Consider the following 110,000-nt stretch of genomic DNA (forward strand, 5'->3'; position numbering starts at 1 on the left):
CCAGGGCCGGCGCCAGCATGGTGACGCTGAACAGGGCAACCAGAATACCCACGATACGGATGATGGAGCGAATATGCATGCTTGTTCCAAAGCTCGAATGTCAATCGGTGATCGGGCGTGGGATCACCCTTCCCTGAGTCCTGTCTTTTACCTGCCGTATCAGGCTGTCGAGCAGCCGAATATCGACCCGCAGCACGCCGCTGACCACAGCACCGTAATCCACCTGCTCCCACTCGGCGCCGCTTTGCGCCAGCAGGTTTTCAAGCTGGGCCATGTCGCTGTAGTCGGCACAGAGTGCCAGCCGCCCCTCTATCACTTTTTCCATGGTGGGCAGCTCGGCCAGGGCACCGCCTACCGAGCTGCCATAGGCCCGTACCAGGCCACCGGTGCCCAGCTTGATGCCGCCGAAATAACGCACCACCACGGCGGTGATCTCGCCAATACCAGAACCCTGTAACTGGGCCAGCATGGGTTTGCCGGCGGTGCCCGAGGGTTCGCCGTCATCGCTGAACCCCAACACCTGAGAGTCGCTTGGCGCACCCGCAATAAACGCCGAGCAATGGTGCCCGGCGCCGGGGTATTCGCTTCGCAGCCGCTCAATAAAGGCCTTGGCCGCCTCCACATTGGGCGTGTGTGCCAGGCAGGCAATAAAGCGACTTTTCTTGATTTCCTGCTCCCACACCACGGAAGCCGCCGGAACAAGATAGGGGGAAGCGGTCATGAGTCGTCCCTGAACGGTACTTGCCGGCGCGGTTCACGCCGGTATCGATACAACAAGGCCGGCCATCATAGCACAGTTGACCCTGGACGATGCCGGGCAAGGATCACTCCCTTCACATTTAAACAGGCGTTTTAAAACACATTGAAAAGTGCCTGTTTACTGTCCATAGTGATTCCATTATGCCCGGTGATATTCGGCGCCGCGTCGGGGAATTCAAGGAGACACTGGTATGATCTACCAAGGCGAAACCCTTTCGGTCACCCTTATGGATAACGGCATCGCCGAGCTGTGCTTTGATGCGCCCGGCAGCGTCAACAAGCTGGACAGCCGCACGCTGTTATCACTGGAAGCCGCCATAACGGCACTGGAGCAGACGGCGGGCCTCAACGGGCTGATGCTCACCAGCGCCAAAGACGCCTTTATCGTGGGCGCCGACATCACCGAGTTTCTCGACAAGTTCGACCTGCCCGACGCCGAGCTGGCTGGCTGGCTGAGCCGTGCCAACACCCTTTTCAGCCGCATCGAGGACTTGCCCTTTCCTACCCTCAGCCTGGTGCGCGGCCATGCCCTTGGGGGGGGCTGTGAGTGCATACTGGCTACCGATTTTCGCCTGGGCGATGCCAGTACCCGCATTGGCCTGCCGGAAACCAGGCTGGGCATCATGCCCGGCTTTGGCGGCACCGTGCGCCTGCCCCGGCTGGTGGGTGCCGACAACGCCATGGAGTGGATCACCACCGGCCAGGAGCACAAGGCCGACGACGGCCTGAAACTGGGGCTGCTGGATGCGGTAGTGAGCACCGACAAATTACGGCACGCAGGCATACAACTGCTGTTGCACGCCGATGAGCACGACTGGCAGGGCCGCCGCCGGCAAAAGGCCGCCCCGCTGACCCTGAATCCGGTAGAGGCCACCATGAGCTTTACCACCGCCAAGGGCATGGTCGCGGCCAAGGCCGGCCCCCACTACCCGGCCCCCATGATGGCGGTAAAGACCATCGAAGCCGCCGCTGGCATGAGCCGGGAAGATGCCCTGAAGGTGGAGCAGGAGAACTTCATCACACTGACCCGCACGCCGGCAGCCCGGGCACTGGTGGGCATTTTCCTCAATGAACAGGTGGTCAAGGGCAAGGCCAAACAGGCCGTCGGCAGCGCCCTGCCGGTCAAGCGGCTGGCGGTGCTGGGCGCCGGCATCATGGGCGGCGGTATCGCCTGCCAGGCGGCGGTCAAGGGCATGGCGGCGGTAATGAAGGACATCAATAACGACGCCCTGGCCCTGGGCATGAAGGAGGCCGGCAAGCGGCTGAACCAGCAGCTGGAGCGGGGCAAAATTGACGGCTCCCGTCTGGCCGAAGTGCTTGCCGGCATTCGCCCCACCTTGAGCTACGATGAGCTGGCCAGCGTCGATCTGGTGGTGGAGGCCGTGGTGGAAAACCCCGCCATCAAGGCGCAAGTGCTGGCCGAGGCGGAACAACAGGTGAACGAAGACACCGTCATTGCCTCCAATACCTCCACCATTCCCATCTCAACCCTGGCAAAAAGCCTGAAACGCCCCGACCGGTTCTGCGGCATGCACTTTTTCAACCCGGTGCACCGCATGCCCTTGGTGGAAGTGATTCGCGGCGAGCACACCAGTGACGACACCCTCAACCGGGTGATGGCCTGCGCTGCTGCCATGGGCAAAACCCCTATCGTGGTCAACGACTGCCCCGGCTTTTTTGTCAACCGGGTGCTGTTCCCCTACTTTTTTGGCTTTAACCAGCTGCTTGCCGATGGTGCCGATGTCAGTAAGGTGGACGGTGTCATGGAACGCCGCTTCGGCTGGCCCATGGGACCGGCCTGGCTGCTGGATGTGGTGGGCATCGACACCGCCCATCATGCCGCCACCGTCATGGCCGACGGCTTTCCCGAACGCATGAGCCAGGGCGGCAACACTGCCATTGATCTGCTGTTTGAGCAGCAACGGCTGGGGCAGAAAAACGGCCACGGCTTTTACACCTGGCAGCCGGACAAAAAAGGCCGACTGCAAAAAACCGTGAATGAAGCCAGCCAGGCCCTGTTGCGAGAATACTACGGCCCGCCCCGTGCCTTTGAAGCCGGTATCATTATCGAACGCATGATGGTGCCCATGATCAACGAGGTGGTACGCTGCCTGGAAGAAGGCATTATCGGCTCTCCCGCCGAGGCAGACATGGCCCTGATCTACGGCCTGGGTTTTCCGCCCTTTCGTGGCGGCGTGTTCCGTTACCTCGACACCATCGGCCTGAACGATTATCTGGCCATGGCGGATCGCCACGCCGGGCTGGGGCCGCTTTACCGGGCCAGCGACCGGCTGCGTCACATGGCGCAACAGGGTGAGACCTTTTACTGAGCGGCAGCAGGAGAGCCAACATGAAAGACGTAGTCATCGTTGATTGCATTCGCACTCCCATGGGCCGCTCCAAGGGCGGCGCCTTTCGTCATGTGCGCGCCGAAGACCTGTCGGCCCACCTGATGCGGGGCCTGCTGGCCCGCAACCCGGCGCTGGCCGCCAGTGACATTGAAGACATCATCTGGGGCTGTGTGCAGCAAACCCTGGAGCAGGGGTTCAATATTGCCCGCAATGCCGCCCTGCTGGCCGGTCTGCCCAACACCCTCAGCGCGGTCACGGTCAACCGCTTGTGCGGCAGCTCGATGCAGGCCCTGCACGATGCCGCCCGTGCCATCATGGTGGGGGACGGTGATATCTTCATGGTGGGCGGGGTGGAGCACATGGGTCATGTGCCCATGGATCACGGCGTGGATTTGCATCCGGGGCTGGCCCTGCACGTGGCCCGGGCCGCGGGCATGATGGGCCTCACCGCCGAAATGCTGGCCCGACAGCACCAGATCGGCCGTGCACAGCAGGATGCCTTTGCCCTGCGCTCTCATCAACGCGCCCATGAGGCCACGGTGCAGGGCCGCTTCAACCGCGAGATCCTGGCTACTCATGGCCACGATGCCGACGGTGCCCCGTTTCGCCTGGAAACCGACGAAGTCATTCGGCCCGACACCAGCCTGAGCTCCCTGTCCGGCCTAAAACCGGTGTTCGACCCGGCCAACGGCACCGTGACCGCCGGCAGTTCCTCGGCGCTGTCCGACGGGGCCGCCGCCATGCTGGTGATGTCCGCCGACCGGGCCGCCGCCCTGGGGCTCAAACCCAGGGCGCGCATTCGCGCCATGGCGGTAGCCGGCTGCGATCCATCCATCATGGGCATGGGCCCGGTGCCAGCGGTGCATAAGGCACTGAGGCGCGCCAATCTGAGCCTGAAAGATATCGAGCTGTTTGAACTGAACGAAGCCTTTGCCGCCCAGTCCCTGGCGGTGCTCAAGGAGCTGCAACTGCTGGAGGGGATGGACGACAGGGTCAACCTCAACGGCGGCGCCATCGCCCTGGGGCACCCACTGGGCTGCTCGGGGGCACGTATCTGTACCACCCTCATCAACTTGATGGAGCGGCAGGACGCCACCCTGGCCGTGGCCACCATGTGCATCGGCATGGGCCAGGGCATCGCCACCGTGTTTGAAAGAATGTGAGGGGGAAAGAGTGAAGGGTTGACCATTTTTTCGGCAGCATTAAGATAGGCGGGTTTTTACGATCTGGTAGACCGATATGACCCTTTCCCTTTCCGATGCCCACCACCAGCTGGATGCCACCGGCCTGCGCTGCCCGGAGCCGGTGATGATGGTGCGTAAACAGGTGCGCACCATGGCCGCCGGCGAGACCCTGCTGATCACCGCCGACGATCCGTCCACCACCCGGGACATTCCCAGTTTCTGCCGCTTTATGGACCACCAGTTGCTGTCCAGCCAGGTGGAGCGACTGCCCTACCAGTTCCTGATCCAGAAAGGTAACTGAACCGCGAGCGGGCGCACGCAGCCCGCTCCGACAAACTGCTATGCTGGGCTCCCCCCCGTTTGCCGGAGCCCCCATGCTGGACGTTATTCATGCCCTTGGCCCCCTGTTCCTGCTGATCCTGGCCGGCGTCGTGCTGCGCCGATTGCGTTTTCCCGACGATCAGTTCTGGCCCGGAGCAGAGCGTTTCATTTATTTTCTGCTGTTTCCGGCCATGCTGATCAGTACCCTGGCCACCGCCGACTTCAGTCAGGTGGCCTTTGGCGGCATGATCGGCCTGCTGGGCACCCTGCTGCTGTTGCTGGCGGCCGTGCTCTGGCTGCAGCGCCATCGGCTGGGCCCGGATCCTGCCTCGTTCAGCTCGGTATTTCAGGGTTCCCTGCGCTTCAACACCTATGTCGGCCTGGCCGGGGCTGCTGCCCTCTACGGCGACGCCGGTATCACCGCCGCCGCCGTGGCCATTGCGGTGATGGTGCCCCTGGTCAATATTCTTTGCGTACTGATGTTCGTGGCCAACGACGGTCAAGGCACACCGAGCCTGTGGCGCGCCCTCAAGGCGCTGATACGAAACCCCCTGTTGCTCGCCTGTGTCGCCGGCATCGCGCTCAACCTCAGCGGCATCGGCCTGCCCGGCTGGAGCCGGGATACCCTGGCCCTGGCCGGCAAGGCGGCGCTGCCACTGGGCTTGATCGCCGTCGGCGTGGCGCTGCAACCCAGGGCACTGCGCGGCACCGGTGCGGCCTTCTGGCAGACCTGTGGCATCAAGTTCGGCCTGCTGCCCTTGTTCGCCCTGCTCAGTGGCGGCGTGCTCGGGCTGGGACAGGTAGAGCTGGGCGTGGTGGTGCTGTTCACCGCCCTGCCCACCGCCACCTCGTCCTACATTCTGGCCCGGCAGATGGGGGGCAATGCCCCGCTGATGGCCGCCATCATTACCGGCCAGACCCTGCTCGCCATGGCCGTGCTGCCGGTATGGATGGCACTGCTGACACTGATGCAATAAAAAATGCCCGCATTTTGCGGGCATTTTTCATCATTATGCAGCGCTCTTCGCTTAACCCATGGGGCTCAGGGTAATTTCCACCCGGCGGTTCTGGGCCCGGCCCTGCTCGGTGGCGTTGCTGGCGATGGGCTGGCTGAAGCCCACACCGCGAATGTTGAAGCGGTTGGCGGCAGCGCCCTGGCTTATCAGGAACTGACCCACGGTAGCGGCACGGCGCTCAGACAGAGTCTGGTTATGGCTGGCGGAGCCGGTGTTGTCGGTGTGGCCCACCACGTTTACCCAGGTCTTGTCATACTCCTTCAGCACCATGGCCACACCGCTCAGGGTGTTGTAGAAGCTGGGAGACAGCTCGGCGCTGTCGACCGCAAAGGTCACGTTGCTGGGCATGTTGAGGATGATCTGGTCGCCATTGCGGCTTACGCTGACGCCGGTGCCCTGCATGCGATCCCGCAGTTTGGCTTCCTGTACGTCCATGTAGTAGCCCACGCCGCCGCCCAAGGCCGCGCCACTGGCGGCACCGATCAAAATGCCTTTTTCACGATCGCTGGAGCTGGCGGACGCGCCGCCGATCACCGCGCCGGCCAGGGCACCAATGCCACTGCCAATGGCGGCCTTGGAGGTCTGACGCTCGCCGGTGTAGGGGTTGGTGGTACAGGCGGACAGAGCCAGTGCCGCCGTCACGGCCAAGCAAATCTTTTTCATTATTAATCCCGTTTAACAAGCACAAGTAACCGACAATATAGCCTTGCCCCCCTCCATAAACCAAGCTCGGATTGAGGCTGATGGTCAACCGCTGACGTGTTCGGGATGACAATGACAGCTAAGCAGGTGATCGTTCACCATGCCGGTGGCCTGCATAAAGGCGTAACAGCTGGTGCTGCCCACAAAGGCAAAGCCCCGCTGCTTGAGCGCCCGGGCCATGGCGTCCGACTCGGGCGTGGTCACCGGTACCGCGCCGGCCTCGCTCCAGCGGTTGATCACCGGCTCCCCACCCACAAAACCCCACAGCCAGCGACTGAAATCGATGCCTTCCTGCTGCATGGCCAGGTAGGCCCGCGCATTGGTGATAATGGACTCGATTTTGCGCCGGTTGCGCACTATGCCGGGGTTTTGCATCAACCGCTCCACCTCCCTCGGCGTAAAGTTCACCAGCCGTTCCGGCTCAAAGCCCGCAAAGGCTTCCCGGTAGGCGGGAATTTTGCACAAAATGGTAAACCAGCTCAGGCCCGCCTGCTGGCCGTCCAGACACAGCTTTTCAAACAGCGCCCGGCCGTCGTACTCGGGCACGCCCCATTCTTGATCGTGATAAGCAAGGTAACGCGGGTCCTGATTGACCCAGGGGCAGCGCAGCACCATGGCAGCTCTCCAATTCAGCCTATATTCACACCGGACCAGCGGGTATACTCGGTAGCCTAGTTTCACTCAGCAAACGCACCTATATCAAGGCGCTATCATCATGCAAAAATTCGATATCACTACCTTTCAGGGTCTGATCCTCACTCTGCAGGATTACTGGGCCCGTCAGGGCTGCACCGTGGTGCAGCCGCTGGACATGGAAGTGGGTGCCGGCACCTCCCACCCCATGACCTGCCTGCGGGCCATCGGCCCCGAGCCGATGGCCGCCGCCTATGTGCAGCCTTCCCGCCGTCCCACCGACGGCCGTTACGGCGAAAACCCCAACCGGCTGCAGCACTACTACCAGTTTCAGGTGATGATCAAGCCGTCGCCCGACAACCTGCAGGAGCTGTATCTGGGCTCACTCGAGGCACTGGGTCTGGATCCTCAGGTACATGATATCCGCTTCGTGGAAGACAACTGGGAAAACCCCACCCTGGGCGCCTGGGGCCTGGGCTGGGAAGTCTGGCTCAACGGCATGGAAGTGACCCAGTTCACCTACTTCCAGCAGGTGGGCGGCCTGGAATGCAAGCCGGTCACCGGCGAGATCACCTATGGCCTGGAGCGTCTGGCCATGTACATTCAGGGCGTGGACTCGGTCTACGATCTGGTGTGGTGCGACGGCCCCCTGGGCAAGACCACCTACGGTGACATCTTTCACCAGAACGAGGTGGAACAGTCCACCTACAACTTCGAGCACGCCGACGTCGACTTCCTGTTTGGCTTTTTCGAGCAGTGCGAAAAGGAATGCCAGCGGCTGCTGGAGTTGGAGCAGCCCCTGCCCCTGCCCGCCTACGAGCGCATTCTCAAGGCCGGCCACGCCTTTAACCTGCTGGATGCCCGCAAGGCCATCTCGGTCACCGAGCGTCAGCGCTACATACTGCGTATTCGCACCCTGACCAAGGCCGTCGCCGAAGCCTACTATGCATCCCGCGAGGCCCTCGGTTTCCCCATGTGCAAAAAAGAAGGATAAGGGCATGGCAGAACAGAATTTCCTGGTAGAGATCGGTACCGAAGAGCTGCCGCCCAAGGCGTTGCGCAGCCTGGGCCAGGCCTTTGCCGACAACCTGCAAAACGAACTGAACGGCGCCGACCTGGCCTTTGCTTCCATCCGCTGGTTCGCCGCCCCGCGCCGCCTGGCGGTGCAGGTAACCGCTCTGGCCGCCGCCCAGCCCGACAAGCAGGTCGAAAAGCGCGGCCCTGCCGTGCAGGCCGCCTTTGATGCCGACGGCAACCCCACCAAGGCCGCCGAGGGCTGGGCCCGGGGCAACGGCATCACGGTTGAACAGGCCGGCCGGCTGAAAACCGACAAGGGCGAATGGCTGGTGCACGTGGCCGACATTCAGGGCAAGCCCGCCGCCGAGCTGCTGCCCGCCATGGTGGAGCAGGCCCTGAGCAAACTGCCGATCCCCAAGGCCATGCGCTGGGGTGACAAGACCACCCAGTTTATTCGTCCGGTGCACACCCTCACCCTGCTGCTGGGCGAACAGCTGCTGCCCGCCACCATTCTGGGCGTGGACTCTGCCCGCACCATTCGCGGCCACCGCTTTATGGGCGAGCAGGCATTCCAGCTGGATCATGCCGACCACTACCTTGAGCAACTGGAAGAGCGCGGCCGCGTGCTGGCCGACTTTGAGCGCCGCAAAGCCATCATTGAAGCCGGCGTGAAAGAAGCCGCCGCCGTGGTGGGTGGCGTGGCCGATCTGGACGACGATCTGCTGGAAGAAGTCACCTCCCTGGTGGAATGGCCGGTGGTGCTGACCGCCTCCTTTGAGGAAGAGTTCCTCAAGGTGCCGGCCGAAGCCCTGGTGTACACCATGAAGGGGGATCAGAAGTACTTCCCGGTGTACGACGCCAGCGGCAAGCTGCTGCCCAAATTTATCTTCGTGACCAACATCGAGTCCAAGGATCCGAGCCAGATCGTACAGGGCAACGAGAAGGTGGTGCGCCCGCGCCTGGCCGACGCCGAGTTCTTCTTCAACACCGACCGCAAGAGCACCCTGGCGTCCCGTCTGGATCTGCTCGACAAGGTACTGTTCCAGCAGCAACTGGGCACGGTGAAGGAAAAGTCCGAGCGCATCAGCGCCCTGTCCAGCTATGTGGCCGCCGCCATCGGGGCCGATCAGGCGCTGGCCGAACGGGCCGGTCTGCTGTCCAAGTGCGACCTGGTCACCAACATGGTGTTTGAATTCACCGACACCCAAGGCGTCATGGGCATGCACTACGCTCGCCACGACGGCGAGCCGGAAGCCGTGGCCCTGGCCCTGAAGGAGCAGTATCAGCCGCGCTTTGCCGGTGACTCACTGCCCGGTCAGGACGTGTCCGCCGCCGTGGCCTTGGCCGACAAGCTGGATACCCTGGTGGGCATCTTCGGCATTGGTCAGGCGCCCAAGGGAGACAAGGATCCCTTCGCCCTGCGCCGGGCCGCCCTGGGTGCCCTGCGTATCATCGTGGAAAAAGGCTACCAGCTCGACCTGCTGATGCTGATCGATCAGGCCCGCGCCCTTTACGGTCACAAGATCTCCAACGAAAGCGTGGCCGACGAGGTGCTGGAATTCATGCTGGGCCGCTTCCGCGCCTGGTATCAGGATGCCGGTTATGGCGTGGACGTGATCCAGGCCGTGCTGGCCCGCCGCCCCACCCGTCCCGCCGATTTCGACGCCCGGGTGAAGGCGGTGAGTGCCTTCCGCGAGCTGGATGCCGCCGCCGCCCTGGCCGCCGCCAACAAGCGGGTAGGCAATATTCTGGCCAAGTTCGAAGGGGATATTCCTGCCGAGGTGAACACCGCTCTGCTGCAGGACGAGGCCGAGCAGGTGCTGGCCGCTCAGGTGGCCGAGCTGGCCGAGCGCCTGGCCCCGCTGTTTGCCGCCGGCGACTACAGCCAGGCCCTGGCCGAGCTGGCCGCCCTGCGTGAAAGCGTGGATGCCTTCTTTGATCAGGTGATGGTGATGGCCGAGGACGAGGCCGTTCGCCTCAACCGTCTGGCCCTGCTCAACCAGCTGCGTAACCTGTTCCTGCGCGTGGCCGATATTTCTCTGCTGCAGTAAGCCGCCGGATTGTTCCGTATCTCAAGGCCCCGCACCTGCGGGGCTTTTTTTGTACTCTTCTGCACCCACTCTTTTTGTTTTCCTGGTCTTACCAATAACGGAGAGATTTGTGTTAATACTTAATGTGACTCAACTCGCACAAGGACGATGCCGATGATCAAGGTCATTATTGAACGCCGGGTGGCGGAAGGGCTGGAAACCGTTTACCAGGACACCATTCGTAACCTGATGCTGCAGATTACGGAGCGCCCCGGGTTTCTCAAGGGGGACGCCTACCGGGACGTACACCATCCCAACCACTTCTACGTGATTTCCAACTGGCAAAGTATCGAAAGCTGGGAGCACTGGCAGCATTCCCCGGAGCGTCAGCGCATGCTCAGTGAGCTGGCGCCGCTGTTGGAGCAGGATGAAAAGTGCACGGTGCTGGCACTGAAGGTCAGCTACGAAGCCAAGCCCTCCAAATTTGCCCGCCCGACCCAAACCTATACCTACTGAGCTCATGCCCTCCCTGTTTCACGTGAAACAGGGAGTTTTCCACGCAGCAAGGCGCTGCCCCGTCCGGTCGACACCACTGGCAATATCGGATACCGTGAAGGTTTCGCAACCGTATCGCAATTGGTAGCTCGCTCATGGAATTTTCAGCGTTTGGACAGAAGTTTACCCGTCACTCCGGCATCACCCAGCTGATGGACGATCTCAACCAGGGCCTCACCGCCCCCAATACCATCATGCTGGGCGGCGGCAACCCGGCCGCCATTCCCGAGGTGATGGCCTACCTGGACAGCCAGGCCCAGGGCCTGCTGAAAACCGGAGCACTGCTGAAAGCCATTGCCAACTACGATGGCCCCCAAGGGAAAGACAGCTTTATTCAGGCGCTGGCCGAGCTGTTGTCCAGCGAGTTGGGCTGGCCGGTAGGCCCCGAAAACATCGCCCTGACCAACGGCAGCCAGACCGCCTTCTTTTACCTGTTCAACCTCCTGGCGGGTGAATTTGCCGATGGCCGCAAAAAGAAAGTGCTGTTTCCGCTGGCGCCGGAGTACATCGGCTACGGTGACAGCGCGCTGGACGAAGATCACTTTGTGGCCTGCAAGCCGGAAATCCGCCGTCTTGAAAACGGCCTGTTCAAATACTACGTGGACTTCGACCGGCTGGACGTGGGCGACGACATTGGCCTTATCTGTGTGTCCCGGCCCACCAACCCCACCGGCAACGTGCTTACCGACGAGGAAATCCGCCACCTGGATCAGATTGCTCAAGACAAGGGCATTCCGCTGCTGATCGACAACGCCTACGGCACGCCCTTTCCCAACATCATTTTCAGTGACGCCACCCCCTTCTGGAACGACAACACCATACTGTGCATGAGCCTGTCGAAACTGGGCCTGCCCGGGGTCCGCTGCGGCATCGTGATCGCTAATCCCACCATAGTGCAGGCCATCACCAACATCAGCGGCATCGTCAACCTGGCCCCCGGCAGCCTGGGGCCGGCCCTGACCCTGCCGATGATTCAGAACCGCGACATCATTCGCCTGAGCAACGACGTCATCAAACCCTTCTACCAGGCCAAGGCACAACAGGCAGTGGCCTGGCTGCAGCAGGCCATTCCCCTGCCCCAGTTCCATATTCACAAGCCGGAAGGCGCGCTGTTTCTGTGGCTGTGGTTTGAAGACTTACCGGTACACTGCCAGGAGCTGTATCAGCGCCTCAAGCAAAAAGGCCTGCTGGTGGTGCCCGGGCATTACTTCTTTCCGGGCATTGAAGACGATAACTGGGCCCACAGCAAGCAGTGCATTCGCCTGAACTATGCCCAGCCGGAAGCGGACGTAAAAGCCGGGATCGACATTCTGGCGAAGGAAGTACTGGCGATTTACGGTGAGTCCTGACCCAAACTCGCTTGCAGAGCAGTGCAAGGTCGAGCATAGCGCCCACCCCACCGACACGCTTCGAGCCCTTCCGTGGGCCGCTCGGCAAATGCCATCCATGGCATTTGATCGGTCGGTGGAGCGGTTCCCTTTGCTCTCCCCTCAAGCACTTGCACTGCCTGCCGGTTTTACAGAAGCGCCGCAACTGCTGGAAAGGAGGTTAAGAGGAACTGCTCCAGCGTACCCTCTGCGCCAGGGATGGCGCAGTGGAGCCCCCATGGATGGGTTTACGGCGTGTCGCTGGAGAAGGCCTCTTAACCGACGGTTCTCGGGACCCACAGTCAACTGAGCCCACAAACAACAACGCCGGCTTTTGCCGGCGTTGTGTTATCGATCTGATAGTTATTCGCTCTTGTGCTCCAGGGTACGGCCCTGTCCGATTTCAATGCGGCGGGGCTTGAGTGCCTCGGGCACTTCCCTGAGCAGGCTGATGCGCAGCAGACCGTGCTCCAGCTTGGCCTCCTTGACCTGCACATGATCCGCCAGCCGGAACTTGAGCTCGAAATCTCCTTCGCTGATGCCCTGATACAAATAACGGCGCTCTTCGCCGGCGTTTTCACGCTTGCCCTTTACCAGCAGGGTATTCTGCTCTACCGACAACGCCAACTCGCTTTCAGTGAAACCGGCCACCGCCACCGTGATCAAGTAACGATCGTCGTCCAGCTTTTCGATATTGTAGGGCGGCTGCTCACCGCCCTTACCGTGCAGCAGGTGTTCCAGATCCCCCACCAGGCGGTCAAAACCAATGGCGGAACGGTACAGGGGGCTCAGATCAAAACGACTCATACTCCTATCCTCCAATCGCAAGCAATAGGTAAATGGTGTTGTGAAAATCGGTCGGCCTGTTATCCGATGCTGATGGTTCTCGGCTTGGCGGCTTCCGGCACTTCCCGTACCAGGTCAATGTGCAGCAGGCCGTTTTCCAGATCGGCACCGGTGACCTTGATATGATCGGCCAGCTGAAAACGACGCTCAAAGCCGCGCTCGGCAATGCCCTGATACAGGTAGTTGCGGCCCTGCTGCTCGGGAGCCTTGTGGCCTTTCACCATCAGGGTGTTTTCATGACTGGTGATCTCCAGCTCGTCCCGGGTGAAACCGGCCACTGCCATGGAAATACGGTACTGATTCTCGCTGAGCAGCTCGATATTGTAGGGAGGGTAGCCGCTGTTGCCGTTGCTGCCGGCGTTTTCCATCAGGGACGCCAGGCGATCAAAACCGATGGCGGAGCGGTACAGGGGCGAGAAATCAAAGCGTGACATACATCTATCCTCCAGTGAGCGATAATGATTTGCCCTCCATACGGACGGGCGGTACGGATCCTCCAATGAGCGATCCGCCTTGTTCATAGCAAGATATAAGGCTGGATTTTCAGGCTTTCAAGCGACCAGCGGATAAATTTTTCCTCATCGCCCCCCTTCGTGGGCGTCGGTCACCGCGCCATGGGATGCCGAGCCCACGGTGCGGGCATACTTGGCCAGCACGCCCCGGCGATAGCGAGGCTCCGGGGGCTGCCAGCGGGCCAGCCGCTCGGCGATGACGCTGTCGGTCAGCTCCAGCTCCAGCCGGTTGTGCTCGGCATCAATGGTGATCCTGTCGCCGTCCTGCACTATGGCCAGGGGCCCGCCCTGGCGGGCCTCCGGCGTGATATGTCCGACCACAAAGCCGTGACTGCCACCGGAAAAACGGCCATCGGTGATCAACGCCACGCCCTTGCCCAGACCGCGGCCCATAATGGCCGAGGTGGGACTCAGCATTTCCCGCATGCCAGGACCGCCCTTGGGGCCTTCGTAGCGGATCACCACCACATCGCCCTTTTGCACGGTGCCGTCGAGAATACGCGCCAGGGTCTCCTCTTCCGAGTCAAACACCCGCGCCGGCCCGGTAAAGCTTAAGCCCTCCTTGCCGGTGATCTTGGCCACGGCGCCCCCGGGAGCCAGGTTGCCGTAGAGAATGCGCAGGTGGCTGTCGGCCTTGATAGGGTTGTCGAGGGGGCGAATGATGGCTTGCCCCGGCGGATAAGGCAGTACCCCGGCCAGGTTCTCGCCAAGAGTGTTACCGGTGACCGTCAGGCAGTCGCCATGCAGCAGGCCGGCATCGAGCAGGGTTTTCATCAGCGGTAAAATGCCGCCAATGGCCACCAGCTCCGCCATCATGTAATGGCCGCTGGGACGCAAGTCCGCCAGCACCGGCACCCGCTTGCCGATACGGGCAAAATCGTCCAGGGTCAGCTCCACCCCCACTGCGTGGGCCATGGCCAGCAGGTGCAACACCGCATTGGTGGAGCCGCCCAGGGCGATCACCAGGGTAATGGCGTTTTCAAAGGCGGGCCGGGTCATGATGTCGGACGGACGAATATTGTGTTTCAGCAGTTGCAGCACCGCCTCACCGGCACGCCGGCAGTCCTCCAGCTTGATCTGTGAGGTGGCATTTTGGGCCGAGCTGCCCGGCAGGCTCATGCCCATGGCCTCGATGGCCGAGGCCATGGTATTGGCGGTATACATGCCGCCGCAGGCGCCCGGTCCGGGAATGGCGGTGTCTTCTATCTGTTTTACTTCAATGGCGGTCATGTTTCCCTTGGCGTGGGCCCCTACCGCTTCAAACACCGATATAATGTCGGTGTGGTTGTCGCCGGGCATGATGGTGCCACCATACACAAACACCGCCGGCCGATTGAGCCGGGCCAGCCCAATCAGACAGCCGGGCATGTTCTTGTCGCAGCCGCCAATGGCCACCAGACCGTCAAAGCCTTCGCAACCGGCCACCGCCTCAATGGAATCGGCAATGATCTCCCGGGACACCAGCGAGTATTTCATGCCCTCGGTACCATTGGCGATGCCATCGGAAATGGTGATGGTGTTGAAGATAATGCTTTTGCCGCCGGCCGCGTCGGCGCCCCGGGCCGCTTCTTCCGCCAGGCCGTTGATGTGCATATTGCAGGGCGTCAGATTACTCCAGGTAGAAGCAATGCCCACCTGAGGCTTGTGAAAGTCGTCATCGGTAAAACCGGTGGCCCGCAGCATGGCTCGGGCCGGCGCTCTGGCATGGCCGTCCACCACCCGGCTGGAATATTTGCGACTGTGGTTGCTCATTCTGCTCCCCTTTATGGATTGCATAAGTCTTATTCCAGTCTAGTCGGCTTCAATTTATTGCGGCGAGGCGCAACCGCGTTGCCAGTTTTCAACCGGCATGAAAAAGGCAGCCCGCAGGCTGCCTTTGATATGGGTGACTGAACCGAAGATCAGATATCCAGGTTGGCCACCTTGAGGGCGTTGGTCTCGATAAAGTCGCGGCGCGGCTCTACGTGATCACCCATCAGGGTGGAGAACAGCTGATCGGCGGCCACCGCATCTTCAATGGTCACCCGCAGCATGCGGCGGGTGCCCGGATCCATGGTGGTTTCCCACAGCTGATCCGGGTTCATCTCGCCCAGCCCTTTGTAGCGCTGCACATAGAGACCGCGCTTGCTCTCGTTCATCAGCCAGTCCAGGGCCTCGGCAAAGCTGTCTACGGCCTTGGTCTTCTCGCCGCGCTTGACGTAACCGCCCTCCTCGATCAGGTTGGCGATGCCCTTGCCCAGATCCACTATGCTGCGGTATTCGCCGGAGGCGAAGAAGTCGTAGCTGATGGGGAATTCCCGCTCCATGCCGTGCTGACGTACCTTGACCCGCGGCAGGTGGCAGTTGCGCTCTTCCGAGAACACCGCATCCAGCAGGTACTGGGTGCCGTTGGTGTTGCTGTCTTCCAGCGATTCATTGATGGCCGCCAGCCAGGCGTTCACCCGGGCTTCATCGGTCAGGGCTTCCAGGCTCAGCTCGGGCTGATATATCAGCTCATTGAGCACCACTTCCGGCGCCCGGCGGGACAGCCGCGCGATCAGCTCCTGCACCTTGCGGTAGTCGTTGACCAGCTTTTCCAGCTGCTCACCGCCGATGGCCGGGGCCGACTCGTTCACATGCAGGGTGGCACCGTCCAGGGCCAGGCTGGTCTGGTACTGCAGCATGGCGGGCTCGTCCTTCAGGTACTGCTCCTGCTTGCCCTTTTTCACCTTGTACAGCGGCGGCTGGGCGATATAGACGTAGCCGCGTTCGATGATCTCCGGCATCTGCCGGTAGAAGAAGGTCAGCAGCAGGGTACGAATGTGGGCACCGTCCACGTCCGCATCGGTCATGATGATGATGTGGTGGTAACGCATTTTGTCAGGGTTGTACTCGTCCCGGCCGATGCCGCAGCCCAGGGCGGTGATCAGGGTCGCCACTTCCTGAGACGACAGCATCTTGTCGAAGCGGGCCTTTTCCACGTTCAGGATTTTACCCTTGAGCGGCAGAATGGCCTGATATTTACGGTTACGCCCCTGCTTGGCGGAGCCACCCGCCGAGTCACCTTCCACGATGTAGAGTTCGGACAGCGCCGGGTCTTTTTCCTGACAGTCGGCCAGTTTGCCGGGCAGGCCGGCCAGATCCAGGGCGCCCTTGCGCCGGGTCATTTCCCGGGCCTTACGCGCCGCTTCCCGCGCCCGGGCCGCGTCGATGATCTTGTTGACCACGATTTTGGCATCGTTGGGGTTTTCCAGCAGGAATTCCTGCAGCCGCTCGGCCATGGTCTGCTCCACCGCGGTTTTCACCTCGGAGGACACCAGCTTGTCCTTGGTCTGGGACGAGAACTTTGGATCCGGCACCTTGACCGAAATCACCGCGGTCAGGCCTTCCCGGGCGTCGTCACCGGAGGCGGAGGTCTTGGCCTTCTTGCTGAACCCTTCCTTGTCCATGTAGCCGTTCAGGGTACGAGTCAGGGCCGCACGGAAACCGGCCAGGTGGGTACCGCCGTCCCGCTGGGGTATGTTGTTGGTGAAACAGAAGATGTTCTCCTGGTAGGAGTCGTTCCACTGCATGGACACCTCCACCGCAATGCCATCTTCCCGCTCGGTGGAAAAATGAAAGGCCTTGGGATGGATGGGGGTCTTGTTGCGGTTCAGGTATTCCACAAAGGCCTGAATGCCGCCTTCATACTGGAAGTGCACTTCCTTGCCGTCGCGCTCATCCAGCAGCTTGATGGACACGCCGGAGTTGAGGAAGGACAGCTCCCGCAGGCGCTTGGCCAGAATGTCGTAGTGGAAGTTGGTGTCGGTAAAGGTTTCATGGCTGGGCCAGAAGCGGATCTGGGTGCCGGAGCGGCTGGTATCGCCCACGGCGGTGAGCGGCGCCTGGGGCTCACCGTGACGGTAGGTCTGCTCGTGCACCTTGCCGCTGCGCCAGATGGTGAGTTGCAGCTTTTCCGACAGGGCGTTGACCACCGACACCCCCACCCCGTGCAGACCGCCGGAGACCTTGTAGGAGTTGTCGTCGAACTTGCCGCCGGCGTGCAGCACGGTCAGGATCACCTCGGCAGCGGAGCGGCCTTCCTCTTCGTGAATGTCCACCGGAATGCCCCGGCCGTCATCGGACACGGACACCGAGCCGTCGGCGTGAATGGTGACCACGATGTCTTTACAGTGGCCGGCCAGGGCCTCGTCGATCGAGTTGTCCACCACCTCAAACACCATGTGGTGCAGGCCTGTGCCATCATCCGTGTCGCCGATATACATGCCCGGACGCTTGCGGACCGCATCCAGACCTTTCAATACCTTGATACTCGAAGAGTCGTAAGTGTGTTCACTCATTGGCTTGCTTGCACTCCTGGGTTTCGGTGATTTCACCCTGTTTCACGTGAAACAGCTTACTGTCATCCCGTGTGATCATGTCACCGAGCTGGTTAATGTCGATGGCGGAGATAAACACCTGGGCCTGCAGCTCTTTCAGCCGCCCGGCCAGTAATCCCCGCTTGTGTTGGTCCAGCTCGGACGCAAAGTCGTCGATCAAAAAAATACAGTCCTGACCGGACTGCTGCTTTAAATACAGCCCCTGGGCCAGTCGCATGGCGCACACCAGCAACTTGAGCTGGCCCCGCGACAGCAAATCCTGCACCGGCATGCCCCGGGCCTTTATTCTTATCTCGGCCTTGTGTGGCCCGGCCTGGGTATAACCCAGACCGGCGTCCCGCTCAACGCCCTGCTCCAGTACCGTGGCCAGGCCGGTCTGCCGGTCCCAGCCGCGAAAAAAGTCAAAGCCGAATTCAAACTCCGGCAAAAAGTCGGCGGCAATGGCGGCGATCACCGGCGCAATGGCATCGGCATACTCCTGCCGGTAGGCACTCAGCGCCTCGCCCGCCGTCACCAGTTGTGGATCCCAGTAGCCCAGCTCCCGGTAAGGACGCTGTTGCCGCAGCAGGGCGTTGCGCTGCTTGAGCAGACGCCGGTAACGCCCCCAGGCGGCAAAAAAATCCGGGCTGGAATAAAACAGTCCCCAGTCCAGATAGGCCCGCCTGAGCTTGGGTCCGCCGGTCAGCAGATTATACCCTTCCGGATGGATCAACTGAATGGGCAGAATATGGGCCAGATCCGCCAGCCGTTCCGCCGCCCGGCCCGCCACCTTCAGCCGAGTGTCACCCCCCCGGGTTTTGGACAGCCCCACCGGCAGGCCTTCCTCGCCGTCACGCTGCACCCGGGCAAACAGGGTAAAGGCCTGCTCGCCCTGCTGGATCACCCGGCCGGTAAGATGGGTACGAAAGGAGCGGCCAACGCCGAGATAGTGAATGGCTTCCAGAATGCTGGTCTTGCCGCTGCCGTTGGGCCCGACCAGCACATTGATGCCCGAGGCCGGCACCAGCCGGCCATGGCGAATATTGCGGAAATCCTTGAGCTGAAGGTTGAGCAGGGCCATGTTACAGCCGCATGGGCATCACCACGTAGAGGGCATCGCCGTTGTCCTGGGCCTCGATCAGGCCACTGCTGCTGGCATCCTTCAGGCTGATCTTCACCTGCTCCGACTTGAGGGTACCGAGCACGTCGAGCACATAGGAGACGTTAAAGCCAATCTCCAGGTCGCTGCCCTCGTAGTGCACATCCAGCACCTCTTCCGCTTCTTCCTGCTCCGGGTTGTTGGCGGTGATCTTCAGGGTCTGATCCTGCAGGTTGAGGCGCACGCCGCGAAACTTCTCGTTGGACAGAATGGCCGCCCGCGTAAAGGCCTGCTTCAGCCCTTCCCGATCGCAAATCAGGGTCTTGTCGCTCTCCCGGGGCAGCACCCGGCGGTAGTCCGGGAAACGGCCGTCCACCAGCTTGGAGGTAAAGATAAACCCTTGAGTCACGGCGCGCAGGTTGTTCTTGCCCACCTGCAGACGCACGTCCTGATCCTCGTGCTCCAGCAGCTTGGCCAGCTCCAGCACCCCCTTGCGCGGCACAATCACCTGCTGGGCCGGCAGCGCCTGCTCCAGCTCGCGCTGACAGGTGGCCAGGCGGTGACCGTCGGTGGCCACGGTACGCAGGCTGGAGCCGTCGGTCTCAAACAGCATGCCATTGAGGTAGTAACGCACATCCTGAATGGCCATGGAGAACTGGGTGGCTTCGATCAGCTTCTTCAGTGCCAGCTGATTGATGTCGAACTCCAGCTCCGATGACCATTCCTCGATATTGGGAAAGTCTTCCGCCGGCAGGGTGGACAGGTTAAAGCGGCTGCGACCGGAGCGCAGCAGCAGGCGATCACCTTCCTGGCTGAAGGTCAGTTCGGCACCGTCGGGCAGGCCACGACAGATATCCAGCAACTTGCGCGCCGGCACCGTCGTGCGGCCGGCGGTCACCGCCCCGTCCAGCGGCACCCGGGCCACCATTTCCACCTCGGTATCGGTGCCGGTCATCGACAGGGCATCGTCGCCGACGCTCAGCAGAATATTGTTGAGGATCGGCAGGTTGGGCCGGCCTCCCAGGGCACTGGATACCAGTTGCAGGGGGCGCAACAGGGCTTCGCGGCTGATGGTAAACTGCATGGGGCTCTCCGATCAGGAAGACAGGGTTCGAATCAGGTTGGAATAATCTTCCTTTATATCATGACTCTCTTCCCGCAGCTGGCCAATTTTGCGACAGGCGTGCAGCACCGTGGTGTGATCCCGGCCGCCAAAGGCGTCACCGATTTCCGGCAGGGAATGGTTGGTCAGCTCCTTGGCCAGGGCCATGGCCAGCTGGCGGGGTCGGGCCACGGAGCGGGAGCGGCGCTTGGACAGCAGGTCCGCCACCTTGATCTTGTAGTACTCGGCCACCGTCTTCTGAATGTTGTCGATGGTCACCAGCTTTTCCTGCAACGCCAGCAGATCCCTGAGCGCCTCGCGCACAAAGTCAATATTGATGGAGCGGCCGGTAAAGTTGGCGTTGGCAATCACCCGGTTCAGCGCCCCTTCCAGCTCGCGCACGTTGGAACGCAGCCGCTTGGCAATAAAGAAGGCCACTTCGTCGGGCAGGTGGATCTTGTTTTCGGCGGCCTTGCGCATCAGGATCGCCACTCGGGTTTCCAGCTCGGGGGGCTCGATCGCCACCGTGAGGCCCCAGCCAAAGCGAGACTTGAGCCGGTCCTCCACCCCGTCGATCTCCTTGGGATAACGATCCGAGGTCAGAATGATCTGCTGGTTGCCTTCGAGCAGGGCGTTGAAGGTGTGGAAAAACTCCTCCTGGGAGCGTTCCTTGTTGGCGAAGAACTGAATGTCGTCGATCAGCAGGGCGTCCACGCTGCGGTAGTAGCGCTTGAACTCCTCGATGGCGTTATTTTGCAGCGCCTTGACCATGTCCTGCACAAAGCGCTCGGAATGCATGTAGATCACTCGGGCATCGGCCTTGCGCTCGCGAATGCCGTTGCCCACCGCGTGCAGCAGGTGGGTCTTGCCCAGGCCGGTACCACCGTAAAGAAACAGCGGGTTGTAGGCGCCGCCCGGGTTGTCGGCCACCTGGCGGGCGGCGGCCCGGGCAAGCTGGTTCGACTTACCTTCAACGAAGTTGTCAAAGGTATAGTTGGTGTTCATGTTGCTCTTGTGATTGATCCTGGGCTTGTCGTCCGCCTGCTCGCTCCAGGACGGCACCAGCTGGGGCCGGGCCTGAGGCTTGCTGCTGCCATTGCCCTGACCGGCGCTGCTGGCCATCAGATTGACCTGGGCGCGCTTGTTGCCCACCTCAAACTTGAGCTGGGGGCACTGGTTGCCGCAAAACTCGCCCAGCAGGCCGTTAATGCGGATCAGGTATTTGTCCCGCACCCAGTCGAGCACAAAGCGGTTGGGGGCGAACAGGGTCAGGGTGTCGTCGCCCTGCTCCGCCTGCAGCGGCCGGATCCACATGCTGAATTCCGCGGAAGGCAATTCGTCCTGTAGCCGGGCAAGACACTGCTGCCAAAGCATAGCGCTCATTCGAACTCCTGAAACAAAAGGGATCAATCAAGGGGGGGATCATTCTACTTGCCAGCCCTGAGGATCTCTAGCCGGATCGCGCCGATCCTGAAAAATATGATCCTTGACTTCTGTGAGTAAATCACAACTTGATGCACAGGATCCTCGTTTTTATAAACAAGCTACGCACATTTTGTATACTGGGGGTGGCAACAAGGATCCCTGCCGGTCACGGGATCCTTACTAACAAGGTATTGATAATTATTATCACCTTGTGCCAAGGTATGGATCGCCCCTCCTGCGGGGGTTTCCGATAGTTCCATCATGACGATCAAGGAGTGCACGGTATGAACATTGTTAAGTCCCTGGCTGGCCTGGTGCTGTTGTCTGCGGCCCTGCCCGCCCTGGCCGATGAATGCAACCTGACCATTAATGGCAACGACGCCATGCAGTTTGATCAGCAGGAGCTGAGCGTCCCCGCCAGCTGCAAAGAAGTGACCCTGACCCTGAACCACACCGGTAATCTGGACAAACGCGTCATGGGCCATAACTGGGTACTGAGCGAAACCGCCCACATGCAGCCCATCGCCACTGCCGGCATCAATGCCGGTGCCGACAACGACTATCTCGACACCAGTGACGAACGCATTATCGCTCACACTGACCTGATCGGCGGCGGCGAAAGCAGCACCATCACCTTCAGCACCGAGGGCATGACCGCCGGAGGCGACTACAGCTATTTCTGCTCTTTCCCCGGCCATATTGGCGTGATGAAGGGCAAGTTCGTGATCACCGAGTAAACCTCGCTGCACGACTCGCGTTACCCATGCCGGCGCCACCGCCGGCATTTTTATTTGTTTCGCCCTTTCCCCTGCCAGAGCCAGCGTTCGCTGCCTCATCTCATGCTTTGGGATCATATCCTCATGATCATATGTCATTTGAGCCATAAGGGCTGACTCTGCACACTGACAGCGAATGTTGAAATAGCTGATCATTTTCCAATCGATTCGGCCCTGTTTACAACAGAATCAACTGGATATGCAGTATCCCGTCATGGAGTGATTCTTTATGTTACTGACCAATATACGGCCGCTGGTGTTCTGGCCAACCTTTTTGTTGCTACTCGGTGCCCTGGTTGCCAGCTACCTGGATCTGGAAACCTTTCTCGCCACCACCAAGTCGCTGAACGGTGCCATTCTCGATAACTTTTCCTGGTTGTTCAGCCTGGGCAGCCTCTACCTGCTGGTGCTGGCGGTGGTGGTCTACTGCTCGCCCCTGGGCCGTATTCGCATCGGCGGCGATCGGGCAGAGCCGCTGCTGAGCCGCTGGCGCTGGTTTTCCATTACCCTGTGCACCACCCTGGCGGTGGGCGTGCTGTTCTGGACCACCGCCGAGCCCCTTTATCATCTGTTTGGCCCACCCGAGAGCAGCGGCCTGGCGGCCGGCTCGCCCGAGGCGGCGCGCTTTGCCATGGCCACCATGTTTTTGCACTGGTCCTTTACCCCCTATGCCATTTACACCATTCCTTCCCTGGTGTTTGCCCTGGCCTTTTATAACCAGCGCAAGCGCTTTTCCATCGGCAGTATGCTGGAGCCGGTGCTGGGCCCGGGCCTGACCCGCCGTTTCGGCAGCCTGATCGATGCCATCGCCCTCTACGCCCTGGTGGCCGGCATGGCCTCGTCCCTGGGTACCGGTGCCCTCACCCTGGCCGGCGGCGCCGGCCAATATCTGGGCGGCGACACCAGCCCGCTGCGCCTGGGCGTGATCATTGCACTGATCGTGGCCACCTTTGTGTTCTCCGCCGCCAGCGGCCTGAAGAAAGGCATTGCCCGCATGTCGGCGCTCAACGCCTGGCTGCTGCTGTTCCTCGGGGTGTTTATGGCCTGCCTGGGCCCCAGCGCCTTTATGGTCGCCCTGGGCACCGAGTCCCTGGGCCTGTATCTGGACACCTTCTTCTCCCGCAGCCTGTTTACCGGCGCCGCCGCCAATGATGCCTGGCCCCAGTGGTGGAGCATCTTCTACTGGGCGGTGTGGTTCGCCTGGGCCCCGGTCACCGCATTGTTCCTGGGCAAAATCGCCCGGGGTTACACGGTGCGGGAATTTATTCGCATCAATCTGGTGTATCCGGCGCTGTTCGCCATCGTCTGGATCTGCATCTTCTCCGGCACCGCCCTCTACCTGGATCTGCAGCAGGCCGCCGGTCTTAACGAGGTGCTCAACAGCCAGGGCGTGGAGCATGTGCTGTACCACATTTTTGAGCAACTGCCGGGCAGCCCGCTGATGATAGCGCTGCTGCTGTTTATCGCCTTTGTTTCCTACGTGACCGCCGCCGATTCCAACACCGATGCCATCGGCGGCCTGTGCACACAGGGACTGACCGCCGACAGCGATCTCAACAGCGGCCTGGGCATCAAGGTGCTCTGGGGCACGGTGATCGGCACCGTGTCCTGGGTGATGGTGTCCTTTGTGGGCATCGACGGCATCAAGATGCTGTCCAACCTGGGCGGCTTGCCCGCCATGTTCATCATACTGCTGGCCAGCGGCTCACTCTGGCACTGGCTGTCCAACCCGGCATTGGTGACTGCCGCCGCGCACCCCACCGGCGCCATTCATTCATCCACCATCGAAGGAATTCCGGCAAATGCACATCAGGCATGAATTTCCCTATCGCGTACGCGAAATAGAGCACACCCTGATCCCGTTGAAAGACGGCACCCGACTGGCGGCCCGCATCTGGCTGCCGGAAGACGCGGAGCAAAACCCGGTGCCCGCCATTCTGGAGTACCTGCCCTATCGCAAGCTCGACGGCACCGCGGTGCGCGACGCCCTCACCCACCCCTACCTGGCGGGTCATGGCTATGCCTGCGTGCGGGTGGACATTCGCGGCAACGGCGAGTCCGACGGCCTGATGCTGGATGAATACCTCCAGCAGGAGCAGGACGACGCCCTGGAGGTGATCGACTGGATCAGCCGCCAGCCCTGGTGCAGCGGAAAGCTGGGCATGATGGGCATCTCCTGGGGCGGCTTTAACAGCCTGCAGCTGGCGGCGCGCCGACCCGCGCCGCTGAAGGCTATCATCACCCTCTGCTCCACCGACGACCGCTACGCCGACGACGTGCACTTCAAGGGCGGCAACCTGCTGCTGGAGAACCTGGGCTGGGCCGCCACCATGCTGAGCTTTTCCGCCGCCGTGCCCGACCCCCGGCTGGTGGGGGACGACTGGCTGGACCGCTGGAAATACCGGCTTGAGAACATGCCGCTGCTGGCCCATCCCTGGGTGGAGCACGGCACTCGGGACGGCTACTGGCAACACGGCTCCATTTGCGAGAACTATGCCGACATTGAGGCGGCGGTCTACTGCATCGGCGGCTGGGGGGATGCCTACCGCAATACCCCGGTGCGCATGATGGAACACCTGACCTGCCCGAAAAAGGCGCTGATCGGCCCCTGGATCCACAAGTATCCCCACTTCGCCATTCCCGATCCGGCCATCGGCTTTTTGCAGGAAGCCCTGCGCTGGTGGGATCACTGGCTCAAGGACATCGACACCGGCATCATGGACGAGCCCGAGTGCACCTTCTACCTGCAGGAGCCGCAGCCACCGGTGGCCATGAGCGCCCACCGCGCCGGTGACTGGGTGCAGACCGACGCCTGGCCCGCCCGGGAGGTCAACACCAAAACCTTCAGCCTGGCCGATGGCGGCCTGTGCGAGGGTGAGCACTCGCTGACCGAGGCCGCCTCCATCTGCTCGCCGCTGACCACGGGGGTGCACGGCGGCGAATACTGCGCCATCTGGTTCGGCCCGGATTTTCCCACCGATCAACGCCGGGACGACGCCCAGTCGCTGTGCTTTGACAGCGCCCCCTTGCGCGAGCCCCTGTCGCTGCTGGGCAACCCCAGGGTGCGCCTGACCGGTGCGGTGGATCAGGACTGTGGCCAGGTCACGGTACGCCTGAGCGATGTCGCCCCCGACGGCCGCGCCACCCTGGTCAGCTACGGCACCCTCAACCTGAGCCTGCGCCACGACCGCGCCCAATACACGCCGCCGGTGCCGGGCGAGAACATGGCCTTTGAAGTGGTGCTCGATAACATGGGCTACAAGGTACCCGCCGGCCACCGGCTGCGGGTCGCCATTGCCACCGCGCATTTCCCACTGCTGTGGCCCAGCCGCAAGCTGACCACCCTGACCCTGGCCCCCGGCACCCAGCAGTTGCTGTTGCCGGTGTTTGAGGGCGAGCCCATCGACAACCCGTTCCAGCCGCCCGAGTCGGCACCGCCGGTGAACATGGACTATCTGCGCGAGCCCGCCCCCAAACGCACCATCACCGAAGACGTGGCCAGCGGCGAGGTGTGCCTGCGGGTGGATGACGACATGGGCACCTACCGCTTTCTCGACCACGGCTTCTGGGTGGAGCAAAAGGCCACCGAAGAGTACCGCGCCCGGCCTTACGATCCCGATGCCACCCGGGCCGACATTGAGTGGCTGTACCGGGCCGGCCGGGATGACTGGCAGGTAAGGGTGGAAAGCCGGCTCAGCATGACGGGGGACGAGCACTACTACTATCTGAGTGCCCGCCAGCAGGCCTGGCTCAACGACGAGCCCGTGAACGACAAACACTGGGACTATCGCATTCCGCGCCGGGCCCAGTAGCCATCACCGGCCGACGGGGGTAGAGTAGTGACTGTATTTGACAGCCTTGCCCGCACCGCCATGTCTCAACGGATCTCGCCACTGCCGCCCCTCAACTGCCTGCAGGCCTTTGAGGCGGCGGCCCGCCGCCGCAGCTTTACCCAGGCCGCCGCCGAACTCAATCTGACCCAGAGCGCCATCAGCAGGCAGATCAAACGGCTGGAGGAATGTCTGGGCCGGCCGCTGTTCATGCGCGACGCACTGGGGGTGGCGCTGACCCCGGCGGGCGAGCGTTATTTCGAGCTGGTGCAGGGCCTGCTGCGGGAACTGGCCAGCGGCACCGCCGAGCTCACCCGGCGCCAGGGCAGCCTGCAGCTGACCCTGGCCTCCAGCCCCACCGTGGCCTCCATGTGGCTGACCCGCCGGCTGCCCGAGCTGAAGCGGGCATGCCCGCAGCTGGACATTCGCATTCTCACCGCCGAAGACCCCCGCCGGCTCGATCCCAGCGAGTTCGATCTGGCGCTCTATTACCTGCTGCCCGGAGAGCGGGAACCGGAAGGGGTACGCATTCGACCGGTGTTTGGCCCGGAGCGGGTCGTCGCCCTGTGCAGCGCCGCCTACCTGCAACAACACGGCCCCATTGCCGGGCCAGGACAAATGCTGGCACGGCACACCCTGCTGGAGCTGGAAGATCACTACCACGACTGGCTCACCTGGCGGGACTGGTTTGCCGGCATTGAACAGCCCTGGCACACGCCGGCCCACACCCTCAAGGCCAACAGCTACCTGCTGCTGATGCAGGCGGCCCTGGCCGGCCAGGGTATCATTCTGGGCTGGGAGCGGCTGTTGCAGCCCTACCTGCAGGAAGGCGCCCTGGTGCAGGCCCTGCCCGACAGCATGGCCAGCCGGGGCTATCTGTGCCTGCTCGAGCCCAGCCATCGTCATGTTTCGGTGGCCGCCCGCCAGTTTATGCACTGGTTGCTGCCGGAGTAAGCCCTCACCTTTTCGGCAAGCTCAGCATCTCTGGCCACCGTGGCCGACCGGGCCCTTTTCCGCTCAAAAGCCTGTAAAATGCTGGCCTCATCACCCCGGCTGGTATAAAAAGGCCCCCGTCATTTATGCTGTAGTGATGCCGGGCGCTGTTACTTTCGTCCGGATTCATAATAAGGAGAGTTATCATGTTCGCATCCCTTCGCCGCCTGGGCGCCGCCCTGGCCCTGTCCGCCACCCTTATCGCTCCCGCCATGGCCGCCGATCCGGTCAAGGTGGGCATGTCCGGCCGCTATTTCCCCTTTACCTTCGTCAAGCAGGACGAGCTGCAGGGCTTTGAAGTGGACGTATGGAACGAGATTGGCAAACGCATCGGGCGGGACGTGGAGTTTGTTACCACCAACTTCTCCGGCCTGTTCGGCATGCTTGACACCGGCCGCATCGACACCATTTCCAACCAGATCACCATTACCCCGGAGCGGCTGGAAAAGTACGACTTCGCAGACCCGTACGTGTATGACGGCGCGCAGATCGTGGTGCGGCAGGGCAACGACAGCATTCAGGGTCTGGAGGATCTCAAGGGCAAGAAGGTGGCGGTCAACCTGGGCTCCAACTTCGAACAGCTGATGCGCAAGCACGACACCAACAACGAAATCAATATCATCACCTACGAGACCAACCTGGAGCAGGACGTGGCCCTGGGTCGGATTGATGCCTTTGTGATGGACAGAGTCGGTTCCGCTCAGCTGATCAACGAGGCAGGCCTGCCCCTGCAACTGGCCGGCAAGCCCTTTGAAACCATGGAAAACGCCTTTCCCTTCGTGAAGTCGCCCGAGCAGCAGGCGCTGCTGGCCGAGGTGAACCAGGCGCTGGCCGAGATGCGTGCCGACGGCACCCTCAAGGCCATTTCCGAGAAATGGCTGAACGCCGACATCACCAGTAACTAAGCATGCAGTTCGATCTCGACTACACCCTGGCGCTGTTTCCCATCCTGTTCAGGTATCTGGGCACCACCATGGAAATGGCGCTGCTGGGCTTTGTCTTCGCGCTGATCATCGCCGGCACCCTGGCGGTGATCAGAACCTTTGAGCTGCCGGGGCTGAATGCCCTGGCCCGGCTGTTTATCTCGTTTTTCCGCGGCACGCCCCTGCTGGTGCAGCTGTTTTTGCTGTATTACGGCCTGCCCCAGATTTTTCCGATATTCATTGGCATGAACGCCTTTACCGCCGCGGTGATCGGCCTGACCCTGCACTTCGCCGCCTACATGGCCGAGTCGATCCGCGCCGCCATCATGGGCATTCACAAAAGCCAGATGGAAGCGGCCATGAGCATCGGCATGACCCGGGGCCAGGCGATGAAGCGCATTATCCTGCCCCAGGCGGCGCGCATCGCCACGCCTTCGCTGATGAACTACTTCATCGACATGATCAAGAGCACGTCACTGGCCTTTACCCTGGGGGTGGCCGAGATCATGGCGTCGGCCCAGAAGGAAGCCTCAAGCAGCTTCAAGTTCTTTGAGTCCTTCATCGCCGTGGCGCTGATCTACTGGGCGGTGGTGGTGTTCTTTACCCACCTGCAGGGCCGGCTGGAGCGCCGCCTGAATGCGGCTTACTGACCGAGGCAACATGATCAAGTTACGCAATCTGACCAAGGTCTATCACGGCCAGACGGTACTGAACGACATCAGCCTGGACATCGGCAAGGGCGAAATTGTGGTGATCCTGGGGCCCTCGGGCACCGGCAAATCCACCCTGCTGCGCTGCCTCAACCTGCTGGAAACCCCCGAGGCCGGCAGCCTGGAGATAGACGGCTTTGCCATTGACTTGGCGAAACACAGCGGCAAGCAGGCCATTGAGCTGCGTAAGCGCACTTCCTTCGTGTTCCAGAACTATGCCCTGTTCGCCAACAAGACCGCCCTCGACAACATCGCCGAGGGGCTGATCACCGTATGGAAGAAGCCCAAAACCGAGGCCCGGGCGGAAGCGCGGCGCATTCTGGGTGACATCGGCCTGGCCGACAAGGCCGGCGCCTATCCCTCGTCGCTGTCCGGCGGCCAGCAGCAGCGGGTGGGCATCGGCCGGGCCATGGCCAGCCACGCCAATGTCATGCTGTTTGACGAGCCCACCTCGGCATTGGATCCGGAATGGGTAGACGAAGTGCTGGGGCTGATGAAAAAGCTGGCCCTGGCGCACCAGACCATGGTGGTGGTGACCCACGAAATCGGCTTTGCCCGGGACGTGGCCGACCGGGTGATCTTTATGGATGGCGGCCGCATCGTGGAGCAGGGCCCGCCCAGTGAGCTGCTCACCAACCCGCAGGATCCGCGCACCCGCGCCTTTTTGCGCAAGGTGCTGCCCGCCAGCTGACACGGCAACGGCTGGTGGTTGCCAACGCGGCTGGCGTGAGTATAATGCCAGCCCCGCGATCCTTTCGGATCCGGGATCGATCCGGTCGGCTCTGCATGCAACGCCATCGGCTCGGTATTCATGCCATGTCGATTGACGACACGCACTTAACTGTTTAGAATTCGGCCTCTTTTATGGGTCGTCTCGGTGAGTGCACGGCATTTCGCCATGGCGGTCAAACTGTACAGTTAACTGAAGCGGTAATAACAATGAAACGCACTTTTCAACCTTCAAATCTGAAGCGCAAGCGCAGCCACGGTTTCCGTGCCCGCATGGCCACCAAAAACGGTCGCAAGGTACTGGCTGCCCGCCGCGCCAAAGGTCGTGCCCGTCTGAGCGCCTAATGGCCCGGCATGCCTTTTCACGGGAGTTACGTCTGTTAACTCCCGCTCAATTCAAAAACGTCTTCGACAACCCCGTCAGAGCCGCCTCCCCCCACCTTACCCTGCTGGCCAAACCCAATGGTCTGGAACATCCCCGACTCGGTCTTGCCGTGCCCAAAAAGGCGCTCAAGCGTGCCGTGTGGCGTAACCGGGTAAAGCGGGTAGCACGCGAATCCTTTCGTCTTCGGCAACACAAGCTGCCTTCGGTCGATATCGTGGTGATCGCCAAGAAAGGGATCGGAGACGTGCCCAACGACGAATTGTTCGAGCTGCTGGAAAGGCTATGGCGCACCCTCTCTCGCCGCTGCAAAGACTCGGCATAGGGCTGGTCAGGCTCTATCAGCTGGTTCTCAGTCCCCTGCTCGGCCCCAGGTGCCGCTTTACTCCCACCTGCTCTCAATACGCCATTGAAGCCATTCAGCTCCACGGTTTTGCAAAAGGCGGTTGGTTAACCATCAAACGTCTATTAAAATGCCACCCTTTAGGTCCAAGCGGCCACGATCCGGTCCCGACAAAGCGAAGAAACTGACACTATGGAATCCCAACGCAACATACTTGTTATTGCGCTGCTGCTGGTGAGCTTTCTCATCTGGCAACAGTGGCAGACGGATAAGGCGCCCCAGCCAGAGACGGCGCAGCAAAGCACCCAGACTAGCCCGGGCGATGACAGCTTTATTCCCGAGTCGGACCAGGCCGGCGGTGAAGTACCTGCCGAGGCCCCCGTGGCGGCCAGCCGCCAGCTGGTGACCATTGCCTCCGACACCCTGGAGCTGACCATCGACACCCAGGGTGGCGATATCGTCCGCGCCGCGCTGCTGGAGCATGACGACGAGCTCAACTCCGACGACAAGTTCGTGCTGCTGAGCAATGGCGCCAACTTCGTCAACGTGGCCCAGAGCGGGCTTATCGGTCGTGACGGCCCCGACGGCCAAGCCGATGGCCGCCCGGTCTACCAGACCGAGCAGCGTGAATACCGTCTGGCCGAAGGCCAGGACAGCCTGAGCGTGCCGCTGACCTTCACCAACGCCGAAGGTGTCACTTTCACCAAAACCTTTACTCTGGAGCGCGGCCGCTACGTGGTGGGTGTCAACTACGACATCAACAACCAAAGCGACCAGCCGGTGCAGACCCAGCTCTACGCCCAGCTCAAGCAGAGCGAGACCAAGCCCGGTGACGATGGCGGCAGCATGCTGATGGCCTCCGCCTACCGCGGCCCGGCCTACTCCACCAGCGAGACCCGCTACAGCAAGTACGACTTCAAGGATGTGCGTGAAGCCAACCTCAACCAGACCACCGAAGGCGGCTGGGTCGGCATGCTGCAGCACTACTTTGTGTCCGCCTGGGTGGCCCCGGAAAATGGCGAGAACCAGCTTTACACCCGCTTCCTGAACAACCAGGGCCAGGCCATCATCGGCTTCAAGGCGCCGGTTGCCACGGTCGCGCCGGGCGCCGAGCAGAGCCTGTCTGCCAAGCTGTGGCTGGGTCCCAAGCTGCAGGATGAAATGGCCGTGGTGGCTCCCAACCTGGATCTGACCGTGGACTACGGCTGGCTGTGGTTCATTGCCCAGCCGCTGTTCAAGCTGTTGCAGTTCCTGCAGAGCTTTGCTGTTAACTGGGGTCTGGCCATTATCCTCACCACCTTCGTGGTGCGCGCCATCATGTACCCGCTGACCAAGGCCCAGTACACCTCCATGGCCAAGATGCGCATGCTGCAGCCCAAGCTGGTGGCCCTGCGCGAGCGCTACGGCGACGACCGCCAGAAGATGTCCCAGGGCATGATGGAGCTGTACAAGAAGGAAAAGGTCAACCCGCTCGGCGGCTGTCTGCCCATCCTCATTCAGATGCCCATCTTTATCTCCCTGTACTGGGTGCTGATGGAATCCGTTGAGCTGCGCCACGCCCCCTTCATGCTGTGGATTGACGATCTGTCGGTGCGCGATCCCTACTTCGTGCTGCCCATTCTGATGGGGGCCAGCATGTACGTGATCCAGAAGATGAGCCCGACCACCATCACCGATCCGATGCAGCAGAAGGTGATGCAGTTCATGCCCATCATCTTTACCTTCTTCTTCCTGTGGTTCCCCGCCGGCCTGACCCTGTACTGGCTGGTGAGCAACGTGGTCACCATCTCCCAGCAGTGGTATATCTTCCGCCAGCTGGAGAAGAAGGGCCTGCACAGCAAGGCCACGTCCTGAGGCCACTGGCCTGAGCGGCGTTAACGCAATACACTGGGCGGCCTGAGGGCCGCCTTTTTTATTGAGCGGGCATCACCGCCATACTGAACCGAACAGCGTACATTCCGGAGTAACAGAACCCATGCCCAACGACACCATCGTCGCTCAGGCCACCGCCCCCGGACGCGGCGGCGTCGGCATTATTCGCGTCTCGGGCCCCCAGGCCGAGGCCGTGGCTCAAGCCGTGCTCGGCCGCGTGCCCCAAGTACGTTATGCCGACTACCTGCCGTTCAAAGATGAGCAGGGCACCGTGCTGGACCAGGGCATCGCCCTGCTGTTCAAGGGCCCCCACAGCTTCACCGGCGAAGACGTGCTCGAGCTCCAGGGCCACGGCGGCCCGGTGGTGCTGGACATGCTGGTGCGCCGCATTCTGGCCCTGCCCGGCCTGCGCCCGGCCCGGGCCGGCGAGTTCAGCGAGCGCGCCTTTCTCAACGACAAGCTGGATCTGGCCCAGGCCGAGGCCATTGCCGACTTGATTGAAGCCTCCAGCGAGCAGGCCGCCCGTTCGGCGCTGCAGTCGCTGCAGGGCGAGTTCTCCACCCGGGTACACGGCCTGGTGGAAGCGCTCACTCACCTGCGCATTTACGTGGAAGCGGCCATCGACTTTCCCGACGAGGAAGTGGACTTTCTGTCCGACGGCAAAATTGCCGGCGAGCTCTACGGCATCATGGACCGGCTCACCGAGGTACAGCGGGAAGCCCGCCAGGGCGCCATCATGCGCGAGGGCATGAAGGTGGTGATCGCCGGCCGGCCCAACGCCGGCAAATCCAGCCTGCTTAACGCCCTGGCCGGCAAGGAATCGGCCATCGTCACCGACATCGCCGGCACCACCCGGGACGTGCTGCGGGAATACATTCACCTGGACGGCATGCCCCTGCACATCATCGACACCGCCGGCCTGCGCGAGGCCAGCGACGCGGTGGAACGCATCGGCATCGAGCGGGCCTGGGCCGAAATAGAACAGGCCGACCGCATTCTGTTTATGGTGGACGGCACCACCACCCAGGCGCGGCACCCCAAGGACATCTGGCCCGACTTCGTTGACCGGCTGCCGACCCATATTGGCCTCACCGTGGTGCGCAACAAGGCGGATCTCACTGGCGAGCCGCTCATCGTCAGCAGCGATGGCGAACACCCCGTGTACCCTATCTCCGCCCGCACCGGCGAAGGGGTAGAAGCGCTCAAGGAGCACCTCAAGGCCTGCATGGGCTTTCAGGGCGGCGGCGAAGGCGGCTTCAGCGCCCGCCAGCGCCATCTGGATGCCCTGCACCACGCCGACCAGCACCTGATCATGGCCAGGGAACAACTGGAGGTGTACATGGCCGGCGAGCTGGTGGCGGAGGAGCTGCGCCTGGCCCAGGAGCAGCTCAGCCAGATCACCGGCGAGTTCACCTCCGACGATCTGCTGGGCCGGATTTTCTCGTCGTTCTGCATTGGGAAATAGAACACCCTTGCTGGCACGTTTATGAAGCGCGGGCAGCTTGCCCGCCATTTGTCACAACGCGGCAACCAGGAGGGCGTCACTATCTCCATTAAGGATGAGCTCAACGCAATCGACACTCGGCTGGCAGAACTGGAACGTGAAAAGGCAGCCCTGCTGGCCCAAGCACTGGATTTTAGACTGTTCAATAAGGCCATGGAACGGCCCCGGTTTGTCCCGTCGGAACAGAGATCACCGCTGTAAATCTACCCGCCATAACCCATAATGACAAAATTAACGGCTTTAGCGTGTAATAGTATTTTTACCCGCTATAAAGTGTAAATTTTGATATACCTGCTATAGAGTGTAATGTAACGGTATCAGCTCTTCCAGGTAGCCCAGCCATGAAAATCACTAGTGCCCATCAGCTCAGCGCTTACATGAAAGATGTCAGGCTCACCCAGAAGCTTTCCCAGGGTAAGGTGGCCGGCAAAGTGGGGATCCGGCAGGACACGGTTTCCAACTTTGAACTGCACCCGGATACCACCAAACTGGAGACCTTATTCAAGATCCTGTCGGCATTGGAGCTGGAGCTGACGGTTCAGCCACGAAATACCACTGGCGCAGACGCAGGTAACAATGCATCTGCAGGCTGGAAGGAAGAGTGGTAATGGCAGCGCTGGATGTCTACATGAACGGTTACCGGGTGGGCGTTTTCACCCGAACCGGCTCAGGTGCCCATCACTTCAAATACAACGAGGCCTGGCTACGCTTGCCAGGAAGCCGTCCGATATCACTGTCCATGCCACTGCGTCATCAGACGTATCAAGGGAGTGAAGCATACAACTTCTTTGACAACCTGTTACCTGATACGCCTGACGTCAGGAACCGGATCCTTGCCAGATACCACGCAAACTCAACCCAACCTTTCGATTTGCTGTCCAAGGTCGGGGCCGACACTGTGGGTGCCCTGCAACTGTTGCCCCAAGGCATTCCCCCCGGCGATATTCGAAAAATGGAATACAAGGTGTTGTCCGACAAAGAGCTGGAAAAAGTGCTGACCGGCTATCAGGCGGGTGCTCCTCTGGGGATGATCGAGGAAGCAAAAGACTTTCGGATTTCCATCGCCGGTGCCCAGGAGAAAACGGCACTGCTGCTCCTGGGGGATAAATGGTGCCAGCCCCGTAATGCCACACCAACAACCCATATCATCAAGCTGCCTATCGGCAGGATAGAAAGCCACTCATACGCCATTGACCTGTCCGACAGTGTCGAAAACGAGTATCTCTGTACCTTGCTGGCACGAGAGTTTGGATTGCCGGTGCCCACCTGCTTCATGATGCAGGTGGGCAGCATCAAGGCTCTGGCTGTTGAGCGTTTTGACCGTAAATATGCATCGGATGGCAGCTGGCTTATGCGCTTGCCGCAGGAGGACTTTTGCCAGGTACTGAACGTCCCATCGGCACGGAAGTACGAGACTCATGGTGGACCAGGCATTGCAGAGATCATGTCCTACCTGCTGGGCTCGGCCAATGCCGAGCAAGACCGCTATCGGTTCATGAAAGCACAGGTATTGTTTTGGCTGCTGGCCGCAACAGATGGCCATGCCAAGAACTTTTCCGTGTTCATTGAGTCCGATGGCCGCTTTCGCCTGACCCCTTTCTACGACATTCTTTCCATGTACCCGGTGTTTGGTGGCAGAGGTCTTCATCCACGCGATGCCAAACTGGCCATGGGTCTCAAAGGTACGAAAGGCAGGAAGTACGGCATTGAGCAAATCTTTCCAAGACACTTCTTCCAGACAGCCAAAGCAGTAGGCTTTTCTCAGGAGGCTATGGCGACCATTCTGGCGGAAGTAGCAGGCTCGGTTGATACTGCCATCGACAAGGTCAGCAAGCAGTTGCCAAACGACTTCCCCGTTCACATTCGTGATTCAATACTGGAAGGGGTAAAAGCCAGATCTGCCCGGCTGACGCCCGGCAGAGATTGAACAACCGAGCATACCGGCAGGACTCATCGTTATGAGCAATCAATTCCAAAGGTTATATGTATTTAAGCTTTAAATAACCTTTACTTATACTCCCGAAACCACCATTTCGGGAGTCAAGGACATGATCGCGCGTTTATCCATCAAGACACTGCTTACCGCCTCGTTTGGCGCCATGCTGCTGGCGGTTCTGGCCTTCAGCTTTTATGTCTACCTGTCCATGCAGGGCATACAGCGGCAGATGGAAAGCATAGTAGAACGCAACATCAGCCTGCTGCAGACCATTTCCAACCTGCGTTACAGCACCGTCACCTACCGCCGTTTCGCCCTCGACTACGGCCTCACCACCGACCGGCGCGAGCACGCCGACATCCTGGCCAAGATCAACCACAACGATCAGCAGGTGGAGCGTTACCTGGAGGCCATGCAGCGCCAGGCCGACAGCCCCGAGGTGCGCGCCTTTATCGACGATTTCCGCCGCCGCATCACCGCCTACAAGGGCATGCAGGACGATTACATCGGGCTGATCGACGCGGGCAACATAGACGCGGCCCGGGTCAAGATGCTGACCGACATGCTGGCGCCCTTCGATGCCATCGTCGCCCTGCTCGGCGACACCCAGCGGCTGATCGCCGCCGAGGCGGAGGCCATCAAGGACAGGGAATCGGCGGTGATCGACCACATCAGCGTCATGGTGCTGGTGCTGTGCCTGCTGCTCGCCGCCTTTATGCTGACCATGGGCATCATCATTAACCGCCGGATCCGCCTGCCCCTGGCGCGGCTCAACGCCCAGATGGAAAAGGTGAAGAACGGCCGGCTCGGCGACCGGCTCGATCGCCGTCACTTCTCCCGGGATGAGCTGGGCAAGGCCGCCGGCGACTTTATCGACATGCAGGCCGGCATTCACGATCTGGTGCAGGAAATTTCCACCAGCCTCGACCGCCTGGGCGGCGCCACCGTACAACTGCGCCAGATGTCGGCCGAGTCTTCCGGCGCCCTGGATGACCAGCAGCAGGAAATCGCCCGTATCGCCGACGCCATGCACCAGCTCGAAACCACCTTCCGCGACGTGGCGCTCAATACCCAGAATGCGGCCGGTGCGGCCCGCGAGGCGGCGGATCAAACCGAGCAGAGCAACCGGGTGGTGCTGCAGTCAACCCGCCAGGTGGAAATGGCCGCCCGGGAAATCGGCCAGGCCGGCGCCCTGGCACTGGCGCTGAAGCAGGACAGCGCCCGCATCGGCGTGGTGTCCCGGGTTATCAGCGACATTGCCGAGCAGACCAACCTGCTGGCGCTCAACGCCGCCATCGAGGCGGCCCGCGCCGGGGAGTCGGGCCGGGGCTTTGCGGTGGTGGCGGAGGAAGTGCGTAACCTGGCCCAGCGCACCCAGCAGTCGATCGCGGAGATCAACCAGACCATCAGCAGCCTGCAGCAGCAGGCACAAGCCGTGACCCAGGCCATGGACAACAGTCAGCAGATTATCGAGGGGGGAGTACAGGAAGCCCGCCACGCGGCGGACTCCATTCAGCAGATCAGCGAGGCGGTGGCGCGAATGACGGCGATGAACATGCAGATCGCCACCGCCACCGAGCAGCAGAGTGCGGTTGCGGCGGAGCTCAACGGCAGCCTGGCCGGCATCAACCGCATGTCGGACCAGGTCGCCGGCAGCGCCCGCCATACCTCGTCCGCCTCTCAGGAGCTGGAATCCCTGGCCGGCAACCTGCACCGGCTGGTGCAGAAATTCAGCCTGGCCGGGCACTGAGCAAGCAGGCCGTCGCCGCCAGGGCGACGGCCCCGTGATTACACCAGCTCGGCCAGCATGTCCTGGTGATAGTCCACCAGCGGCTCGGCCTGCTGCACCCGGCGCACATAGTCCGGGTTGGCGATAAAGGGCCGGCCGATGGCGGCCAGATCGAATTTGCCCTGGGCCAGCCCCTCGCCGGCGCGCTCGGGGGTGAGCCCGCCCACGCCGATCAGGGTGCCACTGTAATGGCGGCGCAGATATTCGCTGGCGCGACCGCCGAGAAAGTCGAAGGTCAGGCTGTCGTCAAAAATGCCCAGATGCAGGTAGGCCAGCTCCCGCTCGTTGAGCCGGGCCAGCAGGTAATCGAACACCTCCCGGTCCCGGGCGTCCGCCGCCATGTGGGTATAGGCGCCCGGCGTCAGACGCAGGCCGGTACGCTCGGCGCCCACCCGGGCCACCACCGCATCGACCACCTGCAGCGCGAAGCGGCTCATGTTTTCCGGCGTCCGGCCGTAGTCGTCGTCGCGATGGTTGGTGTCGAAATGCAGGAACTGATCGATGAGGTAACCGTTGGCGCCGTGAATTTCCACCCCGTCAAACCCCGCGGCCATGGCGTTTTCCGCCGCCTGAGCGTAGTCCTCCACCAGCCGGGCAATATCCTCCCGTGCCAGTGCCTTGGGTGTTTCGTAGCTCAGATCGCGCATGCGCGGCACCGTGCCCTCAAAGGCGATGGCGCTGGGTGCCACCGGCTGCTCGCCGGAAAAATGGGAATGGGCCAGGCGGCCCACATGCCACAACTGCAGGAAAATTTTTCCGCCCTCAGCATGGACCGCGTCGGTCACCCTTTTCCAGCCCTCGATCTGCGCCTGGGTGTAGATGCCAGGGGTGTCCGGATAACCCTGGCCATCGGGCCGAATAATGGTGGCCTCGCTGATGATCAGGCCAGCGTCGGCCCGGCGACCGTAGTAATCGGCCATGGCCTGGGTCGGCACCAGGCCGGGGCCGGCCATACAGCGAGTCAGCGGCGCCATGACGATGCGGTTGGCCAGGGTCAGGCTGGCGTTCAGTACACAGGGTTCGAACAAGGATTGATGAGCAGACATAAAGGGCTCCCGTTAATTTGAATGCCTATTCAAGATAGGGGCGCGACCGGCACTTTTCAAGGGTTATTTGAATGCTCATTCAAGTGTGTTTTGGCCGAAACCGCCGGCGGGGTTACACTAGAGAGCCAGCGGGGAGGACAATGATGCGCACAGCCAGTTTCGATCGGGACCACGTTTTACGGTCCGCCATGCAGGCCTTTCGTCACAAGGGGTTTGCCGCCACCACCATGCAGGATCTGGTGGCCGCCACCGGGCTGCACCCGGGCAGTATCTACTGCGCCTTCGGCAACAAGAAGGGGCTGCTGCTGGCAGCGGTGGATCATTATGTGGCCGACCGGCAGCGGGCGCTGGAGGCCTGCTTCGAGGGCGTCTCGCCCTTTACCGGCCTGCAGCGCTACCTGGCGCAGGTGGTGGAAGAAACCCGCCACTGCGACTCCATGGACTGCCTGCTGACCAAGGCCCTGCAGGAGCTGAACGAGCAGGACGCCGACATCGCCCGGCGCCTGGGCGGCCTGCTGGACGATCTGGAGCGGTGGCTGGCCCGGTCTCTGGAACAGGCCCAGCAGGCCGGCGAAGCCCGCACCGACGCCAGCCCGGAGCAGCTGGCCCGGCTGCTGATAGTCGGCATCTACGGCCTGCGTACCTACGCCCACCAGCATCCGGCGCCGGATTGCCTGCAGGAAACCGCCGCCCGGCTGCTGGCGGCGCTGCAGCCAGCGGCCTGAACCAAGGCCGCGCTGGCCCTAGCCGTTATTGGCCGGCCGCGCCCTTCACCCCGGGGCGGCGCCCACAGACCGCCAGCGCCAGCAGAAACTGCAGCATCATCAGCAGCACTATGGTGGGTGCCGGGGCACTGTCGATAAAAAACGACAGGTACACGCCGGCCAGGGAGGCGCACACCGCCGCCAGCACCGCCCACAGCAGCATCAGGCCAAAGCGGCAGGTCAGCAGCAGGGCGGTGGCGCCGGGGGCAATCAGCATGGCGATGGCCAGCAGAATGCCCACCGACTTTAGCGCCGCCACTATGGTCAGGGTCAGCAGGCACAACAGGCCGTAGTGCAGCCAGGTCACTTTCAGCCCCACCGCCCTCGCCTGCACCGGATCGAAGGCATGCAGCAAAAAATCCTTCCATTTGATGATCAGCACCAGCACCGTCAGCAGCGCCACCGCCGCGGTTTCAATAATGTCCCGCTGGCCCACTCCCAGCATGTCGCCAAACAGAATATGATCCAGGTGCACCTCGGTGCTGATGCTGACATAAAGCAGCAGGCCCAGCCCGAACATGCCCGAGAACACGATGCCCATCACGGTATCCTGCTTGATGCGGCTGTTGGCGGCGAGAAAGCCGATGCCGAGGGCACAGATCATGCCGGCGCCAAAGGCTCCCAGCGCCAGCGGCATGCCCGCCATATAGGCCAGCACCACGCCGGGAAACACCCCATGGCTCATGGCGTCGCCCATCAGCGCCCAGCCTTTGAGCACCAGAAAACACGACAGCAAGGCCGTCGGCACCGCGAGCAGGGCCGCAATCAGCAGAGCCTTGGTCATAAAGGCGAACTGCAGGGGCATCAGCAATGCATCCATCATCACTGTGCCCCCCGGGCCTCGGCTGCGCGCCGGCGGGCGGCCAGGTAGCCGTACTTGGGGGCGAATAAAAAGGCCAGCAGAAAGAGCAGGGTCTGCAGCACCACGATCAGGGCACCGGTGGCCCCGTCAAGAAAGTAGCTGGCATAAGCCCCCAGGGCGCTGGTGACGGCCCCCAGACCCACGGCGATCAGCAGCAGCACCGGAAAGCGGTCACTCAGCAAGTAGGCGGTCGCCCCGGGGGTGACCACCATGCAGATCACCAGAAACGCCCCCACCGTCTGCATGGCCGCCACCGTACAGGCCGCCAGCAGGGTAAAGAACAGCAGCCTGAGGCGAACGGGATGGATGCCCACCGAGCGGGCGTGGTGCTCATCGAAAAACACCACCAGCAAATCCTTCCATTTGCACAGCAGCACGGCCAGCGACACCACCCCGATGATCACCAACTGCACCATGTCGGCGGGATCGATGGCCAGAATATTGCCGAGCACTATGGTACGAATATTCACCGCCATGGGCCTGAGCGACATCATGAACAGCCCCAGGGCGAAAAAGCCTGAAAAAATCAGGCCGATGATCACGTCCTCCTTGAGCTGGCTGCGCTGGCGCAGCAGCAGCATGGCGCCGGCAGCCAGCCCGCCCGCCACAAAGGCGCCGAGGGAAAACGGCAGCCCCAGCAGGTAGGCACCGGCCACCCCGGGCACAATGGAATGAGACAGGGCATCGCCGATCAGCGACCAGCCCTTGAGCATCAGGTAGCAGGACAGAAAGGCACACACGCCGCCCACCAGCGCCGACACCCAGATGGCGTTGACCATGTAGCCGTAACCAAAGGGTTCAAGCAGGGCCGCCATCCTCGTCCTCCCTGCGTTTGCTCTGGCTGTCCCGGCTCTGCACCCGCCCCCCCTCGATGATCAACGGCCGCTCGTCATCGCTGATCACGCCAATGGGCAGGGTATGGCCGGTGAGCATGAAATGGCGCAGTACGCCGCCAAAGGCCAGCTCCAGGTTGGCCTGATTGAAGGTGTCTTTGGTGGTGCCGTGGGCCAGTATGGTGCCCTTAATCAGCACGGTGCGATCGCAAAACTCGGGCACCGAGCCCAGGTTGTGGGTGGAGACCAGCATCACCCGGCCCTCGTCGCGCAGCTCCCGCAGCAAGGTAATGATGCGATCCTCGGTGTTTACGTCCACCCCGGTAAAGGGCTCGTCGAGCAGAATGACCTGGCTGTCCTGGGCCAGGGCCCGGGCCAGGAACACCCGCTTTTTCTGGCCGCCGGAGAGCTCGCCAATCTGGCGATGACGCAGCTCACTCATGCCCACCCGCGTCAGCGCCCGGGCCACCGCCTGATGATCCGCGGCTTTCGGCCGGCGCAGCAGGCCCATGTGGCCGTAGCGGCCCATCATCACCACATCCTCCACCCGCACCGGAAAATGCCAGTCCACCTCCTCGGACTGAGGCACATAGGCCACCGCGTTGCCCCGCAGCGCCGCCGCCACCGGCTGGCCCAGCACACGAATATCGCCACTCGCCAGCCGCACAAAGCCCATGATGGCCTTGAACAGGGTCGACTTGCCGGAGCCGTTCACCCCCACCAGGGCGGCAATGGTGCCCAGGGGCAGGTGAAAGCTGGCGTCGCGCAGGGCGGTATGGCCGTTGCGGTAGGTGACGGTGACCTGCTGCACCACCATGCCGGCGCCGTCGGGGGTGGCCGCCAGGGTGTCGATGGTGCTCATTCCAGCCCCTCGGCCAGCCCGTGCGCAATGGTGCTGGAGGTGACCCGCAACAAGTCGAGGTAGCTGGGCACCGGGCCGTTCGGCTCACTCAGGGAGTCGACGTAAAGCACACCGCCATAACGGGCGCCGGTTTCCCGGGCCACCTGGCGGGCGGGTTTGTCGGAAATGGTGCTTTCGCTGAACACCGCCGGAATGCGGTGCTCACGCACGGTATCAATCACCCGGCGCACCTGCTGGGGCGTGCCCTGCTGATCCGCATTGATCGGCCACAGGTACAGCTCCTTCAGGCCGTAGTCCCGGGCCAGGTAGGAAAAAGCCCCTTCGCTGGTCACCAGCCAGCGCCGGTGCGCGGGCAGGCGGGCAAACAGGGCCCGCAAGGGCGCGGTGTCGGCGATGATGCGCGCCTTGTAGGCCTCGGCATTGGCCCGGTAGGTGTCGGCGTTGGCCGAATCGTATTTCACAAAGGCGGCGAGAATGTTGTCGACGTAAATGAGGGCGTTGTCCGGCGACATCCAGGCATGGGGGTTGGGCTTGCCGCGGTAGGGGCCGTCATCAATGCTGATAGGCACTATGCCCTTGCTCACCACCACCTCGGGCACCTGGCCCAGGTTCTGGTAAAAACGCTCGAACCACAGCTCCAGGTTCAGGCCGTTGGACAGGATCAGCTGCGCGCCGTGGGCGCGCAGCAGGTCGCCCGGGGTGGGCTGGTATTCGTGGATCTCGGCACCGGGCTTGGTGATGGACTCCACCACGGCAGCCTCGCCGGCCACGTTTTGCGCCATGTCGGCGATCACGGTAAAGGTGGTCACCGCCCGGAATTTTTCCTGGCCGCTCGCCGGCAGTGCCGTCAGCACCACCAGCAGCGCCAGCCCTCCCAGCCCGGCCCGCAGACACCTGGTGATAAACGCAGTAATGCAATCGGTCATGGCCCCTCCCTTGTTTCTTTATAATGGTGTCTGGGCGGTGTTCCGGCCAGCCTCAGGGAGCCGGCGGTGCCCGGCACATCTCCACAAACCGGCGCAGCAGGGCGGAGTGATACTTGTGCCGGTGCCACACCAGCCTGAGGGTGCGCGGCAGCTCAAGGCCCACATCAATCACCACCAACCGCCCCCGGGCCAGCCGGTCCGCCGCCGCCCGCCGGGAGATCAGCGCCAGCCCCAGCCCCTGCTCCACCGCCTGCATCACCGCTTCCGGCGTATTCAGCTCCAGTATTTTGCCCATGCGGTTGAGGTGCGGCGCCAGCTGGCGGTCGAATTGTTCCCGGCTGCCGGAGCGGGGTTCCCGCAATACCCAGTCGCAGCCGGCCAGGCAGGCGGGCGTCAGCTTCGGCTGCCCCGCCAGTAGATGAGAGGGGGCGGCGACGATCTGCATTTCATCCTGCAGCCAGTCCTGGGTTTCCAGATCGGCGTGGCGGTTTTCCCCCTCGATCAACGCCATGTCCAGCTCAAAGCGGGCCACCATGTCGCACAGGGTCTGGGTATTGGTAATGGTGACGGCAGCCTGCAGCCAGGGCTGGCGGGCCAGCAGCGCCGGCAGCAGGTAATTGCCAATGGTCTGGCTGGCGCCGAGGCGCAGGCTGCCGGTGAGCTCGCCGCCACCTGCAAACTGCCGCTCGATGTCCGCCACCCGGCCGAGCACGTCTTCCGCCAGGGGTTGCAGCCGCCGCCCCTGATCGTTCAGTTGCAGCCGGGGGTGCACCCGGTCGAACAGCGGGCTGCCGAGCCGCCGCTCCAGCTCGCCCAGGGACTGAGACAGGGCCCCCCGGCTCAGACACACCTCGTCCGCCGCCAGCCCCAGGTTGCCGTGGCGGGCAATGCTGGCAAACACCTGCAGTTGTTTCAGGGTGATCATTTAGTTTTTCCAAACAGTGGCTTTAAATCATTTGGATATTATAAACGAAGTGGCTTTTCTATGATGGCAACCGTCACTGAGGAGCGCCGTTATGCTGAATACCACTCGCCATCGTCTTGCCGCCGCCCCCACCCCCATGGCCGGGCTGGCCTTAGGCGTTGCCAGCCTGGGCTGGTGCTGGGAAAACACCGGGCTGTTTGCCGGCCAGACTCAAGATCTGGGGGCCGCCATCGCCGCCGGGCTGCTGCTGATCCTGAGCGCCAAGTTCCTGCTGCATCCGCGTTTGCTGGCGGAAGATCTGGCCCACCCGGTGGTGGGCAGCGTGGTGCCCACCTTTGCCATGGCCACCATGGTGGTGTCGGCCGCGCTGGAAGGGGTTGCACGCGAGGCGCTGTGGCTGCTGGCCATCGGCCTGCACGGGGCGTTTCTGCTGGCGTTTGTTGGCCACCGGCTGAAAGCCTTTCGCCTGCATCACATGGTGCCCAGCTGGTTTGTGCCGCCGGTGGGCATTGTGGTGGCCGCCGTGACCAGCCCGGGCGGTGCCCTTGCGCCGCTGGCACAAGGGCTGATGTGGTTTGGTCTGGGGTGTTACGGCCTGCTGCTGCCGCTGATGTTGTACCGGTTACTTTTCTGCGCCGCCCTGCCGGACGCCGCCAGGCCCACCCTCGCCATTCTGGCGGCGCCCGCCAGCCTGTCTCTGGCCGGTTATCTGACGGTCATCGCTCGGCCGGACCCCTTGCTGGTGGCGGTGCTGCTGGGCATCGCCGTGCTGATGACGGCCCTTGTCTACCTGGCGCTGTTCCGGCTGCTGCGGCTGCCGTTCAGCCCCGGCTTCGCCGCCTTTACCTTTCCACTGGTGATCGGCGCCACCGCCCTATTCAAGGTGGCGGGCCTGGCCGCCGGACTGGGACTGGACGGCTCCCCGCTGGCCCGGCTGGCACAGCTGGAGCTGGTGGTGGCCACCCTGGTGGTGGGCTATGTGGCCCTGCGCTATGCCCTGCACCTCACCGCCCTGGGCCGTCTGCTGGCACCGGCCCGGCAGCCGGCTCAGTAATTGACGTCGGGCACCGGCAGGGTACGGCCCTCGCTGCTGCTCTTTTCCGCCAGCTTGATGATATTGAGCCCGTTGAGCGCGTCCCGAATGGTGACCGGCAGCGGGCCCTCGCCGCGAATGGCCTTGGCGGTGGCTTCATAAAAGTGGCGGTAGCCGCCCACCTCCGACACGATCACCTCCGGCTCGCCGTCGGAATAAAACACCCCGTAATCGCTTTCCGCCTCCTTGGCCAGATAGGGTGAGCCGGGCACGATACCGTCCCGCAGCCGCTCTTCCTGAGGGTCAAAACCCCGCTTGATGTAACACCCCCGCTCTCCCTGCAGCTTGAAACGCAGGGTCGGCCCCGGATGGTAGGAGCTGGAGTGCAGCACCACTTCCTTGTCGGCGTAGTGCAGTTGCACATGGAAGTAATCGGTCACGTCCGAGCCCGGACGCTGGGACAGACAACGGCCGGTCACCGACAGCGGCTTGCCGAACAGCTCCAGGGTCTGATCCACCAGGTGGCCGCCCAGATCGAACCAGGAGCCCGCGCCCACGCCGGGCTGATCTTCCTGGCCCTCGGGGGTAGGCCGAAAACGGTCAAAGTGGGATTCAAAGGCATGTACCGGGCCCACCTTGCCCTCGGCCAGCAGCCGCTTGATGGTGAGAAAGTCGCTGTCCCAGCGGCGGTTATGAAAGGGGATCAGGCACAACCGACCGGCGTCCGCCAGGCGCATCAGCTCGCTGCCCTGGTGCAGCTGGGTCACCGCCGGGTTTTCCATCACCACGTGCAGGCCCAGGCTCAGGGCCTTGCGCCCGAGTTCGTAGTGCACCTCGTTAGGGGCGGTGATCACCACCAGCCGGGCGCCCGACTCCTTCAGCATCTCGTCCACGTCGGTATACACCCGCACCTCGGGCCAGTCCCGCTCCACCCGCTCCGGACGGGAGCTGTGAATGGCCACCAGCTCAAACTCCGGCAGGCTATCGATAAAGGGCAGATGGTAAATACTGGCCGACTGGCCATAGCCGATTACGGCGGTTTTGATCATGGGTAAACCTCATCGAAAACCGGCACGCTGACACGCCCCGGCAGGCTAGCAACACAAATTCAGCCCCACAACAAAGCACAGCCCCGGCCGCTAGGTCAAGGTTCGGTCCGCCCGGACAGCGGCTGCCCGGCCCGGCAACCTCATGCCTGGTGATGCATGGCCGTGGGCCGCACCGGAAGCCACCCGCAACACAACAACTGGTATGACCAGAATAAATCAACATGGCCCGGGTTGCGGCAAGGGTGCCATGCTGAGCGAATAACCAGCGGGCCCTGTTCAGGATCCGCCACAGGGAGGAAGACGGAATGACCAGCCCTCAAGCGGCATTGCGCACCACCCTGGCCGAGGCCTTTCGGGCCTTTATCGAGCCGGAGTACGTGATCAGCGACGCCGAAACCCAGAAACCCTATGAATGCGACGGCCTCTCCATGTATTGCGAGATGCCCATGCTGGTGGTGCTGCCGGGCACGGTGGAAGAGGTGCAGCAAGTGCTGCGGCTGTGTCACCAGCATCGCGTGCCGGTGGTGGCCCGGGGCGCCGGCACCGGCCTGTGCGCCGGCGCCATGCCCAGCAACGACGGCGTGCTGCTGTCGATGGCCCGCTTCAAATACATTCTCGACATAGATCCGCTGACCCGCACCGCCCGGTTGCAGCCCGGGGTGCGCAACCTGGCCATCAGCGAGGCGGCAGCCCCTTACGGCCTCTATTACGGGCCGGATCCGTCCTCCCAGATCGCCTGCACCATAGGCGGCAATGTGGCGGAAAACTCCGGCGGTGTGCACTGCCTCAAATACGGCCTGACGGTGCACAACCTGCAAAAGGTGGAGCTGCTCACGGTGGCAGGGGAGAAACTGGTGTTTGGCAGTGACGGCCTCGACAGCCAGGGGCCGGATCTGCTGGCGCTGCTCACCGGCTCCGAGGGCCTGCTCGGCATCATCACTGAAGTGACGGTGCGGTTGCTGCCGATACCGGAAAAGGCCCAGGTGGTGATGGCAGCCTTTGAACGGGTGCAGCAGGCTGGCGATGCGGTGGGCGCGGTGATCGCCGAGGGCATTATTCCCGCCGGGCTGGAAATGATGGACAGCCACGCCATCGTCGCCGCCGAGGCCTTTGCCCGGGCCGGCTACCCCACCGACGCCAAGGCCCTGCTGCTGTGCGAGCTGGACGGCACCGAAGAGGAAGTGGGCGAATATATCGCCCGGGTTGAGGCCATTTTTCGCGAGCAAGGGGCGACCCATGTTCGCGTGTCCCAGAGCGAGGCAGAGCGGGCGCTGTTGTGGAAGGGGCGCAAGTCGGCCTTTCCCGCCGTGGGGCGGATTTCCCCCGACTACTACTGCATGGACGGCACCATCCCCAGAGGCCAACTGGCCCATGTGCTGACCGAGATGCAGCGCATGTCGGAGCACTACGGCCTGCGGGTGGCCAACGTATTTCATGCCGGCGACGGCAACCTGCACCCGCTGATTTTGTTCGACGCCAACGTGCCCGGCGAGTTTGAAAAAACCGAGGAATTCGGCGGCAAAATCCTGGAGCTGTGCGTGGCCGTGGGCGGCTGTATCACCGGCGAGCACGGCGTCGGCATCGAGAAAATCCGGCAGATGCGGGTGCAGTTCAGTGAACAGGAGCTGATTCAGTTTCACGCCATCAAGGCGGCCTTCGACCCCCTCGGCACCCTGAACCCGGGCAAGGGCATTCCCCTGCTCAAACACTGCCAGGAATACCGCGCCCTCGATCACAAGGAGGCCCGCTGATGACGGATTTGACTTCATCCCTGCTGGAACAAGTGCAACAGGCCCGGGCCGACGGCACGCCGCTGCAAATCATCGGCGGCAACAGCAAGGCCTTTATGGGCAGACCCCCCGCGGGCGAGCCGTTATCGCTTTCCGGCCACAGCGGCATCGTCAGTTACCAGCCGGTGGAGCTGGTGCTGACCGCCCGGGCCGGCACATCCGTGGCCGAGGTGCAGGCCACCCTGGCCGAACGGGGCCAGATGCTGGCCTGCGATCCGCCCTTGTTTGACGGCAGGGCGACCCTGGGCGGCACCCTGGCCTGCCACCTGTCCGGCCCGGGCCGGCCCTGGAGCGGCTCCATCCGGGATCAGTTGCTGGGGCTGCGGCTCATCAACGGCCGGGGCGAACACCTGCGCTTTGGCGGCCAGGTCATGAAGAACGTGGCCGGCTACGACGTGTCCCGGTTGCAGGCGGGCGCCATGGGTACGCTCGGAGTGATCACCGAACTCAGCCTCAAGGTGATGCCGGTGCCGGACTGCACCCTGACCCTGGTGCGCGAACTGGACGCCGCCGCCGCCCTCACCGAAATGAACCGGCTGGCGGGCCAGCCCCGGCCGCTCACCGCCGCCTGCTGGCTGGACAACCGCCTCTATCTGCGGCTGTCCGGCGCCGCCAGCGCGGTGCAGGGCACCACGCACGTGTGGCCGGGCGAGGTGCTGGAAGACGGCGATGCCTTCTGGCGGGATCTGCGCGAGCAGCGACTGGCGTATTTTGACGGTAACGCGCCGCTGTGGCGCTTTTCGGTGAAATCCACCGCCGCCCATGCCCTGCCCGATGCGCCCTGGCTGCTCGACTGGGGCGGCAGCCAGCGCTGGCTGCGGGGCGAATTCGACCAGCCTGAACTGGAAGCCCTTGCCGAAGCCGCCGGCGGTCAGGTGGCCCTGTACCGGGGCGGTGACCGCAACGGCGAGGTGCTGCATACCCTGCCGGCTCCCATGCAGGCCCTGCAGCGCCGGCTCAAGGCGGCGCTGGATCCGGACGGCCTGTTCAACCCGGGCCGCCTCTACGGCTGGTTGTAAAGGACGACATCATGCGTACAGACATTCATGTGAAATACCTGGATCACCCCGACATTGAAGAAGCCGAGTCCATTCTGCGCAGCTGCGTGCACTGCGGTTTCTGCACCGCCACCTGCCCCACCTATCAGCAACTGGGGGACGAACGGGACGGTCCGCGCGGACGCATTTATCTGATCAAGCAGATGCTGGAAAGCGGCGAGATCAGCGACAAATCCCAGACCCACCTGGATCGCTGCCTGACCTGCCGCAGCTGCGAAACCACCTGCCCGTCCGGCGTGCGTTACGGCCGGCTGGCGGACATAGGCCGGGGCATCATGGAGCAGCAGCTGCCGCGCTCACCGGGCCAGCGCCTGCTGCGCTGGCTGCTGCGTAAGGTGCTGCCGTTTCCGGCCCGGCTGCGCCCGCTGCTGGTGCTGGGACGTATCGGCCAGCCCTTGCTGCCAAAGGCGCTGGCCGCCAAGGTGCCCACCGCACAACCGGCCGGTATCCTGCCCGACCGTGATCACCCGCGGGTGATGCTGGCACTGGGCGGCTGCGCCCAGGCGGCGGCCACCCCCAATACCAATGCGGCGGCGGCCCGGGTACTGGACCGGCTTGGCATTCACCTGCGGCAGGCCCCCGAGGCCGGCTGCTGCGGCGCGGTCAGCTATCACCTCTCGGCCCATGAGGAAGGGCTAGATTTCATGCGTCGCAACATCGACGCCTGGTGGCCCGATATTCAGGCCGGCGCCGAGGCTGTGGTGATCAGCGCCTCCGGCTGCGGCGCCATGGTCAAGGAGTACGGCGACCGGCTGGCTCAGGATCCGGCCTACGCCGCCAAGGCGCGCCGGGTCAGTGAATTGGCCCGGGATCTGAGCGAGGTGCTGGGGCAGGAAGATCTCGGCAAACTGCAACTGGCCGATAAAGGCCGCAGAACCGCGGTGCACTGCCCCTGCACCCTGCAACACGCCCTTGGCCTCGGCGGCCAGGTCGAGACCATATTACGCCGGGCGGGGCTGGAGCTGGCCCCGGTGCGGGACGGCCATCTGTGCTGCGGCTCGGCGGGCACCTATTCGGTGTTGCAGCCGGAGCTCAGCCAGCAGTTACTCGGCAACAAGCTGGCGGCCCTGACCGAGGGCAACCCCGAGCAGATCGTCACCGCCAACGTCGGTTGCCAGCTGCACCTGGCCAGCAAATCGACGGTGCCGGTGAAGCACTGGATTGAGCTGCTCGACCCCGGCGCCTGAGCGGAGCCGTCAGAAGTAATGCCTGATCTCCATATAGCGGGCGCGAATATGTTCGATCAGCAGTTTGATTTTGCGGGGCGGCTGGCGGTTGTAGGGGTAAACCGCGTAAATGCCGAGCACCTTGCCCACCCGGTTGGGCAGCAGCTCCACCAGCCGGCCGGCCTGCAGATCCGGATAGACCAGGCAGCGGGGCACATAGGCCAGGCCATGGCCGGCCAGGGCCGCCTTGCGCAGGGCGGCGGCGTTGTCGGTGGAAAAGTTGCCGCTCACCCGCAGCGAATAGGTCTCACCAAAGCGGCTGAACAGCCAGTCCCGGGCGCCGCTTTCCTGATAGCTGTAAATCAGACAGTTATGCTGCAGCAGGTCTTCCGGCACCTGGGGTTTGCCGTGACGGCTGAGGTAGGCGGGGGCGGCACAGATGGTCCAGCGAGAGTCCAGAATATGGCGGGCAATCAGGGTGGAGTCTTCCAGATGACCGGTGCGGATCACCAGGTCATAGCCCTCGCCCACCAGATCCACAAAGCGGTTTTCCAGGGACATGTCGACGCTGATAGCCGGATGCAGTTCACAAAATTGCGCCACCGCCTCCGCCAGCAGCAACTCCCCGGAAATGGTGGGCACCGACATGCGAATGTGCCCCTGCAGGGTATCGCTGTAGCCGGTCACCGCATCAAAGGCCTCCTGGGCCGCCTGCGCCACCGCCTGCGCATGCTCAAACAACACCCGTCCCGCTTCGGTCAGGGTCAGGCGCCGCGTGGTGCGGTGGATCAGGGTGCTGCCCAGCTCGGCTTCCAGCCGGGCAATGCGCTTGCTCACCACCGAATTGGTCAGACCATGGGCGTCGGCGGCCTTGCTGAAGGAGCCCAGCTCAATGACCTGGGCAAACAGAATGAGATCGTCGGTTCTCGGCATCATTTAACCAGTTTTGGAAACAATGGATTTCATTAAGTCTATATATCCACAAAAAACAAGGGATTAAAGTTTACATTCGTTTAACACCCCTGGTGCCATCGTACTCTACATTATTAAGGATACGGGTGGAGAGGCTGCCGCCCAAGACAAGGTGACAAGGATAAACACTCATGATGAATGATACTCTGCTGGCATTGCTGGCCTTTTCGCCCATACTGCTCGCCGCCGTGCTGCTGGTGGGCCTGCAGTGGCCCGCCAAGCGCGCTATGCCGCTGGCCTTTATTCTGACCGTGGTGGTGGCGCTGTGGATCTGGGACATGACCGGCACCCGTGTGCTGGCCTCCACCCTGCAGGGGCTGGTGATTTCCGTCTCGCTGCTGTGGATCATCTTCGGCGCCATTTTGCTGCTCAACACCCTCAAGCACACCGGCGCCATTACCACCATTCGCAACGGCTTTACCGCCATCAGCCCGGATCGGCGCATTCAGGCCATTATCGTGGCCTGGTGCTTTGGCTGCTTTATTGAAGGCGCCTCCGGCTTCGGCACCCCCGCCGCCGTGGCGGCACCCCTGATGGTGGCGCTGGGCTTTCCGGCCCTGGGCGCGGTGCTGATGGGCATGATGATCCAGAGCACCCCGGTGTCCTTCGGCGCCGTGGGCACCCCCATTATTGTGGGCGTGACCACCGGCCTCGACAATGCCGCCATCAACACCACCCTGACCGCCGCCGGCTCCGGCTGGCCGGCTTACCTGCAAACGGTCACCAGCAACGTGGCCATTACCCACGCCATTGTCGGCATTCTGATGCCGCTGTTCATGTGCATGATGCTGACCCGCTTTTTCGGCAAGGAAAAAAGCTGGAAGCGTGGCCTGGAAATTCTGCCCTTTGCCATTTTCGCGGGCCTCGCCTTTACCATTCCCTATGCCCTCACCGGCGTGTTTCTCGGCCCCGAATTTCCGTCCCTGATCGGCGGCCTGGTGGGGCTGGCCGTGGTGGTCACCGCCGCCCGCAAAGGCTTTCTGGTGCCCAAGCACACCTTTGATTTTCCCGATGAGCAGGACTGGCCGGCCGAGTGGCTGGGCTCGCTGGCGATTCACAAGGAAGACCTGACCAAAAAACCCATCAGCCTAGGCCTGGCCTGGTTCCCCTACCTGCTGCTGCCGGTACTGCTGGTGCTGAGCCGTACCAGCGACAGCTTCAAGGGCCTGCTCACCGGCTGGAACATTGCCTTCAACAACCTGCTGGGCGAGGCAGGGATCAGCGCCGGCATTCAGCCCCTGTATCTGCCCGGCGGCATTCTGGTGTTCGTGTCGCTGGTGGCGGTACTGAGCCAGACCCGTTCGCTCAAGGATCTGGGCCCGGCCATTCACGAGTCGAGCAAGACCCTGATCGGCGCCGGTTTTGTGCTGATGTTTACCGTGCCCATGGTGCGGATCTTCATCAACTCCGGCGTCAACGAAGCGGATCTGGCCAGCATGCCGGTCATGGCGGCCCGGGTGGCCGCAGATCAGGTGGGTGACTTTTTCCCGGCCATCAGCGGCGTGATCGGTGCCCTGGGCGCCTTTATTGCCGGCTCCAACACCGTGTCCAACATGATGTTTTCCCAGTTCCAGTTTGAAGTGGCCCAAACCCTGGGCGTGTCCACCGCCATGGTGGTGGCGCTGCAGGCGGTGGGGGCTGCCGCCGGCAACATGATCGCCATTCACAACGTGGTGGCGGCCTCGGCCACCGTCGGCCTGATGGGCCGGGAAGGCACCACGCTGCGCAAGACCGCCCTGCCCACCCTTTACTATCTGGTGGCCATCGGCGTGATTGGCATGATCGCCATCTACGGAATGGGCATCTCGGATCCGCTGTTACAGCTGTCCTGATGCCCTGCCGCCGCCGGTGCCCGCCGGCGGCGTTGTTGTAACCCTGACAGGAATTGCCTATGTCATCCGCTATTCGTCTCTATCCGTCCAGGCCCGACAAGGTCTATGTCTACGCCACCTGCCTGGTGGATTTGTTTTCGCCCCAAAGCGGGCTGGATGCCATTCGTCTGCTGGAGCTGGCCGGGGTCGAGGTGATCTACGTGCCCAAGCAAAGCTGCTGCGGCCAGCCCGCCTATTCCTCCGGTTACGATGACGACGCCCGCACCACGGCACTCAGCCAGATGGCCCTGTTTGCGGAGCCCTGGCCGGTGATCGTGCTGTCCGGCTCCTGCGGCGGCATGATGCACCATCACTATCGCCGGCTGTTCGCCGGCAGCGAGCACGAATCCCGCGTCAATGAATTCTGTGATCGGGTCTTTGAACTCACCGAGTTTCTGGTGCACGTCTGCCGCATTCGGCTGGAAGACAAGGGCCCCAGCACGTCGGTGGTGCTGCACACCTCCTGCGCCGCCCGCCGGGAAATGAAGGTACACGTCACCGCCCGCCAGCTGCTGGGCCAGCTGGACCAGGTGGAGCTGCGCGAGCAGGCCTACGAAAGCGAATGCTGTGGCTTTGGCGGCACCTTTGCGGTGCGCCACCCGGCCATCAGCGAGGCCATGGTGCAGGACAAGACTCAGCACCTGAGCGACACTCGGGCCGAACAGCTGATCAGCGCCGACTGGGGCTGCCTGCTCAATATCAACGGCGCCCTGGAATACCAGGGCCGCACCCTCAAGGGCATGCACCTGGCCAGCTTTCTGCTGAGCCGGCTGGAGGGACGTCATGCATAACCGGCCCCAACACTTTCACGCCCAGGCCGAAGCGGCCCTGGCCGACACCGAGCTGCGCGCCAACTTTCGCGGCGCCATGGACTACCTGCGCGACAAGCGTAAAACCGCCTTTGCCGACGCTGCTGAAGAAAGCGCTATTCGGGACAGGGCCGAAGCCATTCGCCAGCGCTGCCTGAGCAAACTGCCCGAGCTGCTGGAACGGCTGGAAAGCAACTGCATCGCCAACGGCATTCGCGTGCACTGGGCAGAGAACGCCGAGCAGGCCAACGCCATTTTTACCGACATTATTCAGTCCCATGGCGGCACCCTGGCGGTGAAGGGCAAGTCGATGGTGAGCGAGGAAATCGAGCTCAACGACGCCATGGCGAAAGAAGGCATCACCTGCCTGGAAAGCGACATGGGCGAATACATCGTCCAGCTTGGCCGGGAAACACCGTCCCACATCATCATGCCCGCCATTCACAAGAACAAACAGCAGGTGGCCGACCTGTTTGCCGAGCATGTACCCGGCTTTGAACACACCCTGGACGTGGACACCCTGATCCAGACCGGCCGCCGGGTGTTGCGGGAAAAATACCGCACCGCCGATGTGGGCGTGTCCGGGGTCAACTTTGCGGTGGCGGAAACCGGCACCCTCTGCCTGGTGGAAAACGAAGGCAACGGCCGCATGTGCACTACCGTGCCCGAGGTGCATATCGCCATTACCGGCATTGAAAAGGTGGTGGAATATCTGGCCGATGTACCACCACTGTTCAGCGCCCTCACCCGCTCTGCCACCGGACAGCTGATCACCACCTACTTCAACATGATCAGCGGCCCGCGCAAGGACGACGAGCTGGACGGCCCCAAGGAAGTGCACCTGGTGCTGCTCGACAACGGCCGCAGCCAGGCCTATGCCGACGAGGAGCTGCGCAAGACCCTGCAGTGCATTCGCTGCGGTGCCTGCATGAACCACTGCCCGGTCTACACCCGCATCGGCGGTCACGCCTACGGCACCGTCTACCCGGGCCCCATCGGCAAGATCATCTCACCCCATCTGATGGGCCTGGACGCCACGCAGGACTTGCCCACCGCCTCCAGCCTGTGCGGCGCCTGCGGCGAGGTGTGCCCGGTGCGCATTCCCATTCCTGAGCTGCTGCAGCGGCTGCGCCACGAAGCCAAGCAGGATCCGCGCCCCGGTGCACTGCCCCTGCGCGGCCAGAAGGCGGCGGCCAGCAACACCGAGGCCTTTGTCTGGCGCAGCTTTGCCCTGGCCACCCGCCAGCCGGCCCTGTACCGTATGCTGACCTGGTGCGCCACCCGGCTGCGCTGGCTGATGCCGAAAAAACTGGGCCCCTGGACCCGCTGCCGCACCGCACCCAGACCCGCCGCCAAAACTCTGCGTGAACTCATGGCCGAGAGGAAACAATAATGTCGACCGCCCGTACCGCCATTCTTGACCGGCTGCGCCGGGTCAATGCGCTGCCACTGAAAGCGTCGGAGCCGGATTACCCCATCTGGAACGATGCCGATCCCGACGCCATGCTGGCCCGGCTGACCGGCCTGCTGGAACAAAACCATGCCGAGGTACTGCGTCTGCCCCGTACCGCCCTGGTGACCACCCTGCGGGAGCGGCTGGCGCAGGCCGGCATCAAACGGGTGGCCACCGGCACCGGCGGCGAGTTTTTTGACGACATCACCCAGGCTCTGAACGGCACCGCCGAGCGGGTATGCTTTGACCGCCCGCTGGAAGAGTGGAAGGACACGCTGTTCAATGCCATTGATGCGGGCATCACCGGCTGCCACGGCGCCATTGCCGCCAGCGGCAGCCTGGTGCTGTGGCCGGGTCCGGAGGAGCCGCGCACCCTGTCGCTGGTGCCGCCCCATCACATTGCCATTCTGAAGGCGTCCACCCTGCATACCAACCTGCCGGCCATGATGACGGATGAGGGCTGGAGCCAGGGCATGCCCACCAACCTGCTGCTGGTGTCGGGGCCGTCCAAGACCGCCGACATCCAGCAAACCCTGGCCTACGGCGCCCATGGCCCCAGCGCCCTGACGGTGCTGATCCTGGAGGATGCCTGATGGAGGCCCGCTACCAGCGGCTGGCCGACGAGCTGGCCACCTTTCTGCCCAGTGAGCGCATCATCAGCGATCCGTCCCTGTGCCTGGCCTATGGCACCGACGCCAGCTTTTACCGGCTACTGCCCAAACTGGTGCTGCGCCTAGCCAGTAACGACGAAGTGGTGCGCGTACTGGCGGCCTGCCGGCAACACCGACTTCACTGCACCTTTCGCGCCGCCGGCACCAGCCTGTCGGGCCAGGCGGTGTCCGATTCGGTGCTGATCACCCTGACCGATGACTGGCGCGGCCACCGCATCGAGGACGAGGGCGGGCGCATTGCCCTGCAGCCCGGGGTGATCGGCGCCGACGCCAACCGCTACCTGGCGCCCTACGGCCGTAAAATCGGCCCAGATCCGGCCTCCATCAACAGCTGCAAGATCGGCGGCATCGCCGCCAACAATGCCTCCGGCATGTGCTGCGGTACCGCCCAGAACTCCTACCGCACCCTACACGGCCTTAAGCTGATACTGGCCGACGGCACGCAACTGGACACCGTGAATGCCGACAGCCGGGCCCGCTTTGCCGAGCAAAGGCCCGAGCTGCTGGCCGGCCTCAAGCAGCTGAGCGAGGAGGTGAAGGCCAACCCTGAGCTGAGCGAGCGCATTCGCCACAAGTACCGGCTGAAAAACACCACCGGCTACAGCCTGAACGCCCTGGTCGATTTTGACGACCCGTTCGACATGCTGGCCCACCTGATGATTGGCTCCGAAGGCACCCTCGGCTTTATGGCCGAGGTCAGCTACAACACCGTGCCCGATCACCCCTTCAAGGCCTCCTGCCTGCTGGTGTATGCGGACATCGAAACCACCTGCCGGGCGGTGACCGCCCTGGCCGAGACCCAGGTGGCGGCGGTGGAGCTGATGGACGGCCGGGCCCTGGCCTCCATCGCCGACAAGCCGGGCATGCCCGGATTTGTGGCCGAGCTGGATGGGGAAGCCGCCGCCCTGCTGGTGGAGGTGCACGGCGCCAGCGAGGCGGAGCTGCTGGACAAATGCGAGCAGGCCATGGCCGCGGTCACCCCCTTTGCACGCTGCAACGAAGTCGCCTTCACCCAGGACAAGGCCACCTGCGCCACCCTCTGGGGCATGCGCAAGGGCATGTTCCCGGCGGTGGGCGCGGTGCGCGAAACCGGCACCACCGTCATCATCGAGGACGTGGCCTTTCCGGTGGCAGAGCTGGCCCCGGCGGTGCGCAAGCTGACCGCCCTGTTCGAGCGCTTCGGCTACCATGAGGCCATCATTTTCGGCCATGCCCTGGCCGGCAACCTGCACTTTGTGTTTACCCAGGGGTTTGACTCCCAAGAAGAGCTGGATCGCTACGGCGGCTTTATGGACGCCGTGGCCCAGCTGGTGGCGGTGGACTATCAGGGTTCGCTCAAGGCCGAGCACGGCACCGGCCGCAACATGGCCCCCTATGTGGAGCTGGAATGGGGCAAGGACGGCTACGCCCTGATGCAGCGCATCAAGGCGTTATTCGACCCGGAAGGCCTGCTCAATCCCGGCGTTATCCTCAACGACGATCATCAGGCCCACCTGAAAGATCTCAAGCCCCTGCCCGCCGCCGACGCCATTGTCGACAAGTGCATTGAGTGCGGCTTTTGCGAGGCGGTGTGTCCGTCCCGGGATCTGAGCCTGACCCCGCGCCAGCGCATCGTGCTGTTTCGCGAGCTGAGCCGCCGGGCCGCCACCGGCGAGTACACCGACGACACCCTGCAAACCGTGTTCGATAAACAGGGGGTGGACACCTGCGCCGCCACCGGCCTGTGCGCCCAGCGATGCCCGGTGGGCATCAATACCGGCGATCTGGTGCGCCAGTTGCGCACCGCCCGTTACCAGAAATTCGAGCCCATCGCCCGCTGGACCGCGGATCACTTTACCGCCACCACCAAAGCCGTGGCGCTGGGGCTGAACACCGCAAATCTGGGCCGGCGGCTGCTCGGCGAACGCAACCTGAGCAAGCTCAACCGCGAACTGCGCAAAGTCAGCCACAACAAGGTGCCACTGTGGCTGCCGGAAACCCCGGCCGCCAACCCGCACCGGCCCAGGGCCGGCGGCACAGGTCCGGACAAGGTGGTGTATTTTCCGTCCTGCGCCAGCCGCACTCTTGGGGCTTCCCCCGGGGCAAAAGATGGCCGCTCCCTCACCGAGGTGACCCTGGCGGTGCTGGAGAAAGCAGGCTTTGAGGTGATAGTGCCGAAGGATCTGACCAGCCTGTGCTGCGGCATGCCCTATCAGAGCAAGGGCATGATGACCCTGGCCGACAACAAGGCCGCCGAGCTGGAGGCCCGGCTGTGGCAAGCCTCGGAGCAGGGCCGCTGGCCGGTGCTGATGGACACCAGCCCCTGCGCCAAACGCAGCCAGGAAACCGGTCGCCTGCCGCTCAGGGTGTTCGAGCCGGTGCAGTTTGTGCTGGAACAGGCGCTGGACCGGCTGACGCTGACCCCGGTAAAGGAAACCGTGATGCTTCACATCACCTGCAGCAGCCGGCGCATGGGGCTGGCCGACGCCATGCTGACCCTGGCCAACCGCTGCGCCGCCCGGGTGGTAGTGCCGGAGCACATCGAATGCTGCGGCTTTGCCGGCGACAAGGGCTTCACCACCCCCGAGCTCAACGCCTCGGCGCTGAAGCCACTGCGGGCCCAGGTGCCCGCCGATTGCCGCCGGGGCGTGAGCAACAGCCGCACCTGCGAGCTGGGCCTCAGCCATCACAGTGGCATCAACTACGAGTCCATCCTCTACCTGGTGGACGAAGCCAGCCGGTAAACAGGGGGGCTCGCCCCCCTTTTATTTATGCCAGCGTCACATCAGACAGGGGCACACAACAGCAGGCCAGTACCTTGCCGGCCGCCCGCTCCGCTGCCGGCAACGCCGGCGCCTCGGGCTGATGCACCTCGCCGGACAGCAAGGTCAGCTTGCAGCGCCCGCACAGGCCGGCCCGGCAGGAATAAGACAGGGGCAGGCCATGCTGTTCGGCCTGGGTGAGCAGGCTGTGCTGATTGTTGCCGGTAAAGCCCTGCTCACCGATACGTACCTGCAACGTTGCGGTTTCACGTGAAACCTCTGCTTCACGGGGAGCCGCTTCACCGAGATTCGGATACACCGGCGCCGTGGCATATTCCAGCACTTCCACCTGATCCCCTGCACGAATCTCCCCTTCGTTCAGTGCCACCAGGTTCTGGCCAAAATACACCTCGCCGTCTGCGCCCCGGCGGTACCGGGCTAGGGTGGCCAGCGGCTCCTTGTGGGCATGAAACCGCTCCGTGCCCGCCACTATGGTGGTCATGATGCAACGGCTGCAGGGCTTGGCCACCAGGAATTCCACCTCGCCCACACGGATACGACGCCAGCCATCTTCCTCGAATGGCCGCTGGCCGCGTACCACCAGGTTGGGCCGAAACCGGGCCATGTCGAGATCCAGGCCGGCGCGCCGGTTAAGATCTGCCAGCGATGCTTCGGAGATCAGCAACAACGGGTAGCCGTCGGCGAAACTCACGGCCGTGCCCAGTTTGCTGCGATAACGGTTGGACTTGTCCCCGAGCCACAGCAGTTGCACCGGTTCGCTCAGCACTCCACTGAACCAGGCGTCGTAATCCGGGTGAGTACCATAAGCGACAAAGTCATCGTCCCACACGCCGGTGCGCACCGGCTGCCGGGAAAACTGCCGGTGGCGCACCGACAACCGGCGCCCGGCGAACTCCAGCTCCAGGCCGCCGGCCACCGGGGTAACCACCACCCGCTGCAAGCGGGGATGGGTACGGGCGGTGACAAAGCTGCCGTCCGGTTTGGCCAGCATATAGCGGCGATCCCCCGCCAGCCCTTCTCGAGTAACCAGTGCCGACGTCAGGCTCAGACCGGCGGCAGACTTGAGTGGGTAGCCATGAATTCCCGTGATCGACACCATATTGTTTTACCTTTTTTAAAAGATGAAGTTTACAAACCAGGAGCGCGCGGTAAGGTCTGGCTTTAAGCTCTAAACAAAAGCCATAAAGGAAGTACAAATGTCTATTGAACGTCAGCAAACCGGACAGCGCATGAGCCGCATCGTCAAGCACAACGGCACCATCTACCTGTGCGGTCAGGTGTGCCAAGATGCCACTCAGGATATCACCGAACAGACCCGTACCATGCTGGACAAGGTGGACACCCTGTTGCAGGAAGCCGGATCCAGCCGGGAGCATATCCTCTCCGCCACCATCTACCTGAACACCATGGCCGACTTTGCCGCCATGAACGCGGTATGGGACGCCTGGGTGCCCGAGGGCCATGCCCCGGCCCGGGCCTGCGTGGAAGCCGCCATGGCCCGCCCCGAGCTGCTGGTGGAAATCTCGGTGATCGCCGCCGAGGCCTGAACAAGCTCCATCACGCCACGCTTACCACAAGGCCAGCCGATGTTATCAGGCTGGCCTTGTTATTTCTCCTCAGGTGCAGCGTCTCGGCAGCCTGGGCGGACCAAGCGCAAAGCATGCCGCCCTCCTGGTTGATTAATCCTCCATCAATTCCATTTGTCCTGCCGTTTCAAAAGCCTTGCTCAGCGCGCGACGGTCGTCGTGCTCTTCTCCATGGCGGTAATGCCATTTGTCTTTCCAGTGTTTACCAAAGAATTTGTTTTGCAAAAAACCGTCCAGTTTCGGAAAGAACAGGGTGACCTGTCCCACCAAGGGAGTGTCGGCCGAGGATCCGCCCACATACACGCGATAACGGCCGTTGGCCTCGTGCCAGTCGCCATTGGCCCAGTCCGTCAGATCATCGGGATTATCCGGCACAAAATAGGAAAACGGGTGGTTGGAAGCGCCGCCATCAACTTCTACGGTCACCCGCCGGCTCTCGCCCGGTGCCAGTAACACCTTTTCAAATCCCACCAGCCGCTTGGAGGGCTGTTCTGCCTCGCCGGGAAGCTGCAGATACACCTGAGAAGCCTCGGCCCCGGCCCTGTCGCCCACATTGGTGATGGTATAGCTCACTTTCAGCACGGGATGCTGCCGCGCCAGCATCAGCAGGGGGGAGTGAGGCTTGCCCTTGCCCGAGTGGCGCCAGCCCCTGCCGAACCAGTTCTCGGGATTGTATTCCTGCCGAAACGAGGTGCTGACATTCAGATCATCATACTCAAAACGGGTATAGGACAGACCGTATCCAAACGGGAACACCGGTGTGACGCCGTTGGCCTCATACCAGCGATAGCCCATTTGCAGGTTCTCGGTGTAATTGCTGATCAGCTGAGGCTCGGTCAAATCATCCCAGTCATCGACGTCAATACCGGGAAACCCCGGGCCACCGGGCTGACCGGTCTCTTCACGGGTACCCGGATATTGTGCCTCGGTCTCAAACGCCGCTTCACGATCCGTGTTGGGAAAGGTCACCGGCAGCTTGCCCGACGGGTTGATTTTACCGAACAGAATGTCAGCCAGAACAGCGCCGTCTTCCTGACCGGGGAACCAGGCCGCGATCAGCGCGGCAATGTCATTCAGCCAGGGATCCATCAGCACGCCGGCACCGCTGTACAGCACCACGGCGGTCTTGTTGCCGAAACCGGCATCGACCATGGCCTGAACCAGATCATCCTGGAACACACAGTTTTCAGACAATCCGGGCTCGCCGTCGGGACAGTACACGTCCTCGGCATTGGTACAGAATTCCTCGTAACCCTCCTCATCATCAAACAGGCAAATGGCGGGCAAGCGCAGGTGCAGCAAATCCCGAGTCTCGCGGGGGGTTGTCCCTACCAGCAGCAGGACCACATCGGCCTCTGCCGCCGCTGCCAGGGCTGTGCCTATATCGGCACCATTGTGATAGCTCACGGTGGCACCATAACTCTCCAGACCTTCCTGGGGAGACACGGTGAACGAGGGGATCACCGCCGTCAGCTCCCGGGGGTCACCATTACGGGGCGGAATGGTGGCCGAGCCCGCAAACCAGGGATGGCCAATCAGGGCGATATTGAGCGGCTCCGTGGTCAGTGGCAACAAATCCCCCTCGTTCCTGAGCAGGGTAATGCCCGCTTCGGCCAGGGCCCGAGCCTTGCGGGCGTTTTCGGCCCTGTCTATCTCGGGCTCCTCATCTATGTTGATGATGGTCTCAAAGAGGTCGTCAAACTGGCCGAATTCATGCATTTTGCTGTAGCGGGGCCTGAGCACGGCATCGATGTCTGCCTCCGTAATTTCGCCGTTATCAAGGGCTGCCTGAATATTGTCGGCAGAGTAGAACTTGGGCCGAAAGTCCAGCTCCCAACCCACCCCCGCCAGCAGGGCCTCGCTGGTGGCGTGCATGGCGCGCCGATCACTTTCAATCCAGCCCTTGAAGCCCCAGCGCTCACGCAGGGTCTTGACCAGAACGTCTCCGTTGTTGCAGATATGGGCGGTGTCATTCAGGTAAGGAAAGGCACACATGATGGTGGCGGCATTTCCGTCCTTGACTGCCATTTCAAAGGGCAACAGATAGAGCTCGTGCATCGCCCGGCTGGGAATACGTACCCCCGCCGTCCAGCGTTCGCGTTGAAACTCATGCTCGTTGCCGACGAAATGCTTGGGCTGGGCCTGCACCCCCTGAGACTGAATACCACGGACCTGAGCGGCGCCTATCACCCCCGCCAGATAGGGGTCCTCCCCCGCATATTCCTGGGCACGGCCGGCATAGGGCGAGCGGATCAGGTTCAGTGCCGGTCCCAGCAGCACCTGGTGGGCAAAGGAAAAGGTCTCTATGCCCACCACCTCGCCCCAGTCCTCCACCAGTTCAGGATCAAAACTGGCCACGGCCAGGGTCATGGAGGGGCCGCCGGTCATGACCGGCTCGCTGGTGCAGGAGCCACCGCGAACACCGTTACCGCCGTTGATTTCACGAATGGTAGGAATACCCAGACTGGGAATACCGGTAATGCTTCGCCCCACCACCGAGAAGTCACACTCCCGCAGGCTTTTATTGTTCCCACCGAGGTATTGGCCTGTGGGCACGGCCGACGCTTCGGGCAGGTTACCGATCTGCTGGATTTTTTCTTCTAGGCTCATCTGCGACAGAAGGCTGTCAGCAAATTCCTCGTGAGGAGTGGCGGCCGCCAGGCCAAAGGACAGGACCGCGGTCAACAGCACGGGCATACCCGTGCCTGCACGGCCTGTAATATTTGGAATAATCATCGTCATGTCTCCCATATACAGCTTGGGGCATATCTGACGATTCCTTGTCTAAATTGAAGAAGAGGGGCTACTTCGGCAGCGAGTGCAGCGCGATGCACGGAATAAAAAGAGTAATGCCACTGTACCGGGAAAGACCAGGCTGTCCCGATCCCGAAGCAAAACTGGCCAGAGACCTCCCCTGGCCAGCCAGTAAACACAGTAACAAGCATAGTTGCCGAACGTCGTGGTGACTAAAAAACAGCCAGCCTGGTCAAGCAAAAAACTGTCTGCCGGCAATACAAAAAATAAAAGCCCGGTCTGCCGGGCCTTTAGACGTTATTCAGACGGGATTGGCGGTTACACCACGCCCTGCTCGATCATGGCGTCGGCCACCTTGCGGAAACCGGCGATGTTGGCGCCCAGCACCAGGTTGTGGGGCTCGCCGAACTCGGCGGCGGTTTCGCTGGCGCTCAGGAAGATGTTCTTCATGATCACTTTCAGCTTCTCGTCCACTTCCTCAAAGCTCCAGCGCTGCATGCTGGCGTTCTGGGCCATTTCCAGCTGGCTGGTGGCCACACCGCCGGCATTGGCGGCCTTGCCCGGACCGTAGCTGATCTTGGCATCCAGGAACACTTCCACGGCGTCCTGGGTGGAGGGCATGTTGGCGCCTTCGGAAACTCCAATCACGCCATTGGCGATCAGCGCCTTGGCATCGGCTTCGGACAGCTCGTTCTGGGTAGCACAGGGGAAAGCCAGCTGGGCCGGAATACGCCATACCGCGTTGCCATCGGCCGGGTAGTCGGCGGCGGGAATGAACTTGGCTTCCGGGTGGGCGGTCACGTACTCGTCCAGACGGACCTTGCGCACTTCCTTGAGCTCCTTCAGGGTCTCCAGGTTGATGCCGGTTTCGTGGTAAATGGTGCCGCTGGAGTCGGAGCAGGTCACCGGAATGGCGCCCAGCTGGTACAGCTTCTCGATGGTGTAGATGGCCACGTTACCGGCACCGGACACCAGGCAGCGCTTGCCGGCCAGGGTGTCGCCCTTGGCTTCCAGCATGTACTGGGCGAAGTAAACGCAACCGTAACCGGTGGCTTCCTTGCGCACCAGGGAACCGCCCCACAGCAGGCTCTTGCCGGTGAACACGCCGTCGTAGTTGCCGGTCAGGCGCTTGTACTGGCCAAACATGTAGCCGATTTCCCGGGCGCCCACGCCGATGTCGCCGGCGGGCACGTCGGTGGTCGGGCCGATGTGACGGTACAGTTCATTGATGAAGGACTGGCAGAAACGCATGATTTCGCCGTCGGACTTGCCTTTGGGATCGAAGTTGGCGCCACCCTTGCCGCCGCCGATAGGCAGGCCGGTGAGGGCGTTTTTGAAGATCTGCTCAAAGCCCAGGAATTTGATGATGCCGGCGTTCACGCTGGGGTGAAAGCGCAGGCCGCCCTTGTAGGGACCCAGGGCAGAGTTGAACTCGATGCGGTAGCCCTTGTTCACCTGCACATTACCCTGATCGTCCACCCAGGGTACCCGGAACATGATCTGACGCTCGGGCTCGACCATGCGCTCGATGATGGCGTGCTTCTTGTACTTCTCGTTGGTTTCGAGAATGGGCTGCAGGGAGTCGAGCACTTCCTCTACCGCCTGGTAGAACTCTGCTTGTGCCGGGCTGGTCTTCTGCAGTTTGACAATGGTGTCATGAATATACGTCACGATGTCTTCCTTGTTATTGTTTCTAAACCTTTACTGGGGATACATCTTTAAGAGACCCCGCACTATTGAAATATGGCGCCGCTCTCGGGTCAATGACTAATTTTCAAATACATATACTAAAAAGAAGAATATTTATGCTTTCTTAGAACTTCGAGTCCGATCCCGGGCCCCTCTCGACCCCGGCGCAAGCGGTCTATGCTTGATCAGAACACAGCGAGGCAATCGATATGGATGTCAGCGGATCCTGGTCGGCACGGGATGAAGCCCTCGGCCAAAAACTGATCGAACAGGGGCAACTCACCGGCAAGGAGCTGAGCCGGCTGGCGCGCATGCAACGGGGCCAGCAGGAAGCCGTGCCCCTCACCCGTTTGCTGCTCAACCTGGGCATGATGTCGGAACGGGAGCTGGCCCGCACCCTGGCCGAGCAGTACTCCCTGCCACTGACAGAAAATGAGAGTTACCCCCTGGCGCCGCCGCTGGAGCAATCCCTGCCCTACCGCTTTCTCAAGGAACACCGCCTGGTTCCCCTGCATCAGGACCAAACCACCCTGGTGCTGGCCATGGTGGACCCTGGCGACGACTTCGCCCTGCAGGCCATGGCCATGTTGTGCGGCCAGCCGGTGCGGGCCCAGGTGGGGGTCAGCTCGGAAATCGATGCCGCCATCGAGCGGCTCTATGGCGCAGGCCAGAGCAAAATGGGCGATATCTTATCGGCGGTACAGGAAGAGGAGGAAACCGAGGAACGCATCGCCCAGCTCAAGGACATGGCCAGCGAGGCCCCGGTGATCCGGCTGGTCAACCTGCTGATTCAGAAGGCGGTGGAGCTGAGGGCGTCGGACATTCACGTGGAGCCTTTTGAAAACCGGCTCACCATTCGTTACCGCATCGACGGGGTGCTGCAACAGGGCGAGGCGCCGCCGGTGAACATGACCCCTGCCATTATTTCGCGCATCAAGATCCTGGCCCGGCTCAACATTGCCGAACGCCGCCTGCCCCAGGACGGCCGCATTGAGCTGAAGGTGCAGGGCCAGGATCTCGACATTCGTGTCTCCACCGTGCCCACCATGCATGGTGAAAGCCTGGTGATGCGCCTGCTCAACCGGGAAAGCGTGGTGCTCGACTTTGACGCCCTGGGCTTTGCCGGCGATACCAAAGCCAGGCTGCAGCAGGTGCTGGCCATTCCCCACGGTGTGCTGCTGGTGACCGGCCCCACCGGCAGCGGCAAAACCACCACCCTCTATACCGCGCTCAACCGCCTCAATACCACGGAGCGCAAGCTGATCACGGTGGAAGACCCGGTGGAATACCAGATGGAGGGCATCAACCAGATCCACGTTAAGCCCGCCATCGGCCTGACCTTTGCCAGCGCCCTGCGCGCCATCGTGCGCCAGGATCCCGACGTCATCATGGTGGGGGAAATGCGCGATCTGGAAACCGCCCGCATCTGTGTGCAGTCGGCGCTCACCGGCCACCTGGTGCTGTCCACCCTGCATACCAATGACGCCGCCAGCAGCGTGACCCGGCTGCTGGAAATGGGGGTGGAAGACTACCTGCTCACCTCCACCCTCAACGGCGTGGTCGGCCAGCGCCTGATAAGGGTGCTCTGCCCTCACTGCAAGGAAAGTTATGAACCGCTGCCGGAACTGGTACGGGAGCTGAAGCTGGAACCCCTGGTGCCCGGCGAGCCGGTGCGGCTGTACCGCCCCGTGGGCTGCCCCCACTGTGCCCACACCGGCTACCACGGCCGGCTGGCCATTCAGGAGCTGCTGGTGATGAACGACGACATTCGCAGGCTGGTGCTGAGCCACGCCGACGCCGGCCAGATCCAGCGCGCCGCCGTGGCCGCCGGCATGCGCACCATGTATGGCGACGGCCTGCTCAAGGCCCGGCAGGGGATCACCAATGTGGAAGAGGTGATTCGGGTCACCCAGGAGGCCTGAGATGGCGCTGTTTCACTTTCGGGCCGTCAGCCACAGCGGCGAGGAGCAGGAAGGCCGGCTGGAAGGGACCGATCAGCAGGCCATCGTGCTGCAACTGCAGCAGCGGGGGCTTATTCCGCTCAGCGTGGAACCCGCCGGCGAACGCCGTACCGGCTGGCTGAACATGAAACTCCGCCTGGGCCGCCGCGGCACCGGTGAGCGGCAGATCCAGGCCCTCACTCAGGATCTGGCTGCCCTGCTCAAGGCCGGGGTGCCCCTGGAACGGGCCCTGGGCATCATGATCCAGGTGCGCGACCGTGAAGACGACACTCATTTGCTGCACCGCCTGCGCGAGGGCATACAGCGGGGCCAGGCGCTGTCGGCGGTACTGGCAGAGCAGGACGCAGGCTTTTCCGCCTTTTACCTCAACATGATCCGCGCCGCCGAGATCTCGGGCAATCTGGAGCAGGGGCTGACGGATCTGGCGCTGTACCTGGAGCGCAGCCGCCGGCTGCGGGAAAAGGCGCTGTCGGCGCTGATTTATCCGCTGATCCTGCTGCTGGTGTCGGCGGCCTCGCTGCTGATCATTCTCACCTACGTCATTCCCCAGTTTCAGCAGCTATTTGCCGACATGGGCCAGGCCATGCCCCTGCCCACCCGCATCGTGATCGGCGCCGCCGACGTCATTCGGCACGCCGGCCCCTGGCTGCTGCTGGGACTGCTGCTGGTGCTGCTCTATGCCCGTCGCCGGCTGCGAGAACCCGGGGTTCGCCGGGCCTGGCACCGGCTGCTGCTGCGCCTGCCCCTGGCCGGGCCACTGATCCAGCGGCTGGAAGTGGCCCGCTTCAGCCGCAGCCTGGGCACCCTGATGAAAGGCGGTGTGCCCCTGCTGGCCGCCCTCGACATCGCCCGCCAGACCCTGGGCAACCAGCTGCTGATGGAGATCCTGGCCGAAGCCGGCCGCGACCTTAAGGAAGGCAAGCGGCTGGCGGAGCCGCTGCAGGCTTCGGGCCGGTTTCCGCCCCTGGCGATACAGATGATTCGAGTGGGCGAGGAAACCGGCCAGCTGGAAGACATGCTGCTCAAGGTGGCCGACACCTACGACCGGGAAGTGGAAACCGCCATCGGGCGCCTGCTGACCATACTGGAGCCGGTGCTGATCCTGGGCCTGGGGGTGCTGATTGCCGGCATCATCATTTCCATGCTGGTGGCCATTCTCGGCATCAACGAACTGCCCATCTGAGGAGGCAAAAATGCGTCATCCACATCAACCCAAGGGATCCGGTTTTACCCTGCTCGAGCTGCTGGTGGTGCTGGTGATCCTGGGACTGCTGGCCAGCCTGGCCGGTCCCCAGGTGCTGCGCCAGCTGGGCGGCTCCAAGACCAAGACGGCGGCACTGCAGATCAAGGAGCTGGGTACGGCGCTGGATCTGTACCGGCTGGAAGTGGGTCGTCATCCCACTACCGGTGAGGGGCTGGAGGCGCTGATCAGCGCCCCCGCCGGTGCCAGAGGCTGGAACGGCCCCTACCTGAACAAAAAATCGGTGCCGCAGGATCCCTGGGGCTACGACTACCAGTACCGCTCTCCCGGCCAGCATGGTGAGTTCGACCTGTTCAGCCTGGGCGCCGACAACCAAGAAGGAGGTTCGGGTGAAGCCCAGGACGTGGTCAGCTGGGAGTAAAAACACCGGCTTTACTCTGCTGGAACTGCTGGTGGTGCTGACCATCGCCCTGCTGGCCCTGACCGTGGCCCTGCCGCGCTTTGCCGCTCTGCTGCCCGGCGCCGAGCTGAAAAGCTACAGCCGCCAGAGCGCCGCCCTGCTGCGGCTGGCCCGCAGCCAGGCCATTGCCACCGGCGACAGCGTGACCCTGACGCTGAACAGCGGGCAGCGGCAAACCCGGCTGTCCGGGCAGATCCCGGCGCATCCCTGGCCAGCGGGAATAACACTGAGCCTGACCGGCACCGGGCCACAGCCGCCTGCCAGTGCCTCCGCCGAGCTGGTGTTCTACCCCGACGGCGCCAGCAGCGGCGGCACCCTGAAGGTGGCCGGCAAAAACCGACAATATCGTATTCAGATCGACTGGCTCACCGGCCGGGTGTCTTTCGATGATCCCCCGCTCACGCCATAACCAGAAGGGCTTTACCCTGCTGGAAGTGCTGGTGGCCTTTGCGGTGCTCACCGTTGCCCTGGGAGTACTGCTCACGATTTTTTCCCTGGCGATCCGCACCACCCAGACCGCCCTGGACCAGCAAAAGGCGGTGCTGCTGGCGGAGTCGAAACTGGCCGAGCTCGACGCCGCCCTGACCCTGCGTCCCGGGGTGGAGCGGGGGACGTTCGACGACCGCTTTGCATGGGAGACCCGCATTGAGGAGTTCGACAGCCGGCCCCTGCTGGACAACCAGTCCATGTTGCTTCCCTACCGGCTGTCGGTGACGGTGAGCTGGAGCGAGCGCCGTCACTATGAACTCACCACCCTGCGGTTGGTGCGCACGGAGGCCCGATGATGCCAACCGAATTAAATTGCCGTTCAGGTACTGACTGCAGCTCCACGGTCGCCGTTTGCTGTGGTCACTCCCGAGAAGGCGGGAGTCCATGCTGTATGTCCTCGGCGGTAACACGCCTTCGAACACGCACGCGCGGCTTTACCCTGCTGGAGCTGATGGTGGCCCTGAGCCTGCTGACCCTGCTGGCAGGGCTGATGTTCGGCGGCTTTCGCATTGCCAGTCACGCCTGGCAAACCGTGGACGAGCACAACAGCCAGCTGAGTGAAACCGTACAGGCCCAGCGTTTTCTGCGCCGGCTGCTGGCTCGCAGCCAGGCCCGCTCGGTGCCGGAAACCCGGGACGCCTCCCTGCTTTCCTTTCAGGGAGACCAACGCTCGCTGATTTTCCTCTCTACCCTGCCCCAGCGAGACAGCCGCGTCACTCAGCCGGCCTGGTTCTACCTGGCACTGGACGACAGCGTTCCCGAACAACCGATGCTGGTGCTGAAAACTCAAGCCCTGGCCGGCCTAGACGCCCCCACGCCGGAGCAACCGGAGATCACCTTTGACTGGTACCAGCTGGTGGACGACTTTCAGCCCCCAAACGACATAGCGCCCTTGCTGACCCTGCCCGCCGCGGCCTTTCGCCTCGACTACCTGCCTTCGGAAGAAAACGGTCTGCAGCTCGATTGGCAGGCGGACTGGCAACAGCAAGACAGGCTGCCATTACTGGTACGGCTGCAACTGAATGAAGACTGGCCGGCGCTGATCGTGTCTCCCGGGGAACAGGCCAATGTCGTTAAACAAATGCGCTAACCAAAAGGGCATTGCCCTGATCAGCGTGCTGTGGCTGCTGTTGTTGCTGACGGTGCTGGCCTCGGGGCTGTCGGTGAACAGCCGCCACCAGGCCCGGCAGAGCGGCAACATCGCCACCGCCACCCAGCTGCAGCAGGGGGCTGACGCCGGCCTGCACCTGGCGCTGCTGGCCCTGGCCCAACCGCCGGCTCAGCAACCCTGGCTGGCCGACGGCAGCCCCCATGTGGTGCCGTTCGGCGACATGTCGGTGTATGTGGCGCTGTTTAACGAAAGCGGCCGTATCGATCTCAACACCGCCGGCCCCGAACTGCTCGATGGCCTGCTGGCCACCGTCGAGCCCGACGACGCCCTGCGTGGCCGGCTGACAGACGCCATTCTGGACTGGCGCGACGGCGACGATCTGCGCCGGCTCAATGGCGCCGAGCTCGACGATTATCTGGCGGCCGGCCTGGATTACGGTCCCGCCAATGCCCCCTTTACCTCGGTGGACGAGCTGCAGCAGGTACTGGAGATGACGCCTGAACTTTACCGGAAAATTCGTCACAGCCTGACCCTGCGCAACCCGCGCCGGGGCATCAACCCGCAGTTCGCCCCCCGGCAGGTGTTGCTGGCCCTGCCCGGCGTCAGCGAAGCCACGGTGGATCAGTTTATTGAAGACAAACGCGTCCGGCATGAAGCGGGCCAGCCACCTCCGGCCACCGACCTGTTTCCCCAGGCGCTGCTCTCTAGCGGCCCCCCCGGGGTCAACTACACTATTCATACTGAAGCCCGAATGAATACGGTATATCGCTACCGGCTGACCGCCACTCTGCTCAACCGTCCGAGTCAGCCCCTGCTACTGAAGGCGGAACAGGAATTTATTCCGCTGTTTACCGACACAGCCCCTGACGGAGACGCCCTATGGATGGGGACCGAATGACTCAGGCACTTGGCCGCCATGGCCGCCAACTGACACAAACACTGGCCCGGTTCTGGGGCTGGTGGAGCGGACAGCTAATTACCTTGCTGCCGGAACGGCTGCGCCGGCGACTGCTTCGCCCCGGTCAGTCACTGTGCATTTATGCTGAGCAGGATCAATACCGGCTGCAACTGCAGCCCGATGGCCACGTCCAGGCACTGGCAGACATGACTCCCGCCGAACGGCAGCAACTGGTGCAAAAGGCCACTCGAGTGCGGTTGTGCCTGCCCGCCAGCGAGCTGCTGCTGACCCGACTCACCCTGCCCGCCGCCACCGCCGGCAACCTGGACAATGTGCTGCGCTTTGAAATGGACCGACACACGCCCTTTACCGCCGATCAGGTGTATTTCGGCTTTACCGTCGCCCCCCGGGAAAAACACAGCCCGCATATTCAGGTCAGCCTGCTGCTGGCGCCCAAAACGCCGGTTGACGCTCACCTTGCCGAGCTCTCGGCCCTGGGGCTGTCCCCTTCCCTGCTGTGCGATGCCGACCATGCCGAAGCCCCCTCCATTGCCCTGCCTGTGGCTCCCGGCGGCGCCAGCCAGGGCGCGGGCCGGCTGAAAAACCTGCACGGCGCCCTGGTACTGATCATGCTGTTGTTGCTGATCGCCGTGCCCCTTTACCACCGCCAGAGCCGCATCGACAGCCTTAGCGCCGAACTGGAGCCGCCCCGCCAACGGGCCGAGCAGGCCGCCGCCCTCAAACGCCAGCTGGACGCCCTGCGCGACAGTCGGGCGTTTCTCAGCAACAAGAGAGCCGAACGCCCGCCCACCCTGCCACTGCTGGACGAGCTCACCCGCCAGTTACCCGATCATACCTGGCTGACCCGGCTGGAGCTGGGGCACGACACCCTGCAGATCCGCGGCGAGTCGGCCAATGCCTCCGAGCTGATTGGCCTGCTGGAAGGCTCTCCATTGTTTTCCGACGTGCGCTTCAGTTCGCCAATCACCAACAACCCGGCCACCGGCAAGGATCGTTTCATGATCACCGCCCGGCTGAATGAGGGAACGCTGCCATGAACCTGGATGCCCGGCAACAGCAACTGGCGGCACTGGGCCTGCTGCTGCTGGTGGTACTGCTGGTGTTCAGCCTGTTCATCAGCCCGCTGTTCAGCCTGTTCTGGCGCCAGGGCCTGATAACGCGCCAGCTGGAGTCCCAGCTGGCGCGTTATCAGGCCCTGGCCGGCGAGCTGGAGCAAACCGAGCAACAGCTGCAACGGCTGAGGGCCAGTGCGCCCGACGACAACCTCTACCTGCCCGAACAGCGTCCTGCCCTGGCCCAGGCCTGGCTGCAGCAGCACCTTAACCGCCGAGTGGCCCAAAGCGGCGGCCAGCTGGTGAGCATTCAGAACGCACCGGCAGCCAGCGATGGCCCGCTGCCGGAAGTCATGCTGCGGGTGCATCTGCGCAGCGAACTCAGCGAGCTGGTACCGCTGATCCATGCCCTGGAGTCGGGCACGCCGGCGCTGTTTATCGAGGATCTGGTGATTACCGCCTCCCCCCGCCGGGCACGCCAGCGCAACAATCAGGCCGTGCTCCGCCGGCAAAGCGCCCGAGTACAGGACATCCCCTCCCTCGACGTACGTTTCAGCCTGCTCGGCTATACCCGACAGGAGGCGCCATGACGCTCACCCCCTGGCCCCTGCTACTGATGCTGTGGCTGCCGGCGGCGCAGGCGCAGACCGAGGAGCCCGACTATCCACCGCTGGAGCAATTTGATGCCCTGCTGGAACGGCCGCTGTTCAACGCCAGCCGACGGCCCGAGGCCGAGGAAGACAACCGCGCCCCCCTGAGCGAAAGTGCCGCCCACATGCGTGAAAAATGGCGTCTGAGCGGTGTGGTGTGGGAACACGGTCAGCAGTTGGCCCTGTTCAGCGAGCGGCAAGACGAAGGCAGGCAGCGGTTACGCACCGGCATGTATCTGGAGGGCAACTGGCTGCTGGAGGAGATCACCGAACACAGCGTCACCCTGACCGACAATGACCAGCGCCTGCGGCTGGAACTGTGGGAGCCGAGAGCACCGTCCACCCGGCCGCTGCCGGAGCCGAGTCCGCCACCGAAGGCGGACGAACCGCCGGAGCAGAACACTCACAACGGCGACCAGCCGGAGACCGTACAGGGAAGTAACGGGGAGTCATTATGAACAAGCTTTTATTATCTCGCTGGCTGGGCGCCGGCCTCATTGGCACCCTGCTGGTGGCCTGCACCACCCCCACCGGCGACCGGGGGGCGCTCGACAAGCCCTGGGGCAAGGAACGAGTCAGCAGCAGCTATGATCCGGTCAGGCTGCCAGCGGGCGAACAGCCCGCAGACCGACTGCCCGCCAGCTTGACCCCGGCACCGACAGTCCCCCCCGCGACCCGCAGCGAAATCTACCGGGGCTCGGGCAACTTTATGCGTCTGGACCAGGCGGAGCAGGCCCGGGAACCGGCCCCCGGTGACGTCACCCTCAACTTTCAGGGCTCCGACATTGCCGAGGTGGTCAAAACCATACTGGGCGACATTCTGCAGCTCAATTACTCCCTCGACGAACGGGTGCGCGGCCAGGTGTATCTGCAGACCAGCCGGCCCATTCGTCAGGACGACCTGCTGCCCACCCTCGAAAGCCTGCTGCAAACCCACGGCGCCGCCCTGGTGCACAGCAACGGCCTGTTCAACGTGGTACCCGCCGGTGAAGTGCCGCCCTCGGCGCTGAATCCGCGGCTCACTCCCACCGCCGAACGGGGTTACCAGATGCTGATTTTGCCCCTGCGCTACATTGGCGCCCGGGAAATGGAGAAAATCCTGGAGCCGGTCAAGTCCCGCCAGGGCGCCATGATGGTGGACGACAGGCGCAATCTGCTCACCCTGGTGGGCACCCGGGACGAGCTCACCAACATTCGCGATACCGTCCATCTGTTTGATGTGGACCAGTTACGCGGCATGTCGGTAGGGCTGTTCCGGCTGCAGGCCAGCAGCGCCGAAATCATCGCCAGCGAGCTGCAGGCCATTTTCGGCGACGAGGCCGAGGGCCCACTGGCGGGCATGGTGCGCTACCTGCCCATAGAGCGGCTCAACGCCCTGCTGGTGATCACCCCCCAGGAGCGCTACCTGACCGATGCCCGAGTATGGATAGAACGGCTGGATCGGGCCGAAAACCCCCGTGGCCTCAACATGTATGTGTATCACGTGCAGAACGGCAAGGCCGACCACCTAGCCGAACTGCTTAACCAGCTGTTTGACAGCCAGCGCCGCAACAGCGCCGGCTCCTCCCTGCCGCCGGCCACCAGCACCAGCGAAGAAGGCAGCCCGGTGCAGATTGCCACCGGCATTAGCGCCGCCAACCTGGATGTGGGGGAAGTGAGCGTCATCGCCGACACCGAACGCAACGCCCTGGTGGTGATGGCCGCCAGCGCCGACTACGAGAAGGTGGAGCAGGCCATCAAGCGGCTGGATCAGCTGCCGCTGCAGGTGCTGGTGGAAGCCACCATAGTGGAAGTGAGCCTGGAAGACGAACTGCGCTACGGCCTGCAATGGTATTTCAAAAACAACCTGGGCGGCGGTCGCAGCGGCGTGGGTGCCGTGGGGGCGCTGCCCATTCCTTCCCCCTTTGACGGCGGCCTGGACGTCAGCGCCAGCTACGAGGTGTTCAACGCCGCCGGCACCCGGGCCCTGCTCCAGGCCCTGGCCAGCGACTCCAAGGTCAACGTGATCTCCTCCCCCTCGCTGATGGTGCTCGACAACCAGAAGGCGCTGATCCGCGTGGGGGATCAGGTGCCCATTCGCACCTCGGAAACCACCAACCTCAACAGCGACATAGGCAACGTGACCAGCACCATTCAGTATCGCGATACCGGTGTGTTGCTGGAAGTCACCCCGCGAGTAAACGCCGGCGGCATGGTGGTGCTGGAGCTGGTGCAGGAGGTGAACGACGTGGCCACCACCACCAGCTCCAACATTCAGTCGCCCACCATTACCCAGCGTAAAATCGATACCCGGGTAGCGGTGCAAAGCGGTGAAACCCTGGTGCTGGGGGGGCTTATCCGCGAAAACACCACCCGCGACAGCCAGGGTGTGCCCGGCCTTCGCCATGTGCCGGTGCTGGGCTGGCTGTTTGGCAGCAGCGGCACCAACACCCGCCGCACCGAGCTGGTGGTGCTGATCACCCCCACCGCCGTGGCCAGTGCCATCGACGCCCGCGCCGTCACCCAGGAATACCGCAGCAAACTGCAGCAGGTGGCGATGTAACAAAGAACGGGCATGCCCAAAGAATGGGATGCCCCTTGCCATGTATCATTTACGATACCGTAATAATAAAAAACAATACTTATAAAACAGCTAGTTACCTTTTTCCTTAAGATGACGTGTTAACTATCGTTGACAATCTGTTTCCCCTTACGGTTTTCCATTCGAGACTATCTGATATAAATCAGCAAGATATCGTTTATGGCATGGTTTCTGCCTTTATTCGAACACCCCGCCAGGTCGCCGTCTGCTTCTGATGCTGCCGACCCGGCTGTTGTGGTTGAACCAAGGAGACAGAATCATGTTATTCCGAAACAACGGTAAGCCAGGCAACACCGGTACCCGGCTTCGTATTTTCGCCGCGGCCGGTGCCTGCAGCCTGATCATGACGCTCAGCCTGCCGCTGGCTCAGGCTGCGGGATCGGTGGAGCCCTATGTTGAAAAGGGAAACTATAAACTGAGCTGTGAATATGGCCAGTATGCTTTCAAGATTGATCCCTTCAGTTATGGCACCCACACCGACACCAAGACAAACACCAGCTTCATCATAAAAAAAGGCGAATATGAAAAGTCGTTCAACTGGGAAATACATTACGGTGGCGTTACCAAGATTGCGGTAAAGGGAGGACCAGACACCAACCTGTATCATCATGAATATCCGGTTGATTCAGGCAGCGGGCTTTACGCTCCCGATAACAAGGGTGGTCAGCGGTCCGATGTCAGTCATGTGACCTTCTGTTACGAGCCGGCCAAGGCCAGCATAGAAGTCACCAAGAAGTGTTTAGAGCAGGATCAGAATAAAGATTACAACTCATTCACTGCTAGGAATACCGTTACCATCAAGAACACCGGTGACATTCCCCTGCAAAAGATATGGCTGGAGGAAAAGCTTGATAACTGTACCATTGTGGAGATCAACGGTTATCCCCACGAGCAAAAACTGTACAAGGATCAACCGGCCTTACTTGAAAACATAACGCTGGATAATAAGGACGATTACGCAACCCTGATCATCAGCTGCAAAACTGATGATCCCAATGTCGTCAATCATGTGCAGGTCAAGGGCGAGACCAAATACGGAAAGTATGTAGACAGCTATGCCATGTCCGATCCCTACCAGCAATGCAAGTTTGTTTATCAGCCCGGCGTTACCGTGGAAAAGACCTGTGTCGATGACAGCGTCCACCTGCAAGCAGTCACTTCAGAGTCCATGAAGCTGCTGGCGGTACGGGTCTGCCCGTCCATTACCATTTACAACAACGGTAACGAAAGCCTGAAAGACATCAAGGTGACCGATGCGTCAATTCCTTTGCTGGCCGAAGGTTATATTCTCAAGGATGTGGCGCTCTATCCTCATACGGAAATCAATCTTGCCGAGTGGCTTGCTGAACATGACCAATACAGTACCAGTGACAGCCTCTGCTACTACCCGGATGTTCCCCGCGGCCATGATGGCTATCCCCTGCCAGTACTGGACGAAACCATAGAGTATGACGACAGGTATGCTCCCGACACTGCCGCCTTCTTTAACCAGGTCAAGGTAGTCGCGACAGGCTACAAGTCCTACACCGAGGTGGCAGACGACGACACCACCTACAGCTACGATGAAGAAAATCATCAGTGGGTAGCGGAATGCCCGCTGTGTGCCCCCTGCCCCGAGTGCGACAAGGATACTGAATATTAATCTGCAGGGCATTCTGGCAAGCAAAAGGGGCGGCATCAGCCGCCCCTTGTACGATGAACGTCCGTCAATAACGTATTCCCGATTCATCCCACAAGGAAATATAGCGGCAACAATGACGACGGGGAAAATAACGACAACATAAAACAGAACCTGAACGAACCCACACATGTCCCAGTTTTTTACTGTCGGGCTGTTTGCCGGAACACTTTTTTATCCGTTGATGTTTCATGGCGACCATGCCTCATGCCATTACCACCCAAGGACATGAGGCAAGTTTTACACCACCTTGAACAAGTTTTTGTTTATCAGCAGGTTGTGAAAGCGTTTATGCCTCGCCGTGCTTAAAAGTGTTAACCACAAGAAACAGCAGGCGTTTATTTTATTTGGTATTTGGCAGCCGGTGTTTTTCCATCAGCCGGTACAGAGTGACGCGGGAAACCCCCAGTAACTTGGCCGCCAGCGACACGTTATTGCCGGCTTTTTTCAGGCTGCGCCGAATGGCCTGGCACTCGGCCTGATTGCGGGCTTCCTCCAGGGTAGGCACGGACTGGGCCTGATCGCCGCCCAGCCCCAGATCAGCCGCGGTGATCAGCCGGTGCTCGCTCATCACTATGGCCTTGCGCACCCGGTTGATCATTTCCCGCACATTGCCAGGCCAGTCGTGGCAGTTCATGGCCGCCATGGCCTTGCGGCTGAAACCGCGCACCCTGTGATGGCGGCCTTCGGTAAACTTGCGAAAAAAGAAGTTGGCCAGCAGCTCAATGTCCCCCTCCCGCTCCTTGAGATCCGGCACCTCTATGCTGAGCACGTTCAGCCGGTAGTAAAGATCTTCCCGAAAACCACCCTCTCGCACTGCAGCCTCCAGATCCCGGTGGGTGGCGGCAATGACCCGGGCGTCGATATACAGGGTTTCATGCCCGCCCAACCGCTCTATGGTTTCTTCCTGCAGAAAACGCAGCAGGTTCACCTGCAGCGACAGCGGCAAATCGCCAATCTCGTCCAGAAACAGGGTGCCGCCGCCGGCGGCTTCTATGCGTCCAATCTTGCGACAATGGGCCCCGGTGAAGGCGCCCTTCTCATGGCCAAACAACTCGGTCTGGATCAGGTTTTCCGGCAGGGCACCACAGTTGAGTGCCACAAAGGGCCCGTTGTGGCGGGGAGAACGCTGGTGAATGGCCCGGGCGATCAGCTCTTTGCCGGAGCCGCTGCTGCCGGTGATCAGCACGGTGGCATCCACCCCGGCCACCTTGCGGATCTGGCTGAACACCAGCCGAATAGCCGGGCTGGCGCCCACCATCTGGCACTCCTCCCGGTAACGGCGCAACTCGTCTTCCTTCTCCCGCAGCCGGCCCAGTCCCCAGGCATGGCCAAGGGTGGCACAGAGATAAGGCGCCTTGTCTTTCAGCGGCAGGGTGTAATAGTCAAAAAAATAGTCGTATATCAGCTCGCTGGTGGCGCCGTTGTTCAGCTGCTCCGGCTCTATCAGGGCTATCCAGTTGAGCGGCGGCGTCCCTTCCACCAGCCGCTCAAAGTTGCCGCGCTGCTCCTCATTGAGCTCGCCAATATGGGCCAGTGCCACCTGGAAACTGTCATTATCGAGAGCGGATTTGGCCTCGGCCACGGAGTCGGCTCGAACGATCTGCCAGTTTTCCAGACCAGCCAGCAGCTCGGTACGGGGGGATGACGAGAGAGACAGGTAGAGCACCTTTCTTGAGTCCATGCTGCCATGCCCCGCACTGCAATGATGATGTGCTCCGCTGTTCATGCTGTTATCAGCCCCTTCCCCTGGAACGGATATTCACCAGTTTAGTACAGGCGCCGCACTATCCCGGTAAAAGCGGCCTCTGGCTTCTATATTTAAACAGATTCAATACCAGGGACGGCCATCATGTACGGTGATTACTTCGGGTTAACGGATCTGCCCTTTTCCATTGCGCCGGATCCCCGTTTTCTTTATTCCAGCCAGCAGCACCGGGAAGCACTGGCTCACCTCCAGTATGGCCTGCACTGCCCCGGCGGCTTTGTGCTGCTGACCGGCGAGGTGGGTACCGGCAAAACCACGGTGTGCCGGTGCCTGCTGGAGCAGGTGCCGAAGCACACCGAACTGGCCTTGATGCTCAGCCCCGGCGGTAGCGCCATCGAACTGCTCGCGGCCATTTGTCAGGAGCTGAAGGTGGCCGTCCCCGAGCAACCCGATGTCCGGCAGCTGACCAATGCCATTCACCATCATTTGCTGGAGTCTCACGCCAATGGGCGCCATACCGTGCTGCTTATTGACGAGGCACAAAATCTGTCGGTCGAGCAGCTGGAGCACATTCGGCTGCTCACCAACCTGGAAACCAACACCCAAAAACTGCTGCAAATCATGCTGCTGGGTCAGCCGGAGCTGGCAGAAACCCTGGCCCGGCCCGAGCTTCGGCAACTGTCCCAGCGCATTACCGCCCGCTATCACCTGACACCGCTGTCGTTTGATGAAATGCGCGCCTACATTGCCCACCGGTTGTCGGTGGCAGGCATAGAAGCCCAGCTGTTTCAGCCTGCCAGCCTGCGCCGGCTGTATCGCCTGACCGGCGGCGTGCCCCGGCTGATTAACGTGATCTGCGACCGAGCCCTGCTCGGCGCCTTTGTGCAACGTCTGCCCAGAGTGGATGCGGCCACCCTGAACCGGGCGGCCGTGGAGGTACTGGGCAGCACGGCCTTTGTTTCCCGCCGGCGTGCACCGGCCATCGCCACGGCGTTGCTGGCTCTGGTCGCCGGACTGGCCCTGGCCGGCTGGCAATACCGCAGCGAGGTGTCGCATCTGCTGATGGCGCAGGAAGCGCCCACAGCTTCTGCCGCACCGAAGCCGGCCGTTACAGCAGCCGACGCTGTACTCCCTCCCCCGGCTGCCAACGCTGCCGACTCCCCGACGACGCCATGGCCGGAAATAGACACCGAGCTCAGCCAGGTCATGGCTTACCGGCAGCTGTTTGCGCTCTGGCAACTCAACTACGATCCCGCCACCCAGCCGGTGGTGTGTCGTTATGCCCGCAGTCGGCAGCTGGACTGCACCGTGCAGAACGCCAGCCTCGCCACCCTCAAGGCACAAAATCACCCGGCGGTATTCCGGCTGGAACGGCCGGGGCACCCGCCCCTGTACGCAACCCTGACCGCCATCAAGGATGAGCAGGCCAGCATCACGGTGGGCGGGCACAACCTGCAGGTGCCACTGGCGCAGCTGGAAGCCTGGTGGCCCGGCAGTTACGTCATGCTGTGGCAGCCGCCGCCCCGCTACCAAGGGCCCATGGGCACGGGCAGTCGGGGCGAAGCGGTGACCTGGCTGGAACAGCGGCTGGCCGAATGGCGGGGCCGCCCGGCGCGCCCCGCCCAGCGCCATTACGACGAGGTGCTGAGCACCGAGGTACGGGCATTTCAGCGCAGCAAGGGACTCACACCGGACGGCATTTTCGGCCCCCAGACCGGCATTTATTTCAGCGCCAGCCTGCAGGGTAGTCTGCCCCGGCTCAGCGACTAACCGGAGGCGCGAACGTGTCTTATATTCTTGATGCCCTGAAACAGTCGGAACGCCGCCGCAACAGCCGGACTATGGTAAGTGGACCTGTGTCGCCCGCCGAGATATCGCCCCCACCGACGCTGCCGTTTTACCGCCGCCGGGGGCCCTGGCTGCTGCTCATTCTGCTATTGGCACTGCCGCTGGGTATTGGCCTGGGACGTTTTGGCGCCGGCTGGCTGGGGTTGTCGTCTGCGCCTGAGGCCATCATTCCCCCCCCGGGCCCGGTCGCTGCCACGCCCGATGCCCCCATGGTCATTGCCTCCCATTCACCCCGTATTTTGCTGGAAGCACCACCGGCGGTCAGCCTGAACGGGTCCGAGCCGGGCCCAACTCCCCGGCCACAACAGGCCACGGCCCCACCGCCACCAGTGCCGGCCGAGGAAACCCGAACGCCCGAGCCGGTGTTTGATCCCGGAGTGCCGGACCTGCGGATGTTGCCCGCCAGCATTCGCAGCCGGCTGCCGACGCTCACGTTGTCGGTACACATTTATGCGTCGGATCCGGCCGCGCGCATGGTCAATATCAATGGTCAAATGGTGCGGGAAGGACAAAGCGCCGCTGGCCTGACCGTACAACGCATTACCCCCAAAGGCGTGATACTGAACTTTGAAGGCAGCGATTTTCACCTGTATTCGATTGGCGGCTGAGGGTTCATGACCCTGTCTTGAGGTAAGATGGCGGCTCTGTTTGCCAATGCGAGTCATGCCATGAGTCACTTTACCCTGCTGGTGGGATCCACCCTCGGCAGCGCCGAGGATCTGGCCGAAGAAATGGCCGATCAACTGCAATCGATCGGCCATTCAACGGTTATTCACACTTCTCCCCAGCTTGATCACATCTTGATCGCCCCCGATCATTACCTGCTGCTGGTGTGCTCCACCCATGGCGCCGGCGATCTGCCCGACAACATTCAGCCCTTGCTGGAAGCACTGCAGCAGCAACGCCCTCCATTGCAGGGGCTCAGCTACCTGGCCGTGGGCCTGGGCGACACCAGCTACGATACCTTCTGTCACGCCATACAAAGGCTGGATCAACAGCTGGAATCCCTGGGTGCCGGCCGGATCGGGGATCGGCTGGAAATTGATGTCAGCGCCGGGGATCCCCCCGAGCAACAGGCGCAGATCTGGCTGGATCAGTGCCTGAATGAGGCCGGGATCCGCTGATATTCACGCCGGCCCGTGATCAACCCGGCACCCCTGAGCCGCGGATCTGAATTTCTTCCACCAAGTTATCAACAGATCCCGGCCTGCAGATCATTTCCATCAGAAAACCGTTTCCGCCAAGGTATGTGGATAAGCATGGTTCAAACCGGTGTTAAACCTATAGTTATCCTATAAACTAAATTTCTTTCCGCCGGCACCTGTGCATAAAGTGGCAAGTTAACCACCCTTCATACCGGAGTACGGGATCTGTTTTCCACATCAAGCGATCGGTGATAAGTAAATGATCTCCATGATCAAAAAGTGCTTATACACAGATCCGGGCGATGCTAATAACAGATCCAACAGAAGATCGATCTAAAGATCTAAGATCTATAAGCGATCGCCGGATCCGCCCTGATCCGGTTTCCATCCCCTTCACAAACCGGCTAAAATGAGCGCCCCCTGAACAGGGTCGCCAGTTCACTGAGCGGCCGGCACCAGGGGCCGTGGATCCTTTCAGCCGAGTGTTTCAAGAGTGTTCGTTATGCAATATGAAGAATGGTTTGATGTCATCGTGGTCGGTGGTGGCCACGCCGGAACGGAAGCCGCTGCCGCCGCTGCCCGTATGGGGGCGAACACCCTGTTGCTGACGCACAATATCGATACCCTCGGACAAATGTCCTGTAACCCGGCCATTGGCGGCATCGGCAAGGGACATCTGGTCAAGGAGATCGATGCCCTGGGCGGGATCATGGCCCAGGCCGCCGACAACGCCGGTATTCAGTTTCGTACCCTGAACGCGTCAAAAGGCCCGGCGGTACGTGCCACCCGGGCTCAGGCGGATCGTCAGCTCTATCGCCAGGCGGTCAGAACCCGGCTGGAAAACCAGCCCAACCTGAAGATCTTTCAGCAGGCCTGCGACGATCTGATCCTCGACGGCGACACCGTCACCGGAGTGATCACCCAGACCGGCCTGAAGTTTTACGGTAAAACCGTGGTGCTCACCGTAGGGACCTTTCTCAATGGCCGTATTCATATCGGCATGGACAACTACCAGGGCGGCCGTGCCGGGGATCCACCCTCCATCGCCCTGGCCAGTCGCCTGCGCGAACTGCCGCTGCGTATCGACCGGCTGAAAACCGGCACCCCCCCCCGTATTGACGCCAACAGCGTGGATTTTTCGGTGATGCAGCCCCAGCCCGGCGACCACCCGACCCCGGTGTTTTCCTTCATCGGTAGCCGGGCGGATCAGCCCCGCCAGGTGCCCTGCTACATCACCCACACCAACGAGCGCACCCATGAAGTGATCCGCCAGAACCTGGATCGCAGCCCCATGTACGCCGGGGTGATCGAGGGGATCGGCCCCCGCTACTGCCCGTCGATCGAAGACAAGATCATGCGCTTCGCCGACAAGGCCTCACACCAGATCTTCGTGGAGCCGGAAGGGCTGACCAGCACCGAGCTTTATCCCAACGGCATTTCCACCAGCCTGCCGTTCGACGTACAGATCCAGATCGTGCGTTCGATCCGCGGCTTTGAGCAGGCTCATATCATGCGCCCCGGTTACGCCATCGAGTACGACTACTTCGATCCTCGGGATCTGCGATCCAACATGGAAAACAAGTGTCTGCACAACCTGTTCTTCGCCGGCCAGATCAACGGCACCACCGGCTACGAGGAAGCCGGCGCCCAGGGGCTGCTGGCGGGCACCAATGCCGCTCTGCGCGCCTTTGACCGCGACGCCTGGTCGCCCCGCCGGGATCAGGCCTACCTGGGCGTGATGATGGATGATCTGTCCACCCTGGGCACCCAGGAGCCCTACCGCATGTTTACCAGCCGGGCCGAATACCGCCTGCTGCTGCGGGAAGACAACGCCGATCTGCGCCTGACCGAGGAAGGCCGCAAACTGGGACTGGTGGACGATCACCGTTGGGCGCTGTTCTGCGACAAGGTGGAACGCATCGAGCAGGAAAGCCAGCGCCTGCGCAGTACCTGGATCAACCCCAGGCATGCCGCCGCCCCGGCCCTGAACGAAAAACTGAAAACGCCCCTCAGCCGGGAGCACAACCTGGAAGAGCTGCTGCGCCGCCCCGAGCTCGACTACGCCACCCTGATGGCCATCGAGGGCATTGGCCCGAGCATCGATCATGAACAGGCCGCCGAGCAGGTGGAGATCCAGACCAAGTACGCCGGCTACATTGAACGCCAGCAGGACGAAATCCAGAAGCAGCTGCGCAATGAGCACACCCAACTGCCGCTGGATCTGAACTATGCCGAGGTCTCCGGGCTGTCCAACGAAGTGATCGCCAAGCTCAATCAGGCACGGCCCGAAACGCTTGGGCAGGCGTCACGCATTTCCGGTGTGACCCCGGCGGCCATCTCCATTTTGCTGGTTCATCTTAAAAAGCGCGGCCTGCTGCGCAAGTCGGCCTGAGGTTCATGATGCTGCAACAACTGAACGATTTGCTGGCCCGGACCGAGCTTGAGGTCAGCGATAAACAGGCGGAGCAACTGGTGGCTCTGGTGGGGCTGCTCGACAAGTGGAACAAGGCCTACAACCTCACCTCGGTGCGGGATCCGCAAGCCATGCTGGTCCGCCATATCATGGATAGCCTGGTAGTGAGCCCTTACCTCGAGGGGCAGCGCTTCATCGATGTGGGCACCGGCCCCGGGCTGCCCGGGCTGCCCCTGGCCATCATCAATCCCGACAAGCAGTTCGTACTGCTCGATAGTCTCGGCAAGCGCATTCGGTTTATTCGCACCGTGGTGCATCAGCTGGGTCTGACCAACGTGGAGGCGGTGCAAAGCCGGGTGGAAGCGTTCCAGCCCGAGCAAAAGTTCGACGGCGTGCTGAGCCGGGCCTTTGCTTCGCTGGACGACATGTTAAGCTGGTGCGCGCACCTGCCCGCCCCCCATGGCCGTTTTCTTGCCCTCAAGGGACAAGTCCCGGAGCAGGAGCTGCAATCCCTGCCCGCTCACCTGACCTGCCAGGGGGTTTACCCGCTGCACGTGCCCGAGCAGGAAGGCGACCGCCATCTGGTGGTCATTTCGCAAGCCAGCCAGTAGAGGTTTTCGGTGGGAAAAGTCATTGCCATTGCCAATCAGAAGGGTGGAGTGGGTAAAACCACCACCTGTGTCAACCTGGCCGCGTCCATGGCGGCCACCAAACGCAACGTACTGGTGATCGATCTCGATCCTCAGGGCAACGCCACCATGGCCAGCGGCGTCGACAAGTACCAGGTGCCCAATACCGCCTACGAGCTGCTGGTGGATGAACTGCCGGTGGCAGAGGTGGTGGTGACCGAGACCAGCGGCGGCTATCACCTGATCGCCGGCAATGGCGATGTCACTGCCGCCGAGATCAAGCTGATGGAATTTTTCGCCCGGGAAGTGCGCCTGCGCAATGCCCTGGCACCGGTGCGGGAGCATTACGATTACATTTTTATCGACTGCCCGCCGTCCCTTAACCTGCTGACGGTCAACGCCATGTCGGCGGCGGACTCGGTGCTGGTGCCCATGCAGTGTGAGTATTTTGCACTGGAAGGCCTCACCGCCCTGGTGGATACCATCAGCAAGCTGGCGGCGGTGGTCAATCCCGAGCTCAAAATCGAGGGCATACTGCGCACCATGTACGATCACCGCAACCGCCTCTCCAATGAGGTGTCCGATCAGCTGAAAAGCTATTTCGGCGACAAGGTCTATCGCACCGTGATCCCGCGCAATGTGCGCCTGGCCGAGGCCCCCAGCCACGGTACCCCCGCCATGTATTACGACAAGTCGTCGTTGGGCGCCAAGTCTTACCTGGCGCTGGCCGGCGAGATCCTGCGCCGGGCCGACGACGAGCAGTCCAATTCCGAACAGGTGGAACAGACAGCATGAACATGAAACGCCGCGGACTGGGCAAAGGCCTGGACGCCCTGCTCAGCACCAGCTCCGCCGCCAATTTGCGCCGGGAGCAGGCCGACAGCCATTCCGCCGCCGATGCGGGTGGTGCCTTGCAGAACCTGGCCATCAATACCCTGCAGCCGGGCAAGTACCAGCCCCGCCGGGACATGTCCCAGCAGGCGCTGGAAGAACTTTCCGAGTCCATTCGCCAGCAGGGCATCATTCAGCCCATCGTCGTGCGCCCGCTTGAAAGCGGTGGCTATGAAATTCTGGCCGGCGAGCGCCGCTGGCGGGCCGCCCGCATGGCGGGCCTGAGCCGGGTACCGGTGCTGGTAAAGCCGGTGTCCGACCAGGAAGCCCTGGCCATTGGCCTGATTGAAAATATTCAGCGGGAAGATCTCAACGTAATGGAAGAAGCCCGCGCCCTGGCCCGCCTGATCGAGGAGTTTGCGTTTACTCACCAGACCGTGGCCGATGCCGTGGGCAAGAGTCGCAGCGCGGTGAGCAACCTGCTGCGCCTGAACCAGCTTAACGACGAGGTGAAACAGCTGGTGGAGCACGGCTCGCTGGAGATGGGCCATGCCCGCGCCCTGCTGGCCCTGGAGGGTGAGCAGCAGTCCCGGCTGGCTCAGCTGGTGGCCCAAAAGGGCCTGACCGTGCGGGAAACGGAAAAGCTGGTGAAGCAGAGCCTGACCCCGCAAAAGCCGAAAGCCGAGCAGCCCCGCTCCCTGTTCATGGCCCAGCTGGAACAGGAATTTGGTGAAAAATTAGGAATAAAAGTGGAGATCAAGTCTTCCAGCAAAGACAAGGGTAAGCTGGTGATATCCTACAACTCATTGAATGAACTGGATAAAATTGGTCACTTCTTCGGACTTGGCGAGGCCCCCGAGCTCTGACCAGCCGGGCAAAAATGTAGTAATCCTTCAGTCAGTCCAATCTTGAGCGAAATGCGCAAAAAAAGCACTGAACTCCGCGAAAAATAAGGATTTAGTGCAATTGCATTTGTGTCGTTCACGGGTATAATTTGACCTGCTTTTTTGGGGCTTAACCGGTGGATGCCATCGGAAAGGCCCCTAACTGTATCAGGAGTGGTTGTGACGCAGAAAACCCGGCACCTCAGTGACAGACAAGTGGCGCTGGCGATTCTGAGTTATCAATTACTCCTGGTGGTGGCAGTCGCCAGCCTGTTCGGGTTCGGACAGGGTGAGGCCGCCGCCCGTTCCGCCCTCCTTGGGGGCGGAATCTACTGGGTTCCCCAATGCCTTTTCAGTGTGGTGGTACTGGCCAGACGCGCCGGTGAGGCCACGCCGCAAAGCATTGTGGCGAGCTTTTACAGCGGGGCAGGGATTAAGCTGGCCAGCACCATTTTACTGTTTATCGTGGTGTTCAAGTACATGGAGGTAAGTATCTTGCCCCTGTACACGGCTTACGCCCTGGCATTGCTGATGCAGTGGATTCTTTCATTCACTCTCAACAACCGTTACTAGGAAAACACATGGCTGCAACAGGAGATGTCCTAACTTCCCAGGGTTATATCTCTCACCACCTGCAACACCTGCAGATTGGTTCGGGATTCTGGGCGTTGAATATCGATTCTTTGCTTGTTTCCGTTGTCCTGGGTGCGCTGTTCTTGTGGGGCTTCAACAAGGTGGCATCCCGTGCTACCACTGGAGTTCCGGGCAAGTGGCAATGTGCCATCGAGCTGTTGGTTGAATTTGTGGATAAATCCGTCAAGGACGTCTTCCATGGCAAAAGTGCGTTGATCGCGCCGTTGGCGCTGACCATTTTTGTCTGGGTTTTCCTGATGAACCTGATGGACCTTATCCCGGTCGACTACCTGCCCTATGGCGCTCAATTGCTGGGCGTTCCTTACCTGAGGGTTGTTCCTTCCGCCGATGTTAACATCACCATGTCCATGGCGTTCGGTGTCTTCTTCCTGATCATTTTCTACAGCATCAAGATGAAGGGCGTGTCCGGCTTTGTAAAAGAGCTGACCATGCAACCGCTGAACCACTGGTCCATGATTCCCGTTAACCTGGTGCTTGAGACTGTATCGCTGATCGCAAAACCCATTTCGCTGGGTCTGCGACTGTTCGGTAACATGTACGCCGGTGAGATGATCTTCATTCTCATCGCGGGCCTGCTGCCGTGGTGGTCTCAATGGGTCCTTAATGTGCCGTGGGCGATTTTCCATATTCTGGTTATCACCCTGCAGGCTTTCATCTTCATGATCCTGACCGTCGTCTACATGTCGATGGCCTATGAAGAACATTAATCAAAAGATAACAAAAATTTAACAAGCTGTCGTTCTAACCGCTAACAATTGGAGAAAAAAAATGGAAATGATTTTCATCGCTGCCTCTCTCATGCTGGGTCTGGCTTCTATCGGTGGTGCTATCGGTATCTCTATGCTGGGTGGCAAGTTCCTGGAAAGTGCTGCTCGCCAGCCTGACATGCTGCCTGCCCTGCGCGGCAACTTCTTCATCGTGGTAGGTCTGGTTGACGCCATCCCGATGATCACCGTTGGTATGGCTCTGTACCTGATCTTCGCCGTAGCCTAATGGCCCGGCACGTTAATCAGTCTGCTAACCAACTTTAAAGGAGAGTTGCGATGAACATGAACGCAACAATCCTCGGTCAAACGATCGCGTTTATCATCTTCGTTTGGTTTTGCATGAAGTTCGTATGGCCCCCCATCATGGGTGCCATCGAGAAGCGCCAGAAAGAAATCGCCGAAGGTTTGTCTTCGGCCGAGCGTGCCAAGAAAGACCTGGCACTGGCGCAGACCAATGCAACCGAACAACTGAAGGAAGCCAAGCTGCAGTCCGCTCAAATCGTTGAGCAGGCCAACAAGCGCAAGGCCCAGATCATTGAGGATGCAACGCGTGAGGCTCAGGCCGAGCGTGAAAAGATTCTGGCACAAGCCCAGGCGGAAGTTGAAGCCGAACGCAATCGTGTCAAAGAGGAACTGCGTAAGCAGGTTGCTGCTCTTGCCCTGGTGGGTGCAGAGAGAATCCTCGAGCGTCAGATTGATGCCGCTGCCAACAGCGACATCGTTGAGAAAGTAGTAGCTGAACTGTAAGGGAATTAGAGCCATGGAAATGAAAACCATTGCTCGCCCCTATGCCAAAGCAGCTTTCGATTTTGCCGTTGAGAAAAACGCGGTCGACAACTGGTTGTCCATGCTGACTTTTGCCGCCGAAGTGGCGCAGAACGACAGCATGGCCCAGGTACTCGGCAGCGATCTGAACGCGGAAAAGATGGCCGACGTGTTTTTGGCTGTCTGTGGCGAACAGCTCGACGAGCAAGGCCAGAACCTGATTCGGGTGATGGCCGTAAACGGACGCTTGAGTGTGTTGCCGGCAGTGGTACAGGAGTTCGCCGAACTGAAGGCGGAACTGGACCGGGAAGTGGAAGCCTTTGTGGTTTCCGCCGCCAAACTGACCAAGCAACAAGTGGCCAAGATTCAGGCTTCACTGGAACAGCGTCTGGGACGCAAGGTGAAGCTGAATTGCAGCGTCGACAAGAGCCTGATGGCCGGCATTATCATCAAGGCCGGCGACATGGTGATCGACGGAAGTGTGCGGGGCCGTCTGTCCCGCTTGGCCGAAACGCTGCAATCTTGATTGGGGAATAGAGCATGCAACTGAATTCAACTGAAATTGCCGAGCTGATCAAACAGCGCATCGAGCAATTCAATGTTGTCAGTGAAGCACGAAACGAAGGTACCATCGTCTCTGTAAGCGATGGCATCATTCGTATTCACGGCCTTGCTGACATCATGCAAGGTGAAATGATTGAACTGCCGGGCAACCGTTACGCCCTGGCGCTGAACCTGGAGCGCGACTCCGTGGGCGCCGTGGTGATGGGCCCTTACGCCGACCTGGCCGAGGGCACCAAGGTTCACTCCACCGGTCGTATCCTGGAAGTACCGGTAGGCCGCAGCCTGCTGGGCCGGGTAGTTAACACCCTGGGTGAGCCGATCGACGGCAAGGGCGCCATCGACACCGATACCACCTCTCCGGTAGAAGTGATCGCCCCCGGCGTAATCGATCGTCAGTCGGTAGACCAGCCGGTACAGACCGGTTACAAGGCCGTTGACGCCATGATTCCGATCGGCCGTGGCCAGCGTGAGCTGATCATCGGTGACCGTCAGGTGGGTAAAACCGCCCTGGCCGTTGACGCCATCATCAACCAGAAAGACTCCGGCATTAAGTGTGTGTACGTGGCCATCGGCCAGAAAGCGTCCACCATTGCCAACGTCGTTCGCAAGCTGGAAGAGCACGACGCGCTGAAGAACACCATCGTGGTGGTGGCTTCCGCTTCCGAGTCTGCCGCCCTGCAATACCTGGCGCCTTACGCCGGTTGTGCCATGGGTGAATTCTTCCGTGACCGCGGTGAAGATGCCCTGATCGTGTACGATGACCTGTCCAAGCAGGCCGTTGCCTACCGTCAGATCTCTCTGCTGCTGCGTCGTCCGCCGGGCCGTGAAGCCTACCCGGGTGACGTTTTCTACCTGCACTCCCGCCTGCTGGAGCGTGCTTCCCGCGTGTCTGCCGACTACGTTGAGAAGTTCACCAACGGCGAAGTGAAAGGCCAGACCGGTTCACTGACCGCCCTGCCGATCATTGAAACCCAGGCCGGTGACGTGTCTGCGTTCGTACCGACCAACGTGATCTCCATCACCGACGGCCAGATCTTCCTGACCACCGAACTGTTCAACTCCGGTATTCGTCCGGCGGTTGACCCGGGTATCTCCGTATCCCGGGTAGGTGGTGCGGCTCAGACCAAGATCATCAAAAAGCTGTCTGGTGGTATCCGTACCGCCCTGGCCCAGTATCGCGAACTGGCCGCCTTCGCCCAGTTCTCTTCCGATCTGGACGATGCCACTCGCAAGCAGCTGAGCCATGGTCAGAAAGTCACCGAGCTGATGAAGCAGAAGCAATACCGTCCGATGTCCGTGGCCGAGCAGGCACTGTCCCTGTTCGCTGCCGAAAACGGCTACCTGGACGACGTAGAGCTGAAGTTCATCACTACGTTTGAAGACGCCCTGCTCGCTTACGCCAATTCAGAACATGCCGCCCTGATGGCGGAGATCAACGAGAAAGCCGACTACAACAAAGACGTTGTGGCTCAGCTGACTGCGTTGCTGGATAGCTTCAAGGCTACCCAGTCCTGGTAACCATGTGGCAGCGTTTATTGCTGCCACCTGAATTGGAGAAGCGACATGGCCGGCGCAAAAGAAATACGTAGCAAGATCGGGAGTGTGAAAAACACTCAGAAGATCACCAGCGCTATGGAGATGGTGGCCGCCTCGAAAATGCGTAAAGCGCAGGATCGCATGGCCCACAGCCGCCCATACGCTGAAACCATACGCAAGGTGATCGGCCACATCGCGCAGGGGAACTTGGAATACAAGCACCCCTATCTGGAAGACCGCGAGGTCAAGCGCGTAGGCTTTATTATCGTCTCCACCGATCGTGGCCTTTGTGGTGGCCTGAACATCAACGTGTTCAAGGCTGCCATGAACGAAATGAAAGCATACACCGACAAGGGTGTGGGCGTGGATCTGTGCCTGATTGGCAGCAAGGCGGTTGGTTTCTTCAACCGTTATGGCGGCAAGGTACTGGCGCAGGCTTCAGGCCTGGGCGACGCCCCCGCGCTGGACGACCTCATCGGGTCGGTCAGTGTGATGCTGGAAGCGTACGACAAGGGTGAGATAGACAAGCTGCACCTGGTGTACAACAAGTTTGAAAACACCATGGTGCAAAAGCCGACGGTCGATCAACTGTTGCCTTTGCCTGCATCGGAAGAAGAAGTGGCCAGCCACAGCTGGGACTACATCTATGAACCGGATCCCAAGTCGCTGCTGGACACGCTACTGGTACGCTTTGTGGAATCCCAGGTGTATCAGGGTGTGGTCGAGAACCTGGCCAGCGAACAGGCGGCCCGGATGGTCGCAATGAAAGCCGCCACCGATAACGCCGGCAACCTCATCAACGATCTGCAACTGGTGTACAACAAGGCCCGTCAGGCCGCCATTACCCAGGAACTGAGCGAGATCGTTGCCGGGGCTGGTGCCGTATAAAGGCGAAGGTATTCAAAGGTTTAGAGGATTTGACATGAGTAAGGGTATCATAGTCCAAATCATCGGCGCCGTTGTTGACGTGGAATTCCCGCAAGATGCGGTTCCTCACGTCTATGACGCGCTGAAGATTACGACGGAAGGCCAGGGCCAGGGTCTGGTTCTGGAAGTGCAGCAGCAAATCGGCGGTGGCGTTGTTCGTTGTATCGCCATGGGTTCTTCCGACGGTCTGCGCCGTGGTCTGGAAATCGAAAACACCAACCAGCCCATTCAGGTGCCGGTTGGCGTGCAGACCCTGGGTCGCATCATGGACGTGCTGGGTAACCCCATCGACGAAAAGGGCGACATCGGCGAAGAAGAGCGCTGGTCCATTCACCGCGAAGCTCCCAGCTACGAAGAGCAGTCCAGCTCTACCGAGCTGCTGGAGACCGGCATCAAGGTTATCGACCTGGTATGCCCCTTCGCCAAGGGTGGTAAGGTTGGTCTGTTCGGTGGTGCCGGTGTAGGCAAAACCGTAAACATGATGGAACTGATCCGTAACATCGCCATCGAGCACAGCGGTTACTCCGTGTTTGCCGGTGTGGGTGAGCGGACCCGTGAAGGTAACGACTTCTACCATGAAATGACCGAGTCCAACGTACTGGACAAGGTATCTCTGGTATACGGTCAGATGAACGAGCCGCCCGGCAACCGTCTGCGCGTGGCCCTGACCGGTCTGACCATGGCCGAGAAGTTCCGTGACGAAGGTCGTGACGTACTGTTGTTCGTGGACAACATCTACCGTTACACCCTGGCCGGTACCGAAGTATCCGCACTGCTGGGCCGTATGCCCTCTGCAGTAGGTTACCAGCCAACCCTGGCCGAAGAGATGGGCGTTCTGCAGGAGCGTATCACCTCTACCAAGACCGGCTCCATCACCTCCGTACAGGCCGTTTACGTGCCCGCGGATGACTTGACCGACCCGTCTCCGGCCACCACCTTCGCTCACCTGGATGCGACCGTGGTACTGAGCCGTCAGATCGCTGCTCTGGGTATTTACCCGGCCGTTGACCCGCTGGATTCCACCAGCCGTCAGCTGGACCCGCAGGTGGTCGGTGAAGAGCACTACTCTGTTGCCCGTGGCGTACAGACCGTGCTGCAGCGCTACAAAGAGCTGAAAGACATCATCGCCATCCTGGGTATGGACGAACTGTCTGAAGACGACAAGCTGACCGTGTCTCGCGCCCGTAAAATCGAGCGTTTCCTGTCTCAGCCGTTCTTCGTGGCCGAAGTGTTCACCGGTGCCCCCGGCAAGTACGTGTCCCTGAAAGACACCATTGCCGGCTTCCAGGGCATCCTGAACGGCGACTACGACACGCTGCCCGAGCAGGCGTTCTACATGGTTGGCTCCATCGACGAAGCGGTCGAAAAAGCCAAGAAACTGTAAGCCTCTAAGGAGGACCTGATGGCTGAGTATAGCTTTCACCTGGACATCGTCAGCGCCGAAAAACGCCTGTTTTCCGGCTCTGTGACCGCGGTGACTGTCTCCGGCTCTGAGGGTGAATTGGGCGTTCGTTACGGACACGCCCCCCTGCTGACGGCAATCCGTCCCGGCCTGGTGCAATACATCACCAAGGCCGGCCAGCAGGAAGTTCTGTACATCTCCGGCGGTATGCTGGAAGTACAGGGCAGCAGTGTCATGGTTTTGGCCGACACTGCAATTCGCGCCGAAGATCTGGATAAAGCCAAGGCCGAAGAAGCCAAGCGCTCGGCGGAAGCCAAGCTGCAGAACTCCTCACACGATGTGGACTATGCAGAAGCGGCCGCCGAACTGGCCCGGGCTATGGCGAAACTGCGCGTGCTGCAGTTGGTTAAGAAAAACGTTCGTTAAGCCTAACGTTCGAAAAAGCGACCTCAGGGTCGCTTTTTTTTTGCGAAAAAATCACAATACCGGCAAAGACGTGAGGAGTGAGGGGTTAAAGGTGAGGAGTAAGCACGGTCTGCGGACTTGGTTGTCTGACTCCTCTCACCTCACTCTTCACCCCTCACTTTTAAGTAAACGGGATATATTTTCATGACGATTCAGGCGGTAATTCTGGCGGCGGGCAAGGGCACCCGCATGCGCTCTTCTCTTCCCAAGGTACTGCACCCGGTGGCCCACAAGCCCATGGTCGCCCATGTGATCGAGGCCGCCCGCGCCTGTGAGGTGGATGGCATTCATCTGGTATACGGCCACGGTGCCGACCAGCTCAAGGCCCGCATTGCGGCAAGCGATCTGCATTGGACCCACCAGGCCGAGCAGTTGGGTACCGGTCATGCGGTGGCGGTGGCGCTGCCCAACATTGCCGACGACGCCCGGGTGCTGGTGCTCTATGGCGACACGCCGCTGCTGCAGGCGGAGACCCTGCAGCGACTGATTGCCGCTCAGCCCAAAGGTGGCGTGGGCCTGCTCACCGTGAGCCTTGCCAACCCCACCGGTTATGGCCGTATTGTGCGGGAAAATGGCAAGGTGGTGGGCATTGTCGAGCAGAAGGACGCCAGCCCCGAGCAGCTGGCCATTACCGAGGTGAACACCGGCGTGCTGGTGGCCGAGGCCGGCCGGCTCAGGGCCTGGCTGGGCGAGCTTAACAACGACAACGCCCAGGGGGAGTATTACCTCACCGATATCTTCGCCATGGCACACCGGGATGGCTGTGAGATTGCCACCGTGCAACCGGCCAGCACCTCAGAAGTGGAAGGCGCCAACGACCGGGTGCAGCTGGCGGGCCTGGAGCGGGCCTATCAGCACATGCAGGCCGAGCGGCTGATGCGCGAGGGCGTCAGCCTGCTGGATCCGGCCCGGTTCGATCTGCGCGGCACCCTGACCGCCGGCGAGGAAGTGGTGATCGACGTCAATGTGATCATCGAAGGGGAAGTGTGCCTTGGCAACCGGGTGAAAATCGGCGCCGGGGCCATTCTCAAAAACTGCGTTATCGGCGACGATGCCGAGGTGAAACCCTATTCCATCGTTGAAAACGCCGAGCTGGGCAGTGCCAGCAGTGCCGGCCCCTTTGCCCGCCTGCGCCCCGGCGCCGTGCTGGCCGAAGATGCCCACGTCGGCAACTTTGTGGAAATGAAAAAGGCCCGTCTGGGCAAGGGCTCCAAGGCCGGTCACCTGAGCTACCTGGGCGATGCCGAGATCGGTGCGGGGGTGAACATCGGTGCCGGCACCATCACCTGCAACTATGACGGCGTGAACAAGTTCCAGACGGTGATTGAAGACGGCGTCTTCGTCGGCTCCGATACCCAGCTGGTGGCCCCGGTGCGCATCGGCAAAAATGCCACCCTGGGGGCCGGCAGCACGGTGACCAAGGATGTGGCCGAGGCCGAGCTGGTGATCACCCGGGTGGCTCAGCGCCATATCAAGAACTGGCCCCGCCCGACTAAAAAATAGCTGAAAGCCTGAAGCTGAAAGGCAGAAGCAAACAAACGCGGCTGTGCAATCACAGCCGCGTTTTTTATTGCCCGTCTATGTTTTGATTTGCTAGTATTCTGCTTTCAAACCGAAACTTAAGCCATCATGTCGAAACGCAATACCCAGCAACGCCGCCATACCATCATCACCCTGCTTAACGAGCAGGGGGAAGTGACCGTGGACGAACTGGCCCGGCGTTTCGACACCTCGGAAGTGACCATTCGCAAGGATCTCACCGCGCTGGAAAAAAACGGCCTGCTGCTGCGCCGCTATGGCGGCGCCGTGCCGGTGCCGAGCGAGATGGTGGCGGAAGGCAGCGCCGAGCCGGTTTCGAAACGAAAGCGGGCGCTGGCCCGGGCGGCGGCGGCGCTGATCCGGGATCACAACCGCATCATCATCGACAGCGGCAGCACCACGGCGGCGCTGCTGGGAGAGCTGGGCCACAAGCACGGCCTGGTGGTAATGACCAACTCCCTGGCCATCGCCAACGCGGTGCGCGAGCTGGAGCCGGAGCCGACCCTGCTGATGACCGGCGGCACCTGGGATCCGTCCTCCGAGTCGTTTCAGGGCCAGGTGGCGGAGCAGGTGCTGCGTTCCTACGATTTCGACCGGCTGTTTATCGGCGCCGACGGCATCGATCTGGCCCGGGGCACCACCACCTTTAACGAGCTGACCGGCCTGTCCCGGGTGATGGCGGAAGTGGCCCGGGAAGTGGTGGTGATGGTGGAATCGGACAAGATTGGCCGCAAAATCCCCAACCTGGAGCTGCCCTGGAGCCGGATTCATACCCTGGTGACCGACAGCGGCATCAGCGAAGCAGATCAACAACAGTTACAGCAAAAGGGCATCACCCTGGTGATGGCACCCGAATAACGAGGATGTAGAGCATGTGTGGAATTGTAGGGGCGGTGGCCCAGCGTGATGTGGCGGAAATTCTGGTGGAGGGCCTGCGCCGTCTGGAATACCGGGGTTACGACTCCGCCGGGGTGGCCATTGTGCATGATGGCCAGCTGGGCCGGGTACGGCGCCTCGGCAAGGTGCAGGCATTGGCCGATGCCCTGAATGAGCAGCCCCTGGCCGGCGGCACCGGCATTGCTCACACCCGCTGGGCCACTCATGGCGAGCCGTCCGAGCGCAACGCCCATCCGCACGTGTCCGGCAACATCGCCGTGGTGCACAACGGCATCATCGAAAACCACGAAGCACTGCGTGAGCAGCTCAAGGCCAAGGGCTACGAGTTCGCCTCCGACACCGACACCGAAGTGATCGCCCACCTGGTGCACTGGCACCGTCAGCATACCGACTCCCTACTGGCGGCGCTGCAGGCCACGGTCAAGGAGCTGCGCGGCGCCTACGGCACCGTGCTGATGGACGTGAACGATCCTTCCCGGCTGGTGGTGGCCCGTTCCGGCTCGCCGCTGGTTATTGGTCTGGGGCTGGGCGAGAACTTTATCGCCTCGGATCAGCTGGCGCTGCTGCCGGTGACCCGTCGCTTCCTGTTCCTGGAAGAGGGTGATGTGGCCGAGGTGACCCGCCGCGACATTCATATTTTCAACAGTGACGGCCAGCCGGTGACCCGCGCCGAGCAGGAGTCCGAGGTCACCCACGACGCCGGTGACAAGGGCGAGTACCGCCACTACATGCTGAAGGAAATCTTTGAGCAGCCCAGGGCCATTACCGACACCCTGGAAGGCCGGCTGAGCGAGCAGGGCGTGGTGGTCGAGTCCTTCGGAAACGGCGCCCGGGCCATTTTTGAAAAGGTCGAGCACATTCAGCTGATCGCCTGCGGCACCTCCTACCATGCGGGCATGGTGGCTCGTTACTGGTTCGAGGCCCTGGCCGGCGTGCCCTGCGATATCGAGATCGCCTCCGAGTTCCGCTACCGCAAGTCGGTGGTGCGTCCCAACAGCCTGCTGATCACCCTGTCCCAGAGCGGCGAGACCGCCGACACCCTGGCGGCGCTGCGGCTGGCCAAGGAGTCCGGCTACATGGGCACCCTGACCATCTGTAACGTGCCCGGCTCGTCTCTGGTGCGGGAATCGGATCTGGCTTTCATGACTCGGGCCGGTGCCGAGATTGGTGTGGCTTCCACCAAGGCCTTCACCACGCAATTGGTGGCGCTGCTGATGCTGGTGGCGGCGGTGGGCCGCTGCCGGGGCAACATGACTGAGCAGACTGAGGCGGAGCTGGTGCGTTCGCTGCGTTCGCTGCCGGCGCACATTGTCAGCACCCTGGCCTTGGCCGGCGACATTGAGCAGCTGGCGGAAGAGTTTGCCGACAAGTACCACAGCCTGTTCCTGGGCCGGGGCGAGCAGTACCCCATCGCCATGGAAGGGGCGCTCAAGCTCAAGGAAATCTCCTACATTCACGCCGAGGCCTACGCCGCCGGCGAGCTCAAGCACGGCCCGCTGGCGCTGATCGACGCCGACATGCCGATCATCGTGGTGGCGCCCAACAACGAGCTGCTGGAAAAACTGAAGTCCAACGTGGAAGAAGTGCGCGCCCGGGGCGGCATCCTCTATGTGTTCGCCGACAAACAGGCCGGCTTTAAAGGAGATGCCACCATGCGGGTGATGTCGCTGGAGCACGTGGACGAGGTGATCGCGCCCATCGTCTACACGGTGCCGCTGCAACTGCTGTCCTACTATGTGGCTCTTATCAAGGGCACCGATGTGGATCAGCCCCGCAACCTGGCCAAGTCGGTCACGGTCGAGTAAACGGCCACCTGATGTGGGATGATGTGGCATGAAAATAAAGTGTCATCCCATAACATAACGTTTCATTCTCGCCCGCCATGTCATGGCGGGCGTTTTTTATGTCCTTTACTCGATGTCTTGAGCTCCTAAGCGAGGGTGTTGGCCTCCGCCTGATGCGTGGCTCGAAGGGCATGATGAACTTTTTAATTTTATATATTCACTAAATTGTATATGCGTTTTTTGGCATGTATTATTTCGGCTAGGTGAAACAGGGGATATGCAATGCAACGAGTACTGTTTGTGTGCACGGCCAATTCCGCCCGCTCCCAGATGGCGGAAGCCCTGCTGCGCCACTTTGCCGGTGATCGCTTCGAGGTGTTCAGTGCGGGCACCGAGCCCTCTGAAGTGGATCCACGCACCCTGCAGGCGCTGCAGGAGTTCGGGCTGGAAACCGCAGGGCTCAGGTCCAAGTCCATCGACAGCCTGGCCGACCGGCCGTTCGATTTTGTGATCAGCCTGTGCGACAAGGCCCATCTGGAGTGCCGTCACTGGCCCGGCAGCGGGGTGGTGATGGCCTGGGACTTTCCCGATCCCAAGGACAGCGGCGACCCAAAAGCCTTTGCGCTGACCCTGCACGAAATCAGCGAACGGATCCGCCTGTTTGTGTTGGTCAACAGCAAGGACGTCAAGTCGGCAGTGAAATCGGTACAGCCGCTGGACTTTTTCAAGTCCCTGGCCGATGAAACCCGCCTGTTGTGTTTGCTGCTTATCGCGCAGCAAGGCGAGCTGTGTGTCTGTGAGCTGATGGCGGCGCTGGCGCTGCCGCAGCCCAAGGTATCCCGGCATCTTGGCCAGTTGCGCAAGGTGGGCCTGTTGCTGGATCGGCGCCAGGGACAGTGGGTGTTTTACCGTATTCACCCGCTGCTGAACGACTGGATGCGCGACATATTGCATACCACGCTGGAGCACAGCGGGCCATTGCTGGCGCAGCCCCTGGCCCGTCTGAGCGACATGAACTCCCGCCCTTCCTCCGCGGGCAGTGTCTGTGACGAGGAGCAAGTGAATGGCATATGACACGAACGCGCTGCCGGTGGTGCAGCCCCAGTACAGGGAGCATGAATGAAATGGGCATGTTTGAACGCTATCTGACCCTCTGGGTCGGCCTGTGCATTCTGGCCGGGGTGGCACTGGGTAATCTGGCGCCGGGGCTCTTCGGGGTGATTGCCCGGCTGGAGCTGGCCCACGTCAACCTGGTGGTGGCGGTCCTGATCTGGGTGATGATTTATCCGATGATGGTGCAGATAGACTTCAGCGCCATCAAGGAAGTGGGGAAAAGGCCCAAAGGACTGGTGCTGACGCTGGTCATCAACTGGCTGATCAAGCCGTTTACCATGGCGGCGCTGGGCTGGCTGTTCTTTCGTGTGCTGTTTGCCGACTGGGTGGATCCCCAAAGTGCCGGTGAATATATCGCCGGCATGATACTGCTGGGGGTGGCGCCCTGTACCGCTATGGTGTTTGTCTGGAGCCAGCTGACCAGGGGGGATCCCAACTACACCCTGGTGCAGGTGTCGGTCAACGACATCATCATGATCTTCGCCTTTGCACCCATTGCCGCCTTTCTGCTGGGAGTCAGCGACATTCAGGTGCCCTGGGAGACGCTGTTGCTGTCGGTGGTGCTTTATGTGGTGCTGCCGCTGGCGGCCGGCGTCTGGACCCGTCACCGGCTGGAGCGCAGGGGGGATGGCGCTCGCCTTGAGCACTTGCTGCAGCGGCTCAAGCCCTGGTCGATACTGGGCCTGCTGGCCACCGTGGTGCTGCTGTTCGGGTTTCAGGCTGAAACCATCATTGCCCAGCCGCAAACCATTGGCCTGATTGCCATTCCGCTGTTAATCCAGACCTACGGCATTTTCATTATTGCCTATGCCGCCGCCTGGTGGCTGCGGCTGCCGCACCAGGTGGCGGCCCCGGCCTGCATGATAGGCACCTCCAACTTTTTCGAACTGGCGGTGGCGGTGGCGATCTCGTTGTTTGGTCTGCACTCGGGTGCGGCCCTGGCGACCGTGGTTGGCGTGCTGGTGGAGGTACCGGTGATGCTGTCCCTGGTGTATTTCGTCAATAAAACCCGCTCCTGGTATGCCCACTGAGTGAGTACGCTCAACAAGAGGATTGATTATGTCCGTTTCGTTTCATCCGTCCTGGTCGCTTGCGGTGGAGCAGGGCACCTTGCTGCTGACGCCCTGCCCGGGCACCCAGGGTGTTGAACTGTGCGAGTCGCTGTCACAACTGAAAGCGGGCGGCGCCACGGCCGTGATTACCCTGATGACAGCCGACGAGCTGCACGAGGAAGGGCTGCCGGATTTCTCCCGGGCGGTAAAGGCCGCCGGGCTCGACTGGTTTCACCTTCCTGTACCGGATTTCGGCGTGCCGGGGGCCGATTTTGAACAGGCCTGGCAGGCCTGTCATCTGGAATTGCAGCAACGCCTGCGGTCAGGGGATACCCTGGCGCTGCATTGCAAAGGCGGCTCGGGCCGCACCGGCATGGTGGCGGCCAGACTGATGCTCGCCGCCGGCTTCGCTCCCGAGGCCGCGATCACCGCCATTCAGGCGCTGCGCCCGCGGGCGTTCAGCTATCCCGCCCAGCGCGACTACCTTCTAAACTCAGCCACCCTCTGAACGGAGCAGAATAATGACCATTAACGTAGGCATTAACGGTTTTGGCCGCATGGGCCGCCTGACCATGCGGGTACTGTTTGAGCACAGCGACGTCAATATAGTGCACATCAACGATCCGGCCGGCGATGCCGCCACCCTAGCGCACCTGATGAACTTCGACTCGGTGCACGGCCGCTGGCAGCACGAAGCCCTGGCCGACGGCGACAGCATGCGGGTCGGTTCGCAACGCATTACCGTCAGCCGCAACAAAACCATCGAAGAGACCGACTGGTCCGGCTGTGATCTGGTGATCGAGGCATCCGGCAAGATGAAAAAGAAGGAGGTGCTGCAGGCCTATCTGGATCAGGGCGTGAAGCGGGTGGTGGTCACCGCCCCGGTGAAGCAGGAAGGGGTGCTGGATGTGGTGATGGGGGTGAACGATCACCTCTATGACCCGGGCCGGCACCGTATCGTGACGGCGGCATCCTGCACCACCAACTGCCTGGCGCCGGTGGTGAAGGTGATCCACGAGCAGCTGGGGATTGTGCACGGCTCCATGACCACCATTCACGACATCACCAACACCCAGACCATTCTGGATGCGCCGCACAAGGACTTGCGCCGGGCCCGGGCCTGCGGCATGAGCCTGATCCCCACTACCACCGGCTCCGCCACCGCCATCACCCGTATTTTCCCGGAGCTCAAGGGCAAGCTGAACGGCCATGCCATTCGGGTGCCGCTGGCCAATGCCTCCCTGACCGACTGTGTGTTCGAGGTGGCGCGCCAGACCACGGCACAAGAGGTCAATGCCCTGCTGAAGGCCGCCGCCGAGGGCGAACTGAAGGGCATTCTGGGTTATGAGCAGCGCCCGCTGGTGTCCATCGATTACAAGACGGATCCGCGCTCATCCGTGATCGATGCCCTGTCCACCATGGTGGTGAGCGGTACTCATGTGAAGCTCTATGCCTGGTACGACAACGAGTGGGGCTACGCCAACCGTACCGCCGAGCTGGCGCTGAAGGTAGGACGCGGGTAAATGCTGAACCGGCTGTCTCCCGGCATCCGCCAGTATTTGGTGGTCACCGGCAACTACTGGGCGTTTACCCTCACCGACGGCGCCCTGCGCATGCTGGTGGTGCTGCATTTTCACGGCCTTGGGTATTCGCCGCTGGAGATCGCGCTGCTGTTTCTGTTCTACGAAATCTTCGGGGTGATCACCAATCTGGTGGGGGGCTGGCTCGGCGCTCACCTGGGCCTTAACCGCACCATGAACATCGGCCTGGCCCTGCAGGTGGTGGCCCTGGGCATGCTGCTGGTGCCCGCCGCCTGGCTGACCGTGCCCTGGGTGATGGCGGCCCAGGCGCTGTCCGGCATCGCCAAGGATCTTAACAAGATGAGTGCCAAAAGCTCGATCAAGCTGCTGGTGCCGGCAGAAGCCCAGGGCACTCTCTACCAGTGGGTGGCGCTGCTCACTGGCTCCAAGAACGCGCTCAAGGGCGTGGGTTTTTTCATGGGCGGCGCGCTGCTGATGGGGCTGGGCTTTGCCGGGGCCGTGGCGGCCATGGCCGTGGCGCTGACGCTGGTGTGGCTGCTGAGCCTGATGCTGCTGACGCAGGATTTGGGCAAGGCCAAACAAAAACCGAAGTTTCGCGACATGCTTTCCAAAAGCCGCGCCATCAACCTGCTGTCGGCGGCCCGGCTGTTTCTGTTTGGTGCCCGTGATGTCTGGTTTGTGGTGGCGCTGCCGGTGTTTTTGTCCCAGAGCCTGGGCTGGCACCACGGCCAGACCGGTGGCTTTATGGCGCTCTGGATAATAGGCTACGGCCTGGTGCAGGCGCTGGCGCCCAGGGTGACCGGCAAGGCGGCAGGAAACGTACCCGATGGTCGTGTCGCGACCGGCTGGGCTCTGGGGTTAACCCTGGTGCCCGGGCTGATCGCCTTGGGGCTGATGACGGGATTGAACCCCGCCATGGTGCTGATCGGCGGTCTGCTGCTATTCGGTGCCCTGTTTGCGGTCAATTCCTCGCTGCACAGTTATCTGATCGTCAGCCATGCCGGCCGGGATGGCGTTTCCCTGGATGTGGGTTTTTACTACATGGCCAACGCCATGGGCCGGCTGCTGGGCACCCTGCTGTCCGGCGGACTCTTTCAGTGGGCCGGACAGGGCAGCGCCGGCATGCAGGCCTGTTTATGGGTATCGATGGCGTTTTTGCTGCTGACGACCCTTATTTCCCTTAGGCTGCCGCGCTCGGTGGTGAACTGAGCCCGGTGATGGCTAGCGCTCCGGATCCGGGGTTTGGGGCGGGGCGTTTCTGAGCCCGGAAATATTGGAAAAGACTGCCACATAATGGCTGGTTTCCCCCCGGGGATTGCCCAGGGTTCTGACCGACAGCCACAGCAGCAGGGGAATGCCGGACCTGACCCGGCAGAACACTTCACCCTGCCAGTGCCCGCAAGTGTCGGCGTCCTGCCAGAGGGAGGTGTTGTCCAGCTCCAGAGGCAGGGCGCTGCCGGGGGGCTGACCCACCATGTCATCCAGGGTAAAGCCGGTGATCCGGGTATAGGCCGGATTGGCATAGACCAGTCGCTGGTGGCGATCGAAGATCAACACCGCTTCCAGCATGTTGGCCAGCACCAGGCGGTTGAGCTGCAGGGATTCTTCCGCCTGTTTCAGGCGACTGATGTCCTGGCCCTGCAGTTGTACCGCCGTGACCACACCATGGGTAAACACCGGCGCCAGGGTCCACAGCTGGTAACGGGCCTGCTGCGGCAGGGGGCCCAGCCGGGCTTCCACATCATCGACCCGATGGCCTTTTCTGGCCTTGTCGATGGCCTGCAGCAGGGGGGCCAGTTGCTCGGGGCTGAAGTGCTCGGCGAGGGAAGAACCAATCCGTTCAGGGGGATCCTGTTTAAACAGCGCCGTGGCCATCTGGTTCAGGGCCAGAATGCGATCGTGATTGTCGACGATGAGGGTGGCCGAGTTGGCGGCGTCAAACAGGTGGGCCAGCCGCAGCTCCTTTTGCTGCAGTATGGCCACCATGCTTTCCAGGCTGTTGCCGAGAAAATTGAATTCCTGAATGCGGTCGGGTTGAAAGGCCGCGTGCTGGCCGTGGCTCACCTGTTCGGCAAAACGGGTGAGACTGAACAGGGGAGCAGAGATCAGCCGAAGGGTATACAGCGACAGTCCCAGTGCGGTCAGCAGCACCAGTACCAGGGCGAGCAGAGTGTGGTAGCCATAATTTTGCTGCAATTGCTGGGCGATGGTGTTGTCGGTCAGCAACAGCAGTTGCAGCTCGCTCGGCTCGCCATTGATCAGCAAAGGGCGCAGACGGAAGTAGTGCCCCTGGATCTGGCCATCACGGCGCCCGCTGGACAGCGCCTGGGTGAATACCATGGGCGCAATGTCGTTGTTGCTGAGGTAGGCGGGGCTCACCGGCTTGCCGCGCCGGATCAGCTGAACCCTGACGTTTTCCGCGCCCCGGGCAAGGTGCTGTAACAGGCTGAGGTTGTCATTCAGTACCACTCCGCCCAGCAGGTTGCCAATAACCTGGCCCGACGCCTGGGCAATAACCGGGTAACGTTGCACCAGGGCGACCTGGCGGCTAAAAGGGGCGTCCAGCTCAAGGCCGGCCCACCGATGGTACAGCGGCGGTGTGGTCAGCAACTGTTGCAGCCGGTGCTCCATGGTATAGAGCGGCGAGTTCAGGTGAACCCAGGGCTGTTCCTGCCGGCTCAGCACCAGCAAGTCCAGGTACTCCCCGTGACGGTTTGCCAGTATTTCCTGTAATTGTGCTTCGGCGGCCTGGCGGTTGCCGGAGGACAGGGCCTGCGCCAGCTCCGGCTGTTCGGCGGCGGTCGACAGCAGGCTATCCAGGCTGCTGAGGTAGCTGTCCAGCAGGATCTGCAACCGGCCGTTGGCCTCTTCCAGTTGCTGGTGAATGCTGTCATCGATCATGGCCGAGCTGCTGCGGTAGGTCAGCAGCAGCAGGGCCGCCGCCAGCAACAGAAAAGCGGGCAGCAATACCAGCAGCAGCTGTCGCAGCAGCGGCCGGGCGGGAGGGCTATCGGGAGTAACGAAAGGCATGGGCTTTAAGGCGTTCCAGTTCGGCGGGGGGCGTGTGTCGGTCAACCACGGCGAAGTCGCCGCTGTAAACCCGTGGCAGGCGGTGGGCCTGGCCTTCCAGATCGAGGCGAATGGCTTCTGCCATGGCCACCCCGTTGTCATCGTTCATGCGCATGACCGTCAGATCCAGCTCCCCCCTGACCAGGGCATCCAGCTCGGCACTGCCGCCGCCCCAGCCATTCAGCAGCACCTGGTCCTGTCTGCCCAGGGTCTTCAGTGCATCGGCGGCGCCAAAGGCAATGTCTGTGGTGCAGGCGTAGATCAGATTGATATCGGGGTTGGCAGTCAGCGCCTGGAGGACCGCCTTGCTGGCTTTGTCCCGCTCTACATCGGTATAAAAAGCCTGGCGCAGCACCATGCCGGGCTGGCTGGCGGACAGGCGGATAAACTCGTCCCCTCTGGCCTGGCTGACATGGCCTTGGGTTCCATACAGCATCAGGTAGCTGGCGCTGGGGCCGATCAGGCGGCCGATGGCGTCGGTAAGCAAGCGGGTGCCTTCCTGATGATCAAAGCCCACGTAGAAAAACGGCTGGTTTGGGCCCCATGATTGCAGAGGGGTGGTGATGTTCATCAGAATGAGCTTGGGGTGGCCGCGGGCGAGCAGTTTTTCAACCAGTATGCGGTGCCGCGGGGAATTGAGGGTAAATATCAGGTAATCGGGATCGCCTTGCAGGGCCTCGGCCAGCCGTTGCTCCTGTTGTCTGATGGGCGTGGCGGGCTGGAACGAATAGCTTTGCAGGGCATGGGGCAGGCCCATTTCCTGCAGCCGGCGGGACAGGCTCAGCCGGCTGCGTGACCAGTAGTCCGAGAGCTGCTCATCCGGGGTCAGCATGGCAATGCGTACCGGCGGGGTGGCTGCAGCCGACCAGGGCCGGGCCGGTTGACGGACTCGTTCGGCAAACCCCTCGGCCAGCCGGCGCTGCTCGGGAAAGGCCGTCATGTATTCCTGAAAGGTCCAGTAATTCTGGCTGTCGGCCTGTGCCCGGCCGCATATCATCAGCATGGCAAGGATGCCGGTGCACAACAGTCGCATTATCAACATGGCGGTAAAACTGGGCAAAAAAGGCTGAACGGGCGGGATATGATGGGGATCTTATTATGTGTTCAGGGGAAAGTCAGTATTTTCCTTTGTGGCTTGCCCCCGCACCCCTAAAGACCGAAACCGGGCCAGAGGGCCCGGTTTCGGTGTGCCTGAGGGAACCTGGTGTTATTTCAGGTCAAACCTGTCGGCGTTCATTACCTTGGTCCAGGCCTTGACGAAGTCATGCACGAATTTTTCGCGGGCATCGTCCTGGGCGTAGACTTCGGCATAACTGCGCAATATCGAGTTGGAGCCAAACACCAGGTCTACCCGAGTCGCGGTCCATTTCACCTTGCCGGACTGGCGGTCAACGATATTGTAAAGGTTATTGCCCGCCGGCTCCCAGCGGTAGGCCATGTCGGTGAGATTGACGAAAAAGTCGTTGCTGAGCACGCCGACCTTGTCGGTGAAAACGCCATGGGGGCTGCCACCGTGGTTGGTGCCCAGTACCCGCATGCCGCCCACCAGCACCGTCATCTCGGGAGCGGTCAGGCCCATTAACTGGGTGCGATCGAGCATCATTTCTTCCGGCGTCACGACATAGTCTTTTTTCAGCCAGTTGCGGTAGCCGTCGTGCAGTGGTTCGAGTACCTCGAATGCCTCCACGTCGGTCATGTCCTGGCTGGCATCGCCCCGGCCCGGGGCAAAGGGCAGGGTAACATTCACGCCGGCGTCCCTGGCCGCCTTTTCCACGGCGGCGGTACCGCCCAGCACGATGAGATCCGCCAGGCTGACACGCTTGGCAAGGCCGGCCTGAATCTTTTCCAGTTCCTTGAGGACTTTTTGCAGCCGCTCGGGTTCGTTGCCGGCCCAGTCTTTTTGCGGAGCAAGCCGAATGCGGGCGCCGTTGGCGCCGCCCCGGTAGTCGGAGCCGCGGAAGGTGCGGGCGCTGTCCCAGGCGGTGGCCACCAGTTCGGATACGCTCAGGCCACTGGCCAGAATCTTCGTCTTAAGATCGGCGATTTCGGTCTCATCCAGGGTGTAATCCACGCTCGGTATCGGATCCTGCCAGATCAGGTCTTCGGCGGGCACATCCGGTCCCAGGTAACGGCTCTTGGGCCCCAGGTCCCGGTGGGTCAGTTTGAACCATGCCCGGGCGAAGGCATCCTCGAAATAGGCCGGATCCTGGTGAAACCGCTCAATGATTTTACGGTAGGCAGGGTCCATTTTCATCGCCATGTCGGCGTCGGTCATGATGGGCATGCAGCGACGGGAAGGATCTTCCACATCCACCGGCTTGTCTTCTTCTTTAATGTCGACGGGCTGCCACTGCCAGGCACCGGCCGGGCTCTTGGTCAGCTCCCATTCATGATTGAGCAACATCTCGAAGTAGCCGTTGTCCCAGCGGGTGGGATGAGTGGTCCAGGCGCCTTCAATACCGCTGGTCACGGTGTCGCGGCCAATGCCCCGGGTCTTGTGATTGTTCCAGCCCAGGCCCTGCTCCTCCACGCCGGTGGCTTCGGGCTCCGGACCCAGGTTGGCGGCGCTGCCGTTGCCGTGGGTTTTGCCCACGGTGTGACCACCGGCGGTGAGGGCGGCGGTTTCTTCGTCGTTCATCGCCATGCGGGCAAAGGTGACGCGCACATCATGGGCGGTTTTTAGCGGGTCGGGCTTGCCGTCCACCCCTTCCGGGTTAACGTAGATCAGCCCCATCATCACCGCCGCCAGCGGGTTTTCCAGATCCCGTTCGCCGGAATAGCGGCTGTTGGGGTTATTGCTGGGGGCCAGCCATTCTTTTTCCGCTCCCCAGTAGATGTCCTTTTCCGGGTGCCAGATATCGGCCCGTCCGCCGCCAAAGCCGAAGGTTTTGAAGCCCATTGACTCATAGGCCATGTTGCCGGCCAGGATGATCAGATCGGCCCAGGACAGGGCGTTGCCGTATTTCTTCTTGATGGGCCACAGCAGGCGCCGGGCCTTGTCGAGGTTGGCGTTGTCGGGCCAGGAGTTGATGGGGGCAAACCGCTGGTTGCCGGTGCCGCCGCCGCCACGGCCGTCGGCAATGCGGTAGGTGCCGGCGCTGTGCCAGGCCATGCGGATCATCAGACCGCCGTAATGGCCCCAGTCCGCCGGCCACCAGTCCTGGCTGTCGGTCATCAGGTCTTTGAGATCCTGCTTCACTGCGTCCAGATCCAGCTTTTTGAATGCTTCGGCATAGTTGAAATCGTTACCCAGCGGGTTGGTCTTGGTGTCATGCTGATGAAGAATGTCCAGGTTAAGGGCCTTGGGCCACCAGCTGGTGTTGGAGCTACCCGACTCGGTCTGGGCCCCGTGCATAACAGGACATTTGCCGGAAGACGGGGAAGTGCTTTGACTCATGATGAATGCCTCTTGCTTGGTAAGGTCTGAGCGGTATTCGATGTGCAGCGTTGTGCGTCGAAAACTCTTCCATGGAAGAATAGACCATGAAGTCAAAGGGGATCTGATAGAGCAAGGCCGGGACGAATAACCCGGCCTGATGGCAAGGCGGGCAGGAGTTCAGGGGGCTTTCCGCAGTCGGAAGCGGGCCAGCCGCTGTTCCAGCTGGGCGGCCAGTTCGCCCATGGCTGCTCCCTGCTGTTGCAACTGGCCGGCAATGGCAAGGGTGGCCTGATAGCCATCCCGGATCAGGATCACATTGTGCTGTATGTCATCGGTGACGGTACGTTGTTCCTCGGTGGCGGTGGCTACCTGTTCGCTCATTTCATTGACCTTGCGGATTTCCCCCACAATGGTGGTCAGCTCCCCGCCGGCCTTGCGTGCTTCTTCCACGCTGTAGCCGGCCTTGTCGCGGCCGGTTCCCATGGCGCTGACGGCGCTCTCTACCCCTTCCCGCAACCGGGCCAGCATGCCGTCGATGTCGGCGGCGGTATCTTGGGTCTGCATGGCCAGGGCTCGAACTTCGTCGGCCACTACCGCAAAGCCCCGGCCCGATTCACCGGCCCGGGCGGCTTCAATGGCGGCGTTCAGGGCCAGCAGGTTGGTGCGCTCGGAGATCTGCTTGATGGTGGTCAGGCAGTGTTCCACATCCCGGGTATGCTGGGCCACTTCCAGCACCCGTCGCTCGCCCTCGTTCAGGGCCAGGGCGACCTCTTCAATGGCGGCAATGGTATCGTCCACATCGTGATCCCCTTCTTCCGCCCGCAATATGCTGTCGTTGGCGGCGCCAAAGGTGTCGCTGGCGTGGCGGGCAATTTCGGCCACGGTGGCAGCCATCTCGGTGGTGGCGGAAACCACCAGCTCCACCTGTCCGGTACCATTTTCAATATTCAGCTGCACTTGCTGTACCGAGTTTTGAGTATGCTCGGCGTTGCCGAACAGACGCTGGCTGGCATGGCTGACGCCCAGCAGCAGATCGTTGAGGTGAAGCTGCATGGTGTTCAGGGATGTGGCCAGCTCGGCCAGCTCGTCGTGGCCCTGCACCGGTACATCCTGAGTAAAGTCGTTGTCTTGGGTAATGCGCAGCATGCCCTGATGCAGGGTGCGTACGCCGCGGCGAATACCATGCATCAGCCAGAGGGAGAGGGCCAGCGTCAGTGCCAGCACAACGACCGAAAGCGCCAGGCTCAGCCAGAAGCGGGTAGCGGCGGCCTGGTACAGTTGCAGAACATGCTGCTCCAGACTGGCGGCAAGGCTGTCTTCTACCGCTTTCAGCTGGTTGATATGACGGGTGGCGGTGCCAAACCACTGGGTGGCATTCTGGTTAAAACCACCGGTGTCGGCGCGCTCGTGGGCCAGCTGCTGCAGGCGGGTCACTTCGTCATTATTACCGGCCTGGCGCCGGTATTGCTCCTGCCATTCGAGTGACGCCAGATGGTGGAAGCGTTCCAGATAGGTGGCCTGTTCCGCTTCCAGAGTAATAAAGCGGCGGTACAGACCGGGGGCAAAGCGGTCGGCGCCGAAGGCGTTGCTCAGTACCGCACGAATGAGACCCATGCGTTCCTTGCTCTGCAAAAAGGCACTGTAGGCCGCCAGCCGGGCCGCGGTGTCGCCGCTGTGGGCCAGGCCCACGGCCGCATCCACCTGGGTTAGTAGCTGACGGATGATGCGAGTGTAGCTGTCCACCATGGCGCCCAGTTCGGCGTTGCCGCCGTCCACCACGGTGCGCAACCCCTGCAATTGTTGTAATGCCGACAGGGTGGTGCCGGTGCTCAGGTGGATTTTCAGCTCGGCCAGCGCGCGATCGCTTTGTTGGCGCTGGGATTGCAATTCGCTGGCGAACTGGCGTCCGTTCGAACCGATAAAGCCCGCCGACATGCCGCGTTCCTTTTGTAACTCGTGGGCCAGGTTGCTGCTGGCGACCGACAGTGCCACCATGGGCTCCATTGCCGCCGCTCGCGCCATGCTCTGGTAAGCCTGGTAGGACGTGAGGCCACCAAAGCCGAGCAGGGCGAGGACCGGCAGCAGCAGGGAGATGGCCAGTTTGTGGGCCAGAGTCAGATGTCCTGTCATCCTTAAATACCTCAACGCGCGAGTGTGCTCAGGTTATCGGCATTCGGTATCAAAACTGAATCGATTTCGCTGCATGACCAGGGCTGAGCCGCGGGGTATCGGGAACGATGGAAAAAAAGTCGGCACTGGGTTAAATTTCCTGCGGTTTTTTCATCTTCCGCCTCGGCGTCACTCTTGCGGAACACACCTTCCAGACGGTAATGCATAACAATGACAACGTTCGAGCAAGTGCTGATCATCTTACTGTTGGTAGCAATCAGCTCCTTCTTTTCTGTTTCCGAAATCGCCCTGGCGGCGGCACGCAAGATGAAGTTGCGGCTGATGGCCAGCGACGGCGACATTAACGCAGAGAAAGTCCTGCTGCTGCAGGAGCAGCCGGGCAATTTTTTCACCATCGTACAGATAGGGCTTAATGCCGTGGCGATTCTGGGCGGCATTCTCGGTGAATCGGCCTTTACCCCCTTTGCCCGCAACCTGCTCGGCTGGTTTCTCGATGGTTACTGGCTCGATCGCACAGCTTTTTTTCTGTCCTTTTTCATCGTGACGTCCCTGTTCATCCTGTTTGCGGATCTGATGCCCAAGCGGCTGGCGATGATAGCGCCGGAAAAAATCGCGGTGGCGGTGGTGCGCCCCATGAGTTTCATGATCCTGCTGTGCCGGCCCCTGGTATGGCTGTTCAATGGCCTTGCCAACCTGTTGTTCCGGCTGTTTCGTGTGCCCACCATGCGTAAGGATGAAATTACCCCCGAGGACATCATTGCCATGATGGACGCCGGGGCGCAGGCCGGCGTGCTGCAGGAGCAGGAGCATCATCTTATTGAAAACGTGTTTGAAATGGAGTCGCGCACCGTCACCTCGGCCATGACCACCCGGGAAAGCCTGATCTACTTTACCCTTCACGAAGATCAGGAAGGCATCAAGGCCAAGATTGC

99 protein-coding genes (2 of these 99 running past the window's edge) are annotated in these 110,000 nt (G+C 61.7%); 72 read left to right on the forward strand and 27 right to left on the reverse strand.

All coding sequences use genetic code 11. The features are described 5' to 3' along the window. Both GU3_RS01870 and GU3_RS01875 read right to left on the reverse strand, forming a co-directional pair. A protein-coding gene (locus GU3_RS01870; protein WP_014290860.1) for a TrkH family potassium uptake protein crosses the window boundary here: on the reverse strand, positions 1 to 79 show its 5' portion. The gene continues 1,379 nt to the left of window position 1, outside the view; the window shows 79 of its 1,458 coding nt (coding positions 1-79); it begins with the start codon at positions 77 to 79; the stop codon falls past the left edge of the window. A 21-nt stretch (positions 80 to 100) separates the two neighbouring features. Beyond that, the gene (locus tag GU3_RS01875; protein WP_014290861.1) at positions 101 to 721 is read right to left on the reverse strand and encodes a YigZ family protein; all 621 of its coding nucleotides are present in this window, start codon (positions 719 to 721) and stop codon (positions 101 to 103) included. Positions 722 to 950: 229 nt separating this feature from the next. Here GU3_RS01875 and fadB point away from each other — a divergent pair, with 229 nt between their 5' ends. The 4 genes from fadB (at position 951) to GU3_RS01895 (ending at position 5,592) form a co-directional block, all read left to right on the forward strand. After that, a complete protein-coding gene (gene fadB / locus GU3_RS01880; protein WP_014290862.1) occupies positions 951 to 3,089 on the forward strand; it encodes a fatty acid oxidation complex subunit alpha FadB in 2,139 nt (712 codons plus the stop codon). A 20-nt stretch (positions 3,090 to 3,109) separates the two neighbouring features. Further along, positions 3,110 to 4,273 carry an acetyl-CoA C-acyltransferase FadA gene (gene fadA / locus GU3_RS01885; RefSeq protein ID WP_014290863.1) on the forward strand — a complete coding sequence of 388 codons (1,164 nt, stop codon included), beginning with the start codon at positions 3,110 to 3,112 and terminating at the stop codon, positions 4,271 to 4,273. Between the two features lie 76 nt (positions 4,274 to 4,349). Further along, positions 4,350 to 4,595, forward strand: a complete 246-nt coding sequence (tusA, locus tag GU3_RS01890) for a sulfurtransferase TusA (RefSeq protein WP_014290864.1) — start codon at positions 4,350 to 4,352, stop codon at positions 4,593 to 4,595. 73 nt (positions 4,596 to 4,668) lie between these two features. Next, positions 4,669 to 5,592, forward strand: coding sequence for an AEC family transporter (locus GU3_RS01895; RefSeq protein ID WP_014290865.1), 924 nt, complete (start codon positions 4,669 to 4,671; stop codon positions 5,590 to 5,592). 51 nt (positions 5,593 to 5,643) lie between these two features. Here the strand turns inward: GU3_RS01895 and GU3_RS01900 are convergent, their stop codons facing one another. After that, the gene (locus GU3_RS01900; RefSeq protein WP_014290866.1) at positions 5,644 to 6,294 is read right to left on the reverse strand and encodes an OmpA family lipoprotein; all 651 of its coding nucleotides are present in this window, start codon (positions 6,292 to 6,294) and stop codon (positions 5,644 to 5,646) included. An 84-nt stretch (positions 6,295 to 6,378) separates the two neighbouring features. Beyond that, positions 6,379 to 6,948: a DNA-3-methyladenine glycosylase I gene (locus tag GU3_RS01905; RefSeq protein ID WP_014290867.1), complete on the reverse strand. Its 570-nt coding sequence runs from the start codon at positions 6,946 to 6,948 to the stop codon at positions 6,379 to 6,381. Between the two features lie 100 nt (positions 6,949 to 7,048). Here GU3_RS01905 and glyQ point away from each other — a divergent pair, with 100 nt between their 5' ends. The 4 genes from glyQ to GU3_RS01925 all read left to right on the forward strand — a co-directional run bounded on the left by glyQ (position 7,049) and on the right by GU3_RS01925 (position 11,917). Further along, positions 7,049 to 7,960: a glycine--tRNA ligase subunit alpha gene (gene glyQ, locus GU3_RS01910; protein ID WP_014290868.1), complete on the forward strand. Its 912-nt coding sequence runs from the start codon at positions 7,049 to 7,051 to the stop codon at positions 7,958 to 7,960. 4 nt (positions 7,961 to 7,964) lie between these two features. After that, on the forward strand, positions 7,965 to 10,034 hold the full coding sequence (glyS, locus tag GU3_RS01915; protein ID WP_014290869.1) for a glycine--tRNA ligase subunit beta: 2,070 nt from the start codon (positions 7,965 to 7,967) through the stop codon (positions 10,032 to 10,034). A gap of 153 nt (positions 10,035 to 10,187) precedes the next feature. Further along, the gene (locus tag GU3_RS01920) at positions 10,188 to 10,529 is read left to right on the forward strand and encodes an antibiotic biosynthesis monooxygenase (protein ID WP_014290870.1); all 342 of its coding nucleotides are present in this window, start codon (positions 10,188 to 10,190) and stop codon (positions 10,527 to 10,529) included. Positions 10,530 to 10,663: 134 nt separating this feature from the next. After that, the gene (locus GU3_RS01925; protein WP_014290871.1) at positions 10,664 to 11,917 is read left to right on the forward strand and encodes a valine--pyruvate transaminase; all 1,254 of its coding nucleotides are present in this window, start codon (positions 10,664 to 10,666) and stop codon (positions 11,915 to 11,917) included. A 381-nt stretch (positions 11,918 to 12,298) separates the two neighbouring features. Here the strand turns inward: GU3_RS01925 and GU3_RS01930 are convergent, their stop codons facing one another. The 7 genes from GU3_RS01930 to dnaA form a co-directional block, all read right to left on the reverse strand. After that, complete coding sequence (locus GU3_RS01930; RefSeq protein ID WP_014290872.1) at positions 12,299 to 12,742, reverse strand: Hsp20 family protein; 444 nt, start codon at positions 12,740 to 12,742, stop codon at positions 12,299 to 12,301. Positions 12,743 to 12,801: 59 nt separating this feature from the next. Next, complete coding sequence (locus GU3_RS01935; RefSeq protein ID WP_014290873.1) at positions 12,802 to 13,215, reverse strand: Hsp20 family protein; 414 nt, start codon at positions 13,213 to 13,215, stop codon at positions 12,802 to 12,804. Positions 13,216 to 13,359: 144 nt separating this feature from the next. Further along, positions 13,360 to 15,045, reverse strand: a complete 1,686-nt coding sequence (ilvD, locus tag GU3_RS01940) for a dihydroxy-acid dehydratase (protein WP_014290874.1) — start codon at positions 15,043 to 15,045, stop codon at positions 13,360 to 13,362. Positions 15,046 to 15,194: 149 nt separating this feature from the next. After that, the gene (gene gyrB / locus GU3_RS01945) at positions 15,195 to 17,612 is read right to left on the reverse strand and encodes a DNA topoisomerase (ATP-hydrolyzing) subunit B (protein WP_014290875.1); all 2,418 of its coding nucleotides are present in this window, start codon (positions 17,610 to 17,612) and stop codon (positions 15,195 to 15,197) included. Then, positions 17,605 to 18,711 carry a DNA replication/repair protein RecF gene (gene recF / locus GU3_RS01950; protein ID WP_014290876.1) on the reverse strand — a complete coding sequence of 369 codons (1,107 nt, stop codon included), beginning with the start codon at positions 18,709 to 18,711 and terminating at the stop codon, positions 17,605 to 17,607. Before recF ends, gyrB begins: the two co-directional genes overlap by 8 nt. 1 nt (position 18,712) lies before the next feature. Further along, positions 18,713 to 19,813 carry a DNA polymerase III subunit beta gene (gene dnaN, locus GU3_RS01955; protein ID WP_014290877.1) on the reverse strand — a complete coding sequence of 367 codons (1,101 nt, stop codon included), beginning with the start codon at positions 19,811 to 19,813 and terminating at the stop codon, positions 18,713 to 18,715. Between the two features lie 12 nt (positions 19,814 to 19,825). Further along, positions 19,826 to 21,214, reverse strand: coding sequence for a chromosomal replication initiator protein DnaA (gene dnaA, locus GU3_RS01960; RefSeq protein ID WP_014290878.1), 1,389 nt, complete (start codon positions 21,212 to 21,214; stop codon positions 19,826 to 19,828). A 326-nt stretch (positions 21,215 to 21,540) separates the two neighbouring features. Here dnaA and azu point away from each other — a divergent pair, with 326 nt between their 5' ends. From azu to GU3_RS02035, 16 genes are all read left to right on the forward strand, one after another. Next, positions 21,541 to 21,993: an azurin gene (azu, locus tag GU3_RS01965; protein ID WP_014290879.1), complete on the forward strand. Its 453-nt coding sequence runs from the start codon at positions 21,541 to 21,543 to the stop codon at positions 21,991 to 21,993. A gap of 268 nt (positions 21,994 to 22,261) precedes the next feature. Beyond that, positions 22,262 to 23,851: a BCCT family transporter gene (locus tag GU3_RS01970; RefSeq protein ID WP_014290880.1), complete on the forward strand. Its 1,590-nt coding sequence runs from the start codon at positions 22,262 to 22,264 to the stop codon at positions 23,849 to 23,851. Further along, entirely contained in the window at positions 23,835 to 25,844 is a 2,010-nt protein-coding gene (locus GU3_RS01975; RefSeq protein WP_014290881.1) for a CocE/NonD family hydrolase, read from the forward strand. The genes GU3_RS01970 and GU3_RS01975 overlap by 17 nt, the downstream gene beginning before the upstream one ends. A 27-nt stretch (positions 25,845 to 25,871) precedes the next feature. Next, on the forward strand, positions 25,872 to 26,816 hold the full coding sequence (locus tag GU3_RS01980) for a LysR substrate-binding domain-containing protein (RefSeq protein WP_014290882.1): 945 nt from the start codon (positions 25,872 to 25,874) through the stop codon (positions 26,814 to 26,816). 185 nt (positions 26,817 to 27,001) lie between these two features. Further along, on the forward strand, positions 27,002 to 27,760 hold the full coding sequence (locus tag GU3_RS01985; protein ID WP_014290883.1) for an amino acid ABC transporter substrate-binding protein: 759 nt from the start codon (positions 27,002 to 27,004) through the stop codon (positions 27,758 to 27,760). A gap of 2 nt (positions 27,761 to 27,762) precedes the next feature. After that, positions 27,763 to 28,428 carry an amino acid ABC transporter permease gene (locus tag GU3_RS01990; RefSeq protein WP_014290884.1) on the forward strand — a complete coding sequence of 222 codons (666 nt, stop codon included), beginning with the start codon at positions 27,763 to 27,765 and terminating at the stop codon, positions 28,426 to 28,428. A gap of 10 nt (positions 28,429 to 28,438) precedes the next feature. After that, complete coding sequence (locus tag GU3_RS01995; protein ID WP_014290885.1) at positions 28,439 to 29,179, forward strand: amino acid ABC transporter ATP-binding protein; 741 nt, start codon at positions 28,439 to 28,441, stop codon at positions 29,177 to 29,179. Positions 29,180 to 29,427: 248 nt separating this feature from the next. Further along, on the forward strand, positions 29,428 to 29,562 hold the full coding sequence (gene rpmH, locus GU3_RS02000; RefSeq protein WP_014290886.1) for a 50S ribosomal protein L34: 135 nt from the start codon (positions 29,428 to 29,430) through the stop codon (positions 29,560 to 29,562). Further along, positions 29,562 to 29,924: a ribonuclease P protein component gene (gene rnpA / locus GU3_RS02005; RefSeq protein ID WP_014290887.1), complete on the forward strand. Its 363-nt coding sequence runs from the start codon at positions 29,562 to 29,564 to the stop codon at positions 29,922 to 29,924. The genes rpmH and rnpA overlap by 1 nt, the downstream gene beginning before the upstream one ends. After that, a complete protein-coding gene (gene yidD, locus GU3_RS16685; RefSeq protein WP_014290888.1) occupies positions 29,885 to 30,130 on the forward strand; it encodes a membrane protein insertion efficiency factor YidD in 246 nt (81 codons plus the stop codon). The genes rnpA and yidD overlap by 40 nt, the downstream gene beginning before the upstream one ends. A gap of 4 nt (positions 30,131 to 30,134) precedes the next feature. Next, the gene (gene yidC, locus GU3_RS02010) at positions 30,135 to 31,796 is read left to right on the forward strand and encodes a membrane protein insertase YidC (protein ID WP_014290889.1); all 1,662 of its coding nucleotides are present in this window, start codon (positions 30,135 to 30,137) and stop codon (positions 31,794 to 31,796) included. Positions 31,797 to 31,917: 121 nt separating this feature from the next. Beyond that, positions 31,918 to 33,279, forward strand: coding sequence for a tRNA uridine-5-carboxymethylaminomethyl(34) synthesis GTPase MnmE (gene mnmE / locus GU3_RS02015; RefSeq protein WP_014290890.1), 1,362 nt, complete (start codon positions 31,918 to 31,920; stop codon positions 33,277 to 33,279). 21 nt (positions 33,280 to 33,300) lie between these two features. Continuing rightward, positions 33,301 to 33,519: a hypothetical protein gene (locus tag GU3_RS02020; RefSeq protein ID WP_014290891.1), complete on the forward strand. Its 219-nt coding sequence runs from the start codon at positions 33,301 to 33,303 to the stop codon at positions 33,517 to 33,519. 140 nt (positions 33,520 to 33,659) lie between these two features. Continuing rightward, the gene (locus GU3_RS02025; protein WP_014290892.1) at positions 33,660 to 33,926 is read left to right on the forward strand and encodes a helix-turn-helix domain-containing protein; all 267 of its coding nucleotides are present in this window, start codon (positions 33,660 to 33,662) and stop codon (positions 33,924 to 33,926) included. Next, the gene (locus GU3_RS02030) at positions 33,926 to 35,245 is read left to right on the forward strand and encodes a type II toxin-antitoxin system HipA family toxin (protein WP_014290893.1); all 1,320 of its coding nucleotides are present in this window, start codon (positions 33,926 to 33,928) and stop codon (positions 35,243 to 35,245) included. Before GU3_RS02025 ends, GU3_RS02030 begins: the two co-directional genes overlap by 1 nt. Positions 35,246 to 35,366: 121 nt before the next feature. After that, positions 35,367 to 37,004 carry a methyl-accepting chemotaxis protein gene (locus tag GU3_RS02035; protein WP_014290894.1) on the forward strand — a complete coding sequence of 546 codons (1,638 nt, stop codon included), beginning with the start codon at positions 35,367 to 35,369 and terminating at the stop codon, positions 37,002 to 37,004. Between the two features lie 38 nt (positions 37,005 to 37,042). On the opposite strand, the gene GU3_RS02040 is transcribed toward GU3_RS02035, so the two are convergent. Then, entirely contained in the window at positions 37,043 to 38,089 is a 1,047-nt protein-coding gene (locus GU3_RS02040) for an alkene reductase (RefSeq protein WP_014290895.1), read from the reverse strand. Between the two features lie 143 nt (positions 38,090 to 38,232). On the opposite strand from GU3_RS02040, the gene GU3_RS02045 reads away from it, so the two are divergent. After that, positions 38,233 to 38,814: a TetR/AcrR family transcriptional regulator gene (locus tag GU3_RS02045; RefSeq protein WP_014290896.1), complete on the forward strand. Its 582-nt coding sequence runs from the start codon at positions 38,233 to 38,235 to the stop codon at positions 38,812 to 38,814. A gap of 25 nt (positions 38,815 to 38,839) precedes the next feature. Here the strand turns inward: GU3_RS02045 and GU3_RS02050 are convergent, their stop codons facing one another. The 5 genes from GU3_RS02050 to GU3_RS02070 are packed head-to-tail and all read right to left on the reverse strand — an operon-like array spanning position 38,840 to position 43,261. Continuing rightward, complete coding sequence (locus tag GU3_RS02050) at positions 38,840 to 39,676, reverse strand: metal ABC transporter permease (protein WP_014290897.1); 837 nt, start codon at positions 39,674 to 39,676, stop codon at positions 38,840 to 38,842. Beyond that, on the reverse strand, positions 39,676 to 40,530 hold the full coding sequence (locus tag GU3_RS02055; protein WP_014290898.1) for a metal ABC transporter permease: 855 nt from the start codon (positions 40,528 to 40,530) through the stop codon (positions 39,676 to 39,678). Before GU3_RS02055 ends, GU3_RS02050 begins: the two co-directional genes overlap by 1 nt. Beyond that, positions 40,514 to 41,410, reverse strand: coding sequence for a manganese/iron ABC transporter ATP-binding protein (locus GU3_RS02060; RefSeq protein ID WP_014290899.1), 897 nt, complete (start codon positions 41,408 to 41,410; stop codon positions 40,514 to 40,516). Before GU3_RS02060 ends, GU3_RS02055 begins: the two co-directional genes overlap by 17 nt. Beyond that, complete coding sequence (locus GU3_RS02065) at positions 41,407 to 42,336, reverse strand: metal ABC transporter substrate-binding protein (RefSeq protein ID WP_014290900.1); 930 nt, start codon at positions 42,334 to 42,336, stop codon at positions 41,407 to 41,409. The genes GU3_RS02060 and GU3_RS02065 overlap by 4 nt, the downstream gene beginning before the upstream one ends. 52 nt (positions 42,337 to 42,388) lie before the next feature. Next, entirely contained in the window at positions 42,389 to 43,261 is an 873-nt protein-coding gene (locus GU3_RS02070) for a LysR substrate-binding domain-containing protein (RefSeq protein ID WP_014290901.1), read from the reverse strand. Between the two features lie 91 nt (positions 43,262 to 43,352). On the opposite strand from GU3_RS02070, the gene GU3_RS02075 reads away from it, so the two are divergent. Further along, the gene (locus GU3_RS02075; RefSeq protein ID WP_014290902.1) at positions 43,353 to 44,315 is read left to right on the forward strand and encodes a TDT family transporter; all 963 of its coding nucleotides are present in this window, start codon (positions 43,353 to 43,355) and stop codon (positions 44,313 to 44,315) included. Here the strand turns inward: GU3_RS02075 and GU3_RS02080 are convergent. Further along, positions 44,309 to 45,343 carry a Gfo/Idh/MocA family oxidoreductase gene (locus GU3_RS02080; RefSeq protein WP_014290903.1) on the reverse strand — a complete coding sequence of 345 codons (1,035 nt, stop codon included), beginning with the start codon at positions 45,341 to 45,343 and terminating at the stop codon, positions 44,309 to 44,311. The genes GU3_RS02075 and GU3_RS02080 overlap by 7 nt on opposite strands. A 305-nt stretch (positions 45,344 to 45,648) precedes the next feature. Between GU3_RS02080 and GU3_RS02085 the strand changes: the two genes are divergently transcribed. The 3 genes from GU3_RS02085 to glcF are packed head-to-tail and all read left to right on the forward strand — an operon-like array spanning position 45,649 to position 49,378. Next, positions 45,649 to 47,094 carry an FAD-linked oxidase C-terminal domain-containing protein gene (locus tag GU3_RS02085; protein ID WP_014290904.1) on the forward strand — a complete coding sequence of 482 codons (1,446 nt, stop codon included), beginning with the start codon at positions 45,649 to 45,651 and terminating at the stop codon, positions 47,092 to 47,094. Next, positions 47,094 to 48,152, forward strand: coding sequence for a glycolate oxidase subunit GlcE (gene glcE, locus GU3_RS02090; RefSeq protein WP_014290905.1), 1,059 nt, complete (start codon positions 47,094 to 47,096; stop codon positions 48,150 to 48,152). The genes GU3_RS02085 and glcE overlap by 1 nt, the downstream gene beginning before the upstream one ends. An 11-nt stretch (positions 48,153 to 48,163) precedes the next feature. Beyond that, complete coding sequence (glcF, locus tag GU3_RS02095; protein WP_014290906.1) at positions 48,164 to 49,378, forward strand: glycolate oxidase subunit GlcF; 1,215 nt, start codon at positions 48,164 to 48,166, stop codon at positions 49,376 to 49,378. A gap of 9 nt (positions 49,379 to 49,387) precedes the next feature. On the opposite strand, the gene GU3_RS02100 is transcribed toward glcF, so the two are convergent. Further along, complete coding sequence (locus GU3_RS02100; RefSeq protein ID WP_014290907.1) at positions 49,388 to 50,293, reverse strand: LysR family transcriptional regulator; 906 nt, start codon at positions 50,291 to 50,293, stop codon at positions 49,388 to 49,390. Positions 50,294 to 50,463: 170 nt separating this feature from the next. Here GU3_RS02100 and GU3_RS02105 point away from each other — a divergent pair, with 170 nt between their 5' ends. The 5 genes from GU3_RS02105 to GU3_RS02125 are packed head-to-tail and all read left to right on the forward strand — an operon-like array spanning position 50,464 to position 57,856. Then, positions 50,464 to 52,161, forward strand: coding sequence for an L-lactate permease (locus tag GU3_RS02105; protein ID WP_014290908.1), 1,698 nt, complete (start codon positions 50,464 to 50,466; stop codon positions 52,159 to 52,161). Between the two features lie 59 nt (positions 52,162 to 52,220). Continuing rightward, positions 52,221 to 52,991: a (Fe-S)-binding protein gene (locus tag GU3_RS02110; protein WP_014290909.1), complete on the forward strand. Its 771-nt coding sequence runs from the start codon at positions 52,221 to 52,223 to the stop codon at positions 52,989 to 52,991. Continuing rightward, positions 52,984 to 54,402 carry a LutB/LldF family L-lactate oxidation iron-sulfur protein gene (locus GU3_RS02115; RefSeq protein WP_014290910.1) on the forward strand — a complete coding sequence of 473 codons (1,419 nt, stop codon included), beginning with the start codon at positions 52,984 to 52,986 and terminating at the stop codon, positions 54,400 to 54,402. The genes GU3_RS02110 and GU3_RS02115 overlap by 8 nt, the downstream gene beginning before the upstream one ends. Next, on the forward strand, positions 54,402 to 55,055 hold the full coding sequence (locus tag GU3_RS02120; protein WP_014290911.1) for a lactate utilization protein C: 654 nt from the start codon (positions 54,402 to 54,404) through the stop codon (positions 55,053 to 55,055). Before GU3_RS02115 ends, GU3_RS02120 begins: the two co-directional genes overlap by 1 nt. Beyond that, positions 55,055 to 57,856 (forward strand): FAD-binding and (Fe-S)-binding domain-containing protein, encoded by a 2,802-nt coding sequence (locus tag GU3_RS02125; protein ID WP_014290912.1) that lies wholly within the window; start codon positions 55,055 to 55,057, stop codon positions 57,854 to 57,856. The genes GU3_RS02120 and GU3_RS02125 overlap by 1 nt, the downstream gene beginning before the upstream one ends. Positions 57,857 to 57,881: 25 nt before the next feature. On the opposite strand, the gene GU3_RS02130 is transcribed toward GU3_RS02125, so the two are convergent. Beyond that, entirely contained in the window at positions 57,882 to 58,994 is a 1,113-nt protein-coding gene (locus GU3_RS02130; RefSeq protein WP_014290913.1) for a YcbX family protein, read from the reverse strand. A 97-nt stretch (positions 58,995 to 59,091) separates the two neighbouring features. On the opposite strand from GU3_RS02130, the gene GU3_RS02135 reads away from it, so the two are divergent. Further along, on the forward strand, positions 59,092 to 59,442 hold the full coding sequence (locus GU3_RS02135) for a RidA family protein (RefSeq protein ID WP_014290914.1): 351 nt from the start codon (positions 59,092 to 59,094) through the stop codon (positions 59,440 to 59,442). A 132-nt stretch (positions 59,443 to 59,574) separates the two neighbouring features. Here the strand turns inward: GU3_RS02135 and GU3_RS02140 are convergent, their stop codons facing one another. Continuing rightward, positions 59,575 to 62,178, reverse strand: coding sequence for a glycoside hydrolase family 3 protein (locus tag GU3_RS02140; RefSeq protein WP_014290915.1), 2,604 nt, complete (start codon positions 62,176 to 62,178; stop codon positions 59,575 to 59,577). Between the two features lie 375 nt (positions 62,179 to 62,553). After that, complete coding sequence (gdhA, locus tag GU3_RS02145) at positions 62,554 to 63,906, reverse strand: NADP-specific glutamate dehydrogenase (protein WP_014290916.1); 1,353 nt, start codon at positions 63,904 to 63,906, stop codon at positions 62,554 to 62,556. Positions 63,907 to 64,133: 227 nt separating this feature from the next. On the opposite strand from gdhA, the gene gspE reads away from it, so the two are divergent. The 12 genes from gspE to GU3_RS02205 all read left to right on the forward strand — a co-directional run bounded on the left by gspE (position 64,134) and on the right by GU3_RS02205 (position 75,990). Beyond that, the gene (gene gspE, locus GU3_RS02150) at positions 64,134 to 65,846 is read left to right on the forward strand and encodes a type II secretion system ATPase GspE (protein WP_014290917.1); all 1,713 of its coding nucleotides are present in this window, start codon (positions 64,134 to 64,136) and stop codon (positions 65,844 to 65,846) included. Between the two features lies 1 nt (position 65,847). Beyond that, positions 65,848 to 67,068: a type II secretion system F family protein gene (locus GU3_RS02155; RefSeq protein WP_014290918.1), complete on the forward strand. Its 1,221-nt coding sequence runs from the start codon at positions 65,848 to 65,850 to the stop codon at positions 67,066 to 67,068. A gap of 10 nt (positions 67,069 to 67,078) precedes the next feature. After that, complete coding sequence (gene gspG / locus GU3_RS02160) at positions 67,079 to 67,507, forward strand: type II secretion system major pseudopilin GspG (protein WP_014290919.1); 429 nt, start codon at positions 67,079 to 67,081, stop codon at positions 67,505 to 67,507. Continuing rightward, positions 67,476 to 67,955 (forward strand): GspH/FimT family pseudopilin, encoded by a 480-nt coding sequence (locus GU3_RS02165; RefSeq protein ID WP_014290920.1) that lies wholly within the window; start codon positions 67,476 to 67,478, stop codon positions 67,953 to 67,955. Before gspG ends, GU3_RS02165 begins: the two co-directional genes overlap by 32 nt. Further along, positions 67,933 to 68,331 (forward strand): prepilin-type N-terminal cleavage/methylation domain-containing protein, encoded by a 399-nt coding sequence (locus GU3_RS02170; RefSeq protein ID WP_014290921.1) that lies wholly within the window; start codon positions 67,933 to 67,935, stop codon positions 68,329 to 68,331. The genes GU3_RS02165 and GU3_RS02170 overlap by 23 nt, the downstream gene beginning before the upstream one ends. 95 nt (positions 68,332 to 68,426) lie before the next feature. Next, entirely contained in the window at positions 68,427 to 69,125 is a 699-nt protein-coding gene (locus GU3_RS02175; RefSeq protein WP_014290922.1) for a prepilin-type N-terminal cleavage/methylation domain-containing protein, read from the forward strand. Continuing rightward, on the forward strand, positions 69,103 to 70,044 hold the full coding sequence (locus GU3_RS02180) for a general secretion pathway protein GspK (protein ID WP_014290923.1): 942 nt from the start codon (positions 69,103 to 69,105) through the stop codon (positions 70,042 to 70,044). The genes GU3_RS02175 and GU3_RS02180 overlap by 23 nt, the downstream gene beginning before the upstream one ends. Further along, positions 70,041 to 71,102: a PilN domain-containing protein gene (locus GU3_RS02185; protein WP_014290924.1), complete on the forward strand. Its 1,062-nt coding sequence runs from the start codon at positions 70,041 to 70,043 to the stop codon at positions 71,100 to 71,102. The genes GU3_RS02180 and GU3_RS02185 overlap by 4 nt, the downstream gene beginning before the upstream one ends. Beyond that, positions 71,099 to 71,707 (forward strand): type II secretion system protein GspM, encoded by a 609-nt coding sequence (gene gspM / locus GU3_RS02190; protein ID WP_014290925.1) that lies wholly within the window; start codon positions 71,099 to 71,101, stop codon positions 71,705 to 71,707. Before GU3_RS02185 ends, gspM begins: the two co-directional genes overlap by 4 nt. Then, positions 71,704 to 72,225 (forward strand): hypothetical protein, encoded by a 522-nt coding sequence (locus GU3_RS02195; protein ID WP_014290926.1) that lies wholly within the window; start codon positions 71,704 to 71,706, stop codon positions 72,223 to 72,225. The genes gspM and GU3_RS02195 overlap by 4 nt, the downstream gene beginning before the upstream one ends. Next, positions 72,222 to 74,309, forward strand: a complete 2,088-nt coding sequence (gene gspD / locus GU3_RS02200; RefSeq protein WP_014290927.1) for a type II secretion system secretin GspD — start codon at positions 72,222 to 72,224, stop codon at positions 74,307 to 74,309. The genes GU3_RS02195 and gspD overlap by 4 nt, the downstream gene beginning before the upstream one ends. 298 nt (positions 74,310 to 74,607) lie before the next feature. Further along, a complete protein-coding gene (locus GU3_RS02205; protein WP_014290928.1) occupies positions 74,608 to 75,990 on the forward strand; it encodes a hypothetical protein in 1,383 nt (460 codons plus the stop codon). 379 nt (positions 75,991 to 76,369) lie between these two features. On the opposite strand, the gene GU3_RS02210 is transcribed toward GU3_RS02205, so the two are convergent. Next, the gene (locus GU3_RS02210; protein WP_041542855.1) at positions 76,370 to 77,710 is read right to left on the reverse strand and encodes a sigma-54 dependent transcriptional regulator; all 1,341 of its coding nucleotides are present in this window, start codon (positions 77,708 to 77,710) and stop codon (positions 76,370 to 76,372) included. A gap of 168 nt (positions 77,711 to 77,878) precedes the next feature. Between GU3_RS02210 and GU3_RS02215 the strand changes: the two genes are divergently transcribed. From GU3_RS02215 to arsJ, 24 genes are all read left to right on the forward strand, one after another. Beyond that, complete coding sequence (locus GU3_RS02215; RefSeq protein ID WP_014290930.1) at positions 77,879 to 79,504, forward strand: ExeA family protein; 1,626 nt, start codon at positions 77,879 to 77,881, stop codon at positions 79,502 to 79,504. 14 nt (positions 79,505 to 79,518) lie between these two features. After that, complete coding sequence (locus tag GU3_RS02220) at positions 79,519 to 80,190, forward strand: general secretion pathway protein GspB (protein WP_014290931.1); 672 nt, start codon at positions 79,519 to 79,521, stop codon at positions 80,188 to 80,190. A 60-nt stretch (positions 80,191 to 80,250) separates the two neighbouring features. Beyond that, entirely contained in the window at positions 80,251 to 80,706 is a 456-nt protein-coding gene (mioC, locus tag GU3_RS02225; RefSeq protein ID WP_041543456.1) for an FMN-binding protein MioC, read from the forward strand. A gap of 523 nt (positions 80,707 to 81,229) precedes the next feature. Next, entirely contained in the window at positions 81,230 to 83,119 is a 1,890-nt protein-coding gene (gene mnmG / locus GU3_RS02230) for a tRNA uridine-5-carboxymethylaminomethyl(34) synthesis enzyme MnmG (protein ID WP_014290933.1), read from the forward strand. A gap of 8 nt (positions 83,120 to 83,127) precedes the next feature. Further along, positions 83,128 to 83,751 carry a 16S rRNA (guanine(527)-N(7))-methyltransferase RsmG gene (gene rsmG, locus GU3_RS02235; protein WP_014290934.1) on the forward strand — a complete coding sequence of 208 codons (624 nt, stop codon included), beginning with the start codon at positions 83,128 to 83,130 and terminating at the stop codon, positions 83,749 to 83,751. A gap of 9 nt (positions 83,752 to 83,760) precedes the next feature. Then, entirely contained in the window at positions 83,761 to 84,564 is an 804-nt protein-coding gene (locus tag GU3_RS02240; RefSeq protein WP_014290935.1) for a ParA family protein, read from the forward strand. Then, positions 84,561 to 85,466: a ParB/RepB/Spo0J family partition protein gene (locus tag GU3_RS02245; protein ID WP_014290936.1), complete on the forward strand. Its 906-nt coding sequence runs from the start codon at positions 84,561 to 84,563 to the stop codon at positions 85,464 to 85,466. The genes GU3_RS02240 and GU3_RS02245 overlap by 4 nt, the downstream gene beginning before the upstream one ends. A 198-nt stretch (positions 85,467 to 85,664) precedes the next feature. Further along, positions 85,665 to 86,057: an ATP synthase subunit I gene (locus GU3_RS02250; protein WP_014290937.1), complete on the forward strand. Its 393-nt coding sequence runs from the start codon at positions 85,665 to 85,667 to the stop codon at positions 86,055 to 86,057. Positions 86,058 to 86,065: 8 nt separating this feature from the next. Further along, a complete protein-coding gene (gene atpB, locus GU3_RS02255) occupies positions 86,066 to 86,845 on the forward strand; it encodes a F0F1 ATP synthase subunit A (protein ID WP_014290938.1) in 780 nt (259 codons plus the stop codon). Between the two features lie 61 nt (positions 86,846 to 86,906). Further along, positions 86,907 to 87,131, forward strand: coding sequence for a F0F1 ATP synthase subunit C (gene atpE / locus GU3_RS02260; protein ID WP_014290939.1), 225 nt, complete (start codon positions 86,907 to 86,909; stop codon positions 87,129 to 87,131). Positions 87,132 to 87,181: 50 nt separating this feature from the next. Next, on the forward strand, positions 87,182 to 87,652 hold the full coding sequence (gene atpF, locus GU3_RS02265; protein WP_014290940.1) for a F0F1 ATP synthase subunit B: 471 nt from the start codon (positions 87,182 to 87,184) through the stop codon (positions 87,650 to 87,652). 13 nt (positions 87,653 to 87,665) lie between these two features. Then, positions 87,666 to 88,196, forward strand: coding sequence for a F0F1 ATP synthase subunit delta (atpH, locus tag GU3_RS02270; RefSeq protein ID WP_014290941.1), 531 nt, complete (start codon positions 87,666 to 87,668; stop codon positions 88,194 to 88,196). 14 nt (positions 88,197 to 88,210) lie between these two features. Beyond that, positions 88,211 to 89,752, forward strand: coding sequence for a F0F1 ATP synthase subunit alpha (atpA, locus tag GU3_RS02275; RefSeq protein WP_014290942.1), 1,542 nt, complete (start codon positions 88,211 to 88,213; stop codon positions 89,750 to 89,752). Positions 89,753 to 89,797: 45 nt separating this feature from the next. Beyond that, positions 89,798 to 90,658 (forward strand): F0F1 ATP synthase subunit gamma, encoded by an 861-nt coding sequence (atpG, locus tag GU3_RS02280; RefSeq protein WP_014290943.1) that lies wholly within the window; start codon positions 89,798 to 89,800, stop codon positions 90,656 to 90,658. Positions 90,659 to 90,692: 34 nt separating this feature from the next. Continuing rightward, complete coding sequence (gene atpD, locus GU3_RS02285; RefSeq protein WP_014290944.1) at positions 90,693 to 92,081, forward strand: F0F1 ATP synthase subunit beta; 1,389 nt, start codon at positions 90,693 to 90,695, stop codon at positions 92,079 to 92,081. An 18-nt stretch (positions 92,082 to 92,099) separates the two neighbouring features. After that, on the forward strand, positions 92,100 to 92,525 hold the full coding sequence (locus GU3_RS02290; RefSeq protein WP_014290945.1) for a F0F1 ATP synthase subunit epsilon: 426 nt from the start codon (positions 92,100 to 92,102) through the stop codon (positions 92,523 to 92,525). 183 nt (positions 92,526 to 92,708) lie between these two features. Continuing rightward, positions 92,709 to 94,067: a bifunctional UDP-N-acetylglucosamine diphosphorylase/glucosamine-1-phosphate N-acetyltransferase GlmU gene (gene glmU / locus GU3_RS02295; RefSeq protein WP_014290946.1), complete on the forward strand. Its 1,359-nt coding sequence runs from the start codon at positions 92,709 to 92,711 to the stop codon at positions 94,065 to 94,067. A gap of 126 nt (positions 94,068 to 94,193) precedes the next feature. After that, a complete protein-coding gene (locus GU3_RS02300) occupies positions 94,194 to 94,961 on the forward strand; it encodes a DeoR/GlpR family DNA-binding transcription regulator (protein WP_014290947.1) in 768 nt (255 codons plus the stop codon). Between the two features lie 14 nt (positions 94,962 to 94,975). Next, positions 94,976 to 96,805: a glutamine--fructose-6-phosphate transaminase (isomerizing) gene (gene glmS / locus GU3_RS02305; protein ID WP_014290948.1), complete on the forward strand. Its 1,830-nt coding sequence runs from the start codon at positions 94,976 to 94,978 to the stop codon at positions 96,803 to 96,805. Between the two features lie 261 nt (positions 96,806 to 97,066). Further along, positions 97,067 to 97,858, forward strand: a complete 792-nt coding sequence (locus tag GU3_RS02310; protein WP_014290949.1) for a metalloregulator ArsR/SmtB family transcription factor — start codon at positions 97,067 to 97,069, stop codon at positions 97,856 to 97,858. Positions 97,859 to 97,908: 50 nt separating this feature from the next. Then, positions 97,909 to 98,928 carry an ACR3 family arsenite efflux transporter gene (gene arsB / locus GU3_RS02315; protein ID WP_014290950.1) on the forward strand — a complete coding sequence of 340 codons (1,020 nt, stop codon included), beginning with the start codon at positions 97,909 to 97,911 and terminating at the stop codon, positions 98,926 to 98,928. A gap of 28 nt (positions 98,929 to 98,956) precedes the next feature. Then, positions 98,957 to 99,457 (forward strand): cyclin-dependent kinase inhibitor 3 family protein, encoded by a 501-nt coding sequence (locus GU3_RS02320; RefSeq protein WP_014290951.1) that lies wholly within the window; start codon positions 98,957 to 98,959, stop codon positions 99,455 to 99,457. A gap of 13 nt (positions 99,458 to 99,470) precedes the next feature. Further along, positions 99,471 to 100,472: an ArsJ-associated glyceraldehyde-3-phosphate dehydrogenase gene (locus tag GU3_RS02325; protein WP_014290952.1), complete on the forward strand. Its 1,002-nt coding sequence runs from the start codon at positions 99,471 to 99,473 to the stop codon at positions 100,470 to 100,472. Next, positions 100,473 to 101,699 carry an organoarsenical effux MFS transporter ArsJ gene (gene arsJ / locus GU3_RS02330; RefSeq protein WP_014290953.1) on the forward strand — a complete coding sequence of 409 codons (1,227 nt, stop codon included), beginning with the start codon at positions 100,473 to 100,475 and terminating at the stop codon, positions 101,697 to 101,699. 12 nt (positions 101,700 to 101,711) lie between these two features. Here arsJ and GU3_RS02335 read toward each other — a convergent pair whose 3' ends face one another. The 4 genes from GU3_RS02335 to GU3_RS02350 all read right to left on the reverse strand — a co-directional run bounded on the left by GU3_RS02335 (position 101,712) and on the right by GU3_RS02350 (position 109,068). Beyond that, complete coding sequence (locus tag GU3_RS02335; RefSeq protein ID WP_014290954.1) at positions 101,712 to 103,520, reverse strand: LuxQ periplasmic sensor domain-containing protein; 1,809 nt, start codon at positions 103,518 to 103,520, stop codon at positions 101,712 to 101,714. After that, the gene (locus GU3_RS02340; RefSeq protein ID WP_014290955.1) at positions 103,498 to 104,562 is read right to left on the reverse strand and encodes a substrate-binding domain-containing protein; all 1,065 of its coding nucleotides are present in this window, start codon (positions 104,560 to 104,562) and stop codon (positions 103,498 to 103,500) included. Before GU3_RS02340 ends, GU3_RS02335 begins: the two co-directional genes overlap by 23 nt. Positions 104,563 to 104,766: 204 nt before the next feature. Continuing rightward, positions 104,767 to 106,956, reverse strand: a complete 2,190-nt coding sequence (katG, locus tag GU3_RS02345; protein ID WP_014290956.1) for a catalase/peroxidase HPI — start codon at positions 106,954 to 106,956, stop codon at positions 104,767 to 104,769. Positions 106,957 to 107,115: 159 nt separating this feature from the next. Further along, positions 107,116 to 109,068: a methyl-accepting chemotaxis protein gene (locus tag GU3_RS02350; RefSeq protein WP_014290957.1), complete on the reverse strand. Its 1,953-nt coding sequence runs from the start codon at positions 109,066 to 109,068 to the stop codon at positions 107,116 to 107,118. A 210-nt stretch (positions 109,069 to 109,278) separates the two neighbouring features. Here GU3_RS02350 and GU3_RS02355 point away from each other — a divergent pair, with 210 nt between their 5' ends. Then, on the forward strand, positions 109,279 to 110,000 hold the 5' portion of the coding sequence (locus tag GU3_RS02355; RefSeq protein ID WP_014290958.1) for a hemolysin family protein. The gene runs 592 nt beyond the window's last position; 722 of the gene's 1,314 nt are visible here — the first part of the coding sequence; it begins with the start codon at positions 109,279 to 109,281; its stop codon lies beyond the right edge, outside the window.

Source organism: Oceanimonas sp. GK1, from assembly GCF_000243075.1.
Lineage (GTDB): Bacteria > Pseudomonadota > Gammaproteobacteria > Enterobacterales > Aeromonadaceae > Oceanimonas.

What these genes read in the sequence shown, in the direction of transcription:
- fadB (WP_014290862.1), top strand. Translation starts at nt 951, where the DNA reads ATGATCTACCAAGGCGAAACCCTTTCGGTCACCCTTATGGATAACGGC.
- GU3_RS02080 (WP_014290903.1), bottom strand. Translation starts at nt 45,343, where the DNA reads ATGATCAAAACCGCCGTAATCGGCTATGGCCAGTCGGCCAGTATTTAC.
- GU3_RS02075 (WP_014290902.1), top strand. Translation starts at nt 43,353, where the DNA reads ATGCTGAATACCACTCGCCATCGTCTTGCCGCCGCCCCCACCCCCATG.
- GU3_RS01935 (WP_014290873.1), bottom strand. Translation starts at nt 13,215, where the DNA reads ATGTCACGCTTTGATTTCTCGCCCCTGTACCGCTCCGCCATCGGTTTT.
- GU3_RS02175 (WP_014290922.1), top strand. Translation starts at nt 68,427, where the DNA reads ATGTCCTCGGCGGTAACACGCCTTCGAACACGCACGCGCGGCTTTACC.
- GU3_RS02195 (WP_014290926.1), top strand. Translation starts at nt 71,704, where the DNA reads ATGACGCTCACCCCCTGGCCCCTGCTACTGATGCTGTGGCTGCCGGCG.
- GU3_RS02045 (WP_014290896.1), top strand. Translation starts at nt 38,233, where the DNA reads ATGCGCACAGCCAGTTTCGATCGGGACCACGTTTTACGGTCCGCCATG.
- rpmH (WP_014290886.1), top strand. Translation starts at nt 29,428, where the DNA reads ATGAAACGCACTTTTCAACCTTCAAATCTGAAGCGCAAGCGCAGCCAC.
- atpB (WP_014290938.1), top strand. Translation starts at nt 86,066, where the DNA reads ATGGCTGCAACAGGAGATGTCCTAACTTCCCAGGGTTATATCTCTCAC.
- dnaA (WP_014290878.1), bottom strand. Translation starts at nt 21,214, where the DNA reads ATGAGCGCTATGCTTTGGCAGCAGTGTCTTGCCCGGCTACAGGACGAA.
- GU3_RS02245 (WP_014290936.1), top strand. Translation starts at nt 84,561, where the DNA reads ATGAACATGAAACGCCGCGGACTGGGCAAAGGCCTGGACGCCCTGCTC.
- GU3_RS02055 (WP_014290898.1), bottom strand. Translation starts at nt 40,530, where the DNA reads ATGGCGGCCCTGCTTGAACCCTTTGGTTACGGCTACATGGTCAACGCC.
- GU3_RS01975 (WP_014290881.1), top strand. Translation starts at nt 23,835, where the DNA reads ATGCACATCAGGCATGAATTTCCCTATCGCGTACGCGAAATAGAGCAC.
- GU3_RS02215 (WP_014290930.1), top strand. Translation starts at nt 77,879, where the DNA reads ATGTACGGTGATTACTTCGGGTTAACGGATCTGCCCTTTTCCATTGCG.
- katG (WP_014290956.1), bottom strand. Translation starts at nt 106,956, where the DNA reads ATGAGTCAAAGCACTTCCCCGTCTTCCGGCAAATGTCCTGTTATGCAC.
- GU3_RS02185 (WP_014290924.1), top strand. Translation starts at nt 70,041, where the DNA reads ATGACTCAGGCACTTGGCCGCCATGGCCGCCAACTGACACAAACACTG.
- rnpA (WP_014290887.1), top strand. Translation starts at nt 29,562, where the DNA reads ATGGCCCGGCATGCCTTTTCACGGGAGTTACGTCTGTTAACTCCCGCT.
- atpF (WP_014290940.1), top strand. Translation starts at nt 87,182, where the DNA reads ATGAACATGAACGCAACAATCCTCGGTCAAACGATCGCGTTTATCATC.
- GU3_RS02300 (WP_014290947.1), top strand. Translation starts at nt 94,194, where the DNA reads ATGTCGAAACGCAATACCCAGCAACGCCGCCATACCATCATCACCCTG.
- GU3_RS02050 (WP_014290897.1), bottom strand. Translation starts at nt 39,676, where the DNA reads ATGATGGATGCATTGCTGATGCCCCTGCAGTTCGCCTTTATGACCAAG.
- GU3_RS01920 (WP_014290870.1), top strand. Translation starts at nt 10,188, where the DNA reads ATGATCAAGGTCATTATTGAACGCCGGGTGGCGGAAGGGCTGGAAACC.
- mioC (WP_041543456.1), top strand. Translation starts at nt 80,251, where the DNA reads ATGAGTCACTTTACCCTGCTGGTGGGATCCACCCTCGGCAGCGCCGAG.
- atpA (WP_014290942.1), top strand. Translation starts at nt 88,211, where the DNA reads ATGCAACTGAATTCAACTGAAATTGCCGAGCTGATCAAACAGCGCATC.
- GU3_RS02125 (WP_014290912.1), top strand. Translation starts at nt 55,055, where the DNA reads ATGGAGGCCCGCTACCAGCGGCTGGCCGACGAGCTGGCCACCTTTCTG.
- GU3_RS02210 (WP_041542855.1), bottom strand. Translation starts at nt 77,710, where the DNA reads ATGGACTCAAGAAAGGTGCTCTACCTGTCTCTCTCGTCATCCCCCCGT.
- dnaN (WP_014290877.1), bottom strand. Translation starts at nt 19,813, where the DNA reads ATGCAGTTTACCATCAGCCGCGAAGCCCTGTTGCGCCCCCTGCAACTG.
- GU3_RS02040 (WP_014290895.1), bottom strand. Translation starts at nt 38,089, where the DNA reads ATGTCTGCTCATCAATCCTTGTTCGAACCCTGTGTACTGAACGCCAGC.
- GU3_RS01875 (WP_014290861.1), bottom strand. Translation starts at nt 721, where the DNA reads ATGACCGCTTCCCCCTATCTTGTTCCGGCGGCTTCCGTGGTGTGGGAG.
- GU3_RS02110 (WP_014290909.1), top strand. Translation starts at nt 52,221, where the DNA reads ATGTCATCCGCTATTCGTCTCTATCCGTCCAGGCCCGACAAGGTCTAT.
- GU3_RS02320 (WP_014290951.1), top strand. Translation starts at nt 98,957, where the DNA reads ATGTCCGTTTCGTTTCATCCGTCCTGGTCGCTTGCGGTGGAGCAGGGC.
- GU3_RS02025 (WP_014290892.1), top strand. Translation starts at nt 33,660, where the DNA reads ATGAAAATCACTAGTGCCCATCAGCTCAGCGCTTACATGAAAGATGTC.
- GU3_RS02060 (WP_014290899.1), bottom strand. Translation starts at nt 41,410, where the DNA reads ATGAGCACCATCGACACCCTGGCGGCCACCCCCGACGGCGCCGGCATG.
- gspD (WP_014290927.1), top strand. Translation starts at nt 72,222, where the DNA reads ATGAACAAGCTTTTATTATCTCGCTGGCTGGGCGCCGGCCTCATTGGC.
- GU3_RS01930 (WP_014290872.1), bottom strand. Translation starts at nt 12,742, where the DNA reads ATGAGTCGTTTTGATCTGAGCCCCCTGTACCGTTCCGCCATTGGTTTT.
- glmU (WP_014290946.1), top strand. Translation starts at nt 92,709, where the DNA reads ATGACGATTCAGGCGGTAATTCTGGCGGCGGGCAAGGGCACCCGCATG.
- GU3_RS02310 (WP_014290949.1), top strand. Translation starts at nt 97,067, where the DNA reads ATGCAACGAGTACTGTTTGTGTGCACGGCCAATTCCGCCCGCTCCCAG.
- GU3_RS02290 (WP_014290945.1), top strand. Translation starts at nt 92,100, where the DNA reads ATGGCTGAGTATAGCTTTCACCTGGACATCGTCAGCGCCGAAAAACGC.
- GU3_RS02065 (WP_014290900.1), bottom strand. Translation starts at nt 42,336, where the DNA reads ATGACCGATTGCATTACTGCGTTTATCACCAGGTGTCTGCGGGCCGGG.
- ilvD (WP_014290874.1), bottom strand. Translation starts at nt 15,045, where the DNA reads ATGAGCAACCACAGTCGCAAATATTCCAGCCGGGTGGTGGACGGCCAT.
- GU3_RS02170 (WP_014290921.1), top strand. Translation starts at nt 67,933, where the DNA reads ATGATCCCCCGCTCACGCCATAACCAGAAGGGCTTTACCCTGCTGGAA.
- glyS (WP_014290869.1), top strand. Translation starts at nt 7,965, where the DNA reads ATGGCAGAACAGAATTTCCTGGTAGAGATCGGTACCGAAGAGCTGCCG.
- mnmE (WP_014290890.1), top strand. Translation starts at nt 31,918, where the DNA reads ATGCCCAACGACACCATCGTCGCTCAGGCCACCGCCCCCGGACGCGGC.
- GU3_RS02325 (WP_014290952.1), top strand. Translation starts at nt 99,471, where the DNA reads ATGACCATTAACGTAGGCATTAACGGTTTTGGCCGCATGGGCCGCCTG.
- GU3_RS02140 (WP_014290915.1), bottom strand. Translation starts at nt 62,178, where the DNA reads ATGCCCGTGCTGTTGACCGCGGTCCTGTCCTTTGGCCTGGCGGCCGCC.
- fadA (WP_014290863.1), top strand. Translation starts at nt 3,110, where the DNA reads ATGAAAGACGTAGTCATCGTTGATTGCATTCGCACTCCCATGGGCCGC.
- GU3_RS02085 (WP_014290904.1), top strand. Translation starts at nt 45,649, where the DNA reads ATGACCAGCCCTCAAGCGGCATTGCGCACCACCCTGGCCGAGGCCTTT.
- atpG (WP_014290943.1), top strand. Translation starts at nt 89,798, where the DNA reads ATGGCCGGCGCAAAAGAAATACGTAGCAAGATCGGGAGTGTGAAAAAC.
- atpE (WP_014290939.1), top strand. Translation starts at nt 86,907, where the DNA reads ATGGAAATGATTTTCATCGCTGCCTCTCTCATGCTGGGTCTGGCTTCT.
- rsmG (WP_014290934.1), top strand. Translation starts at nt 83,128, where the DNA reads ATGCTGCAACAACTGAACGATTTGCTGGCCCGGACCGAGCTTGAGGTC.
- GU3_RS02100 (WP_014290907.1), bottom strand. Translation starts at nt 50,293, where the DNA reads ATGATGCCGAGAACCGACGATCTCATTCTGTTTGCCCAGGTCATTGAG.
- GU3_RS01985 (WP_014290883.1), top strand. Translation starts at nt 27,002, where the DNA reads ATGTTCGCATCCCTTCGCCGCCTGGGCGCCGCCCTGGCCCTGTCCGCC.
- GU3_RS01905 (WP_014290867.1), bottom strand. Translation starts at nt 6,948, where the DNA reads ATGGTGCTGCGCTGCCCCTGGGTCAATCAGGACCCGCGTTACCTTGCT.
- GU3_RS02205 (WP_014290928.1), top strand. Translation starts at nt 74,608, where the DNA reads ATGTTATTCCGAAACAACGGTAAGCCAGGCAACACCGGTACCCGGCTT.
- recF (WP_014290876.1), bottom strand. Translation starts at nt 18,711, where the DNA reads ATGGCCCTGCTCAACCTTCAGCTCAAGGATTTCCGCAATATTCGCCAT.
- GU3_RS02120 (WP_014290911.1), top strand. Translation starts at nt 54,402, where the DNA reads ATGTCGACCGCCCGTACCGCCATTCTTGACCGGCTGCGCCGGGTCAAT.
- GU3_RS02335 (WP_014290954.1), bottom strand. Translation starts at nt 103,520, where the DNA reads ATGCCTTTCGTTACTCCCGATAGCCCTCCCGCCCGGCCGCTGCTGCGA.
- glcE (WP_014290905.1), top strand. Translation starts at nt 47,094, where the DNA reads ATGACGGATTTGACTTCATCCCTGCTGGAACAAGTGCAACAGGCCCGG.
- yidD (WP_014290888.1), top strand. Translation starts at nt 29,885, where the DNA reads ATGGCGCACCCTCTCTCGCCGCTGCAAAGACTCGGCATAGGGCTGGTC.
- GU3_RS02350 (WP_014290957.1), bottom strand. Translation starts at nt 109,068, where the DNA reads ATGACAGGACATCTGACTCTGGCCCACAAACTGGCCATCTCCCTGCTG.
- arsB (WP_014290950.1), top strand. Translation starts at nt 97,909, where the DNA reads ATGGGCATGTTTGAACGCTATCTGACCCTCTGGGTCGGCCTGTGCATT.
- azu (WP_014290879.1), top strand. Translation starts at nt 21,541, where the DNA reads ATGAACATTGTTAAGTCCCTGGCTGGCCTGGTGCTGTTGTCTGCGGCC.
- gspE (WP_014290917.1), top strand. Translation starts at nt 64,134, where the DNA reads ATGGATGTCAGCGGATCCTGGTCGGCACGGGATGAAGCCCTCGGCCAA.
- mnmG (WP_014290933.1), top strand. Translation starts at nt 81,230, where the DNA reads ATGCAATATGAAGAATGGTTTGATGTCATCGTGGTCGGTGGTGGCCAC.
- GU3_RS01995 (WP_014290885.1), top strand. Translation starts at nt 28,439, where the DNA reads ATGATCAAGTTACGCAATCTGACCAAGGTCTATCACGGCCAGACGGTA.
- tusA (WP_014290864.1), top strand. Translation starts at nt 4,350, where the DNA reads ATGACCCTTTCCCTTTCCGATGCCCACCACCAGCTGGATGCCACCGGC.
- GU3_RS01990 (WP_014290884.1), top strand. Translation starts at nt 27,763, where the DNA reads ATGCAGTTCGATCTCGACTACACCCTGGCGCTGTTTCCCATCCTGTTC.
- atpH (WP_014290941.1), top strand. Translation starts at nt 87,666, where the DNA reads ATGGAAATGAAAACCATTGCTCGCCCCTATGCCAAAGCAGCTTTCGAT.
- GU3_RS02135 (WP_014290914.1), top strand. Translation starts at nt 59,092, where the DNA reads ATGTCTATTGAACGTCAGCAAACCGGACAGCGCATGAGCCGCATCGTC.
- GU3_RS02020 (WP_014290891.1), top strand. Translation starts at nt 33,301, where the DNA reads ATGAAGCGCGGGCAGCTTGCCCGCCATTTGTCACAACGCGGCAACCAG.
- GU3_RS02030 (WP_014290893.1), top strand. Translation starts at nt 33,926, where the DNA reads ATGGCAGCGCTGGATGTCTACATGAACGGTTACCGGGTGGGCGTTTTC.
- GU3_RS01970 (WP_014290880.1), top strand. Translation starts at nt 22,262, where the DNA reads ATGTTACTGACCAATATACGGCCGCTGGTGTTCTGGCCAACCTTTTTG.
- GU3_RS02115 (WP_014290910.1), top strand. Translation starts at nt 52,984, where the DNA reads ATGCATAACCGGCCCCAACACTTTCACGCCCAGGCCGAAGCGGCCCTG.
- atpD (WP_014290944.1), top strand. Translation starts at nt 90,693, where the DNA reads ATGAGTAAGGGTATCATAGTCCAAATCATCGGCGCCGTTGTTGACGTG.
- GU3_RS01925 (WP_014290871.1), top strand. Translation starts at nt 10,664, where the DNA reads ATGGAATTTTCAGCGTTTGGACAGAAGTTTACCCGTCACTCCGGCATC.
- GU3_RS01900 (WP_014290866.1), bottom strand. Translation starts at nt 6,294, where the DNA reads ATGAAAAAGATTTGCTTGGCCGTGACGGCGGCACTGGCTCTGTCCGCC.
- GU3_RS02105 (WP_014290908.1), top strand. Translation starts at nt 50,464, where the DNA reads ATGAATGATACTCTGCTGGCATTGCTGGCCTTTTCGCCCATACTGCTC.
- arsJ (WP_014290953.1), top strand. Translation starts at nt 100,473, where the DNA reads ATGCTGAACCGGCTGTCTCCCGGCATCCGCCAGTATTTGGTGGTCACC.
- GU3_RS02155 (WP_014290918.1), top strand. Translation starts at nt 65,848, where the DNA reads ATGGCGCTGTTTCACTTTCGGGCCGTCAGCCACAGCGGCGAGGAGCAG.
- GU3_RS02340 (WP_014290955.1), bottom strand. Translation starts at nt 104,562, where the DNA reads ATGCTGATGATATGCGGCCGGGCACAGGCCGACAGCCAGAATTACTGG.
- yidC (WP_014290889.1), top strand. Translation starts at nt 30,135, where the DNA reads ATGGAATCCCAACGCAACATACTTGTTATTGCGCTGCTGCTGGTGAGC.
- GU3_RS02180 (WP_014290923.1), top strand. Translation starts at nt 69,103, where the DNA reads ATGTCGTTAAACAAATGCGCTAACCAAAAGGGCATTGCCCTGATCAGC.
- GU3_RS02130 (WP_014290913.1), bottom strand. Translation starts at nt 58,994, where the DNA reads ATGGTGTCGATCACGGGAATTCATGGCTACCCACTCAAGTCTGCCGCC.
- glmS (WP_014290948.1), top strand. Translation starts at nt 94,976, where the DNA reads ATGTGTGGAATTGTAGGGGCGGTGGCCCAGCGTGATGTGGCGGAAATT.
- glcF (WP_014290906.1), top strand. Translation starts at nt 48,164, where the DNA reads ATGCGTACAGACATTCATGTGAAATACCTGGATCACCCCGACATTGAA.
- glyQ (WP_014290868.1), top strand. Translation starts at nt 7,049, where the DNA reads ATGCAAAAATTCGATATCACTACCTTTCAGGGTCTGATCCTCACTCTG.
- gyrB (WP_014290875.1), bottom strand. Translation starts at nt 17,612, where the DNA reads ATGAGTGAACACACTTACGACTCTTCGAGTATCAAGGTATTGAAAGGT.
- gspM (WP_014290925.1), top strand. Translation starts at nt 71,099, where the DNA reads ATGAACCTGGATGCCCGGCAACAGCAACTGGCGGCACTGGGCCTGCTG.
- GU3_RS02070 (WP_014290901.1), bottom strand. Translation starts at nt 43,261, where the DNA reads ATGATCACCCTGAAACAACTGCAGGTGTTTGCCAGCATTGCCCGCCAC.
- gspG (WP_014290919.1), top strand. Translation starts at nt 67,079, where the DNA reads ATGCGTCATCCACATCAACCCAAGGGATCCGGTTTTACCCTGCTCGAG.
- GU3_RS02035 (WP_014290894.1), top strand. Translation starts at nt 35,367, where the DNA reads ATGATCGCGCGTTTATCCATCAAGACACTGCTTACCGCCTCGTTTGGC.
- GU3_RS01895 (WP_014290865.1), top strand. Translation starts at nt 4,669, where the DNA reads ATGCTGGACGTTATTCATGCCCTTGGCCCCCTGTTCCTGCTGATCCTG.